This window comes from Parapedobacter tibetensis (genome assembly GCF_024704835.1).
Classification (GTDB): Bacteria; Bacteroidota; Bacteroidia; order Sphingobacteriales; family Sphingobacteriaceae; genus Parapedobacter; species Parapedobacter tibetensis.
The window spans coordinates 288,358-403,700 of the sequence record NZ_JAMXBE010000001.1; the positions used below are offsets into that span (position 1 = coordinate 288,358).

A 115,343-nucleotide genomic window follows, 5' to 3' on the forward strand; every position below is an offset into this window, starting at 1 on the left:
ATAAAGTAATCAAGGTAAAAGCGCCATGAATGCATGCTGGCAAAGATAAGGGAAACTACCCTCATGTGCTTCATGCAATGGGGTTTTCATTTCCACCTGCGATGCGACCACAACCAATAAGTGGGATTTTTGTTGACGGTTTGCTGCAGCAATTCCCCAAAACATTGGGTTATCTCGCCTTCTACCGTATCTTTAGCCTTATCGGTAATCAAGGAAAAATACACATCCCAACCATCGTCGGGTTTCCTTTCCAGTTCGATATAAAAAACCACTGCATTGATGGCTTTGGCCAACTTTTCAGCACCATCAAACATGGAAGTAGTTTGGTTCAGGAACTCCAACTGACATCCCTTATTCGAACCTGGGAATTGATCGGCGATAAAGAGGTTGAGGGAGACATCATTCTTCGCCTTCACCAATTGCCTTAAGGCTTTCCCTGCGGGAATGAGCTGCATCCCAAACCTCGACCTAATGCGCCTCACAATGCCGCATAGCATCGTATTAGACAGTGGTTTATACAACGCATTTACCGGAAATGGAAGTTTGCTGGGAAGGATGTTTAGGCTTTCCCAATTACCATAATGACCAAGTAAGGCTACCATGGGCCTTCCCTCGGCTTGATACTGGTTTATTAAATCCATGTTGGTTATTCGAATCTTGGCAGCCAACTGTCTCTTACTAATGGAAATCGATTTGATAACCTCTACCACTAGACAGGAAAAATGCCAATAAAATCCCTTTGCCAACGCATGTATTTCCGAATAAGGTTTATCGGGAAAAGAACGCGACAGGTTTTGAAGCACCACATGGTAACGGTACCGCATAATGGAGTAAGCCAAAAAATAACAGCAGCGGCCGATGGTGGCTCGTAATAAAGCGTATGGAAGTAGGCTGAGCAGTGTAATGGGAATCTGCATGGCGGTATAAAATGTCGCTTTTAAAAGAGCCATCACATGTGAGCGCCAATCGGCTGAATAACTTTGGCTTTTGTTCAAGCCCTTGATGTATAGTTGTGAAACATTCATTTTACCAGCGATAAAGCAACCCACTATATATACCCATGTACAGGGCTTTTCCCGTCTCCGTATTATGGTACCATTTCCATCCGGGGATAACGGAGGATACCGTAGCTCCTTTATCCGGATAGGTATAGTTAACCGTCGGCCCAGCTATGATACCCAAGTGCCGCCCCAAGTATACTTGCGAAAGCAGCCTGAATGATAATCTGGGCTCGCTATGTTTCTTGAAATCCGTGCTGGCCCGGTTGACCATTTCGGCATCAAGGTTGAATGGTCCCCGCCGCAGAATATGGACTCCTATTCCTGTTTCGATAGCGTATTTCATTGGGTTTCCATTCAAGTAATAGCCTGCACCAATCAGCCCATACAACACGCGGCCACCAGAGCGGAAAGCAACCTGTGCCATGCTCGATTCATCCATTGCAACAGAAAGCCCTTTGCTTCCTTGTTTAATAAGATTGATAAGTCCTATGGGGTAGTCACTGCTATCGGCCATATTTACCAAGCCCGCCAACTGGATGCCTTTAACTTTACCGGCAATATTCACGCCACCCGCAATCTGATTACCCGTTTCGCCAACGGATTTGTTTATTACACCAGTGACCTGTATACCGCGTATATTCTCCGCAACATTAAACATGCCGGATAGTTGTACTCCTTTTACATCGCTACCCCAATTGCCCAACCCGGCCAGCTGCATCCCGGAAACGCTGTGCATGACGATATTAGATGCTCCTGCCAGCTGCAGCCCTTGGGCATGGCGGCCCACCACATTGAATAAACCTGCTATTTGGAGGTCTCTAGCATCCTTTTGATTGATATTGAACCCGCCAGCAATCTCAACCCCATTTACCCCTGCGGTATACCCACCGATGAGATTCAGCGATACTTGGTTGACCACCTGGCTATTGAACATGCCATGCGAACTTAATCCAGGTGTGACGGACACTTGATAGGGACTATATGCAAAAAATCCTCCAAGGTTGACGCTTTGGATGCGTTGCTTCGAACTGATGAAAAATCGGCCGAATGCCGTACCTTCCAACCCACTGCCCTCGCTATCATCTGGATAATATCTATAACGGCTCCATTTATTTTTCGGTTTCACTTGCACGGGAGGTAGCAACATTACCGTGGTATCTCGGTAGTTTTCCTTGCTAATGGTAAGCCATATGGTTTCGCCCGGTCGTTTGATTGTCAATTTGAAATTCCCCCCAGGATCGGAAAGCGTAGATACTAATATGTTCCGTTCATAAATGCTAGCAAGATGCACACCCTTGTCATTGCTTGCATCTTTGATTTTTCCTTCCACTACCAGGGGGTTCCCCCGATCTTTCTCAACGTGAAAGGTCAATTCCATGGAGCCAGGTGCGTAGCGGATGATGACATATCCGGGGCTCTCCTTAAATTCATAATCACGGCCAAGGGTACTTTCCAGGAAATCCACAAGTCTACCCCGGAAATCCGATAACGTAATGACACTATCGGCCGCTATAGCGTTACTGTTATAGGCAAAATAGAACCCTTGGTTTTTGCTGATATCATCCAATAAATCTCCAACACGTTGATTGCCGATATCCTCAATGGTGATTTCACGCATAAGGTAGTTCTGTGCTGTGCATACCGCTGTTAATGCAAGCGGTGAACAGGTTAAAAACAACCTAACAAATAGCATGTTGAAGGAAGGGATTATGGTCATTCTGAGTGATCTGAACTATTTCAATATGATATTGTTTCCCTGTTTCTCCACGGTTATCCTCAATGTCTTGGCAATGAGATGGAGCATATCTTCCAAGGTATTCTGGTGTAAGGTTGTGGTCATCGGCAAGTTACGGATTTTATCGTTAACTATGATGATTTCTACGCCATAAGCTTCTCTCAAGACTTCTACAACACGCCAAAGTGGCGTATTATCCAACACAAACTGATTGCTTACATAATAATTATGAAGTAGGTCATCCACCATACCTTCGTCAAACTGTTGGGTTTGCGTATTGATCGTTACCTTTTGTCGTGGCCCCAATTCCACCATCCTACTCAATCCTTCCACTTTTACTTGTCCGCTTTCTACGATAACCTCCGTCTCATCTCCTTTCCGTTTTACGTGGAATGAAGTACCGAGAACGGTGACGGTTACTTTCCCCGACTCGATGACAAACGGTTTATTGTGGTTTGGCGCTACCCTAAAAAACACCTCCCCCTCACGCAGTTCAGCCAGCCTTTTCCCCTGGAAAGGACCTTGGGAAAACCGCAACGTAGCATATTTGTTTAGCGTGATTATTGAACCATCGGCAAGGGTGTCTGTATTTACCGCGTTGGCTGTTTCATAGGTCGATCCATATCGTTGGCTCCCATTTTGCACCAGGAAGTAATAGCCAATAAGGCTGGCTCCTGACACGAAGATGAGTGTGGCGGCAATGCGCAACCAACCTAGACGCCGGATCAGACCTTTAGATTGCCAGCTGAGGGAGGGATTTACACGTTCCCGCCTTTGCATAAAGCGCAGCCATGCTTCATGTTCATCCACATCACTTTTGCCCGCGAGCGTTTGACTAGCATCCCATACCAATCGGAGTTGTGAATAATGCTTCTCGTTATCTGGGTGCGCCGCAATCCACTTGCGAACCGCGGCGGTTTCCTCCTCGCTCGTTTCCTTCAGCAAATATTTTGTCAATAAAACTTCATCCATAGCTTCATATAATGGGTAGTACAATAATCAGAAAAGGCAGGAAATCCGACAGCTTCAGCCGCAATAACTTCAATGCCTTTCCCATGTGGCTTTCCACGGTTTTAAGGGAAATACCCAGTTTGTCTGCGATTTCCTGGTATTTCAGTTCCTCAAACCGACTAAGTTGGAAAACAGTGCGGCATTTTTCAGGAAGCTGCCGGAGTGCCTCTTTTAAGTGACGACGCAGTTCCTTATCTTCCATATCCATCTCCGTTTGTTTTTGCTTATATTCAACCACCGCTCCCTCCATATATTTTTGTTGAACCTTTTTATGTTTCAGGTAATTCAGGCTCTCATGGTATACTGATTTATACAGATATGCCCGTAACGAAGTATGTATTGACAACCGTTCCCTGTTTTCCCATAGCTTCAAAAAAACGGTTTGTACAATTTCTTCTGCCATGCTTTCATCCTGTAGGATGGTATACGAATAGGCATGTAATGCCTTGAAATTGCTTTTAAATGCTTCTTCAAAAGCAGTCTCATGACCGAGGTTTACTGGCATTTCATTTTTGGCCAAATTTACTTCCATTTAGCGTTATACATATAATCATTTCCTCCCTTTCCCCTGTTCTATCACGTTTTCATGAGCTATGACAACTTAGCTAGTCTTTACCCTCATTCAAAAGATTTTTTTATTTCTTGATAAAGAGGAATGCCTCTTACGGCATATGTGACTACCTTCGTGGGTAAAGGTAAACGTAATCGGCAAGTTTTTTGTAACTTTGTGTATCATGATGAATGAGGTAGAATTAGATTCGTTAATCAAATTGCTCGACGATCCGGATGCCGAAGTATTCCAGCATGTGGAGCAAAAACTGATTACCATGGGACCAGCCGTCATCACACGGTTGGAGTCTGTGTGGGAGCAGTCTTTTGACATGCTGTTGCAGGCACGTATCGAAAACCTCATTCATAAGATACAATTTGAAGATGTGCTTCAAGAACTGGAACTTTGGAAGTTGAGCGGTTCATTCGATTTATTGCAGGGCCTAATTATTGTGAACAAATACCAGTATCCCGATATGGATGAGCAGAAAGTCATCAACCAGATCGAAGCCATCAAACGGGATGCTTGGCTGGAGATGATTTACAGCATGAGCGCAGTAGAAAAGGTGCGTCTGCTCAACAACATCATTTACAATGCCCATGGATTTTCGGGCAATACCAGCAACTACCACGACCCGCAAAATTCTTACATTGGCCAGGTATTGGAAACCCGCAAAGGCAATCCCATTCTTTTGGCATGTATCTACAGCATCATTGCCCAGAAACTTGACATTCCTATCTATGGGGTAAACCTACCTAAGCATTTCATTCTGGCTTATACGGAAGACCATACCCCGGTGGAAAACAAACATGGAATCTTGTTTTATATCAATGCATTCAACCGCGGCCAAATATTTGGCCGGCATGATGTCATTGCATTCCTCAAACAGCTCAACCTCTCCCCTAGTGATAATTTTATCATGCCGTGCAGCAATCTCGATATTATCGCACGGGTATTGCGCAATTTAGTAGCCGCCTATTCACAGGCCAGCAATGCCAGCAAAACGGAGGAAATCAATAGGATGTTGGATCTCGTTTCATAATGGCGCCCTATTGCGCGGAGCCTCTTGCATCGAGGAAGATACCGAATGGTACGCGATCTTGGAATGTTATCGGCGCATGTTGCGGGGCCACATTCCCATTGTCTGATAGGTTAAACTTTGAAACCGTACCATTATTGCCATTTTTTCGATCTGCCACATAAATTGTCTTTTTATTCTCCCTTGGGTCTATGGCTACATCGACCGGTTTGAATATGCCCGTTGCCGATCCGCTAATTGTCCGCGTGGGTACCACCGTGGGCGACGGTTGGGCCAAGTAGCTTTTTATGCCTTCAATAATATACACACGCCCATCATCCGTACCTTCTTGTGTTCCATAATCAGCTGCGACCAAAATATCCAGTGAGTCGATGAACGCAATGCCGCGGATGCTCGTGGCTCCTTCTATACGTATCGTAGAAATGGCCGTAAAATTCGTTACTACAGAGTCAGCTTGAGATAAATTTTCATACAAAGACACCCCCCCATTTACCCCTGCATTGGATACCAACAAATTATCACCCCACATTACAAGCCCCCATGGACGCATGGAGGTTTCCAGCTGCAAATCCTTGTCGGGAATGGTGAACCCCCTGCGGTTCATGGGTTGGTAAAAGCCGAAAATCCGATTTGTTGTAGTATTGCTAGCCACATACAGCATCTGGGAAGGCTGATGGAAGACAAGACCACGCATCCTTTCAAGGACGCTGTTGCCAATGTTGCCTGAAGTGGCTAATACACCCAAATTACTTACTGTCATCAACCGGATGGTCGTATCCAATCGTCCGGCCTGAAACACCCTACCCGCTAATGGGTTAAAATGGATGCCGCTGCCACCCATTGCGCCAGAATCGAATCTGAGTGAATCGAACACCGTCGAATCAGCCGGATCAATGATGACAACATTTCTGACAGCACCTGCCAATGGATCGGTCACATCATTATAATTCTCGATAGATACGTATAAGCGGGCTATGGGCCGCGTAGGCAATATAGGTTCGTCGTCATTGCGTATGCAACCACCAACGGCCAGTAACATGCCAAGCGCCACCACCAGAAAACTAGGCGATTTCTTCATTCAACAGGGTTTTGGACAAAGTTATGAATTTTCAGGGTAGAAACCTATGAGGCTTTAGTCGTTTGCTCCGGCAACGGCACAAAGTCCGTCTCTCCCGGTACGTGGTCAAACCGTTGTTCCAGCCACCGTTGTTTCGCCGCCTCGATTTTCTCCCGGCTGCTTGACACAAAATTCCAATAGATGAAGCGTTCTTCAGGGAAGGATTCACCTCCAAAAATGTAGACACTGGTATCTTCATTGATGGTAAACTCGCATAACGTGGAATCTTTGGCCACCAAAACCTGTTTGGGTGTATAGGTATGTCCATCACTTTCGATACTCCCTTTGAGTATGTACAGGCCCGACTCCCCAAACAGTTCATGGCCAATGCTCAGCCGTTGCTTGGTAGTGCTATGGATTTCCAGAAAAAACTGCTTGCTATATACGGGTACGGGCGATCTACGGCCGAACGCCTCCCCAGCAATAAGCCTGAATGCCACATCACCCTCCTCCCAATAGGGAACGTCCTTGGCCTCCACATGGTGGAAGGAGGGGTCCGTGTCTTCTAGTTCCTTTGGCATGGCCACCCAGATCTGCAAGCCATGCAGGTTTTTATCCGAATGGCGCAGGTATTCGGGGGTTCGCTCGGAGTGGACGACGCCACGGCCCGCCGTCATCCAGTTGACCGCCCCGGGCTGTATTTCCACTTCCGTGCCTAAGCTATCGCGGTGTAGCATGCTGCCTTCAAAGAGATAAGTCAACGTGGATAGCCCAATATGTGGGTGCGGGGGCACATCTACATTTTCCCTATCGTTAAGCTTAGCAGGTCCCATGTGGTCAATGAAAATATATGGTCCCACCATCCGTTTACCCCGAAAAGGCAGGAGGCGGCCCACCATGAAATTGCCGATATTAGCCGGCCTTTCTTCGATGATCATTCCAACGTTTGACATAACGTTTCTATTTTAGCTCCATGAAATGTATTAGTTACGCAAAGTTAAGGATAAACGATGATAATTAGCCATCCTCATGAATTTGCAATAACCCCTCTTTTTTAGTAATATTGCACCATCAAAACAAGTTGATATCAAGATGGATAACGCGGAATTCAAACGGGAAAAACTGGAATTGCCCAATGGTGAAAACAAATTGCTATTGCACTCCTGCTGTGCGCCATGCTCCGGCGAGGTGATGGAGGCAATGATAGCTTCGGACATCAATTTTACCATCTACTTCTACAACCCCAACATACATCCCCGTAAGGAATATGACTTACGTAAAGATGAGAATATCCGCTTTGCCGAAAAATATAATATCCCTTTTGTGGATGCCGACTATGATGTAGACAACTGGTTTAGCCGTGCCAAAGGGATGGAACAGGAACCCGAGCGTGGCATCCGCTGTACCATGTGTTTCGACATGCGCTTTGAACGCACGGCCCTCTATGCTTACGAAAACGGATTCCCTACAATTACCAGCTCGTTGGGCATCTCCCGTTGGAAAAATTTCGACCAAATTAATGACTGCGGTATCCGGGCGGCGGGGCATTATCCCGGTATCACATACTGGACATTCAACTGGCGTAAAAAAGGCGGCTCATCACGTATGCTGGAAATCAGTAAGCGGGAGCAATTCTATATGCAGGAGTATTGCGGATGTGCCTATTCCCTGCGCGATACAAACCATTGGCGCTTAGCGAATGGCCGGGAACGCATCGAACTCGGAAAGCAATATTACGGCGATTAAACACGGATAAGGCTGATGTGCTCCATAATCAAATAAGCTTTACAAAAAATTTCATATCTTACATTTTATAGTTACCTTTGCAGGCTCAATTGTGGGATGGTGAATTATTTGAAGCGATATCGAATCCCTTTTTCGGGGTTGAGTTTGGGCACGCACGACTTTGAGTTTGACATTGACAAGGCGTTCTTTGATTGTTATGAATACTCCATTATAAAAAATGGCAATCTTAACGTTCTGGTCAATTTGCACAAGCAGGAAAACATGATGGTGCTGCGGTTCCATATTACGGGTACCACTACACTCACATGTGATGTATGCTTGTCAGCTTTCGAGGCTAAGACTGACATTGAGGAAAGACTCATTGTCAAATTTGTGGATGAAGACATGGCTGAAAGTACTGAGGAAATTATCGTGCTTGCCAAACATGAGCATGAGCTGGACATCGCCGGGTTGCTGTATGAATACATCAACGTACACATACCGCATTACATCAAGTGCAGTGAACAAGGCGACAACATCAAATGTGATGAAACGGTATTGGCCAAGTTGAATGGTCTTACATCGAAGCAAGAGGAAACAAAACAAACAGATCCCCGTTGGGAAGCACTGAAAAATATAAAATATAATCAAAATTAACAGTACGAGATGGCACATCCGAAACGTAAAACCTCCAAATCAAGGAGAGACAAAAGAAGGACACATTATAAAGCTGAGCGACCTAGCTTGACGACGTGCAAGGAAACCGGTGCGGTACACTTGCCACACCGCGCATATATGGTAGATGGCAACCTCTATTACAATGGCAAACTGATTATCGAAAACACTGCCTCCGTCTAATTTGACCTTTCAAAAAATTGAACATCCCATAACGTGTAACTGGTTTTTTATGCGTTACTTTGGGGTGTTTTTGCGTATTATTGGATTAAAAAACAATAACGGATGAAGATTGGTTTAGACATACTGGGAGGGGATTTTGCGCCTGAAGCCACCATACAAGGGGCCATCCTGGCGTCGAAGCAACTTTCGGAAAACCAGAAAATCGTACTCATTGGCGACCAACACATTGCTAAGCAACGCATTGAACAAGCAGGCGAAAATCCTGCTTTTTTTGAATACGTACATGCGCCGGATAACATTGGCATGGGCGAACATCCCACTAAGGCCATTGCTCAAAAGCCCAATTCGAGCATCAGCAAAGGGTTTCAATTGCTTAAGGAGGGAATGATCGATTCGTTCGCTTCTGCCGGCAATACAGGAGCAATGCTGGTTGGATCGGTATTCAGCGTGAAAACGATCCCCGGTGTCATTCGACCGGCCATTGCTACCAATGTACCCAAAATCAAGAGTGGTTTCGGCATCCTCCTTGATGTGGGAGCCAATGCAGACTGTAAACCTGAAATGCTTCCCCAGTTCGGATTGCTTGGCAGCCTTTTCGCCGAACATGTTTATGGCATCCAAAATCCTTCCGTGGGCCTACTCAATATTGGAGAAGAGGAAGAGAAGGGCAACATGCTCACATTGGCTGCTTATCCCCTCATGAAGGAAAGCAAACGCATTCGTTTTGTAGGCAATATCGAAGGACGAGAACTGTTTGATGATAAGGCCGAGGTGATGGTATGCGATGGGTTTGTGGGCAATGTGGTACTCAAGCTTGCCGAATCCTTTTATGTGTTGACACGGAAAAAAGGGTTCAACGACTCGTTTTTCGACCGATTCAACTATGAACAATATGGAGGAAGCCCCATTTTAGGAGTAAACGCACCCGTCATCATCGGCCACGGTATTTCTAGCCCCGAAGCCATCAAGAACATGGTTTTGCTTTCCAAAACCATGATTGAATCCAATATCATCGAAAAAATCAAATCCGCTTTCAATTAAACGCAATTATGTCAAAAATTCATGCTGCCATCACGGCTGTAAACGGATACGTACCGGATTATATCCTTACCAACGATGAACTTGCGACCATGGTGGACACCAATGATGAATGGATAACGACACGTACAGGCATCAAAGAACGGAGGATACTGAAAGAAGAAGGCAAGGCCACATCCGATATGGCGGTACCCGCTGTGATGGGTTTGCTGGAAAAGCGGGGTATCGGGGCCGAGGAGATCGACCTGATTATCTTCTGCACCTGCACCCCGGATATGCCCTTCCCAGCCACGGCCAATATCCTAGCCGATAAAATAGGCGCTGTGAATGCATGGGGGTATGATTTACAGGCAGCATGCTCGGGTTTTATCTTTGGACTGACTACGGGTGCCCAATTCATCGAATCAGGTAAGCATAAAAAAGTATTGGTGGTAGGCGGAGACAAGATGTCTTCCATCATCAACTATAAGGATCGCACCACCTGCATCATCTTTGGCGATGGCTGCGGTGCTGTATTACTTGAACCAAACGAAGAGGGATTGGGCGTCATCGATTCTATACTCAAGAGTGATGGATCAGGCTGTCCTTACCTCAACATCAAAGCCGGAGGCTCGCTATATCCCGCTTCCCATCAGACGGTAGACGCAGCTATGCATTTCGCATACCAAGAGGGACGTACAGTTTTTAAATTCGCGGTGACCAACATGGCTGAAGTTGCTGCTGACATCATGAAGCGCAACAACCTTACCGCAAACGAGGTCACTTGGCTAGTGCCTCACCAAGCCAACAAACGCATCATCGATGCTACAGCTGAACGCATGGGCATAGGTGAAGAAAAAGTGATGGTAAACATCCAACGCTATGGCAATACCACCGCCGGCACCATCCCGCTTTGCCTGTGGGAATGGGAAAACCAACTGAAAAAGGGGGACAACCTAGTGTTGGCAGCATTCGGTGGAGGATTCACTTGGGGTTCCGTATATCTCAAATGGGCATACGGAACCTGACTGCGGTAAGCAGGCAAGCTTCATCGCCTTAAAAAGGCAATTTTGTGGATGAAAAATAAATCCCAATTTAATTGTTAAATAATAGATTAGATTATATTTTTGATTATTATTACTATTATAACCTACTAGACAATGAGCATGGATATCAAACAAGTTCAAGACCTGATTAAGTTTGTGGCTAAATCAGGAGTGAATGAAGTATCTATCGAAGAGAAAGATTTCAAAATCACGATAAAAACAACCCATGAGCCAACCTATGTAACCGCGACGATTCCCGCACCGACAGCGCCTCCCGCACCACAAACCGTGTCTACCGCGGTGGAAGTACCTCCACCCGCGACCACCAAGGCAGAAGATACCTCACATTACGTGACGATAAAATCGCCCATGATCGGCACCTTCTATCGCTCGTCAAGTCCGGATAAACCCGTATTTGTCAATATCGGGGACGAAATCACCGCCGGTAAAGTGGTATGCATCGTGGAAGCGATGAAGCTTTTCAATGAAATCGAGTCGGAAGTATCCGGAAAAATAGTAAAGGTATTGGTAGATGATGCCCAGCCAGTAGAGTATGACCAACCCTTATTCTTGGTCGAACCGAAATAACCCTACTTCGCTAAATCCATTTTATTATTATACAAACGTTGTACGGCAATCATCCACTACCCATAGATTTATAGCTAATTCATGTTCAAAAAGATACTAATAGCCAACCGAGGGGAAATCGCATTGCGTATCATCCGTACTTGCCGTGAGATGGGCATCAAAAGCGTAGCGGTGTATTCTACGGCCGATCGCGACAGCCTGCATGTACGCTTTGCGGATGAAGCCGTTTGCATAGGCCCCCCAGCCAGTAAAGAATCATACCTCAATATACCCAACATCATATCCGCCGCCGAATTGACTAATGCAGATGCCATACACCCCGGATACGGCTTTCTTTCTGAAAACGCCCGGTTTTCATCCATCTGTAGGCAATACGGCATCAAGTTCATTGGAGCCACAGCCGAACAAATCGAGCAAATGGGCGACAAGTCCTCGGCCAAGGATACCATGAAAACTGCTGGTGTTCCCACCATTCCCGGTTCGGATGGGTTGGTCAAAGATATAAAGGAAGGCATAAAAATAGCCAATGAGATTGGGTATCCAGTTATCCTTAAGGCAACGGCCGGTGGTGGCGGACGAGGTATGCGCATTGTATGGAAAGACGAGGAATTTGAGCCTGCTTGGGATTCCGCGCGACAGGAAGCCGGTGCCGCTTTCGGAAACGACGGCATCTATCTGGAGAAATTCGTTGAAGACCCACGGCATATCGAAATTCAAGTGGTGGGCGACCAATATGGGACGGTGTGCCACCTTTCCGAACGTGATTGCTCCATTCAACGGCGCCACCAAAAGCTGATTGAAGAGGCTCCCTCCCCTTTCATCACCCCCGAATTGCGCAGGGCAATGGGTGAAGCCGCCATCAAGGGAGCCAAGGCGGTCAGCTATGAAGGAGCTGGTACCATTGAATTTTTGGTCGACAAGCATCGCAACTTTTACTTCATGGAGATGAATACCCGCATCCAAGTGGAACATCCCGTTACCGAAGAAGTCATCAACTTCGATCTGATCAAGGAACAAATTAAGGTAGCGGCGGGCATCCCCATTTCGGGCAATAACTACGAGCCCACGATGCATGCTATTGAATGTCGTATCAATGCCGAAGACCCGTTCAACAATTTCAGGCCATCCCCCGGCAGAATCACTAATTTCCACTCACCGGGCGGACATGGTGTACGGGTGGATACCCATGCTTATTCTGGATATATGATCCCGTCCAACTATGATTCCATGATCGCCAAACTGATTTGTACAGCCCAAACCCGGGAAGAAGCCATATCGACCATGGAGCGTGCCTTAAGCGAATTTATCATTGAAGGAGTCAAAACGACCATCCCTCTGCATATCCGTTTGATGCGCGATCCCAATTTTAGGGCTGGCAATTTCACGACCAAATTTATGGAAACATTTGATTTAAGCGAATAAATGTAATATACATGGTAAAAATACCATTCTTATCAATTGGAATGGTATTTTTGCTTTTTATCGTCATCATGAGCAAATTATCCGGAAAAAAACTAATCGATACCATCAAGAATAAAGGCAAGGGTCTCGAGGCCGAAATGTCATTTTTCGACCACCTTGAAGTACTACGATGGCACCTTATTCGGTCGGCTATTGCGGTGGTGATCTTTATGGTACTGGCTTTTGCCTTCTATGATTTTATCTTTGACGATATCATCATGGGGCCGAAAAGTCCGGATTTTTGGACTTATCGCATGATGTGCAAGATTGGCGCTTTGTTAAATATCGAAGGGTTTTGCGTCACTGAAGTCCCCGGTACCATTATCAATACCCAAATGGCGGGGCAATTTATTATGCAGATCAATTCTTCCCTATTAATCGCCGTAATGCTAGGTTTTCCTTACCTCCTGTATGAAGTATGGCTATTCGTGAAACCCGCGCTTAACGAGATCGAACGTAAATCTGCAAGTGGCTTTGTCTTCTATGCCACTATATTATTTATGTTGGGGGTATTGTTTGGATATTATATTGTTGTGCCGTTGGCAATCAACTTCTTGGCTAATTATTCCATAAGTGATGATATCTCCAATACCATTACGATCAGCAACTATTTATCTTTTGTTGCCACACTATCGTTGGGTTGTGGCATCATATTCGAGTTGCCAATTATAATTTATATCCTATCGAAAATGGGCATCATGACGCCACAGTTCATGCGGGCATCCCGTCGTTATGCCGTGGTTATCATTTTGCTCGTCGCTGCGATCATCACGCCAACACCAGATATCATTACCATGATTACGGTGAGCTTACCCATGTTCTTGCTGTATGAACTAAGCATTATCGTGGCAGCCCGTGTATACAAGAAGCGGATGAAAACAGATGTGGATTTCTATAAAGGAGAAAATAAGTAACAAACAAGACCATGACAGCACGAAAAACGATTGCTATCGGTGGCGACCATGCTGGATTTGAGTACAAGTCGACGCTGGTGCAATTCCTCGAAGATGCAGGGTATGCCATCAAGGATTTCGGCACATACGCAGCCGATTCGGTCGATTATCCCGACTTTGCCCATCCGGTAGCCATATCGGTGGAGCAAGGTGAATTTGACCGAGGGATACTGGTTTGCGGTAGCGCCAATGGGGTAGCCATCACGGCAAACAAACACCAGGGTATCCGCGCGGCCATCTGCTGGCGGGAGGAACTGGCTACTTTGGCCCGGCAGCACAACGATGCTAACATCGTATGTATCCCTGCCCGATTTATTGATATCGAACAGGCTAAGGCTATCATTGACAAATTTCTGACCACCGATTTTGAGGGTGGCCGCCATGCCAATAGGGTTGATAAGATTTCCTGTTAAGTCATAAGTCTCTAACCTCACGTCTCATATCTCACACCTAAAAACAAGCACTATGAAGCGTATACTATCATTACTATTCTTTATCCCAGCTTTTTGCGGATGTATCATGGGCCAGGATCCGATACAGCAAAAATATGCCTCAGAAATCAGCCCAGAGACGGCCAAGGCACACTTGTCTATCCTGGCATCCGCTGAGTTTGAAGGGCGCGGCACTGGGGAACCCGGCGGCGAAAAAGCGGCGGCCTATATCATGGAAGAATTTAAGAAGCTGGGGCTGGCCGCGCCAGTAAACGGTTCGCACTTCCAGCCTGTAAAACTGTTGCGGACACGTTTTGATGTCAAAAAGTTTGCGATAGCAGGCAAATCGTTTGCCAATGGCAGGGATTTCTATTTCGTGGGCGGCAGGGCCGAAACCAAGGTCAACACAAAAGATGTTGTATTCATTGGCTATGGAATCAGCGAAAGCAAGTATGACGATCTTAGCAGCGTCGATATCAAAGGCAAAGTGGTGTTGGTACTGAGCGAAGGTGAGCCCAAAGACCCCCAAGGCAATTCGTTGATCACCGGAACGGATACCCCGTCTGAATGGGTAACCTCCCGCACCAAACGCCTGCAAAACATCACAGCGAAAGGACCTAAACTAATCATAGCCGTATCAAGTGCCATCAAGGAATCGATCGAACGCTTCGGAAACCGCCTCACGCAACCCCGCATTGCATTGGAAGAAGAGACGGCTGCCACGTCGACTTCTAATACCACGCCCGTCGCCAATATCAGCACCGAAATGGCCGACCTGTTGCTGGCCAATGCTAAGACCACTGTCGGTGAATTGAAGGAAAAAATTGATCATACACAAAAAAGCCAAAGTAGAAACTACAAAGCCAAGCTCAATACGACGTTTGGTTCCATAACCGAACCGTTTATTTCCAACAACGTATTGGGATATCTCGAAGGTACCGACCTCAAAGATCAGCTACTGGTTATCACAGCGCACTATGACCATGAGGGAAACCAAAATGGCACGATATTCTTCGGAGCGGACGATAATGGTTCGGGCACTACGGGTGTATTGGAAATCGCCCGCGCCTTTGCCAAAGCAAAGGCAGACGGCCATGGGCCAAGGCGTAGTATACTTTTTATGACCGTTACGGCGGAGGAAAAAGGGCTATTGGGTTCGAACTATTATTCCCGCAATCCGGTGTTCCCATTAGAAAACACCGTGGTAAACCTGAATACGGATATGATTGGCAGGATCGATGATAAGCACTTACACGGCAACCATAATTATGTACATGCTATCGGCTCGGATAAACTGAGTTCCGAATTGAAGGTAATCAACGAGCATGCGAATGCGGAATATACCCATATGGAGCTGGATTATATGTATGACAATCCGAAAGATCCGATGCGGATTTACTACCGTTCAGATCAATATAATTTTGCGAAGCACGGAATTCCAGTCATTTTTTATTTTAGCGGATTACATCCGGATTACCATACACCGGCAGATACCGTTGATAAAATCAATTTTAACATGCTGGCCAAGCGTGCACGCCTAGTCTTCCATACCGCATGGGAAGTAGCCAACCGAGACAAGCGGTTGGTTGTAGATTCGAATAAGCCGTAAATTCCTTGGCAGTCTCCTCGCCCCAAAAAATCACGGTGCCACCATTTGCATCAATATTCCACAAAAGTATCCGGCATAGGTACCCAGGGCATAACTGAATACAGCGATGAATACCCCTACCGGAACCAATGCTGGATGGAATGCACCCGAGGTGACCGACGCGGAAGCCACTCCACCGATATTGGCCATACTGCCAATGGCGAAGAAAAAGAATGGGGCCTTGATGAGTTTCGCAACAACAAAAAGCAGCGCCGCATGGAACAACAACCAGGTTACCCCTACCAGAAACAATGCTGGGTTATCCATAACCGCAAAAACATCCATCTGCATGCCGATGGTGGCGATAAGGATGTATAGAAAAACGGTGGCCAAGCGTGAGGCGCCCATGCTTTCCAGCCTACGCACCTTCGTAAATGACAAGCCTATACCCATCGTGGTGGCCAATAGAATCAGCCAGAAAAACCCTGAAGTGAGGCTAAATTTGTCAAGCTGGGGGGCATGGGTAGCAATATAATTTGCAATATTGCCTGATAATAGATGGGCAATACCTGTAACGCCAAAGGCAACACCTAACATCACGATATAATCCTTGGTTTCGGCAACTTTGGTTGTTTGTCCGCCATGTTCCTCCATCCGCTTGGTAAGCTCTTGCACTTCATTACCACTGGCCTTGAAGTAACGGTCGAGTTGCGTTTGTTTGCCCGCGCCATAGAGCAAAATGGCCATCCAACCATAGGCTACAAACACATCTACGGCTACCGCCGCAGCAAAAATTTCCGGTGGCGGTTCGAAAATTCGAAACAAGGCCGCCTGATTAGCTCCGCCCCCTATCCAGGATCCAGCCAACGTGGCCAATCCTTTCCAAACCTCACCCGATACCACTTCCGGAGCAAACAGTGAAAACAGCCACACGGCAAACGGGCCACCCAACACGATGCCCACCATCCCCGTGAAGAATAACAGCCCCGCTTTCTTTCGTAGTTTCCATACTTCCCGGAAGTTGATATTGAGGGTGAACAACACCAAGCAGGCAGGTAATAAGTAGTTTGAACTCATCCCATACAATTCGGAATCTTCGCCTGATATCACGCCGAACGAATTAAACAAACCCGGCACGAAATAGCAAAGCAGTAGGGGCGGAAGAATGGCATAAAATTTTCTAAAACCTGGATGCTTGCTATTCGACGTATAAAAAACCACAGCCAGTATGACCATCAGCAAGCCGAATACGGCTGCATCGTTGGTAATCCATGCCGCTGTGTCTGAGGTGTTGTCCATGTTAGGTGATTGGGTCGTGAAAAATAATTTAGTATGTAGCCAAAGGTACTAAAAACGGACAAATAAAAAACCCGGCTCATTGTCCGGGTTCTCACATCGATCACCGACACACATCTTCGTCCTTGCTATGATTGGAGATTTAACCGGATCGGCAAGGTGTAGGCCACCCGCACCGATCTGCCGTTCTGAATGCCCGGGGACCACTTGCTGCTGCTTTGCAAGACGCGGATGGCCGCTTCACCTGTGCCATGACCCAAATCCCTCACCACCTTGATATCGGTGAGGCTACCGTCTCTTTCAACCACAAAGGAAACCTGCACCTGCCCGTTGACTTCCGCTTCTATTGCCTCCTGTGGATAATCGTAGTTTTTGCTAATATATTCCATGAATGCGCGCATTCCACCTGGAGGTTCGGGGTTGACTTCAACAACTTGGAATAATACATCCGGATTGATTTCAACAACTTCTGGTTGCTCCACGTTGGCGGCACGCTGTTGATCCACCTTAGGTGGAAGTACTTGATCCTTTTGGCTCTTTACGTCGTTACCGCCGTTCCTGCTTGGCGATGGTTCCACGGGCGGAGGAGGAGGCAATTCAGGGGCGTATCCAATAATGACAATATCTCCCAATGAGGTATATTCAGCAGCAACGGGTGGCGGAGGGGACATATCGCTCGGTTCGACACCCGATATCCTAAAAGTAATGATAAATAAGTTCTTGCCTTCGGGGGCTAATTGCGCTATTTCTTCCCGTTGAAGTGCCTTTAGCACTTCTTCTTCTTGGCCATGGCCAAATTCATTCAGGAATCGGATATCTTCCATCTTTCCCGCTGTCTTCTCAAATGTCACGGCTAATCTCCCCTGAACATTGTTTTGCATGGCCTCTCCACGATAATCAACGTGCCGACCCAATTCCTCTTTAAAGGCTTTGGCGTCGCCTGTTGCGGTTGTCACCGCTTCCGATGTGGTTTGGTTTGCCATACCCTTTCCCTGGTGGTTGCAGGCAATGGAAAAAACGATCATTCCGACCACGACCGGCAACAGCACCGTGTAGCGTAGCCAAATATATCTTGGAGACTTATCGCGCAATAACATGGATATACGACGTTTCAGTAATTTTTTGCTTGAAAATGAATTGGCCAAAACGGGGCCGCTCACTCCCATCGCCCGTGACACCAACAATTGTGCATAGGCCATTTGGTCGTCGGCTGCGGTCTTCCCATCGGCAATGTACTCATGTTGCAGTTTCAATGCGCGCTCGTATAGGTAAACCACGGGATTGAACCAATTGAGAATCTTGACCAATTGTAGGATGACAACATCCGCACTGTGCCACTGCTGGGCATGTATCTGTTCATGAAAAGCGATTTTATGGCTTCCATAAGCCGCATGGTCTATACGGATGATTCCAAAAAAAGAATAAGCTTCCCCCGGATTTCGCTTTCTCAGGCCCCTTATCGTATACACCATATTCAGTATCACAAGGAGTGCCGCTATCGTGCAGCCGACTAGATATACTATGGGCACATACTCTTTTATGGAAGGTCGAGGCTCAGCTGTCGCAACACCCGCCACAAGTTGCTCCGTATCGGGATCTCCTAATTGGATGACAGGCAAACGGTATTGGTATACCACCGTATTGTCGAATTCGCCGTGTTCGACAAGCGGCAGCGTAAACGCCAATAACAAACCGGCAAGCAAGTAAATCCGATTCCCTTGGAAGGAGGTTTCCCTACGTAAAAAAATATAGTAAAAACCGTAAAAAATACAAAGGTATAGGTTGGCGAGCAATAAGTACATCATAACTTAGCGTGTTAATCGTGCATAATTCTGTTATTACGTCACTTCCGTTTCTTCCTTGCAGCCTCAAGCATCTTCAAAAGCTCATCCGCATCGTTGAGGTCAAGCTTTTGCTCTTCCAAAAAGAAAGACAGCATGTTTCTAGGCGAATTGTTGAAATAGCCATGCAGAAGCTTGCCTGTAGCAAATGTGCGGTACTCCTCCTTGGACACAAGGGGATAATACCGGTGACTCTTACCGAAAGCTTCATGAGCCACGAATCCCTTGGTTTCCAATATACGTATGATGGTGGATACGGTATTGTATGCGGGTTTGGGAATGGGTAAGCGGTCAATGATATCTTTGACAAAAGCTTTATTCAATTCCCACAGTTCCTGCATAATCTGTTCCTCTGCACGGGTCAATTCTTTTAGTTCTTTCATCTGTTTATTTTTAATTTTCAATGGCCAGATGGAACCTTTGATGATTAAAAATAATCATTCCCCTGTGGGTTTAACTGCGAAGCATTCATGAACGCCGTTAAAAATAGACAGGAATGTGAATAATGATTATTTTAATCATGTCGGTTTCATTGGATAGTTATTATAGCGTTAATAATGGGCCGTATGTTATTAAAGCAAATATATAACTAATATATTAGTTTCACAATTATTTCTTTAGTTTTTTAACGTTTACTGGAATCGCTAGGCAAATGGCCGGCAGATTTATTGGTTTCATGATGTAATTTCCTTACTAATATCCCAATCTTTTTACGTTCAGATGAACTACCCATCAAGAAATTTATCCGTATTTTGTATCCAATTTAATTCACGGGAGCAAATGAAGATAGGCATTGTATGTTACCCCACCTTCGGTGGAAGTGGTGTGGTTGCCACGGAATTGGGCAAGGCTTTGGCGGCAAATGGCCATCAAATTCACTTTATCACCTACAGCCAGCCAGCCCGGCTGGATTTCTTTTCGGAAAATCTCTATTACCATGAGGTGGGCATATCCAAGTACCCATTGTTCGATTTCCCCCCTTACGAATTGGCCTTGGCCAGCAAATTGGTGGATGTGGTTAGGTTTGAAGAGCTGGATGTGCTCCATGTTCATTACGCCATACCGCATGCTTCAGCAGCTTTCATGGCCAAGCAAATATTGGCCACCTATGGCATTCGCATTCCTGTAGTGACCACGCTACATGGTACAGATATTACCTTAGTGGGCAAGGATGCAAGTTTCAGTCCGGTAGTTACGTTTTCCATCAACCAGTCTGATGGTGTAACTGCGGTATCACAGAACCTGAAGGAGGAGACATTGAGCCATTTTGATATCCAGCGCGAAATCCGCGTGATACCCAATTTCATTGACCTCAGCCGTTTCAGCCTCAAACCTCGTCAGCATTTCAAGCAGGCTATTGCTCCTGGCGATGAACGGGTACTGGTACACACCTCCAATTTCAGGAAAGTGAAACGCACGATGGACGTGATTCATATATTCAAAAAAGTACAGGAGAAAGTGGCCAGCAAATTGCTCATGGTGGGCGATGGCCCCGAGCGTACCAACGCCGAACAGTTGTCGCGTGAATTGGGTGTCTCCAACGACATCCGTTTTCTGGGTAAACAGGATGCCATCGAGGAAATCCTCTCGGTATCTGATTTGTTCCTGATGCCATCGGGTTCCGAGAGTTTTGGTTTGGCGGCACTGGAAGCCATGGCTTGCAAAGTACCTGTCATTTCTTCCAATACGGGCGGGCTGCCCGAATTGAACGTGAATGGCGTGACGGGGTTCCTGAGCGAAGTAGGCGATGTGGACTCCATGGCTGCCAACGCCATCCATATCCTCGAAGACAACACGCGTTTGGAGCAATTCAAGGAAGCCGCCTTGGAGCGGGCCAAGGATTTTCAATTGGCCAATATCATGCCGCTATATGAGCAATATTACCAAGAAGTCATCGCGGGGGGGTGAAGCGTATAAAAAAATCTCTTATCTTTGGCGCTCAGAATAGCTCTTCCAAGACTTAAGAATATATGAATTACAAACGCATCCTACTCAAACTCAGCGGAGAGGCCCTCATGGGCGACCAAAACTACGGTATCGATATCAATCGTGTATCGCAATACGCCAAAGACATCAAGGAATTACATGATAAGGGCATGGAGATTGCCCTTGTCATCGGTGGTGGCAATATTTACCGGGGCCTCAGCGCGGAAAAGGCAGGGATGGATCGTGTACAGGCCGACTACATGGGCATGCTGGCCACAGTAATTAACAGCATGGCCTTGCAAGATGCCCTCGAAAAGGTGGATATCAAAACCCGATTGCTTACTGCCATCAAGATGGAACAAATTTGCGAACCGTTTATCCGGCGCCGTGCCGTACGTCACTTGGAGAAGGGGAGGGTGGTCATCTTCGGGGCAGGTACTGGCAACCCTTATTTTACCACGGATACCGCTGCTTCGCTTAGGGCCATCGAAATCAACGCCGATGTAGTGCTCAAAGGCACTCGTGTGGATGGCATCTATACCGCTGACCCACTCAAGGATCCTACGGCCACCCGTTTCGATGAGATTTCTTTTCAGGACGTGTATAACCGTGGGCTAAATGTGATGGACATGACCGCCTTCACCTTGTGCCAGGAAAACAAATTGCCTATCATCGTGTTTGACATGAATAAACCCGGCAACCTCATCCGCTTGGCCAATGGAGAACGCGTTGGGACTTTAGTGCGAGAATGACTATTTTTGACCAAACCAAAAAAATGCATAACCATGGACGAACTGATATCCTTACAACTGGACGACAGTGCCGAACAAATGAACAAAGCGGTGGCACATGCCGAGACCGAACTTACTAAAATCCGCGCAGGAAAGGCTATGCCTTCCATGCTCGATGGCATTCATGTGGATTACTATGGCACAAACACTCCCCTTTCACAGGTCAGTAACATCAACACGCCCGATGCACGCACGCTTGTGATACAGCCTTGGGAAAAGACACTCTTAGGTGTCATTGAAAAGGCCATCCTCGATGCCAATATCGGATTGACGCCCCAAAATGACGGCACGATCATCCGCCTCAATATCCCTCCACTGACCGAAGAACGCAGGCGAGACCTAGTTAAAAGGGTGAAGGAAGAGGCCGAGAAAGGACGCGTGGCAGTCCGGAATATCCGCAAAGATGCAAATGATGTGATCAAAAAGCTAAAAAGCGATGGTGTTTCCGAAGATGAGATCAAGGACGGGGAAACCGAGGTGCAGAAACTGACCGACAAATACACAGCTGATATAGACAGAATCGCCGAGGCCAAGGAAAAGGATATCATGACCGTATAAGTTCCCTCACGTCAAAATCTAGCTAAAGAGGGTGTCCGCTGTGTTGAAGAACAAGTTTTCAGATGAGTTTTCCAACATAGCGGATACCTTACTTTTCCCACAGTAATTATCGGATGAACACTTTTTCTAAATGGGCTTTGCAGGCTGCCATATCCAATAGATAATAAAAGTAGTCCAATATGGAAATTCTGGATAAAATACAGCAAATCTTCCAATTCACCTTAGTCAAAACGGAAGACATTAACTTTACGGTGGGCGCTTTGCTCACATTGGTAGCTTCTTTTATCATCACGGCCTTTCTTCTTCGCATTATTCGAAAGGCGATAACCAAAAAGATTTCCCTGCAAGATAGAGGCAAGTTCATCAGCATCTTCCAATTTATCCAATACTTAGTCTACTTATTTGTAACCATGTTTACGTTGAATGCAATAGGCGTAAACATCAGTGTATTGCTTACCGCATCTGCCGCCATTTTCCTGGGCTTGGGCTTTGCTTTGCAGCAACTCTTTCAGGATCTCATATCCGGTGTGCTGATTATCTTGGACCAATCACTTCGTGTCGGAGATATTATTGAAATTGAAGGCTATGTCTGCAAAGTGGAGAAAGTAAGCCTTCGTTCCACCAAAGCGATCACTCCTGATGAACGGATGGTGATCATCCCCAACCACAAATTCATGAGCGATATCATCTTCAACTGGACACAGAACAACCAAATCGTACGTTCAACGGTGAGTGTAGGCGTAGCCTACGGTTCGGATGTGGAGCTGGTGAAAAAAATCCTGCTCGATAGCGTACATGAAAACCCCGCTATATTGAAGCAACCCGAGCCATTTGTACTTTTCGAGGACTTTGGCGACTCTTCCCTCGATTTCAAGGTGTATTTTTATATCGACAATGGCTTCAGGGAACCGCGCGTCAGGAGCGCCATTCGCTTTGACATCGACAAACAGTTCCGTCAACACAATGTTTCCATACCATTCCCACAACGTGATGTTCACCTGTTCCAGCAGAACAAGGAGCTGGGAGGTAATTAGCTCTACATCAGAATATTATTAATCGGCTGTACCGGCTCAGGCAAGTTCGTCTCATCAAGCATATCCCGTAGGTCGATCTCTATGGTTCGGCTCAGTGAGGCCATCGGGATATCATTGGGCCCACCTTCAAACGGATTTTCAGTTGACTCACCCACCTGTTCTAAGGAGGTGAACACCCAACCCACAATGACACTGAACGGTACGGTAAGCCATACCCAATGAGGGCCTATACTGGCAAACTCATTCAGCATACCGAAGGGTAATAAGTATACCAAGAGCCTGATAAAATATAGGTTGATACTGGCAAACTGGCGCGGGTAAGGGACGTTTTTAATCCGTTCACTCTGGCCTTGGAAAATGTAAAAATCATGGAGCACCTTCTCCAGCTCTACATAACGAAGCGTCTCTAGCTCCCCGCTCCTGTTCAGCGCTTTAAGTTGTTTTGACTGCAACGCGATAATCTGGGTGGCACGGTTTTTTTTATCCAATACATACTGTTTGTCAGTATTAGCTAAAAAAGCCTTCAATTCCTCCTCAAGGTCTCCTTCCCATTCCGGCACCTTATACAACTTTGCGTACTCACGGTTATAGGATTTGCGCTGGATGTTTTCCCAGCTTTTAGGTTGCCTGAGCTGGAATCGCAATGCAGTAAGCCAAGCCATATGGCGATAGATCAGGGACCGGTGCAGTTCATCTTCGGTTTCTTGATGATCATGCCGTACATAATCCTTCACCATGATTCCCCAGATGCGGCTGCTATTCACAATACCACCCCATATCTTCCGGGCCTCCCACATTCTGTCATAGGTGGCATTGTTTCTAAAGCCAACGATGAATGCAGCTGCCGTACCGATGAGTGCTACAGGAACCCAGGGAATACCCAGCCATCGCCACCCCATCATCTCATAGAGGAATGTAGATATAAATGCTATTGCCAACAGCAAATAAATGTTCTTCCTTGTCCACAGCAAAAATTCCTTAATCTTATAATGGCTTCCTATATGCATAAGCGCTATTTTTTTTCTTGATTTGCGGCAAATTTACTAATGAGAATACCAATCAGCACCACTGAATAAAATTGCCCAATAACTCCAAACAACGAAGCAGCCAATTTTGTGTGGTGTGTACTGGGGGTTATGTCGCCATATCCGATTGTGGTGAAGGTAATCGTACTATAATAAACGAAATCAATGTAAGTAGATGCAGTGCTTGCTGTGCTTACATTGGTGAATGAGGTGGAGTTATGGTAAAACAAAAATTGCATTAGAAAAGCGCACATCTCTATGAGCAAAAAATATCCACATGCTGATGCCGAAATGATATCGAGATTGACATATCCAGGTTTAATCAAAAACCGGATGATTTCCCAAAATATAAAGACAAAGAACACCACGTATATGATGCTGGCAATCTCCATAAACAATGTGGCGTTTGCCACGAAGGGCAGACCCAAAGGCAGGGCAAAAACCAAAATGAACAACAAATTTCTAGCGGTGTTTTTCCATTTCCCCTTTTTAAGGAAAACCCCAATGCTGGCTACCCCCAAGACCAACATGTTAATCGGCCAGATTACCTTGGTATAAAACGGCAAATCAGTAAGCACGATAGCAATGTATAAATGCTGAATTAAAGCAAAAAGCAATAATTCGTACTTGCGTTTATGTAAAAATGCACGTATTGCCATTAATAATTCACCTATCTGGCTTCCAGACCCGGCATGAATGCATTATTGATTCTCCAGAATTCGCTTCAGGCTGGCCAACCCCGAGCTCAGGTCATCTCCGATCATGTCGTCCATATCCATGAACACCAGCATGATGTTCATTGGGTAGTCCATGCGTCCGCTAAATCCCCATTTTACTTTGGTTTGGTTTTCGGATACACGTTCAGTAGCCATGTAGGACGGAGAAATGGACTCCCAGGGTTCAATAAAATGAAGCTCGTAATCAATTCGTTCCCCTTCCGCGATTTTCTTGATTTCCTGTTCCCCTTTACCGACATCCTTGTTGCCTTCCCAGGCCGACACAAACCCTACGGTTCCGTCGGTTCCACGGTACGACTTTTTCATGTTAGGATCCATCGAGGCCCATTTGCTGTAATTGTCTTGGTTCTTGAGGTACTTCACGTAGTCAAACACCTCCTGTTTGGGCTTGTTGATGGTCACTTCACGTTCTACGGCATAGTCCTTTTTTATAAACAAGGCTACGATTAATGGAATCGCAACAAGTATCACGATCACAGTCAGAATAATTTTTAAGGCTTTCATTAGATTAATTTGATTAGTGATTTTAGTTAATTCAAATATATTGCATTTTTTATGAACAATAGAAAAAAAATTACTTAAAAACTTAGAGCCTGTTTAAATTTATGTTGTAAAATTTTTTATAGGCTATTTTTGAGCGAATCGAGGCAAATTTCGAAGGGATAGCCGGAAGCCTATCGCGAGAAAATTTAACGAAGATGCAGCCAAAAAGAGGCATAAAAAAATTATTAGATGAATTTTAAACAGGCTCTTATAGCCATAAATATTTTTAAGCCTTTTTGTTGCACTGGCACCTATGGCACCTCTCTCGCGGTCAATCCCTTGTCAATGTTAAAAATGCAATATTACGCTTTTCACCAATTTGCTCGTATGCAAATTTGTCGCGACGCCGTTGCGTGCCATGCAACTTTGTCACGCATTCTTGAAAAAAGAAGTTTGATTTGTAAAGGATTTCGGCATTTCCTACCTTCGTAGGGCATTATGTATATACAGCATGCTGTCGTATCCAACCACGGTATGTTTTTTGTATTAGGTGTAAGAAGAGAATTAACGAATAACGACTAAAGCAAAATAAAAGACAATGATAGGATATTGGATAATTTTTGGTGGCATCATGCTGGTGAGCATGATTGTCCAGTGGCGTTTCAAGAGCAAATTCAAGAAATACTCGGAGATGCCTTTGAGCAGCGGAATGACCGGCAAGGACATTGCCCAAAAAATGCTGAATGATAACGGCATCTATGATGTGGACATCATTTCGGCGGAAGGTCGGCTTAGTGACCATTACAACCCAGCCAATCGCACAGTGAATCTCAGCCCGGAAGTTTATAACGGGAGGAGCATTGCCGCCGCTGCGGTTGCCGCACACGAATGCGGACACGCCGTACAGCATGCTAAGGCTTATTCTTGGCTGCAGCTCCGTTCGTCCATGGTGCCCGCGGTTAGCGTAGCTTCTAAATTAGTTACTTGGGTATTGCTAATTGGTGTAATCATCGCGGCGATGTCTACCAATATTTGGGTATTGGCTATCGGTGTGGCTGCATTGGCCATTACCACACTTTTCGCCTTTGTGACCTTGCCGGTGGAATTCGACGCCTCCAACCGTGCATTGGCCTGGCTCAATACCAACAGAGGCATCATGGCTAGCAGTGTAGAGCACAATGGTGCCAAAGATGCCTTGTGGTGGGCTGCAATGACTTATGTGGTGGCGGCACTGTCCTCATTGGTTGCCCTACTCTATTATGCCAGCATGTTGCTGGGTAGAAGGGATTAAGACTTTTTTCTTTTTCATAATTTAAGTTAGCCCGTCTTGCAAAAGGCGGGCTTTTTTGTTGCCCTACCATCTTATTAAACCACAACCCACTTTTCCAACAGATTTTGTACCTTTGCACTTCGTTCAATTTTACAACAAGTAACTGACTATGTTTCAGAATTTACAGGATAAGCTGGATAGGGCTTTCAAGGTATTAAAAGGCCAAGGGAACATCACCGAAATCAACGTGGCGGAGACCATGAAGGAAATTCGCAAGGCCCTGCTCGATGCCGACGTGAACTATAAAACCGCCAAGACATTTACCGATGAGGTGAAGCAAAAAGCATTGGGCGAGAACGTGCTCACCAGCATCTCCCCTGGCCAATTGCTCACCAAAATCATGAACGATGAGCTCACGGAGCTAATGGGAGGTACCACTACCGAACTCGATATATCCAAGAACCCTACTGTCATCCTCATCGCCGGACTCAACGGTGCCGGTAAAACCACCTTCTCCGGTAAACTCGCTAAGTACCTAAAAGAGACCAAAGGTAAAAACCCATTGTTGGTTGCAGGCGACGTATACCGTCCGGCAGCCATTGATCAATTGCAGGTGTTGGGGCAACAGATTAATGTACCTGTATATGCAGATACCGAATCCAAAGACCCCATCGGCATTGCTGAAGCCGGTGTAGCCGAAGCCAAGCGCAACGGATACAACGTGGTCATCGTGGATACCGCTGGCCGCTTGGCCATCGACGAGGCGCTGATGAATGAGATATCGGCGGTGAAAGATGCCACCCAGCCGCATGAAATCCTCTTTGTGGTGGATGCCATGACCGGACAGGATGCAGTGAACACAGCAAAAACGTTCAACGACAGGCTCGATTTCACTGGTGCGGTGCTCACCAAACTGGACGGTGATACCCGTGGTGGCGCTGCCTTGTCTATCAAGTCCGTCGTAAACAAGCCCATCAAATTCATCGGTACGGGCGAAAAAATGGAGGCCTTAGATGTATTCCATCCCGACCGGATGGCTTCGCGTATCCTGGGCATGGGTGATGTGGTGTCGTTGGTCGAACGCGCTCAGCAGCAATTCGATGAGAAGGACGCCGCCGAGTTGCAACGTAAAATCCGGAAGAACAAATTCGACTTCAACGATTTCAAAAGTCAAATCCAGCAAATCAAGAAGATGGGGAATATGAAGGACCTTATGGGCATGATACCCGGTGTAGGCAAAGCCATGAAAGATGTGGATATTGACGATGACGCCTTCAAACCCATCGAGGCCATCATCAACTCCATGACTCCTTATGAAAGGGAAAACCCAGATACCATCGACCAAAAACGCCGTACACGGATTGCCAAAGGCTCAGGCACTGATTTGGTGGAGGTGAATAAGCTAATGAAACAATTCGGCGACATGCGCAAGGTGATGAAACAGATGTCAAACCCTGCTTCAATGGCCAAAATGATGCGCGGTATGCCGAAAACGCCGATGGGGTGATGAATAATGGATAGATTTACGATTTTAGATTTACGATTTTAGATTTACAATTTTAGATTTAGGATTTTAGATTGCTGCACTTCCAGTAGCTGATGGCCTATAGTCGAACGCCGACACCTAACAAAAAAAACACTATCTTTGAAATATGGACGACCCGGTGCAACTAACCGAATTTGGCAAAATACTCCTCATTGGGGTGGTGGGTATGTTGTTGGTACTGTTTACCTTACTATTGGGCAAAGTCATTTCACCCAAAAAACCAACTCTTGAAAAACTGAGCACCTACGAATGTGGCGAGGAAGCCATGGGAAGTTCTTGGATACAATTCAATTCACGCTTTTACGTTATTGCACTGGTATTTTTGCTGTTTGATGTCGAATTGATTTTCATCTTTCCTTGGGCCACCATCTTTGGTCGCTCCGAGTTGATCGCAGCAGACCCACGTTGGGGATGGTTCACCTTAGTGGAAATGGCCGTATTCGTTGGAATATTGATTGTAGGATTAGTGTATGTGTGGAGAAAAGGCGACCTCGAATGGGTGAAACCGCAAGTGGTGATCCCGCATGTAGATGTAAATATTCCTAAATCGATGTACGACAGGCTGAATCAAGAGCGTTATGCTGTTAGAAGGTTTGAATTGGTATCCGAATCAACGAATCCCCCCAGTACAGCGGGTGAGACAAAAAAACCCACATTCAAACCGAAGTTCAGAAAACCAGGAACAACATCATGAGTATAGACAAGCAATTGGATAGTAATGGGGTGGTCGTCGCCAAACTTGACGATCTGCTCAATTGGGCTAGGCTATCGTCCATGTGGCCGATGAGCTTCGGCATTGCCTGTTGTGCGATAGAAATGATGGGTGCCATGGCAGCAACCTACGATTTGGACCGATTCGGGGTGTTTCCCCGTCCTTCACCACGGCAATCGGACGTCATCATTATTGCTGGCACCGTCACCTTTAAGATGGCCGACCGTATACGGCGGCTGTATGAGCAAATGCCCGAACCCAAATATGTGATTTCCATGGGCTCATGCGCCAATTGCGGAGGTCCGTATTGGCAACATGGTTACCATGTGGTCAAGGGGGTGGATCGGATTATTCCTGTGGATATCTATGTACAGGGCTGTCCTCCGAGACCTGAAGCACTTATTGGTTCATTCTTGGAATTACAGAAAAAAATAGAGACGGAGCATATCGTAGCCGACAAACTGCAATCAACACGCACTTAACCTCAAAAAACATTCATCTCCGCATATGGCAAAAGATTTTTATGGCGAATTACAGTTGGGTATCCTCGGTGGTGGGCAACTGGGCCGGATGCTTATCCAAGAAGCAATAAATTTCAATGTAAACATCCATGTTCTCGACCCCGACAAAAACGCCCCATGCCGTAACCTATGCAACCGTTTTGTATGTGGGCCATTGGATGATTTCGATACCGTATATGCGTTTGGCAAAGGATTGGATATGGTGACCATCGAAATCGAGAAAGTCAATGTGGATGCACTCGAAAAGCTGGAAGAGGACGGTGTATTGGTATACCCGCAGTCTCGAATCATTCGCTTGATACAGGACAAGGGGCTTCAAAAACAATTTTTCAAACAAAACAACATCCCAACGGCCCCATTCCAGTTAATTTCGTCAAAGGAAAACCTAACGAATGCATCCATACCATTACCGTACATCCAAAAGCTCCGCAAAGATGGCTATGATGGCAGGGGGGTAAAAAAAATCATCCATGAATCCGATATCCAAACGGCATTCGAAGCACCCAGCCTTATTGAGCAATGGATTGATTTTGAAAAGGAACTTGCCATCATCGTTTCGCGAAACGATGATGGGGAAGTCGCTACTTTCCCTTGCGTGGAAATGGAGTTCAATCCGGAGGCCAATTTAGTTGAATTCCTGATATCACCTTCTACCCTACCCTTTGAAATCCAACAACGTGCTGAGCTGCTCGCCAAGAAAATAGCTGAAGACCTGCAAATCGTAGGGCTGCTGGCCGTGGAGCTATTTCTAACCAAAGATGGTCAATTATTAGTCAACGAGCTTGCCCCACGCCCACACAATAGTGGGCACCAAAGCATAGAAGGTAATTTCACTTCACAGTTTGCGCAGCATCTTCGGGCTATTTTCAACCTACCTCCCGGCAATACCGCTACGCGCAGCAATGCCGTGATGGTCAACCTACTTGGTGAGGCGGGCCATGATGGGATGGCCCGTTATGAAGGGCTGGAAGAAATCTTAGCGATGGAAGGTGTATATTTGCACTTATACGGAAAAAAATATACGAAGCCCTTCCGTAAAATGGGTCATGTATGCATCATTAATGAAGACCGTGAAATGGCCATTAGTACGGCAAGGAAAGTACAACAGATAATCAAGGTAATCACGTAAAATAAACAATAGCGATGACAACGCATAACTTGCCCGAAGTGGGCATCATCATGGGTAGCAAATCTGATTTGCCCGTGATGCAGGACGCCGTGGAAATATTGAAACTGCTGGGCGCACGAGTGGAGGTGACCATCGTATCGGCCCACCGCACACCCGACCGGATGTTTGAGTATGCGAAGCGCGCCGCTTCTCGTGGTCTTAAGGTAATCATTGCTGGCGCAGGTGGTGCCGCTCACCTACCGGGCATGGTGGCCTCCATCACCCATCTTCCGGTTATCGGCGTGCCGGTAAAATCTTCCAATTCCATTGATGGGTGGGATTCTGTGCTTTCCATTTTGCAGATGCCCAACGGTATTCCTGTAGCTACCGTCGCCCTCAATGCAGCTAAGAATGCTGGTATCTTGGCAGCCCAAATCCTTGCCGTATCCAATGAGCAAATTACACAAAACCTGCTTAATTATAAGGCCGAGCTCGCCAAAAAAGTGGAGGAGAGCGCCAAAGAAGTGGAAGACGGCATGAGTTAATCATGGAACACAGCTGACGCTGATCCGTATCGTCCGCGTTCAATCAAGCAATCTTTCCAGTTCCGTCTTGCTAATCTTAAAGATAGAGCCATGGCGGATGCCGGGGGGCATCGCCAGTTTTTCAGAAACTTCATGCCAATTGGTCAAATCCTTCGACGCCACTGCACCGTATTGGTGCTCGGTGTACTTATCGAAATAGACCACCCATTCTTCATCGATTTTCATGGCGGTAGGCCCTTCCGCCCAATAGTTGCCAATAATCGGTTCGCTTGCCGCCGTATAGGGACCTTCGAGCTGACTGGCGAAAGCGACTTTTAAATTCTTTTGGGCAGGTTCCCGGGTTTCATCTTTGATAAACATCACCCACTGTTTGCCATGCTGCACAATGCTGGCATCGATAACATTGAATCCCGGTTCATAAAGCAATTTAGTTTCACTGAACGTCTGGAAATCCTTGGTGGTCACATAATACATACGGTGATTATAACCATCATCGGCGTCTACTTGTGTCTCAGGGAAACGGCCTCGGATCGTTGTTGCCCAGTAAATGAGATATGTCCCAGTTCCAGGATCATAAGTAACCTCCGGTGCCCAACAATTCCTGGCCCCCGGCTCATGTGCCATCACAGGGATATAGTGTTGTTCGGACCAATGCAACAAATCATCAGAAGCTGCATAGCCGATTCCCTGATCAGTCCAGCTCACCGTCCACACCATGTGGAAACGGCCGTCGCCTCCCCGAATGATGCACGGGTCGCGCATCAGTTTATCCTTGCTCAATTCCGGAGTGAGGAAAGACTGGTCGTTATTCAATGCGATCCAAATAAACCCATCTCCACTATAAGCCAAGTGAAGACCGTCTTCCCCATTGCCTTTGAAATAGGAGAAAGCGTATACACTATCTTGGGCCTTCAACACCGTTATGGATATAATGAATGTAAATAGGACAATTAATCGTTTCCTCATCGGTATGCTCAACATCATTATCATAGATCAATATTAGTCGACAATAGCTAAAACAATCGCAATATACTGAACTTCACCCTTCATTCTACCTCTTTTGCATCCAAATACTGCGTTAGCGCTGACGCCGCCAGCAGGAATGCCCCTACACCAAAATTGGAGGTAGAATTGGTGTCCACCACTTGTCCCGGAATGGCCCGTTCGCCTATGGGTTGCACATAACCCAACCTTCCATTCTCCTGAAGAGCAAAGGTGGATAAGTATTTCCAGCCCTTTAATGCTGCGGGCAAGTAAGTACGCTCTTTTAAGTATCCGTGGTTAATGCCCCAAAGTAATCCATAGGTAAAGAATGCCGTACCGCTGGTTTCCGGCCCGGGTGCATGCGCCGGGTCGAGCATGCTTCGTGTCCAATAGCCTTCGGCTTGTTGCGCCTTTACAATAGCCTTGGCCATGCGTTTATAGATGGCGACGTATGCTGCGTTATGTGGGTCGGTCTTCGGCAGGTCTTGCAATACTTTAGCCAAGCCCGCAAATACCCAGCCGTCTCCCCTAGCCCAGAAATCTTTCTTGCCATTAGCTGATTTATGCTTGGGATACACATATTTGGCATCCCTATAGTATAGCTTTTCATGCTTATCATACATAATGCCATGAGCATAAGAAAAATATTCGTGCAATTTTTCGAGGTATAACCGATTACCTGTCACATGGTAGAGCTTGGTCATCACGGGCATGACCATATATAAACCATCCGCCCACCACCAATAGTCGTTGTTGGGGGTACTCATCTGATATTCCATCACCTCCATAGCCCGAGCGATTTTATTGCTGTCTGGCTCGATATGGAAAAGATCGATATAGGTTTGAAAGCAAATCTGCCAATCTCCGAAAAGCACATGCTCATCCGTTTCACCATAATTGTATTTCCATTTGGCAGGATTATCGGATTTGGCTCCTTTCCATTGATTATGGTTGGCCCAAGCCTCCGAATAGCGGAGATATTGCGGTTCCTTGGTGATTCGATAGGCTTCCATGTTACCCGTATGGTAAGCGGCGACGTCCCAAAATGCCCATTGTTGGGGAGGGTGATTGGTCTGCCAATACCGGTTGGCCAGGTGAAGCGATTGCAGCACTTGTTCTTTGTCAGGGAGATCCTGTGATCTAGTCGCACCGGTAAAAACAATCAGCAATGCAACGATCAGTATATTTCGAATAAGCATATCAACTACCTCATTTAATATCCAACGCATGGTCGGCTCCGACATTTTCCCCACTCCATATTTTTACAGCTGTCCAGGGTTTGTAACCCCCTTGCCAGAATTCATCCGTTTCCGGCAGACCAAGCGGCAACAGTATTGCGGAGCAGAGGTATAAGCTTCCTGTAGTAATATAGAAATCACTCAAAGCGGGTTGGGTTCCATACAAGCCGATGGTGAGCCATCCCTCAGCATTAAACGTACTTGAGGACTCGCTGGTTTTACGGATGACCGCGGTAAGCGCACTTCTTACCTGTGCAGGATGCAACGAATCCGGCAGTTTCTTCCGTAAGGCCATATCAGCCAAATGCTGGAAAGCCCCTCCCCGGTACACAATAGAGCGCCCAACTACGGGAAATGAGCCGTCAATGTGGATGAAACGTTCCTGCAATTCAGCATACCGCCTGCTGATCTTGGCAAAATCATTTGACACCCATTCATATTTTTTGCCCTTACCCTGCAATACAGCTAGAATGGCCTGCATATAGGGTTGAATCACATAGCTATTGTAGTAATCCATACGGAAATCCATACCATCGGCATACATACCGTCACCGGTGTACCATTGTGCGTCAAATGTGCGGAGCGCATATTCTATCCTCACGGGATCATATGGAAGGTCATACCGACAAAAAAAAGCTTCGACCATTGCCGAAAATAAGATCCAGTTGCTATATACTGGCATTACATCCCGTGTAGTTAACAAAACTGACACCACCCGTTCACGTGTGGTGTCGTCCAAATTTTCCCAAATCCATGGGGCACGTACCAAGCCTAATGCAAAAAAAGAAGCATCCACCAATGGCTGTCCGCCTTTCCATAGCAGGTAATCCTTGGCTTCCGGGTTTACTGCATTGGCGATGGCCTTCAATGTCCACGCACGGAATTGGGCGCGCAAAGCCACTTCACTTGGCTGCCCGCCTTCGAGCTGGAGCCAAGGGGCAATGCCGCTCAATGTACGCCCAAATGCCTCCAGGTATGCTACCTGTGTACGATGTGCCTTATTATCAATACCGGGGGCCAATTCCACGGGCATATATTCCTTCAGCCGGTCTTCAGCCAAGTTTTTGAGTACGGGGCGCGCCAGCTGATCGAGGTATTGCAGCCAGCGTTCCCGGTCTGCCTGTCCGTCTTGTTGTGCCACTAGCCCATTGCCGCATAGCAATAGGGTCAACAATAGCAAGCTGCCTTTCAAGGATAGGGCCGATAGGGATTGTTCAATTTTCATCTTTCCGTCTATTACTCCTTTATCAATTGGATTGTATAAGAATAGGTATATTTTTTCTCCAAAAGCCGATACTGTTCATGCGGAAGTCTGCCCCAACTGTCGTCACCCCCTACACCCCGTTGTTTCAGGTCTACATGCAGAAACACGGCATTACCCGGCTTCAATTCATGCGGGTGTTGCTGCTTCTTCGTGAGCCCCGGATCAAGATCCTCCACGCTATGATTGATTGCACTGAAGGAAATTGGCTGCTGGCCCGTGATGCGTATTCCCTTGCCTTGGCCATTGGTCAGCTTTAACCAGCGTACATCGATCTTATTGCCACTTTCCTGTGGACGCATGTAAGCTCCAATATATTGGTTGGCTACATCGTCATTGTAAATCCCCATAAAACTTGCCGTATAGCGGTCGATATAATTCTCCCAAGGGCCCCTACCATAGTAGGAAAGCTGGCTATATTGTGCCGGCAATACCATGCGCATGCCATAACGGGGAAGCTCAGGCAAATCCCTCCCCTCCATATCCATGGTGGCAGTCACGCGCACTGATCCGTCATTTTGCACAAGATATGCTACGGTGTAGGGCACTTGGATACCGGTCAGCTCATACGTTACCACTATTGAAATCCCCTCAGCAGTTTGGTCGCCCACCGTTACTTGCTTCACCTTTCGACTTTCATGTACGCTTCGCCAAATTCCCAGATGAGCAGGCATGTGGTTGCCGAAGTCGTTGTCTGTTGGTGCACGCCAGAAATAAGGTGATGGATAGTGCTGCAACACCCGTTGGTTGTCGATACCCAACCAGGTAAGCTGTCCATTGTCGGTATCAAATTCCCCATTGATGTTGCCCGACTTGAACTTCAGCTTTCCTTCTTCCTGGGTCACTTCCAGTTTCCCTTGACTGAGCTGCTGATTGGTGAAAAAATCACCTGAGATTTTAAACTGCTCACGGGCAATTTCATGGCCTGCTGGCAACATGTCTTTACTTTCCTTGGTTAACGCATACACATTGAGGAAACATTCCTTATCCGATTGAACCGTAGGCATATCCAATTGAATGGTTTTCTGTTGATGCGGGGAGAGCGATAACGTGAAGTCTTTTTGCTCAATCTTTTCACCATCGACCACCCATTCCCAATGGAATGAATATGCACTTAAATCAGTAAAATCAAACAGATTTTGCACATTAATTTTCCCCGTAGCCAAATCAACTTCTTTGAAAAGCACATTTTGGTATACTTTCCTCACTTCAAACAGCCCTGGATGCGGAGTCCAATTTGGCGAAATTAATCCATTTGCGCAAAAATTCTCATCATTAGGAAGGGAGTAACTTCCCAAATCGCCTCCATATGCCCAATAGGGCGTATTGTCTTCACTATAGGTCAAAATACCTTGGTCCATCCAATCCCAGATAAAGCCGCCTTGTAAATGCGGATATTGAAGGATAATGTCCCATAAATCCTGAAAATTCCCGGTGCTATTGCCCATTGCATGGGCATATTCGCACATGATATAGGGGCGGGTTTTATCGGTAGCCTTGGCGTAGTTCCAAATGCTTTGCATACCGGGATACATAGGCGCTACAATATCCGTGTTTTCGGCTTCACCAGCCTGTTCGGATTGTACCAAACGGGTGTTGTCGCGTTGTTTGATCCACTTATACATCTCAAAAAATACCGACCCATTGCCACATTCGTTGCCCAAACTCCAAATGACAATACTGGGGTGGTTTTTACTACGTTCCACCAGCCTATGGGCACGGTCTATATGAGCAGCTTTCCATTCCGGGCGATAGGCTGGATGCTTGGCTTTGTCAAACCATCCCTGCCATTCGGCACCCATGCCATGCGTCTCGATGTTGGCTTCATCGACCAGGTAGATGCCGTATTGGTCGCATAGTTTATACCACATAGGGTGATTAGGATAATGGCTATTGCGCACGGCATTGATATTGAATTTCTTCATCATTTCAATGTCCTTACGCATACTTTCCGAGGAAATCACATGGCCCGTGCGTTCATTATGCTCATGCCGGTTTACGCCTTTTACCAAAATAGGCATCCCATTTATATGTAGCTGTGCATTCTTGATTTCTACTTTTCTGAAACCTACCTTGCTGCTTGCAACGGCAACTATTTGCTCGGCATCATCCAGCAGGGTAATGACGCAATCGTATAAGTTTGGGTGTTCGGCACTCCATTTGAGTGGTTTGCTCACCGTTCCTGACACCTTAATGGATGGTATGCTATCGGTACCCTTGGTAAAGGGAACGGTCTTTTCATATATCGACTGTCCGGATTTATCCAGCAACGATACGTTCACCTTTCCTTTGCCGAAAGCGCTCTTCATGAAATGCCTGAGTGTAATTTCGGCTTCGAAGAGGCCCTGCTCATACCGGTCATCCAAATCTGCCGTGATAAAAAAGTCCCAAATCGTTGTCTTCGGTTGAGCGAAGAGAAATACATCTCGCTCGATGCCGCTTAACCGCCACATATCCTGATCCTCCAGGTAGCTTCCGTCATGCCAACGGAATACCTGTACTGCCAACAGGTTTTCCCCAGCCACGAGATAGGGCGTAATGTTGAATTCTGCTTGGCTTTTAGCTACTTTAGACATGCCTACTTTTTTTCCATTGAGGTAAACTTCTGCCAATCCTGAAATGGAACCGAAATGGAGGATGATTTCCTTTTCTTGCCAATGATTAGGCAAGGTAAATGTCTTCCGGTAGGTGCCTACTGGAACATCTTCGCCCACATGAGGTGGGTTGGCGGGGAAAGGATAAGCAATATTGGTATAGATGGGGGTGCCGAAACCTTCCATTTCCCAATTGGAGGGCACATTGATGCGATCCCAGTGTTGGTCGTTAAGATCCTGGCGATGGAAATCCCGTTGCCGGTTTGACATTCGTTCGACGTATTTGAATTTCCACTCCCCATTGAGCGACTGATGGAAATGCGATTGCGCGTAATCATCCACTTTGGCCTGCTGTTCATCTTGGTACAACATGAAGGTCGTCCTGGGGGCTTCCTTGTTGATATCTACTAACGTCGGGTTTTCCCAATCGTTGGATTGGGCTTGGCTACTTAAGCTCAACAACAAACCATATGCCATGGCTAGCCATCGCTTGCTTCCTGTTTTTTGTTCTCGTGGAAATAATAGCTTCATGAGGACAAAACTATAGCTAATCAACAAAAAGTTACGGGGGCAAATCGGGACAGTGAAGAGGGGTGTTTAAGCTTTGTGAAATTAAACCGCTTAAAAAACGGGGGCTCAATGTCCGAAACCCTCCCGGATCTTAAAGGCATGTAAGATGGTTGGAAACATGGCATCCATTGTTTCCTCCACCCCTTTTGGCGATCCTGGCAGGGTGATGATCAGCATTTTACCCTTGAAACCTGCCAAGCCCCTTGAAAACATGGCCATGGGTGTGCGTTGTTGCCCATAATTTCTTGCAGCTTCCATGATACCCGGCGCCTCAACGTCGAGTAAGGGTCGCAAGGCGTCAGGTGTCACATCCCGTGGTGATAGCCCCGTACCTCCAGTGTACAGTAATAAGTCATAGCCTTCTTCATATAGGTGCAAAGCCTTATCACGGATAAGGGATTTCTCATCGGGAATAATTTCATAGGTGCTCGTATCGATTCCCAGTTTTTCCAGTTTTTCGATAATGCGTTTTCCTGAGCTGTCGGTTCTCGTGCCTGCCGCCACACGGTCAGAACATACGATGACCGCACATTTGAATCCGTCTTTTACTGTTTCAGAAAAAGATGATTTGCCCCCCTCTTTGCTGTTGAGCTTTACGGTGGTGATTACCAATTCCTTGTCAATGGGTTTGAGCATGTCATATATGGTCAGCGCTACATGCATCGCTCCGTGCATCGCCTCTACTTCTACCCCGGTTTTATAGATGGTGTGCACTTCCACTTCAATACAGATATCCAATCCATCGGTATCGTAACGTACTGCTGCGTATTCAATGGGTAATGGATGGCAATCAGGGATGAGGTCGCTGGTCTTTTTTATCGCCAGTAAGCCTGCCGCACGTGCAAATTCAAACACATTCCCCTTGGGTACGTTGTTTTCCAAGACGGCTTGTATCGTTTCCACTTTGGATGTTCGTACAATGGCCGAAGCCACAGCCTTGCGGAGTGTATAAGGTTTATGTGTGATGTTTACCATTTGTTGTGTTTATTTTCCATTGATGGCCTTCCTTGGTGAGGTGCTCTTTTCCCCAGATTGGTAGTTCGCTTTTGATGAGTTCTACGGTTTCACTGCAGGCATCCATGGCAGCCTTCCGGTGAGCAGCGGTGAGGACCACACAAAGGCATATTTCACCCGTAGCTACCTCCCCAAGGCTATGGATGACTTCCATTCCTGTGATAGCGTATTTTTCAAAAATCGCATCGCCTATCGCTTCCATTTTTTCCAGTGCCATGTCCTCATAAGCGGTGTACGAAATGGCCGAAACCTGGTCATTGCCCGCAAGATCGGCCCGCACTTGCCCCAAAAAAATACTATAAGCACCTATACTTATGTCACTGCCATGGTGTTGGATGATGTCCGCTATGCGCGTTGCAGGTATCGCCCCCTGGTTGAAAAAAATCAGTTTATTTAGCCGTTTCATTACTTTCTGCATATACCTGAATAGCGTGTTTTACCCTCCGGAAAATGGAGGTAAAAGGGCTACTTCAGCGTTTGACGTAAGGTCCATCTTTTCCCGGATGATTTTACGGTTTACAGCAATCACATACTTGCTCTGTCGGAGCATGGGATAGCGCGCCTTAAGCGTATTTTCCAGCGCATCCGTATCCGAAACATCCGATAGCCTTACTTGTCGACTTCCTATGATATCTGTTAACTGTCCGAAAAAAAACACGGAGATTTCCATATGTTATTATAAAAGATAAGGTAAAAATAACTTAAATGAGGCGACCAACAATACCATGGCCAGTAAAAGTTTGATGGTGCGCTGTTGGAACTTCTTGGCACCGAAATAAGATCCAGCGAGTCCACCTGCAAAGGCTATGGTGACGTAAGCAATCATATCCGGGTAAAATGTGGCACCTTGCATAAGCTGCCCGGATAATCCTGCCAATGAATTGACAAAAATAAACAGGGCGCTTATTGCTGCAGCCTGCTTTTGGTCTGTCCAAGCCAGCAGCAATAAAATGGGCGATAGGATCACTCCCCCACCAATCCCAAGCAAGCCGGATAATAAACCGATCGCTCCGCCAATAAGGATGAGCCAACTTGTTTTTGGTGATACACCAGCACGGGGTTTGATATCCTTGAAAAACAGGAAGCGCGCCACAGGAACCAACAGGAATACCCCCAGCAATAACTTATATACCGCAGCATCCACCGCTATATTTCCCCCCAAAAAGGCTAAAGGTACGGAAGCCAAGGCTAGCGGCAGGAATAGCTTTCCCACGAAATAATGGGCCCGATAATAATAGATAAAGGCGACCATGGATACAAAGAGATTCAACAGTAATGCGGTCGGCTTCATAACCGCTGGACTCATGCCATACAACGCCATCAAGGCCAGGTAACCGCTTGCGCCTCCGTGACCTACAGATGCATATAGGAAGGCGATGCTAAATAAAAGTAAGTAGAAGAGTATGATGCTATCCATGGGTAGGCAATAAATGAATTTCAACAAGTTCGCCGGGCTGATAGGTCTTTACCGTCTCATCGAGTTTTACCAAGCAGTTTGCTGTAGCAAAGGATCGGAGGCGAAATGATTCCTGAGCTGACAAAATATCCACTTTGCCATCCTGAAATTGAGCCTTCAGGAAATGGGTCAGCGCATGCGTTTTTGTGTGCTGATGTTCCAGGGGCACGGATAGCGCAACCAGTTGCTCTTCCTTGCCGCTCAATTTACGGAGCAGTGGCCATACATACTCATAAAAACAAGTCAATACCGAAGACGGGTTACCGGGCAGTCCAAACACCGGCTGATTGCCTTTCCTGCCAAAGAATAATGGCTTGCCCGGACGTTGTTGCACCCGATGGAATAGCTGTTCCACACCACAGCGTCTGGTTGCGGGCACCACAAAATCATAGTCACCCACACTTACGCCCCCTGTAAGCAGCACGACCTCATAACTATCCAATGCCATGGTCAATGCCCGCTCAATGGCTTCTGGTGAATCGGGCACCTCCACATGTTGGATATCCCGTATACCTATCTGATTCATGGCGGCATGTAGCATAGCAGATGATGCTTCATAGACTTGTCCATGCAAGAGTGTTTCTCCTGCATGACGGAGTTCATCGCCCGTGACGATGAGGGCTACCTTAGGAGGAAGAAACACGGACACAGTTGGCATGCCCATGCAAGCAAGGAAACCAATGGCTGCGGGGGATAGATGCGTGCCTCGCATGATAGCCAGCTCTCCTTGCTTTATTTCGGTTCCCTTTAGTCGCACATGGTTGCCCTTGGCAAGCGCTTGATCCTGCATGTGCAGGGAACCTGCATCCACTTCCGTCCGTTCCTGCATGACCACCGTATCTGCCCCATCAGGTAGTGCCGCACCTGTAAAAATACGCACCGCCTCGCCCGGAGCTATGGAAAGCTGCTCGTTTTTACCTGCTGGCACTTCATTCACCACGCGCAATACCTGGTGTTCATACCAATCCGCAAAGGAAAAGGCATAACCATCCATGGAAGATTGGTCAAAAGCAGGAATATCGAGCGGGGCATATATATCTTCGGCAAGCACCATCCCTGCCGCTTCGCGCAGCGGAAGGCCCCCTGTCTTCAAGGTGAATTTTTGCTGCTTGAGCAACGTTTTCGCTTCGGTTACTGAAATCATCGCTTGCTATATTACGCCTCTACTGTATAAAATTTTAGCTTCTTCATAGTCTTCAGGGGAATTGGCGTTGAACAGTTCCAGATCATTTTCCGGACTTACTAGCTTGGTATCTGCATTTATCAAAAAATTTCTCGGGCTCCTGTTCGTTGTTTCCAATATGGATTCCGCTAATAAGGCCAACCCATGCGGTTCCCATATACCGACCAATGGTTCCGGCAGGTTTGACCCATGTCCGGCGTATACCGTGGCAACTTTTTTGGGATCCCTATTTTCAACCAACGATTGGATGGATTGTGCGCTGAGGAAGGGCAAATCAACAGCCACCACTAACCAAGCCCTATTCGGATGGGCGCGGTGGGCTGTTAGCATCCCATTCAATGGCCCCCCATACACGTTTTTATCTACGATGTGGGGCAAGCCAGAATCCATGATATGCTGCTGGTCACTGCGACAACTGATATAGGTTTCAGCACAAAACTGATCTAGCATCCGATACAAGTACGTTCGCTGATTGGTTTGATGATATTGAAGAGCGCCTTTGTCTCTGCCCATCCGGATACTTTTTCCCCCGGCCAAAACCAAGCCATATAGTCTACTTGTTGCATGCATACTAACCCCCGTTTTGGCCTTGTATCTCATTTTCTCCATCCTGCCTACCCTCCGATGAGTGTCATTGATTGTATGTTTGTCAGTCGTTTTTCCGCTTCGAAGCCATCCTTATACCGGGATTGGATTGCAGCATAGATACTGGACTCCAATCCCTCAGGATCTAGTATCCCTCTCACCATGGGTTTCAGGTCGACGGTCTCTGCTGCATAGAGGCAAGTCTGTAGATGCCCCTTGGCTGATACCCGTATTCGATTGCATGTTCCGCAAAACGTCCTGGAAAATGAGGGGATAACCCCAAAGGAACCCATGCCTCCCGGCACTTTATAGTTTACGGAAGTGGAAGATTGGGACGTGGGCAGTTTCTCGATCCTTGGAAAATGTGATTTGATAAGCGCCAGAATCCGCACATGGTCCCATTCCAATACCTTCCCGCCGATAGATTGGCCATTGAAAGGCATTTCTTCCAAAAAACGTACATTGATAGGGTTTTGATTGGCAAAGTGGACAAAGGGAATAATGTCATCGATATTTATGCCAGCCATCACCACACAGTTCAACTTAACATCGAAACCATGGTCGACCAGTTGATGGACATTGGCGATTACAGTATCAAAACTATCCCTTCTCGTGATGGCGTGTACACGCTGCCTGTCCAGGCTGTCGAGGCTAACATTGATGCTGCTGATATGGAGTTTTTTCAATGCCTGGATATGAGGGCCTATTAAAGTCGCATTGGTTGTAATGGAGATATCGTCCAATCCGGGAAGGTAAGCCAATTTTTCCAGAAAAGACATCAGCCCTTTCCGGACGAACGGTTCTCCACCCGTTATCCGGATTTTATTGACCCCCATGCCCACAAAAACCTTGGCTAAGGTAAACAGCTCATCCCAGCTCAACAACTCGCTCCGCTTGGCAAAGGACACCCCTTCCTCCGGCATGCAATATTGGCAGCGCAGGTTACAGCTATCCGTTACCGATAGCCGCAGGTAGTTCGTCACTCTCCCATGGTTGTCTATAAGCATTGGAGCAAAAATTTAAATCGTGAGGTCTGCATGCTCTTCAATTTTCTTCAAAAGTTCCACCACGTTGTTCACCTTCAATTTTTTCATGATGTTGAAGCGGTGGGTTTCGATGGTTCGGACACTTTTTCCCAATTGCTCGGCAATTTCCTTGTTTCCGATTCCATTGGCAATCATTTTGAGGATTTGTTTCTCCCGTTTGGTGATGTCATGGCTACCGGATAGGGTTGTATTATTGCCGATTTTCCCCTGTTTTACATCCAAATAACGGTTGACCAATACGTTGCTGATGTCGCCACTGAAATACTTCCCGCCTTGTTGTACGGTCTTGATGGCCTTCATAAATTCTTCCCTGCTGGTATCTTTGAGCAGATATCCCTTAGCACCGCTTTCAATGGATTGGAGGATATAATCCTCATCATCATGCATCGAAAGGATAAGTACCTTCGTATTGGTGGATGATTCAGTCAATTTTTTGGTCGCCTCCAGCCCATTCATGACAGGCATCCGGATATCAATGATCAATAAGTCCGGCTGCAATTCTTGTACAGCATGAATCGCTTCTTCACCGTTAGAAGCCAACCCAATGACTTGGATCCCTTCTTCTTCCAAGAGGCTTTTGATACCGCTCCTGACTACCAAATGGTCATCCGCTAATACGACTTTTATACGTTCCATCCGTTTATTGAATTTATTGATCTATTCCAAAGGAATGTTGATGCTTATGGTAGTTCCTTGCCCCGCTACAGAAAAAATCCGACAATCGCCATTGATAAAATTAGCCCGCTCCCGTATATTGAAGATACCGTGGCCTGTAGCGGAAAAATGACCTTTTTCCTCCAATTTTTTGATATCAAATCCTTTCCCATCATCTTTAATTTCCAAGCTAAGATACTGAGAATTATGCGAAATAATAACCTTTACTTCCGTGGCCTCCGCATATTTTATGGCATTATTTACCGCTTCCTGCACAATACGGTAGATATTGTTTTCTACTTTTCCTTCCAACCTGGAGAGAAACCCTGTCTTATTTTCAAACGTTACCTTGAGGCCGGATATTTTTGTGATTTCCCGACAAAATTTACTCAATACGCGGACGATACCATAATCAGACAGTGCACTAGGTGTAAGGTTGAAGGAAATCCTGCGTACTTCCTTAATCACATTTTTCAACAATTCCCGGGATGCTTTCAACTTTTCACGTTCTTTCCCAGCGTTAATCGATTGGATACCCTCCAGGTTGAACTTCATGGCCGAAAGCAATTGCCCCACTCCATCGTGCATGTCCCTGGATATCCGCTTGCGTTCTTCCTCCTGCCCCTCTAGGATCAATGCCGACCTAAATTGCTGTTCCTTGACACTTTTTGCAATCCGCTCCCTGTTAATCTCCCGTGAAATGGCCATGGCTTCCTTTTTTTCCGTCTCATCGCTACCAATCACCATCAATGTTTCCACCTTGCCCTGTTCATCCATGGTGGGAACAATATTGAGTTTGAGCCATACGAAATCGCCGGCTGTATTGGTAACTTTTATTCCTCCATTCCATGATTCCCCCACCAACACCATGTCCTTGATACGCTGTAGGTGTTCTTCGCTATGCCCCTGCTCTTGGAGCCAATCGAACAAGTTTGCGGGTTTATCCATATCAAATTCCATGGAAGCTGTAAAGCGATCATAAAAATGACTGAAGTCCCCGTTTCCGTCACACTTGGCATACAACATGAAATCCTCCTCGCCCCGCACATCTGCTTCCAACAAATCTTGATAAGCCTGCTCCAAGGAGTTGTATAGCGCACTTACCTCCAATGCCATCTTCTTTGCTTTCTCCCGTGCTTCGGAAAGGTTGTCGATTGTCTTGCGGATAGACCGTGCTAAGGGGAAGAAAATAAAAAACAACTCCATCACGATTACCCCAAGTGAAAAAATCATGATGAATATTTCCACCTTCTTGAGATCCATGACTTTGGTCTTGGCTTCATCATCGTATTGAAACACCACCTCATCCATACCCCGAAGAAACGCTCCTTCATGTTTGATTATGGTATTGATATCGGCCCGTAAACTATCCGCGGGTATATTGATATCATGGGTAAGGTTGTTGATCAAGCGCTGGGCGGCACTTGCCATTTGTTGGTGGTCCGCATTGATTTGGGTAAAGAGCTCATCGATCGCCCTGCTGTTATGGCCTTTCACGCCCAATGCGTCATCGCCATGTTGCAGGCCATCATGGGCTTTGCGCCACTCGTCGAGCGCGGTTTCCAGCTCGTTTCGGCGTTCTGCTCGGTCAGCAGGGTTTGCTGATGTTCCAAGGAGAAGCGCACATTTACTAATCCGCTGGCTCAACATCCGTTGCCTGCCAGAAAGGTTGACCACCCGGGAGTCATTTTTCTGTTCACTAATGTATTGTTGTACCAATGCTTGGCTGATGATGATGCTGGCAGCAATGGCACACAACGCAATCAGGTAATACCTTCCTAGATTTTCGAATTTCGGCTTTTCCGTTAGCACCTGATTTCCTCGTTAAATAAAAAGTAAAATGTAAAAACCCCGAAGGGCTCATTCAAACCTTTAAAGGTAAGCAATGAATCAATAATTCAAAATCTAAATCATCAATCTCATATCTCATATCTCATGTCTCAAATCTCATGTCTCATGTCTCAAATCTCAAATCTCATGTCTCACATCTCACACCCCCTACTTACTCTTCAAAGCCCACAAAAACGTATCCGTCTTCAATCTTGATGGGGTATGTCGCGATGTCGCAGGTCTCACCATTAAGGTTTTTACCCGACTTGAGGGAGAATGTTTTCTTATGGAAAGGGCAAGCAACCTTGGGTTCATCCGCATCCGAACCGATCATGCCCCGTGACAGGGCCATTTGCATTTTGTGGGGACATAGGTTTTGGCAAGCATACCACTCCTTTCTTCTTGCAAAATTGAAGATTGCGATTTGGAGGTCTTTATATTTGATACAAGCCCCGCCATTTTCCGGGAAGGCATCTACCGGAGCCGCCCTATACCAAGTAGACACTTTGGTTACTTCCGTTGTTTTGTATTTTTCCAATTCAAAAATCATTGTTGCTTATTATTAAAGTTTGTTCATAAATCAGTGGCCGGGTTAGCATAAACTAAAAATAGAACGCAGATGACGCCGATATTACGGATTTACACAGGGATTTACCCTAATTAGGGTTAATTAACTCCATGATGCTGGAATCTTTTGCCCCCGCATTTCCTGAAACTCCAATGAGGGATCCGATTCATCCGAATTCACAAAAGACTTGAATTTGGCACGCAATTCGGGATTATTCACCACCTCTTTCCATTCACAGGAATACGTCTGGACCATGAACGCCATATCGTTTTCCAGCTCTTCCCCGATACCCAAGGAATCATTGACCACCACATCCCGCAGGTAGTCCAGCCCCCCCTCCAATTTATTGAGCCAAGTGGCTGTACGAGTGAGGGGTTCGGCCGTCCTGATGTAAAACATCAGGAACCTGTCGATGTACTTGAGACAGGTTTCACTATCCACATCCGTGACCAGCAATTTGGCATGTTGTGGCTTCGATCCGCCATTGCCACAAACGTAGAGATTCCAGCCTTTTTCCGTGGCTATGATACCAAAGTCTTTGCTTTGGGCTTCCGCGCATTCACGGATACATCCGGAAACCGCCCCTTTGAGTTTATGCGGCGATCGGAGTCCCCGGTATCGTTCCTCCACGCGTATGGCAAAAGACACAGCGTCCTGTACACCATAGCGGCACCATGTAGTTCCCACACAACTTTTAACGGTTCTCAACGATTTGCCGTAAGCATGGCCGCTCTCAAACCCGGCATTGATGAGCTCTTCCCAAATATCCGGCAACTGGTCTACCCTGGCACCGAACATATCTATCCGTTGACCACCTGTTATTTTTGTATAAAGCCCATACCTCTTGGCGATCTCGCCGATGACAATCAGCTTATCCGGCGTGATTTCACCCCCGGGGATTCTTGGCACCACAGAATAAGAACCTCCTTTCTGGATATTCGCCAGAAAACGGTCATTGGTATCCTGGATGGTATCTTGTTTGACAATCAATTCGTTCCACGTACTGGCAAGAATGGAGGCGACCGCAGGTTTGCATATCTCGCAGCCGTCTCCTTTGCCATATTGGTCTATTAATTGGTTAAATGTTCTGATTTTTTTGATTTTCACCAAATCCAGCAATTCTTGCCGGGAATAGTCAAAATGCTCGCAAAGTACATTTTTGACCTGCTTGCCCATCACCTTCAATTGATGTTTGAGCAGGTCATTGACCATAGGAAGGCAGCCACCACATCCTGTACCGGCTTTTGTGCAGGCTTTGATATCGGCGATTTGTGTCAGCCCATCTTTTTCAATGGCCATGCAGATTGCCCCTTTACTGACGTTTTCACAGGAACACAGCTGTGCTTCGTCCGGCAAACTCTCCACCCCGGCGCCGACCATTTCCCCACCGCCCCTGTTTCCTAGAATCAAAGCCTCCGGCTCCGGTGGCAGGGCCATGTTATTTTGTACCATCTGCAGGAGCATGCCATAGGCAGAAGCATCGCCAACCAGAATACCACCCAAAAGCTTTTTTCCATTGGCAGCGATGTTAATCCTTTTGTAAATTCCCTTTACCTTATCTTCAAAAACAATCGGCTTGGAAGGCTCCGCATCGCCAAAAGGGTCTCCAAAACTTCCTACATCCACACCGATTAGCTTGAGTTTGGTAGACATATCATAGCCAAAAAATGGTTTGACCTCCGCCTCCGTCAATTGGTTTACCACTTGGGCAGCCATTTCATACCCCGGGGCTACCAATCCATAAATCATGTTTTTGTAAGATGCAACCTCCCCTATCGCGTAGATGGATTCATCGGTGGTCTGCAAAAACTCATTGACAACCACCCCACCCCGCGCAGCGACTTCCAGTCCACATGCCTTGGCAAGCTCGTCACGGGGCTTGATTCCTGCCGAGACCACTAGCATATCGACGGCCAATGCTGAGCCATCTGCAAATTGTAAACCCGTTAGCTGCTCTTCTCCATTGATTTGTTGCGTACTTTTACTTAGATGAATTGAAATACCTAGGCTTTCTAGTTTTGATTGGAGGATGGATGACCCTGCGGCATCAAGCTGACGGGGCATTAGCCTGGGGGCGAATTCGATGACATGGGCTTCTAGTCCCATATCCATGACCGCCTTGGCTGCTTCCAGACCCAATAGTCCGCCACCCATCACGGCTGCGGATTTCGCTTTTCTGCCATACGTCATGATTGCATCCAAATCCTCCAAGGTACGGTAAACAAACACCCCAGTCTTCTCCACTCCTGGGATCGGTGGCACAAATGCCGCAGAGCCGGTGGCAAGAATAAGTTTATCATAAAAAACTTCCACACCACTGTGGCTTACCACTTTCTTATGCTCACGGTCTATATGCACCACCAGTTCGTTGGTAAGCAGTTCAATCTGATTTTCCTGATACCAGCCTTTCGAAGCCATGATCAGATCATCGGCTGTGGATCCCGAAAAATAAGCACTTAGGTGTACCCGATCATAAGCTGGCCAGGTTTCCTCCCCAAATACGGTAATTTGGAAATCTTTTCTATTGGAGGTAGCGCATAGTTTTTCGCAAAACTTATAGCCTACCATTCCATTTCCGATTACTGCTATCCTTGTCATACGATGGTTGTTATACTGAAATCAAGTGCTAAGGTAAAAGTTTTATTTTAATATTACGTAATATTACGTAAAAAATACTTATATTTGTTTTATAAATTACGTAATTAATAAGACGGAGATGACACACGAGCCAAAACTCACCCTACTTGGAGCTGGGCCGGGAGACCCGGATTTAATGACCCTGAAGGGCGTTAACGCGCTGAATACGGCTGATGTGGTGTTATATGATACCCTTGCCAATGAGGCGTTGTTGGCACATGCCCCGGCAAAAGCCTTGAAACTATTCGTTGGGAAAAGATCAGGCAAGCACTGCGTACCGCAGGAAGAGATCAATCAGCTTATTGTCCACTATGCTTATACCCATGGTCATGTCGTCCGTCTTAAAGGCGGGGATCCATACGTATTTGGGCGAGGTCATGAAGAATTAGCCTATGCCGATAGGCATGGGATTCCAGTAGCGTACATTCCTGGTATAAGCAGTGCGGTGTCGGTGCCGGGTCTTAACGGTATTCCATTGACCAAAAGAGGCGTGAATGAAAGCTTTTGGGTAGTGACGGGCACATTGACGGATGGGAGTATAGCGAAGGACCTGTATTTAGCGGCGCAATCGTCTGCTACCGTGGTGATTTTGATGGGGGTAAAGAAGTTGCCGGAAATTGTCGCAATCTTCAAGAAATACAGGGGAACGGACGAATGCATTGCAGTGATCCAAAATGGAAGCAAAGACACTGAAAGACGCATTTTTGGGGAAATGGGAAATATCTTGAATATTCAAGAGGAAGCTCAGATAGGTGCCCCGGCCATTATCGTTATTGGGAAGGTGGCTGGGGAGCCTTTGGGTTCGGATAATTATCGCTTTCGTCCTCATCAGGTCTTTTGTGCAGACATTGAAAATCCTTTTCCACCAGAATAAGTATTTCATGATCCGTGTTTTCTCCTTGAACATGCCGAAGCGACACCAAGTCCGTATCGGTCCAAGTCTTAGCGAGGGTCGAAGGGACGAAGACGACCAAGTCGTTGGGTGTGTAACGCGCACTTATTGATAAAGAATCCGCCGCCGTGGCCAAGCTATATCCAAAATTAACATCCTCATTCATCGTCAAGGTTTGCCGTACAGGCTCCCCCCTTCCTATTTGCTCCACTTCGGCTTGAGTAAGCCGAAGCCGAATTGTATTTCCACTGATTCTTAGTTTCATTCGTTTCTAGCTCATGATTAACTTAAAGGCAGATTTCGGACTATCGCAGACCGGACAACAATAGGCATCGGACAACTTCATGAAGGAGGTTCCTGATGGGATATCGGCTTCCGCGTCTCCGAATTTTTCATCATAGACCGTAAGGCAATTAGCACATTGGTATTTACGGTGCTGTTTCACGACCGTTTCTACACCACTTTCTGTGGCTTCGGATGGCTTTCGGGCTTCCAATTGGTCATAGTACTTATAGCTCAGTTCAATTAATAGCGGAGGCAAGGTTTCCTTGGGCACCTTCTTCGCGTAGTAGAAATACTCCGAAAGATTGGGATTGAAGTCTTTGGAATAAAGTATATTGAAGGTGTCCGCATCGCTTTCTTTTTCCTTCTTAGCCTTTTCGATGGCCACGGAAGTAAACAGCGACATATGCTGGGTCTTGATGGAGAAACTCAGGCCATAGGTGCTGATGTCCTGCTTATCCAGTGCCCTTACCAGGTAATTTTTTATCTCCAGCGCTTCCTCATCCAAAACCGGCAAATGCCAATTGAGTTCCAACGAGCTATGGCGGATATTGATACCAAACTTCCCGAGAAGCTTTTCCCAACTGAGCCGGTCTTTTTCAGCAATGCCCTTCACGATAATGGATTTCCAAGGTGTAAGGCTGATTTTACCAATATTGGTTTCGATGCACAGTTGGCATAGCGCCTTTAGGAAATTAATATTGAACTCATTGTTTCTCCAATACAATCCCAACCAATATTTCCCGCCCACAATGCGGTTCATCCCCTCATAATAAGGGGATGTAGCTTCAGGATATACCAATTCCTGTTCCACGGCATGGGTATCGGGAGCAACCGCCGATTTGACCTTTTGATAGATTTCGGGATAGCTCAAATGACCTGTCAATGGATCAAGGTCTTCAATGGCTTTGGATATTTTGGCCAAGTCATACCCATAAATCAGATCTGGCGCACACCATGGCTTGGAATCCAAATCGGCGAACCTCAGGTAGAGATACCAGTAGTTGTCTTCGGAAGAGGCAACAAAATTGATATTACCGGTAAAAAGCGGGACCAGCGTTTGGACGGGATCCGTAATGTTGATTTTGAGTTTGGGTTTATAGTCAAACGTGTCGAGGATATAATGGTAGGTATGAGATGCCAACCAGTGGGTGGTAGGCATCACGTCCAGCGCCACATAGGAAGTCATGATATTCTGAAATTCCTCGCCACCGGTGTCATAGTCTGTATTGATGGCACTGAAGGTTGTATCCAAGGTTTCCGAATTCTTATTCTTCGAAGGGAAAAGTATATCCTGCCGGGAACCTAAATGCACGTAACTGGCGCCCAGTTCGTTGGCCGTCTGGATGGTTCTTTGAAAATCCCCTGGAGAAATAATCCCGCCTTTGACAAACACCCTGACTAAATCTACTTTCTTCATGTTTTATGCTAAGATAGGCATGATTTTTCAAAAATAAACTCATCGAGCATGTGTTTCACTTCGGGTTTGCAACTTCCGCACCCTATCCCGGCGCCGGTTTGTTGACACAATTGCCTGAATTCTTGGCAACCGGACTGCATGGCCTTGACAATGTTTCCCCTACCTACATTGCCACAAGAGCAGACCAGCTCTCCGATTATTTCCACTTTGGCAACGTTGCCCCTGAGCAGCTCCTGCCGCTTTTTGGAAAGTTCGGTCCTTTCTTCAATCAGACTTTTGAACTCCGCAAATTCGGATTTATCCCCCATGAGGATAGCACCCACCAACCGATCTTGGTGTACAATGCATTTTTTATAGTAAGTCTGGCTGGTGTCTATCAATAGGATTTCCTCATAACCTTCCCCATTGGCGGGGATTTCCGGGATACCCACAGAACATAGGTCGAGTTCTGCAAACTTGAGGATGTTCAGGGATACTGACCCACGGTAAATGCTCAACAGGTCGCCAGATAGATACCTTGCGGCATGGTCTGCCTGGGCTTCCGCAGCGGCGGTGATGCCATTGAGCTTACCGTTGTGCTCAGCGATTTCCCCCATTGCAAAAATAGCTGGATCCTCGGTCTGTAGGTAATCGTTGACTTTGATTCCTCTACCACAGGCAAGGCCTGCAGACTTCGCCAATTCGATATTGGGTCTTGTGCCTATGGCATAAACCACTGCATTACATTGGATGGTTTTCCCGCTTTTAAGGTAAACTGAATTTTTCTTTTCCTCCGGATGGGGAACAATACGGTCCACTTGGTTGTTCATGAAGAGCTGCACCCCCATTTCTTCAATTTTTTCCCTGAGCAGGGAACTGGCCATGGGATCCAATTGCCGTTCCATCAGCCTCGACCCAAGTTGTACAATGGTCACTTCCACATCGATTTCTCGGAGCGCGGCGGCCAATTCCAATCCCAATAGACCACCACCCACGATTAACACGTGGCCTTGATAGCCCAAGTATGCTTTCAGTTCATCTGCATTTTGGCGGTTGCGCATGGTGAAAACCCCGGGTAGGTGCATCGGTACATCGCCGGGCACGAAAGCCCGACTGCCTGTGGCTAGAATCAATGTATCATAATGGTGTACTCTCCCCTTTTCATCTGTAACCGTTTTATTGGACCGGTCGATGGACTCAACACCATTCTCAATGAATAAGCTGAAATTCAGCATATCCATTTCATTGTTTGATTTAAACTTCTGCAAATCCGCCCATGTCCGGTGCTGGTTGACATAGTCTGGCAGCAACACCCGGTTATAGAAAGGGTGTTTTTCCTTAGAAAACACCAATATTTCATCTTCCTGGTTAAATTCCCGATACGTATTGATGAAACGGTAAGCAGCTGCCCCCGCTCCCACAATGACGATTTTCTGCTTGGGATTCTTGTAGCGGGCCACCTGCACTGCGGTATACTTGAAATCGGGTTGTTTTGACACCGGATCTATGGCATTACCTGTCAGGTTATTCGCCCGGGCAAAGTCATTATGCAATATTTTACCCCAATGCATGGGTAAGAAAACCACACCCCTTTTAATCTTATCGGTAACCCGGGCATGCACGCGCACTTCCCCCCGGTTTCCTTCAACCAGTACGGTGTCTCCCTCACTAATACCTCTTCCTGACGCATCATCCGGATGGATTTCCAAGAAAGGATCGGGTATATGTTTGGTGAGTCTGCTGACTTTTCCGGTACGGGTCATGGTATGCCATTGATCCCGAATCCGTCCCGTGGTTAGAATGAGTGGGAAGTCTTCGCTCGTTTTTTCGCATTCGTTCTTCGGACCAGGGGTCAATATTTGGGCTCTACCATTTGGTGTATAGAATTTCTTATCGGTAAAAAGCCGTTTAACGGTTTCTTTTTCATGGCCTACAAAAGGCCATTGCACAGCCCCCTTGGTCTGGAGGTAATCGTAGTCAAGGCCGGAGATATCCATGTTGGTCCCTTTTGTCAATTGCACGTACTCGGCACATACTTCCGACATGTTTTGGAACTCAAAGCCATGGAAGCCCATCTTCCGGGCAAATCGAATCAAGATTTCCGCATCGGGAAGCGCTTCCCCTGGAGGCTGATTGAATTTGCTGAGGTAGCTGATTCGCCGTTCGGAGTTGGTCATTGTCCCCTCCTTTTCGCCCCATCCTGCTGCCGGGAGTACCAAGTCAGCATAGGGAATGGTTTCCACTTTGTTGGAAATATCTTGTACGACCACAAATTTGGCCTTTTTCAATGCTGCTTCTACTTTCCGGGCATCGGGGAGGCTTACCAAGGGATTGGTACAGATGACCCAAACGGCCTTGATGCTCCCTTCCTCCAACGCTTCAATGAGTTGCGTGGCCGTCTTTCCGGGTTTATCGGGCAGGCTTTCCACGCCCCAAAACTTAGCTACTTCATCCCTATGGGCAGGATCAGCCAAGTTTCTGTGGGCAGCCAACAACGTGGCCATGCCCCCCACCTCACGACCACCCATGGCGTTCGGCTGCCCGGTAAGGGAAAAAGGACCTGAACCTGGTTTACCGATGTGTCCTGTGATTAGGTTAAGGTCGATCAACGCCAAGTTTTTATTGACCCCTTCGGCACTTTGGTTCAGCCCCATTGACCAAAGGGTCATGAAACCTTTGGCATCACCGATGAAGGAGGCGGCTTTTTTGATGTCTGCTACGGTGAGCCCACAAACGGCCGCGGCTTTTTCCAGGGAAGTTTGCATAACCACCTCCTTATAAGCCTCAAAGCCATCCGTATGGCCCTCGATAAAGCCGATGTCTATATCCCCTTGTTCGATTAAGCACCTGCCGATGGCATGGAACAGAGTTTCATCCATACCAGGATTGAGCTGCAGGTGCAGGTTTGCCAAGGCGCAGCTCTGTGTTACCCTCGGATCGGCCACGATGATTTTGACTCCCGGATTTTGCTCCTTGTGTTGCTCAATCCTCCTCCATAAAATAGGATGGCACCAGGCCGGATTGGCTCCAGCCACAAAGAAGCAATCCGCCAGTTCAATATCTTCATAAGCAATGGGCACGCTATCTTCTCCCAAGGTTTTGATATAGCCCATAACGGCCGAACTCATACACAGCCTGGAATTGGTATCCAGGTTATTGGTTTTCAAGAAGCCCTTGGCCAACTTGTTGACCAAATAATATTCTTCTGTAAGGCATTGGCCCGAGACATAAAAGGCGACTGCATCTGGCCCGTATTTCTCGATGATGGACTTGAACACGGCGCTGGCCCTATCCAGGGCAGTATCCCAGCTCACCTTTTCCAGCGGATGCGACTTGCCCCAGCGCATCTGGGGATATAGCAGCCTGTCGGACTTGTCAGCAATCACATAGTGGAGGTTCATCCCTTTAGAACATAACATCCCTTTATTGACGGGATGGTGGGGATCTCCTTCTACGGTGACCTTGCCTTTTTTGTCCTTACGCACAATGATGCCACAACCAACACCGCAGTAGGAACAAGTACTTTTAAAGCTTTCTGCCTCTTTTGTTGACATGCCTGGGTTATACGAAATTAACTGTTTGCAAATTCGGGCTGCAATTCTTTTTCAGCCAAGAGCTCGTCCATCTCCACTTTCGTAACTTGTTCGTCCGCTTTGGAGAATTGGATCAGCAAGGCGGCTGAACTGATGATCGCCACGGCAATACCTAAAATGGCTAAGGCCCCGCTATATGAAAGGGACTCGATTTTAAGAAGGAATCCGGCCAGTACTGCACCCACATTGCCTCCTGCCCCTACAATACCGGAAACTACACCGAGGGCTTTTTTATTGATGAATGGTACCACTGAGTAGGTAGCACCTTCTGCCATTTGGACAAAGAGGCTGAACAAGATCATGGTACCGATGGCCAAGGGTAAAAAGGTCATCTGAGAAAACAGTATCAATGACAACCCCTCTACAAAAACCACACCTCCCAAAAACAATACCCTGCCTTTCAGCCCCCATTTGATCCCGATCTTGTCGCCATAAATTCCACCCAGCGATCGCGCAAAAAGATTCATCAAGCCGAAAAGACCAGCAATCAGCCCCGCTGTTTTCAGGTCAAGCTTGAAAAAGTCATGGTAATAGATGGCGGCAATGTTATTGATGGTCAGTTCGATGCCGAAGCAGGCCCCATAGATGAGGAATAACGCCCAAACCCGCTTATCCTTGATGGCAGTCAGGAATGCACCTTTTCCTTCCTCCTTTTTCTTTCGCTTGTAATCCAAGTCGGTCTTACTCAGGTTTGCGATATTCCCTTCCGGAAAATCTGTCGTCCATTTATAATAGGCAATTCCACAAAGTATCATGGCCACACCAGGCACGACCATGGCATATCGCCAGGCGTCCGTAGCGATAAAGCCAAGGGAAACAAACAGGGCAAAGATTATGGGCATGACCATTTGGGTGATGCCTCCCCCCAGGTTACCCCAGCCAGCAGACGTCGCATTGGCCGTTCCCACCACATTTGGGGCAAACATCACGGAGGTATGGTACTGGGTGATGACAAAGGAAGCACCGATTACCCCGATGGCTAGGCGGAAAATCAAAAAGGATTCGTAACTGGTGCTCATCCCAATGAAAATAACCGGCAGTGCACCCAACACCAACAAATACGTATAGGTAATCCGAGGGCCTATCCGGTCGACCAGCCAACCGATAAACAACCTGGCAATTACTGTAATGGCTACGGAAGCAATGATGATGTTGCCAATTTGTGATTTGCTCAGGTCAAGTTCTTCACGGACGATGGCCATCAGCGGAGCGATCCCGAACCATCCGAAAAAACAAAGGAAGAAAGCGATCCACGACAAGTGAAACGCACGCATTTGTGGAGACTTGAAATCTAATAAGTTAATCGTTGTTGCTTTTTTTGGGGATTTCATAGCGTTATTGATTATTGATGGATTATTTGTATCGATATCATTACGAGTTATATCATATGATAAAGGGTTATGCGTTATTTGCTGGCAAAAAGCGTGGGATTGAAACGAATCATGGTCCAAGCCCAACCTTGGTAAGCTGGCGTATCCTGTTTACCTTTCAATACCTCGGCTGATTCCGTCCTGAACAGCTGGGAATAACCGATGTTTAGGGTGACGGTTTTAGCTAATTTCGCGGTCAACACCAGGTCTACTTCTTCCCCCAGTGACCGGCTCATACGTTCGGCGGGTTGTGACGGGTCATGAATCGGTACTGCCGATTCAAAATGGTGGACATGCGCCAATAAGCTTGTGGTGCCGGATAGCTTGAAGTTGGTTTTCAGAAAGAAGTCTTTCAGTCCGGCAGTGGCGCCTGACTGACCGTGGTTATTTCCCACATAGAAATGATCCATAAAGCCATAGAACTTATGGTTGGTGCCATATAGTGGATTGAATGCCCTGTTGGTGTTTGAGCCGGGTTCGGAACCGGTCAGGTAATCAGCTCCCAAAACTATTGGGGTGAGCGACGTCTTGTAAGTCATGCTGGCCGACGCCAACCAAGCAGCGGTTTTCAAACCCAACGGATCCCTGCCGCCTTGGTAGTAAAGCTCCCCATCCAGGTTTATCTTATTTAGCTGCTTTTGACCCGTGAATCCAACGGTCTGCCTGAAATTCACCTTTTTGCTGGCTGCTTCAGGGTCTGGGTTTTGCCGCCCGTCATTGAACACCAATAGGGATAGAAATGATCGTTCAAATGTCCTATGCAACCAGATAAATTGCATGGTCTTATAATTGTCCATCCCCTCGTAAAGTGTGCCCGAGAGTTTACTTGGTTCAAAGGGAACGTTTTGGTTATATCCGGCACCGACATGTATTTTTGTCCCCAAAGAATCATCGTACGTCAATAATGCTGCGTCGTGGCTCCTCCCTTGTTGGGCCCAATCCAAGTCGCCCAGAAAACGGGCATTATCGTAATCCAGGGTTTGCCTGCCCACTTTAATGGCCAAGGTTGGGGATATCGCGTATGCACCCCAAGCTTCAAACATGTTAAACAGGGAAGAATCCGTTTTATAGATTTGATTGGTGCTTCCCCATACTCGCACATCCTGTGCTGAAAGACGGAAAGTAAGTTTTTCTTCTTGGAAGTGGACATTCAACCGAGATCGTTGCTCCGTAAAAAAAGCAGGTTTCTGTTCTGTTGTGTGTAGTGTCTTAAAACCATTGCGAAACTCCACCCTTGGGCGAATCTCACCGCTGATCGTCAATTGACCGAAGGATTGGGTAGCAAAAGCCGACTGAAAGAAGGCTAGGATTAGAAAATTACGTAAAAATACGTTCATACCGTAGTGAATTAATGATAAAATTCATATTCAACACGGCTAAGGTAAGAAATAAATATTTATATTTAGGTATTTTTACTTAGTTATTTCTAAGTAATACGTTTTTATACGTAAAAAAGTGCGATAAAACAAGAAAAGGCTGACATAAAGCCAACCTTTTCATAAAGAAATACGTTTATTTTTTTCTACTTGGGGATTTTATACCCATTATGGTACTGGGCAGCGAGCAGTTTATTAGCTTTTTTGTCTGTAAACTGGGCTTTGCTGTCATCCCAATAAACCTTCTTCCCTGTACGGTAGGCAATATTGCCCATTTGCGAGAAGATGGCGATATGGGCTCCGGCGGTGATAGGCGCATTTAGCAAGGTGGGATCCTTTGCCCGCACAGCCCCAATGAAATTGGTGGTATGCATATCCAAGCCATTGTCTTGGCTCTTTTGAAAGGGCACAGCCTCCATACGTTCCCCTTCAGGGATAACTTCCCATCCGCTGCGGTTGAGCACCAGCGTACCGTAGTTGCCGATAAACGCCACACCATGGTTACGGCCATACGGGCCTCCGTCAATGCCATTGGCATGTTCCCATTGTACTGTAAAATCGTCAAATTCATACACCGTGGTTAAGGTATCCGGTGTTTCGGCGGCATCGTCTGGATAAGCGAATTTCCCGCCTGTGGCCATGATGGACTTAGGGGTGGTAGCCTTCATTCCGATGAGTGCGAAATCGAGCATATGCACACCCCAATCGGTCATCAGCCCGCCAGCATAATCCCAAAACCAGCGGAATTCGAAATGGAAGCGATTGGGATTAAATGGACGTTGCTTGGCCGGGCCTAGCCAACGGGTATAATCCACACCTTCCGGCACCGCTTCATCGGGCTTCACCGGGATACTTTTCATCCAACCCTGATAAGCCCAAGCCTTTACCAATCGGATTTTGCCCAGCTTGCCGGAGTGTACAAAGTCCATGGCATCCCGAAAATGCTTTTGGCTACGTTGCCATTGCCCTACTTGTACTACCCGGCCGTATTGCGTTGCCGCTGCCACCATGGCATTACACTCCACGATGGAATTGCCTAGGGGTTTCTCTACGTATACATCTTTTCCCGCAGCACAAGCGTCTACAAGCTGCAAGCAGTGCCAATGATCGGGTGTACCTACAATAACTACATCCACATTGGGGTCGGCCAATAAGTCTTCGTGCTTGGCATATAACGTTGGTGTAATATCGCGTTGTTTCAATTCAGCGGCACGTTTATTCAATTCGCGGCTGTCCACATCGCAGAGGGCTGTGCATTGCACGCCAGATACCTTAAGCATCGAATTGAGGTTGGCCCACCCCATGCCTTTCACACCAATAAGACCTACCTTGATAGCCCCTTGGATATTCCCATCAAATCGGAATGCACGAGGGAATGCTGATGCCGCGCCAACTGACGCTGCCAACGTTGTCATTGTACCCAAAAACTTCCTTCTGGTTGTGTTCATAATTGTATTTCATTAATGGTAATTGCCCGCCAAGATAAGAAAATTCCGTATCTTTTACCAAACGTCATAAGTAATAATCGTCGCCAACACGGATGACATCTGGATCGGAATAATCTGCATGCAGGATGGGATTTCTGTAGGTACCATCCCCTTGATCGGCTACCCATACATGAGATATATGTTCTTGCGCGAGAAGCGAATTCCATATCATAACTAAAAACAGAAAAATGAGCTTCTTCATATCCCGTTGCGTTAAAAATCGACTTTGTGATACCCTTCCTGTTGAAATTCTAGGCGCTTGCCTTTTTGTGTCTCGACGGTTATTGGGCCATCACTCGCGACATAATAGGTGCCATTCTTAAATTCCAGCACAGCATTGGTTAAGTTTTTTGCTTCTATCGTGAAACCATGAGCAATTAGCCTTTTCCCATTCCCCATGAACAACGTAAAATCCTGTCCTCGCCGACTTACTACCGCATAAGTCGCCCGCAGCTCAATACCACTGTACGTTACGTCCGTTGGAGCGACGGATGAAAAAATTAGGTCCTCCCGGCCGGACTTGCTGGTGACGACCAACCCAACAAAATCCTCAGCCGCACCGGTGGGGGCAAAGGATTCGATACGGGCAATGGAACTGCCTTCGGCTTCCGTGGTCGGTTCGAAAATCGACACAAACGGATGATTCCACGCTTCGCCATGTTGACGGGCCGCCATGGTCAGGAACGGTGCTTTATCCACTTCATAGGGAATACCATGGTTCCCTCGGAACGATTTGGCCGGAGGCGCTTTTATCGAAAATACTTCCCGCCCTTCGCATCCCTTCATCCACAGGTTCATGTATATGTGGTTGCTATCCGGCATCGCCATTTTCCAGATCGCCCGGTAGTCACCATTGGCCTTTGCCGATTTCTTGTCCCATAGGTAATCCAGCGCAAAAAGGTGCCCTCCTGCAAATGCCATCTTTTCACTGGGCTGTAAATCCAAAGCCCTGCCTTGCATGTCCCGGATAAACAGTTCCTGTCCGAGGTTGTGGTAGAAATAGTCGTGGAACTTGTCTCCCCCACGCTGCTTTTTTGAACGGAAGATATCCACATAATAACCCGATGAATCGGAAGTACCGACAATGCTCAACAAGCGATTTTGGTCGCTGCGGCTTTCGGGCTCTAAGAAATACACTTCCGAATAGGTGATATTGGGATAATAGCCGTCCTTCTGTCCGGATTGCGGGTAGTGGGCTAACAAATCGAATGGATGATTGCTCAGCATTTCCGGGTATTTGGATATACCATCCACCATCACGGTATTGTGCGCTGGGAACTGCGAATAATATTCCAGATAGGGTTTTTCGAAATAGCTAGATCCTATGCCCGACTCCGGCCCTAACACAAAACCTTTTCCGTATAGTTCCATGGCGACACCATTGGCATGGGCGTGATTACCCAGCGAGGCGTACTGCGAAATCATCAAGCCATGTTGACGGTTGCTGTAATGGCTGCGCTGCACAAACCAACTGACATTCGGGGCATAAAATGTAGGTGTAATAAAGTCGGTAAGTTCTCCTTTGGGTACCGACGAATCTAGCAATAACGGCTTACTGGTAAAGAATGATGCAATTTGCGGGGCGGGAGTCGAAACCGCTGTCCCTTGTCGATCGGCTTGGGGCTCAAATGTCTTGTATAACTTCGTGAAATAGGTCTCGTCTTCCCGATCGCCATATTTTTGAGCCATCCGGATCATGTCACTCATGGCTTCGGTATTGATTGAACCGTAGTAGGTGTCGCCGAATGCCGTAATTTGATCATTGGGAAAGAGGTACTGGGGCAGCATTGCCACTGCTGTCTTCATGACCGGTGCGTACGGTAAAAGGTCTTGCTTGAAGGTATTATCGTAGTCCCGGATAAAGTTGGTCAGGTCGCGGGTGACACCCTGCGCATAACCCGGGCATTCATTCCAAACGCCCGTATGCTCATCGTAACCATAATCCATGAATCTGCGAAGCGACCATTGCCGGGGTGAGTCCACGTTCAGTATCTGGTTGATATAATGCTCCCTTCCCTTGCCATCACCGTAATGGGCATTGTCTTCCAGCACCATCGCCACCTTGAGGATAAACTTGGCCTGATGGAGATTCCAATTGTTCTGGGGCACGCCGTTTTTGATGGTAATGTCGACCCATTTTTTGAACGTCTCGGCATAGATCGGCAGTTTGTCCGCGTACTTAGCTTCAATAAAGGGAAATAGGAAATCGTAGAGGTACGCTAGTTCGGCAAGTACCCGTTCTTGGATTACTTCAAAGGTAGACAATCCCACGAGCGTCTGTGCATGGCCATTGCTGAGGTCAATGGGTTCATCGCGGTAATGCATTCCCAGCATATACGTATCAAACGGTGCGAAAGCCAATTGGGCGTAACGTTCATCACCGGTAATCCAGTATACAAACGCGGCATCCTTGCAAATACGAATAATCCCTTCGTTGACACTTTCGATGTTCGATCCCGACACGTTGGCCTGTTCTACCCACTCCAGGGGTGAACCCGGTTTTGATGCGTTGTGAAAAAAGACGCCTTTGGTATCGTCCATATAAGGGATGATGTCTTCCAACTGGGGTCGTTTATAGGGGCTGGCCACGCCGCGTGTACTGCCGAAGCGGACTGTCGGCACAGGGGCTTCCCCCTCGGCATGGTCGTACACGCCTCCGCGGATATACACGGCCGATGCCTTGCTCTTCCAGTACATCATCAGTCGCGATAGTAGCCAATCGGGTTCTTGGGTCGTCCGTTCCAGATAAGGATCAATGCGTTGCCGTATCCCTTGTAGTACTTGCCCTGCCCATGTCTCTTTTTTGATCAGTGCTTGCAAAACAGGCTTATCCGCCGCCGTCGCCATCAGCCTCGGATGCCCTTGGGGCAGGCTATCGGGCAAGGGAATTTGTTGGCCGCGTGCACTAACCAATGCAAAAACGAGTAGGATCGTTGAGGCAAAATTCTTCATTCGGTTCATTGTCGCCAATTTAACGATTATTTAGTGTCCGTTCACCTTATTGTACTTGGTCAAATCATTCTCGCTTGCCGGTGTCAAGTACACCGCACAGCCTCCACTTGCTTTCAATTGAAATTCGAGTGTAGACTGCCGGTCAACCAGCATTCGCGTCACCTTCACTTGGGTTTTTGTAGGCACCTGCTCATCGTCAGTATAACTATGTGCTACATAAACTTGGCCCTCATCGAGAAACGACAACGGAGCTACAATATGTTGCACCTCGTTGTTACCGATAGCGCCCACAAACCACTCTTTTCCGCTCCGACGGGCCATTGTCACATATTCACCGATTTCGCCATTCAATACCCTCGTATCGTCCCAAACGGTCTTCACCCGATCAAAAAATTCAATTTCAGGTTCACCTCCATAATTTGCCGGGCTATCGTACCAGTACAAAAACTGCAATGGACTATAATAGATAACCGAAAGCGCTAACTGATGCGCGTGCGTGGTCTTGATGCGGTTGTTGTAATAGCATATGGTGTAGTCCCCTGCCCCGGCAAGGAACCTAGTAAACGGCAGGATGGTGTTGTGTGTCGCGTCGGGCATCTCTTCATTACCATGAATACCTTCTTGCGTCATCAGGTTCGGGTAAGTCCGGCTGAAACCCGTGGGCCGGTATTCGTCATGGATATCGACCATTAACTGGTATTCAGCGGCCTTTTTGACGGCATCGTGCAACCAAGCTGACCACCGATTAGAGCCAATCTGCACAAAACCGAATTTGACGGCCTTGATGCCCCACTTTTGGTAGATCGGAAACAATTCGTCCAGGTGGCCGGCCAGTGCACGCTGGTTGACATAAACCATAATGCCAATTCCTTGGGCTGTTGCGTAATTAATGAGCTTCTGCATCGCCAAATCACGGTTTTCGGCCACCTGAGAGGCATCGGATTCGACTTTCATCTCCGGGCCGTACCATCCGGCATCCAAGTGCACATACTGCAATCCGTGCGCAGCCGCAAAATCCACACAGGCCCTAGCCTCTGCCATGGTAAGCCCTGATCGGATGACCTTACCGGGCTTGATCCATGAGGTGTTTTCAATCTCATTCGGGTCATTGAGGTTCAATACAATATCGTTGTTTTCAATCAACTCACCGGGCTGCTCGGCCGCCATGATGACGCGCCAGGACGTGGAAAACGGGCTGATGGCATCCACATTATCATAGATGGAAGCCACCAGTGTATGGGGATGCTTATCGCTCAAGCGGAACTTGGTACGGGCATAATCCACCATTTGGGCTTCCAGCAATGCCACGTTCAGCCCATTGGGCAGTTTCAAGGTTAATGGGCGTTCACTTTCGTCGGCCCACCCTTCGAGCGGTTGCAATGCATACGGCCCCTGCGCCCACCGTTCGTAATACGCCTTGGTACCTGGCGCAAACGCAAACGCCGTCTGCTCCCCAACGATGTGCAGAAACAGACCGTTGCTACTTTCCGGAAAGAAATATTTAAATGCAACGCCTTCGTCATACGCCCTGAACACCATGTGCAATTCATAGCTCCTGCGTTTATCGTAACTGGTACCATGCTGGCCCTCCGTCAGGCTATTGCCTTCGCCAAATTTGGTAAACGTCAATACCAATTCGCGGTAATGGTTTTTAACCCGACTGCGTTCGCCATAAAGCGGCCCCCAGTCTTGCCGCACCTCATCGCGTACTTCAACTTGGAAGTCCAGGTTTTCGCACCATCGTGTGCTCGGGTCGTTCTCGATACCTAGTGCCGACTCAAAAAGTTGGTTTTCCACCAAAATGCCGAGCTCAGATTCACGAACCACCTCCTTCCCCAGGTAATCCAACCGATAGTAGAGCTGCCGTTTGCCGTCACCGACTTCGCGTTGCACGATGTTCAGGTCGTAAGCATTATCTGGCGATCGCAACTGCCAAGTTCCCAAATCTTTCGCCAGCACCGCATAGCTGACAACCGATAAGCAAGCAAAAATCAATATTTTCTTTATCATCATGTTCAGAGCCCGTTTAAAATTTATCTAATAATTTTTTTATGCCTCTTTTTGGCTGCACCTTCGTTAAATTTCTCGCGATAGCTTCCGGCTATCCCTGCGAAATTTGCCTCGGTTCGCTCAAAAATAACCTGTAAAAAATTGCACAATACAAATTTAAACAGGCTCTCAATTCTTCTGTTAACTTTCCGATTTGATCGAAGACTTCCTGATTTGTAAGTTACTTTTAAGCACCACGGTTTGGAAGTCAACGACTTCATGAACGGCCACTGTCGTCAAGCGTTCAAGCATGAGGTTAATCACATGCTCAGCAATTTCACTGATCGGCTGTGCGATCGCTGTAATCGATGGGGTGAATAACCTGAACATATTATTGTCATCAAAGACCACTACACCCATGTCGTTCGGTATCTGCAAGCCAAGGTTACCAATCGCTTCTAGCCCGTTTTCAGCGATATAATTCGTTGCAAAGAAAATCGCGTCGATATATGCATGTGAAGCAATAAATTCTTCGATTTCCCCTATGGCATGCGACTTATCATCGTGGTACTTTACCCGCTTGATGATATACGCTGCATTATTTTCCGAGATTGCCTGCAAATATCCCCGTTCGCGTTCGAGCATCTGCACCTGATCGGACGAAAGCGTCATAAACGCAATATGCTTATAGCCACTATTAATCAAATGCTTCATGGCTTCATAAGCGCTGTTATAATTATCGACCATCACACTATCCGTATGGATCCCCGGCAGCGTCCGATCGAAAAATACAACCGGGTAGCCTTCGGCCATCAATTCTTTCACCTCATCTTCGATACCTGCTGGTGGTGCGATGATGTAGCCGTCCAACTTATTGTTCTTGTAGACTTCCAATAGCTCTTTGGCTTTCCGGGTTTCGTTTTCAGTACTGCTATACACGATTTTATATCCCATTTGGTATGCCCGTTCCTCAATCTGCCGAGCAATCGCCGAAAAAAACGAATCGGAAATATCCTCTACCAACATCCCGATCGTCCGTGTCTTCCCGCTACGCAACCCTTGCGCATATTGGTTGGGGACATAGCCGATTTCTCTGATGTAATCGTGAACCCGCTTCTCCATTTCCTTACTCAGCTGGGTCTGGCGCGCCTTACCGTTCAGCACCAAGGACACCGTCGTTTTGGAGACGCCGAGTGTCTTTGCAATATCGGCAATCGTTGTTTTTTTCTTTGCCATGGGCCAGTCTGAAACCTATCTATTTAATGCCGAGTTCCTGTTGGATCTGCTCCAGGGTTTTCCCCTTTGTTTCAGGCATCACGCGCCAAATAAATAAGAAGGAGATCAACATCATCACTGCATAAAACACAAATGCATAGAAACCTCCTAGCGGACTTCCTTCTACGATGATGGGAAACAACCATGAAATAACGGCCGCCATGATCCAGTGCGTGGAGCTACCCAGTGAGCTTCCCTGCGCGCGCACCGAATTGGGAAAAATTTCGGCGATAAACACCCAGATTACGGCACCTTGTGAAAATGCAAAGAACGCAATGAAACCAACCAGGTACACGATGATATAAGGATTAGCCACATCAGGCTTGCTAAACGCAATAGCCGTGAGCACCAGAAAGACCACCATTCCCAAGGCTCCTGTCAGCAATAAGCGTTTCCGGCCAAATTTGTCAATCACTGCCATCGCCAGGATGGTAAACAGAAAATTCGCCAAGCCAATGTATACCGATTGTTGGAACGCATCCCCCCTGTCGAAGCCTGCCATCTCAAAAATACGGGGTGCATAATACAAAATCGCGTTGATGCCTGACAACTGGTTAAACATAGCCAGCAGCACGGCATAAACAATCGGTTTATTATACTTCCCATTGAACAAGCTTTCTTTCCCAGCGCCTGCACCGCTGGTGGCAACGACGTCATTGGCCTTTTCCAATGCGTTTGTTTCACCCAACCGTATAAATACTCGGCCAGCATCGACAGCCCTTCCTTTGCTCGCCAACCAACGCGGACTTTCGGGAATCCACCAAAGCAATCCATAAAATACCATCGCTGGTATTGCCATAATGCCCAGCATATAACGCCAAGCGTCTTCACCTCCGAATCCAGCCAACAAGAAGTTTGTTAGATAAGCAATTAAGATTCCGGCTACGATATTCAGCTGGAACATACCAGCCAAGCGCCCCCGAATAGCCGCAGGGGAAATTTCAGAAATATACATCGGCCCTACCACGGAGGAAGCGCCTACGGCTATCCCACCGATAAACCGGAAGAAGATAAATCCTTCCCAAATCGTGGTCACCGCACACCCGATAGCGGATAGGAAATAGAAAATGGCTATGACAAACAACATCTTTCGACGGCCATATCGTTGTGCAGGCCCACCGATGATCAGCGACCCCAATACAGTCCCAATGAGGCTTGAGGCCACGGTAAATCCGAGCCAAAACGAATCAAGTGACCACAATTGCTGAATCGTCCGCTCCGCACCCGAAATCACCGAGACTTCGAAACCAAAAAGAAATCCGCCCAACGCTGCAATGAGGGCTATACGCATAGGATAGTTGTTCATGGAATTAGTTGTTTAGGAATATCTTGCTTTATAAAAAATAGGCAAGCTGCACCGACCAGTGCAGCATGTTCGCCCAATTGCGCTAAACGAAAACGGGGCCTTATGCCGTGCGCCCGCATCACGGAGCGCATATTGGGCAAAAACAAGGCGTGAGCCTTGGCAATGTTGCCACCCAAGATCACATCAGTAGCCTCCAAATCGACGGCTTTTCTACTGATAACCGCTGTAAGGTTAAGAGAAAATTCCTCGAAAATTTGCAAGGCGTGTTCATCGCCTTCGATGGCCAGTCGACCGAGTTCAGACACGGTGAGATCACCCATGCCTCGTGCATGGCACTCCTTATGGAACCAACGTGTGGTGAGGTAATCATCCACGATGCTGTCTTTATACGACTCCAGTCCTACATGCTTATCAGACGTTTTTCCACCGTGACTGAACGCCGAACCAAATCCAGTGCCCAATGTAAAACCGAGCACGCGGTCCGCATGTGCATGCCCCGCTGCGATAACCTCACCATGCAGAAACGCCTCTGCGTCATTCCGGAAGCGGATATTGCCTGCAACAATCCCGAAGTGCGCTGCGAATGCTTCCCGGATATCTACGCTATACAGATTCTCGTATTTGTCCAGCCCCTTGATCAACGATACGCCTTGCGCGTAGTCGAATGGCCCGGGCATGGCAAAGGCAATCCGATATGGTCGCGTGCCAGACTTTTCGTAAACCCGCTCAAAGGCATTAAACCAGTTTGTAAAGATGACCTCTTTCAATCCCTTACTGTCAACCTTGATCCGTTCCGTATAATCATCCACCACAGTGGGATTCCCAGCTTTGACCAATCCAACAGTAATGTGGGATCCTCCAATATCGGCTGCGGCAATCATTTCCTCCTCCGCTGCAACCAGCGTGTTTTCTGAGCCTTCCATCGTTATCCTTCTAATTTTTTCAAACGAAACAAGGCCTCCAAATAATAGTAATCTCCATAATTGATGGAGGTATTTATCTCCGTTCCGTTCGGTTTATGTCCTGTCACGTGTTGCAACAGCGCAGTTTTGCCGACAGAACCCGCATGATAATGGGTCGATAATGACTTAAGCATGGCGATTGCAGTTTCGCGATAAACAGCTTTCTCTGGTTGGTCTACGAATGTGCAGAGCTCCAGTAGCGCCGAAGCAACAATCGCTGCTGCGGAGGCATCACGCGGCGCATCAGGGATGTCTGGGTCGTCAAAATCCCAAAAGGGCACACGGTCTTCCGGTAACCGATCTATGTAAGTATCTGTTACACGCTGGACAAAATCGAGAAATTTCGGGTCCTTAGTTTCGCGGTAGACCATCGTGTAACCATAGATTGCCCACGCCTGCCCCCGTGCCCACATACTTTCATCGGCATTTCCCTGGTGTGTTACCCGCTTCATACGTCGGCCATTGTCTTTATCGTAAATCACCACGTGATAACTGGTAAAATCATCTCGAAAATGGTTCGCCATGGTCGTTTCCGCATGCTTCACTGCGATGTCGTATAAGGAGTCTGCTCCTCCATTTTTGGACGCCCAAAAGAGCAATTCCAAATTAATCATATTGTCGATAATCGTGTTGTGTTGGGGCCATTCCATTCCCGGCACCGACCGAGGCCAAGAGAGGATGGTTCCCACAGCTGGATTATAGAGCGTCGCCAACGAATCCGCTGACGCCAAGATAATCGGCTTGTATGATTCATCTTGCATTAACCGGTAGCCATTGCCGAAACTATTGAACACCTGAAAGCCGAGGTCATGATCAATCACCGGCTCATGGGATAATGGTCTTAGCTGTAGGGTAAATCGGTCGGCCGCTTCGCGTAGCATCTCATCGCCAGTGGCTTCATACGCATACCAGAGCAGTCCCGGCCAAAAGCCGCTCGTCCAGTCTTGATACGTTACATAGCGCCACGTTTCGTTGTCCTCCGTAATATTCCGGGGGATATTCGGCGGGTCTTCGGGTAGCACACTCAACGTTTGGCGGACTTGTGCAACCCCATAGTCTATGTCTTTTTGGTAGTCATGTTTAACATTGTCTTTACAGGATAAAATGATCAACAGTAACGATATCAGTCTAATGGTGTGCTTCATTTGTGCGTTTATAGTGTGTATGGATCGTTAATCTCGGTCATCGGTAGTTACAAAAGTGATACCCGCTACATGCTCCCCCACAAAGAAACCGGCCATATCGGCGGTTTTATACCAGGCGGGTTTCCCTTCCATCCTGTCATGGATGGTCGTGCCATTTATCACCAGGTTCTCGAAAACGATGTTCTTTATCTTTCGCTCTTCGTTGTAGCCGGCAATGATGGATAGCTCCGCATTTTTCCCGGTATAGGAAATATTCTTGAACAATACATTTTCAATCCCCATACCGGGCGCCGTACAGTATTTGGGATTGTAGAAAATCCGAAGGTTAACCAGCTGCCCTTGCCTGAAATCTTCTATGCGGATGTCTTCAAATTTCACGTTCCGGATGAGGTTGTTATCCCCGGCATTGATGCTCAGGCAACCTTGGTAATCGATCTGTGCCTCCTGATGATCGAGGATGTCTATATCTACGTAATGAAGGTTCTCGATCACTTCGGGATTCTCGGTATTTCCATGGATACCGATGAAAATCGGATGAGCCACATCTGCCCATAATGTCGAATGTTGCATGGTAATGTTGCGGGCTCCTCCCACAAACCCTTTCCGTGTTGCGTATACCGTGGTGCAATCATCCGAGTTCCGGCAAAATACACGGTCGAAAAGCACATTATTGCTGGCAAATACGTTCATTCCATCTCCCCATCCATAATAACTGATACTTTTTACATTTCGGATGGTTACCGAATCAGATCCTCCAGTAGCACACTGGGTGGTAAATAGTCCGTCTACCAGCACATTGCTTGAATTCGCAATTTCTATCCCCATCTTTACCGTATGTTCCACCATTCCGCGACCGATTACTTTCACATCACGAACGTTATGAATCAGTAACCGCCCCCGCAACACCGCACTACCATCTACATAAACCGTTTTACCGGAAGGAACCTGAAATTTGCCCTGTTCAAACGTATGGATACCGGGGCCAAAATAAATCACATCCGGATTATTCCGATCCGGGATATCCGACAGAAGGGGGTTCGCAAACAGGTGGAGGTTACCAAAGATATCCCCATTCACTTCGACCGAGAGGTTGCGGGGCCCCTCCAGTACGAACGTCACCGTCTGTCCGTCGGTAGCCGGCGTAATGCCATACGACAGCGGCCTTATCCGTGCCGAATCAACCTTACCACGATTATAGGTCACCGTTACTTCCACCTTTCCTTCAACATCAAAAAAAGCCATGGACGCATCGGTCACGTTGTGTCCCGCCCCGGCAACCCGGTCAACCTTGATCAAATATACGGGCAACGTTTGCCAGCTTTCACCCGGAACCCTTACCTTAACGGTGTAGTCATCATTCAGCAACGCGCCTTCCGGAGCCGGATAGACAACGAGTCTTCCATCAGCGAAAACCACGTTCGCTGACAGAAGCAGTCCGAGTGCAAAACTAAAAAAACGAAAATTCCGCATACTAATCCAAGGTAAACATGAGCGTACCAAAGCCCAATTGGTCAAATCCGCCACTATTCGGCCCATAATCGCCCCCACCGCCTTCTGGCAAGGTCGTCTGTACACCCATACCGGTATAAGTGGCCGTCTTCCCTTTGACTTTTGTGTAATGGAAATAAGGTGCAGACCACATCGGCCGGGCAGACCCTCTTCCTTGTTCGCTGATTTGGGTATGTATTTCTACTTGTGAACAATTAGCTGCCCACAGGCGGGTATATTCATGGAATGGGACGCTCAGCCGAGCGACGTTGTATTTTGCGGTATACTCGCAGGCCTTCAGGAAACGGTTATCGTCGAAACCATAGAAATCATCCCCTTGGTTCCATGTCAATTGGCATATCGTAGCCAACAACGCGATGACCAATGTGGAGTGTCCTTGGTCGCGTCCGCTTTCCTGCAATTGCGCCAAGCCCGTGTCGGCACCGGTAAACACATGGTTAATGGCTTTCGTTAGATTGCCATTTCCTCGCCCCTGCTGCAGGTAATGTACGGCATAGTTGTACATCGACCGGTTATCGGTCAATATCCCGATGGCCATCACGGATGCCAGGTTACAAAGATCCCAATTGGCCCAGTAGTGGGAATCGCATGTGCCCCAATGGGTGTTCAAAAACGCCATATTCAACGTATAGAACACGTCGACCATCCATTGCTTATAGGCTGCAAAATCTTCAGCAGTCCAGCCCTCGTAATCCCGCAATAGCTCTCCAGCCAGCGCAAACTGGTAGCCATAAATCCCGCCCGCCAGCGCAGTGTTCGAATCCCCACTGATTCGTTCACAGGTAGCAGCCCACGCATTGAGTATCTGTACCGCTTTATCGGCATAAGCATCATCGCCGGAAATCTTCCAGCGCAAGGCAAGCTGATAAGCTGCGGCCACATCATTGAATGCCCTGGAATAGTTATCGGGATCCGGCTCTTCTCGCGAATTGCCTCCCCTGACCAGCTTCACAACAGGATTGGGCATGTAAGACAGTTGGGCGCGGGAATTGGCAGTCAACTTATTCCACCCCGACACCCAAGGCTCCGCACCGGCATTGATTTTCGTCTTGATACGTGCAAAGTCCTCCGCTGTATGGAGTCCTCCGACATGTTTAATCGGAGTGGTAGGCGACAAGGTGTCGATGTATTGCATTACGCCCTGATTGGATGTGGTGTCTATCCCCGGGTCTATGTTGTTGACCGTGCCTTTTGAACAAGCGGCGGCATACAATAGGCAGCCCATCATGAGCGATACTGTGGTGTGGATTGTTAAACGTTTCATACCATCGAGATTTATCAGTTGTTAATAAAGGCATCAAGAGCCTGTTTGTTTTCGAACCTATCCTACAGGCGCTTATTGCTCCACAATATTGCCGTAAAACTCAATCTCAGCTATATTGCCATTTCCAACTGGAGCAAAATAATAGATATACCGGTAGGCTTCTTCTGTATCAATAGCGACCTCTGTGTACACACCTACCGGTGGCGTTTCAGTAATTTTATGCAGCACGACATAGTCACTTAACGAGGGATCATTTGAAGCCCTTATTTCCGCATCAACCATCCGAACCGGATGTGAAGCACGGGGCACATAACGAACCGACTTCAAAACGGCGGCTTTGCCATCGCCCAAATCGTAACCAACATAAGAAGGGTTACCGGGACCGTCGATAAAAGTCGTAATATCGCCGTCTACAGCTGCCGTTATTTCAGTAGCCGGATTGCCTCCCCAAGACCCAGCGTGCCCAATGAGCGTACCGGATAGTTTTTCAATGCCCACCAGTAGAAACGGCCCGGTTAGACGCTGACCATCCACCATTAAAATAATAGAGCCTGAGGGTACGTCTGATACCGTAAACCGTACTTCCGTAGGGCTAACAGAAACTATCTGGACTTCTTCAGCACCGATAAACACCTGCACAAGCGAGGGGTCGTTTCCAAAATTCTCACCTGTGATAGTCACCTCATCACCCACTGCGGCCATTTCGGCGTCAACTGCAACAATCCTTGCCGAAGGCAAATAGACAAACGCTTGAGAAGTAGTGTCTCTTTTCCCGAAAATCTCTATGGTCAATATGCCAGACATTCCATTTTCCGGAGCTTGCACAACGATACGACTATCTTCTACCGTACGAACGGTATCGGCAAGGACACCTCCAAAGTAAACTTTGACTGCGTTGACCGCATCGCCAAAATCGGCCCCTTCTATCGTGATATCGCTGCCAATATAGCCCTGTTTTGGATAGAAATCCTCCACGACAGGAGCAGGATACACAAACTCCCTGAAATTCGGGCCCTTTTCACACCCTGCCAAGAACAGGCACATAACCGCTACCATACCGGCTGCGATCATGTTGTTTAATATCAGTTTTTTCATTTTTTTCAAATTTCTAATCGGTCTATGAATCGTGCCGCCTAATACCCGGGATTTTGGAGCAAGTTACCGTTCAGCTGGATCTGCTGGATGGAAATCGGATACAGATAATGCCGTTGCATCACCGAATGGTTTAAGTTGCTGGATATTATAACGCAATTCAATATGCCGTCTGCAGTCTGTACAGTCTCTTCACCCCACACATACGTATTAGGCTGGTAGGCTTCCGTCGGGCTTCCGTCTGGATTTTTGAACGGTGTGGCATACGAACCATCGCCAACAACCCTGCCCAATCGGGAGGCATTAAGGGATTCTTCCAGTATCCCCCATCGCTTCAGGTCGTCAAAGCGTTTTCCTTCGCGATAGAGCTCCATGGCTCTTTCCCTTCGGATTTCCTCCCTCATGTCCAATCCATGTGCCGTTGCCAATGCATTGGTCAAGGGGGCCACCGCACCGCGAGCCCTCAACAAATTAACGGATTCGTCCAACTGCTCATCCGTAATCGTTTCATTCAGTTCGTAGAGTGCCTCTGCATAAATCAGGTACACTTCGGCCAGGCGTATGATGGGCCAGTTGGCCGATTCGGTCAGGTCAGGCCGGCGCGAGCCATGGCCAAAAACTGCGAACTTACTGTTGCCATATCCGCCGAAGCCCAAGCCTCCGAATGACAGAGTAATCGTGGCCGGGGCTTGCGTAGCCGCATACAGATAGTTGAGCAAACGACGGTCCCGGTTCTGAAACTCAGACGTGAAAGTATGGTAGCCCTGAAACAAGGGTGACTTATCTGCTGGCAATCCGTCTGTACAGACAGCCATGTCCACAAACTTACGGCTAGGATACAACTGCCAGGATGTCCAGGAAATATTCAGCCTCGACTGCCGGTGTGTAAAATCGTACACACTATAGAGGATAAACTCATTGTTGGTCGATTTGTCATAACCACCGGGATTTGATTCGCCGTCTTCCAGGTTGAACAGGTACCACGAACTCAGGTTTGCCATGCTCGGGTCTGCGTTTTTATTCCAAAGCTCATAGCCCCCGTTGTCCATCACATCTTTCACCTGCACGATTGCGTCTGCCAGATAGCGGTTGATGTTTGACGGATCGTATCCGGCCGTGCCCGCTCCTACGGATACACCATCGCCATCGGTTGCTTGGCCGACATATTTTTGCCATGTGGCGGCATATAACGACACCTGTGCTTTAAAGGCTTTGGCGGCCCAGTTACTGACCCGACCCTTTTCGGAGGCGGGTATGTTCTGTTCCGTGGGCAACCGATTAATCGCCTGATCCAGATCGGATAGTATAAGCTCGATCACCTCGTATCGGCTATTGCGCTTGCCGAACAGTTCCGGAGCGTCTATATCCAGCACATCGGTAATAATGGGCACGCCACCAAACGTCTTCAGGAGGTTGAAATAGGAATACGCCCTGAAGAAATAAGCCTCGCCTACATATTGGTCGATACTTTCCGCCCCATCATATTCACCTACTTTCGAAAGCAGGATGTTGCAGCTCCTTATACCTGAATAGTTCCAATTGTTATTGCTTGGTATGATCGTACCGTGCCCCAGATCGGATCCATTACCATTGGAATTGGCGGATATGTCCGAACTGTTGTCCATATTGCCAAAGCTCCAGCCCTGCAATTGGCCATAAAAACCCGTGGCATATGCCTTAAAGTCACCAGCCTTTTTGAAATAGACCGCATCGGTATATTGTGCCGGTGGGTCTAGATCGACAAAATTTTTCTGGCAGGAGACCGTTGTTGCCAAAGCTCCAAAGGCAAACAAATAATTCAATATCTTTTTCATCGTCATGTACTTTGTATCGTTGTTAAAAGCCTACATTTAATCCGAAAGACCATGTTCTGGCAAAGGGATAACCACTGTTGATGGACGCCTCGCCCATTTCCGGATCGAACCCATCTTTAATGGATGTCTTTTCCCAAAGGTCATTGCCTGAGAAATAAAGCCTTACACGGCCCAATTTCGCCCTATCGGTCAGGTATTTAGGCAACGTATACCCAACAATCAGCGTTTTCAGCCGGATATAGCGGCTGTTTTGCAACATGAAGTCATTGTTGGCATAATTCCAGTTCGCGCGTGTATTGTTGATCGTCAGACGTGGGTAGGGGGCGCCCGGGTTATCCGCTGTCCAGGTTTGCCCCAGGAAGTTGGGATTCTGGTTGGTCCAAATCGCTCCGAACGGGTAGGCCATGTATCCGCTGCGCATGATGTTCTGCTGCAGGTGCCCCTGGAAAAACGCATTCAGATCAAACCCTTTCCATGATCCGCCAAGGTTAATGCCATAAACGAAATGTGGCACGCCGTCACCTGCGTAGACGAGGGAGCTTTCCTCGTTTCCTATTGCTGTGATATTGCCCGTACCTACTACATCGACCTTTTTGGTATCACCGGGCCTCAACGCGACGGCTTGGTTGTTTTGGGGGAAGCCTTGCAGTGCATCACTACCTCCATAAGTTGCATAATAGGCATCCACCTCGGCTTGATCCCTAAAGTATCCATTGGTCTTCCAAACGAACCAAGGCTGCCATGGATAACCATTAACGATACCATTACCACCCGCCCCATAATTGTCTGCACCTTCCACGCCGGTCACCAATGTCCTCGTATCGCCAATATTGACATTCAGGTTATAGCTAAAGTCGCCTTTGGTATCCTTCCACCCCATGATAACCTCCCATCCTTTTGTATTGAAATTACCACTATTGGTTTGGGGTGCATTTCCACCCAATACAGCGGGATAGGTCACATTGATGAGCATTCCTATATTGTCTTTGACAAAATAATCAAAGGAAGTGGTCAGGCGACTATTGAAAAAGCCAAGGTCGATACCGATATTCTGCTGCTTGACCCGTTCCCATGAACGCGTCAGACTGATCAACCCGTTATTGTTCAACCCGCTTGATGACACGGGGGCAGACGGGTATCCCAAAACTGCGGAACCTATACTGACGGTCGATAGGTAGTCGAAAGCACCTAGGCCCGAAGCTTCGTTGCCCGTCATGCCGTATGTCGCACGGATTTTACCGAAATCCAATACGGATGTCATTCCATCCAGAAACGATTCTTTGGAAAAAAGCCAGGCTACCTGTGCTGATCCAAAGTTTTTGAACTTAAATCCGGGAGCGAACCGGGAGTTACCGTCTCTCCTTCCCACGAGCTCAACGATATATTTCTCGTCATAGTCATAATTCAACCTACTGATGTAGGAATACCGGCCAATCAGGGTCTTTCCCCCGGTGTTTGTTTGTGTTTCCAAATCTGCCAAGCTGATATCATAGACTCCGAGGTCTTCAAACCCCACGCGGTTTCCACTAAGCCACTGGGTACTGTTTTTTTCGGCATTGATACCCGCTATGGCCGAAAAATTGTGCAATCCGCTGAATGTTTTGTTATAACGCACCATACCCTCATAAAACTGGTAGTACCCCTGCCACGCATTGGTAAAATATACATTATTGGAGCCACTTGTATTAAGACCGATACCCGTCTGGACACCGTACCAGTTATACAAGGGAACTTCCAAGACGTATCGCTCTTCATTAAAGCGTTCGTTTTGGATAGATGCCAGCCCTTCAATGGATAGCCCGTCTATTATTTCATAGCTAGCTTTTATATCCGCGCGACCAGTGAGCGAGTTCCTGCTACGGCGGCCACCGTCCGCTGTCATGGCAGCCGCATTTCTGATTGCTCCGCCATCAATCCCGTTGAACGTGGCAAACCATTGCCCATGCGGATTTTTCGCCGGATAGAACGGCATGTCATAAGCATATAAGGTGTTATCCAGCCCTACCGAGGGCTCAGCAATCGTAGAGTTGATTAAACTGATTGTTGTTTCCAGCTTCAGTTTTTCGGTTAGCTGATAATCATGGTTCAGGCGGGCGTTTAGCTGCTTCTGACCGTCATAGGCCGTCGCGAGGTTTCCTTTGTTGTCAGCATACCCAACCGAAAGGCGATATGAAGATTTATCCCCACCCTGCGACAAGCTTAGGTTATGCTGATAGGAGTAACGTGTTGCAAACATTTCGTCCAGCCTGTTTGAATTGAAGATGTAAAAATCTGTCCCGAAAAGGTCATACCTGCCCTCGTGCCCCTGTTGCATGAGACGTACATTATCTTCGCCCCAAACCCACCAGTTGGGTGTGGTCTCTTCTTTATTGGCTTCAATCCACAACGTCGCATATTCGGACATGTTCGGGGAATAGCTGGTAATCCCATTGGTATTGAAGCGGAAATTGCCGTTGTAGTCTATCTTCAATTGTCCCTTTCCTCGCTTAGTAGTTACCAAGATGACCCCGTTGGATGCCCTTGACCCATAGATCGCCGCTGCACCATCTTTAAGTACCGATATACTTTCGATGTCATCGGGGTTCAAGTTCTGGAACGAATAATTGTTCAAAACCGGTACCCCATCGACGATGATCAACGGGTTGCTTCCGTTCACCGAGGATGCCCCACGGATCCTGAAATTAAGCCCTTCGTTCCCCGGCCGAGGCGAATTACGTGTCACCACCAAGCCCGGTGTCTGCCCTTGAAGCGCCAAACCGATATTGGTTACCGCTCGGTTTTCGAACACTTCTGAACTAATCGTTTCGACAGCACCGGTAACCGTTGCCTTCTTCTGCGTCCCATAACCTACCACGATTACTTCGTCGAGTTCATCCGTACGCGGCATCAGGTTTATGGTGATGTTTGTTTGCGAACCGATGTAGAATTCTCGCGCATCGTAGCCGATATAACTGACCACGATCACCGCATTTGCCTGTGGAAGCGTAAGTTGGAATGCTCCGTTTTCCCCTGAGGACGTCCCGATTTGGGTATCTTTAATTTTAATGGCTGCACCCCTTATCGGCTCTCGGGTTTCAGCGTCTATGACGCTGCCCGAAATCACCTTGGTTTGAGCAAAGGATTGTATAAAAGCCAAAAGAAATAAAGGCAATAACCAGACACCTCTACTTCGAAAAGCACATTTTAGATTCATAATTCATTTTTTAAGGTTTAATAATCTATTTCACAGACTTGGATTCCCTCCTCCAATTGTCTGGTAATTCAAAAAAAGCTATCTGCACTAGTTTAAATCGGTTTAATCACTTGGGTTTATTTTTACGCATAGAAATCATAATTAAATAGGTGAACAAAAGAGTTAATTGGTATTCTTAGTTATTAGTGTCCTTCAGACATAGAAGGATGAGACAAAGGTATAGCCGGTACCCTATTTAGGATAGGTCAATTCGTCTCAAATGATAGGTTATTTTGTTAGAATCGATGAAAAACCCTCGATTTATAGCGACTAAACCGGTTCAATTAGATTTTTTCCTCGTCGCGATATTGGGTAGGCGTCATTCCGAAGGTTTCCTTAAAATGCTTGTTGAAATACTTGAGGGTATTGAAGCCGACCATATCGGCGATTTCGGTCACGTGGAGTTGGCTATCCCGCAGCAGTTGGGCAGCCCGCTTCAAGCGGATAGACCGAATAAAATCGGCTGGGTTTTGCCCAGTGATGGATTGGAGTTTCCGGTAAAGGTGGCCCCGGCTCAGCCCGATGTCTTTCCCCAGATCCTCGACACCGTATTGCGGATTATCCATGTTATTTTCAACACTCAGCAAGGCTTTCTGCACCAGCGCCTCGTCGAGCGAGTTGATGGTAATGCTGCTCGGTGTTACCTCGATGGTGGTGTGGAAAAGCGCTTTCCGTATTTCCTGCTGCTCGATCAGTTTTTCGATACGGGTCAGCAGCATCTCGTAAACGACAGGTTTGGATAAATACGAATCGGCACCCGCTGAATACACGGACATCCGCGCATCATCCGACATCCGCGCCGTTAAGAGAATAATGGGAATATGGCTCGTCTGGATGTTACTTTTCAGCCGATGGCAAAGCGTGATGCCATCTATCTTGGGCATCATCATATCCGATAGGATTAAATCAGGCTCATCGGCCAGCGCCCGCTTTTCGCCTTCTTCTCCATCTGGAGCTTCGATAACCACATATCGCTTAGCAAGCTGTGATTTCAGAAAATGCCGGAACTCGGCGTTGTCTTCGACAATCAAGATCTTTTTGCCCATTGAAGTCGGCGATGGTTCCGTTGTGCTTTGTACATCATCCGCCAACAATGCATGATCAATCGGCTCTGCTTCCAAGTCTGTAGGCAATCGTACCGTAAATGTAGCGCCTTCACCTACACTACTTTCCACCTCTACTTTCCCTTCGTGCAGGGCAACATATTCGTTGACCAAGTATAACCCGATGCCGCTGCCGGTTTGATTGGCCAATTGGTTGTTCGCTTGCCGGAACCGATCAAATATATAGGGCAAATCTGTTTCAGCAATACCATACCCTGTGTCGGCCACTGTGATTCGTACGTATTTCCTTGCGTATACCGTTTCGGTGGTGACGCGCAAAGCTACCGTTCCGCCATCATCGGTAAATTTGAACGCATTAGACAATAGGTTATTCATCACCTTGAGCACTTTGTCTTTGTCAAAAAACATATAAATGGGCGTGTCCGGGCCATCGAACGTAAAATCCAGTTGCTTACTGTTGGCAACAGGTTTAAAGGACGCATGCATGCCCGCTAGAAACTCGACGATATCACCATGGCCCAAGCGCAATTCTTCACCTTTGACCTCCAGTTTGCGGAAATCCAACAATTGATTGACCATAGTGAGCAAATCATTGGAATGACCGTAAATGGATGTCAGCTTTTCTTTCAATTGGGAGTCATCCACCTCATTGCGCAACAACTCCAACGGGGTCATGATCAGTGATAAGGGCGTACGGAACTCGTGGCTGATGTTCGTGAAGAAACTCATCTTCATTTGGTCTAGTTCTTCCCGTTGTCGCTGTGCCTCCGCCGCTTGTTGGCGCACCAGCTTGCGGTGATTCAGTCTATTGAAGTACTGGATAATGCTTACCAAAGCTATCACAAACAAGACCGAATACAATAGCTTCGCCCAAGTTGTCGCCCAAAAAGGCGGAGAGATCACTATGGCCAATTCAACATATTCATCACCCCAAAACTTGTCATTATTGGCGGAATATACCTTAAATGTGTATTTACCGGGTGGTAAACCGGTATAGTTGACCCGTCCAACTCCATCGGCCTGTATCTCCGTCCAGCCCTGGTCATAGTTTTCCAGTTGGTACCGGTAGTAGGTCTTGGATGGATTGACGTAATTCAAGCCCGCAAACTCGAGTGTGATGAAATTCTCATGATACCTCAAATGGATTTCGTTTGCTTGGCTGATAGGCTGCTCAAGCAATATCCGTCCGTTGTGCAATGCACGCTCTTTAATGGGCGTATTGAAGAGCCGGAATCCGGTAAAAATGGGTTTGTGCTTGCTGGTATTATACATCATCCGCTCGGGGTGGAAAACATTCATGCCATGCACCCCGCCAAAATACATGCTGCTATCGCTTGCCCGCATAGCAGCACCGGTATTGAAGCGGCCAGCTTGTACACCCGCTCCATCCATCCTACCGAAATTGGTGACGGTAAAATCGTATCCTTCCTCACCCCTTTTCACCTCGACCTTACTAATGCCATTCATGGTAGATACCCAGAGGTTGCCCATGCTGTCTTCCAGAATAGCCGAAACCGTCTGATTAGGGCGATCTTCGTTGATGGGAACCTCATATAGATGCCCGCCTCCATTGTCCCAGACCTTCAGTCCATCGACACTTAACCAATGGAGAGACCTGCTGTCTGGAAAAATGAAATTGAACTCCGCGCCATAGGTCTGAATTTGATCCCTATAAGCGGGAAACCATAAACTGTCGGTCTTGGTGTTGTAGAAAAATAGTTCCTCGGCGGCCACCGCGAGTGTATGACCATCCATGCGGGTAAACGTCAGCCCTAGTTTGAGGTGTTTGATCTCAGGATGCGTCTTGTACAGGAAGTCTATATTCCCTGTAGCGGGATCGAATCGGCCAACGCCACCGTATACACTCACCCAAAGCTGGCCAGAAGCATCCTCAATCATCGTTCGGCCATTGTTGGGATTAGGGTCTGCATAAATGGAAACGCCAGGACGCTCATACTGGCGGATCTTTCCGTTTTCGATACAGAATATGCCATTGAGAAACGTCGGCACCCAAATGCGGCCTTGGCTGTCGCGATAGAGTCCCATGCAGAGCTTCCCGTTTAATTCGGGGTAGACGCCTTCCACCCGACGGGCCTGCGGGAAGTAACGAGACAGCCCATTGACAGTACCGACCAGTATGGTGCCATCCGCCTCTTCGAGGAAACAACGAACATTCTCATTGGTCATGTGGCTTTCGTGTGGAACGGTATGCACGAGATTGATCTTAAGCATACTTGCATGGTAGTAACAGATCCCTTGGAACAACGTGCCGATCCACACGCCATTATCATCGTCGACATAAATCGAACTAATGTCGTTTACCAAGATACCGCCGGTTGTCAGCGGCATGCCCACGAAAGACTGTACATCGAAGTCCGCTCCGTCGATAACCCGGATTTCCGATTGTGATGTACCGACCCAAGCATTACCATCATGGTCGACATCCATGCAGGTAAAAAAATTAGATAATCCGGAAATGTGGCTTGCCCTCGTCCACACATCGGATGATGGGTGGTAAAACATCACATCGGTTTGGTGCATCAACCAAAGCCCTTCGGTTGGGGACGCCCGTAATACCAAGTTGTGCGAGGCTTCATCAATTACACCCAATAACCGCGTGTCTTGACGGATAATTTCTTTCGTACTATACCTCCATAATTGAATAAGGCCTTTGGAATAAACAATCCAACAGGTGTCGCCCACTTGTTGGATTTCACGGGGAATGCCAAATTTGTTTATTTCGGCCACGCTGTTTCCGGGCAGTGTTATCAAATCCTGACGCGCGACATCATAATAGGATAGCCCGTGGTCTTCTGTAAGAAACCACAAGTTCTTTGCATCATCAATAAAAAAGTCTTCAAGCTTTTTTTGCACCCCAAACGACGCCAGTAACCCTCCCACATCGGCAATGAATTGATTTGTTTTTAGGTCAAAAACCTGCAAGCGAGATTCTTGCTTGAGCCAAATCCTGTTTTGAAGATCGATATACTCTTGTTCATCACCAGTACATTCCCACGCATAGCGGGTGCCACTACCCTGCCTGAAGTTATCAAACGTGCCCCCGTTATATAGATTGAGCAAAGACTGTGTCCGGATGCTGATACGGCCATCCGGTGTGCTTCCAATGCCCTTAATGAGGTTGTCGGACAGTCCCGTATTGGCATCGATATGCCGAAAGACATAGGGATGCTGGGCAAGCAGCCTACAGCTAAAACAGCTAAATAAGCAAAATAAAACTACGGCACCTAGTTTACCATACCACATCTCTGTTGTTAGGCTTATTCATTGGTCTTGTTAGGTGCAAAGGTAATAAAATCGCTGGTCATTCACCGAAAGCAGCACTCAACAATCGGACTTCCACCACTTTCGCCGTGATGGATTGCGGACGCGCCTTGAATTGTATGGTCATTAGTTCATCGTTGGAGATCGCTGCCGGCAGCGGGTATGATGCTGTCACAAAACCGGTTCCCGAAGCCTTGCCCTCTAAGCGGACGCTGGCCACCAGCTGCCCATTGACCAATATATCAAAGTCGCTAGGCCGATCTATGTCACAATACCGCACGAAAAGGTGTTTCGCGGTCTTCTTGGGGTTTCGGAGTTGGTAGCTGAACCATCCTTTGGCTTCGCGCCACTGCTCGCCCTCGTATTGGCCTGTACTCGATTGCTCGAATTGGATGGCGTGGTCGGACTCCGGCTGTTGCTGGCCACCATTCACCCTATCTACGGTAATCTCTTCGAGCCTAGCACTTTCCTGCTCTTCCACTTCCATTTGTTTCTGTAGCACGACAACCTCATTTGGCGTAGCCTGTGGCCAATAGAGGATGTACCGCGATCCATGCAACTGATAAAAAGGCTGTAGTTCCATGGTTGTCCTTGCGTTAGTGGAGTAAAGGTTATCCAATGCGAAACGCAGCTTCTCGCCCGCCACCTGGCGGGGCAAGGCAGCTAAGGTCTCCTGTTGGCCGACTACAATGGGAATATCGCGTAGCGGCACTTGTGGACCATGAGCAATATGTCCACCACGGCTGTCGTCGGCAAACATGCCCTCCATGGCCGTGGTATCCGTCTTGGCTGCCAACACGATAGGGCCATACAGAAAGGAATAATAGTTCGAAGAATCGGGCAGTTGTTCCACGGCAGTATGCATCACAAAGTCCATGTGTACACGGTCACCTGCTTTCCATTCCCGGGTGATGGACACAAAGGAACCCGGCTGTTCCGTAATGGGATAGGTCTCTCCGTTTACCGAAACCACCAGTTCATTTTCCCTTACCCAAGCCGGATAGCGGAGCTTCAGTGTAAATGTGCCGGGTTTCGCGGGGTTGATGAGCAGCGTGGTGCCTGCCTCTTCCGGGAAGCGGGTATGTTGCACGATTTCAACTCCCCTGTTTGCCCAATTTAACTGTGAAGCAATGAATAAATTGACATATAATTCGTCGTCGCGATGTGCATAAATGAATTCACCGTACTTGGAATGATTTTCCAACCCCGATCCCACACAGCACCAAAAACTGGTGTGCGGTTGTGAATATACCCGGTAGTGTCCGGGACGCATGGGGGTAAAGTAAACGAAGCCTCCTTGTTTTGGATGTTGGGTAGACAAGATGTGGTTAAACAATGCCCGCTCATAGAAATCGGCATACCGAACATCCGGCTCCGTTTGGAAGAGTTGTTCGGTAAGTTTCAGCATGTTATAGGTATTGCACGTTTCCGGCCCTTCCACACTTCGGATCATACGGGAGAAATCATTCGTCGGATGAAAATGTTCGTGTGCGCTGTTACCGCCGATGGATACGGACCGATGGAAGACCACCGCTTCCCAGAAAGAGCGTGCAGCATCACTCCATTCAGTGATACCCCCCACATCCGCAACGCGCTTATAGCCGATGACCTTCGGTATCTGCGTATTGGCGTGCAGCCCCGTAAGCCTATCCTCATTAACCAACAACGGTTCCAATATCGTCTGGTGTGAAAATCGCTTCGCCAACTGGAGATACCGATCATCGCCTGTGATGGCCGCTACGTCGGCAAACACCTCATTGAGGCCGCCATGTTCGCTGCGCAGCATATCCTGTATTTGCGCATCCGATAGCTTACTGACCAAGTGTAATGCCCAGTCGCTCATCTTGATCAGCATGTCCTTGGCGTCCGGGATACCTGCGATGAGGTAGGCATCACGCAGTCCCGCATAGGTCTTATGAATGTTATAGAGGGGTACCCATTTTTTGTTCAGATCAAACCCGCCTGCTTGGATGTGGCCATTATGGATATCGGCCCATAGGGCAGCACCACCCGGCACGCCACCGATATATCCATTCCCCAACTTATCCTGACAACGCTTGAGTTCGGAAATCATGTAGTCCAGCCGGGCCTTTACCTGTGTATCTCCGGTAGCGGCATACATTAGGGAGAGTGCGGTGAGGTAATGCCCACCGATGTGGCCGTCGAGGCCGGAATTCTCCCAATTGCCGTAACTTTCGACCTTGGGTTGCAGGCCAGCCTCTCGAAGGAAAGGTGCTAGCAGCCGGTCTGCATCCAGTTCAAGCAAGTATCTTTTATTGAGCTCCTCGGCATGTTTGAATGGTCCTTCGAGTATGCGTACGTCATGGAGTGCAAAGGACTGTACCGCTGTCTGGGCATGGGCCGCTATCCTTACCGTAGTCAACAGTGCCGCTACTACAACCACAATTTTTATCTTCATATCTATTTTTACTCACAGGTAGGCGTTCAATAATTAATTACTCACGCCCTCAATATCCTGTGTTTTGTGTTAAATTGGAATTTTTGTTAAGCTCAATTTGGGGAATGGGAAATAAAGTTCGGTAAGCACTGCTAGGATTGTGGGAAAACCATGACTTCGTGGTAAATACCCCAAAACGTATCAAATCCTGGCGTCGGCGCGCTTCTTCAAAAAATTCATATCCTAATTCATCGAGAAGTCGTCCGTAGGCAATATCAGCACCGCCCTCATTGGAGATTTGATGCACATCCCTACGGCCGTAGTCATATAAACTGCCTTGCATTAAATCGGCTCCGCTTACGGCAGCTTTTTCCGGGTTTTCCCTAAAACTACGCTCCCTCACCATCGTAACAAGTGTAGCAGCTTCATCTGCACGGCCTGTGCGAAGCAGGCACTCGGCTTTCATCATCAGTATATCCGCATAGCGGAAAAAGGGGAAATCATTATTCAGTATGGAAGCCGCTCCCATCTCGTATTCAAACTTTCCGAGACGCAATCCGTGGTTGGCTTCTGTGGTGTCTACCGCAGGCAATTCATTGACCAAGTTTAGCACCTGTCCTTTCTGAGTACCATTCTGCACAATTAATGTATCCCCATTGGAAGCCAGCTGCACCCCCTTAATCCAATTTTCTGTAAAGCGTTCATCATCGATGTCGAACGTATTGATGAACTGCGGAATGGCACAGATTCCACCCCAAGGTGAGTTTTGCAGGTTATAGGTAGCCTGCATTTCCTGAGGCAGGGTCTGCATGTGGTGGTCAAAAGCATTCCAATCGTCCCAGTATTGAACAAGGTATTTATCATCATAGCCAAAAGCCCAGATAATTTCACTTGAATTCTCATTATTGGCAGCAAATATACTCTTTTGGTTAGCTTCCAATGTATATAGGTTAGCATTGATCACTGCGTCACATTGCGTAATGCCTTCGTTCCACATAGCAGTACCCGTATATACCTCAGCATTGAGATATAATTTAGCCAGTAGGGTATGAGCTACCCATTGGTTCATCCTGGTGTAAGTAGACTGATCATTCTTATCACTCAACTCATCTATATTATCGGTAACTTCTTTAACAATAAAGTCAAACACTTCTTTCCGGGTATTTTGTTCGGGCAGATAGCCTTCGGGGACATCAAAATCGGTAACGATGGGTACATTTCCGTACATATCGCATAACACCCAATAATACGTGGCCCGAAGTACTTTTAGTTCTGCAAGGGCACTTTCTTTGAACTCCTCAACTGGAACAAGATCGTTTTCTATTTGGTAAATTACCCTATTGCAAGTGGTAATACCATTATACGCCCTTTGCCAACAAGCAGATATAATGGCATCTTCGGTAGTCCAACGATGGGTATGAAAACGCCGGTAACCCCCATCATCTACCCAACCCCATGGACGTTTGGGTATAACCAATTGGTCTGCGGATATCTCCTGAGCCCAAAAATAGCTTTGCCATTTATTAAACAGGTCTCTCCAAGGAATATAAGCCGAGGCAATCAACGCTCCCACATCCTCTTCTGACGGGGCAAATTTATCAGATATTATTGTATTAAAATTTTGATCCTTAAGTTTTGTACATCCAGCCATTCCAAAAAATGACAGCAACAGTATGATGATCTTCGTTTTCATGAGTCTTGTTTTTAGCGGGTTAAAAACTAACATTAATGCCGACGGTAAATGTCCGAGTCGTAGGATATTTGTCTCTGCCATCGATTCCCGGATCCAACCCTGTCCAGTTCACTTCCGGATCTATTCCCTTATAACCTGTAATGGTAATGGTGTTTAAACTTGAAACATATATCCTTGCGGAATGGACAAAATTCAAATTGATCTTTCTAAAATTATACCCCAAGGTAATGTTGTCTATTTTCCAGAAATCGCCATCTTCCACATAATGGCTATTAAACTCAAGCGGTACATTTTTATTTAATACAGCTTTCCCATAAATTTTGTCGTAAGCCGATGCTAAGCGGTTATACCTTTCATCCCCTGTATTTTCGTTATACATCCGCTGGAAATTGATAATTTGATAATCAAAAGATCCCCTCATCGTGACACCTAGGTCCCAGTTTTTGTACTTGAAGGTATTGTTCCAGCCTGCATAATACTTGGGAATCCCGTTACCAAGCACTTGTTTGTCTTCAAATCCCCTGTTAAATTCATTATAACTAATCATATCCCCATTTTCATCTTCATAGATCCAATAACCATCATCAGAGATATCTACCACTTTATACCCGTGAAAATCGCCAATTTTCTCTCCTATTTCTACGATATGGGTGTGGGTTTGAATCGGTACTCCTGTACCCCCAGCAGTAAAATAATTAGTCTCCAATTGATACAGGTCATTGGACAAGCTTACCAATTTATTAGAATTAGTTGAAAATAGGAGTTGGGTAGTCCAGGTAAAGTCAGATTTCCTTACCGGTATCATGGAGAGTTCCACCTCTAATCCCGTGTTTTCCATAATCCCTACATTGGCTCTGGTAGACGTATAAATATTGGGCGGGCTGGGCACCTGATAGTCGTACAGCAAGCCGTCTATCCGCCGATTGTAATAATCGATAGCGCCATATATCCTGCCACTTAAAAAACTATAATCCAGACCAAAGTTCAACTCTTTTTTTTCTTCCCAACGCAAATGGGGGTTCGGATTTTGGGCTGCTCTTAGGGAACGTACCCAACTGCCATTGATCAGAAAGTAATCGGCATATTCCAGCGTAGCAACCCCGAGGAAAAGGTTATTAGGCGGGTTGCCTGTTATCCCATAACCCATCCGCAACTTGAGGTCGTCTACAAAGCCCAGATTTTTCATAAAGGGCTCTTCGTTTATCCGCCATCCCAAGGAAACTGCAGGAAAGGTACCCCAAGGTTTATCTGCTCCGTAAAGCTGGCTGGCGGCCTCGTGACGGACACTTGCCATAAGCAGGTACTTATCTTTATAGCTATAGGTACTCCGACCAAAAAAGCTAATAAGATTGCTCTCTTCTCGGTTACTCGCTTGTGCAGCATTGCCCTCCGCCAATGCTTTTCCGTCACCTATCCGGGCATACCCGAATACATCGGTTGGGAAATCCCAGTTCTGCATCGAGGAATTGAACCTCTCGCTTTCCTGATATCCATAGCCCCCGAGAATGGAAAGTTTATGATCCCCCATATCTTTTTTATACTCTCCGATAAGCTCTATAAACCGGTATATGTTTTCATCATTACCTATTGAGGCATATCCGTTTCTCCCATCCCTCGTGGTGCTGATATGTTTTTTTGTTTCCGCATATCCACGGGATTGATTGTATTTGTCGTAGGCTACATTTGCCTCCAGACGCAACGCGTCGATGGGGGTAAAAGTTAGTTTTGCGTTATACCGAGTATATTGGCTTTTGTTCCGTCCGTCGGTTTCATAAAGCCTCGCCAACGGGTTATCATAGTCAAAGATTCCTTCCTGAAACCAATCTCCGTTCTCATTTTTAATGGGCGAGGTTGGGTTTTGAATGGTTATCTGCCTGTATATCCACCCATCAAAACTACTGCCGTCACCAGTAGTGGTATACGAGTTTTGCCGGCCTATGATGCCGAGATTAAATTTAAGCTTGCGGTCAAACATATTGTGCTCCACATCTACCCTCCCGTTAAAGGTTTCGTTGTCTGATTTGCGCATGATCCCATTAAAATCTCTATAATTTACGTTAAATAGGTAGTTGGTCTCGGCATTCCCTCCCCGATACGTCAGATTATGGAGCTGGGAAAACGGAGTCTGCGTAGCTTCTTCAAACCAATCTGTCGTATTTCCGTTATCCCAGGATGCGTCGCGAGTGCCTTCAGTTATCTGCCTCCGGTAATCCTCGGCAGTAAGCATATCAGCCTGTCTGGCAATTGTTTGTGCGCTTAATTGTGTGCTGTATTCTAATGCGTTGATCTGCCCTTCTTTAAATCGCTTGGTGGTGATGATGATAACACCGTTACTACCGCGCACGCCGTAAATAGCTGCCGCGGAACCGTCTTTTAGGACATCTATGGATTCAATATCTTCCGGCGCCACAGTATTCAGGTCTCCGGGAATCCCGTCAATCAGCACCAAGGGATTCGCATTGGCTCCAAGAATAGTTGTATTTCCCCTCAACAGTACGGCTACCCCACTTGTAGGATCTCCACTAGAAGAGGCAATCGTCAAACCGGCAACTTTACCTTGCAATAACTGTCCGGCGTTTTTAACGGGAGCCTGGATAAAATCTTCTGATTTTACCGAGGCAATCGAACTGGTTACATCAGCTTTTCGCTGCGTTCCGTACCCCACGACCACCACCTCATCCAAATATTTATTTTCGCGTGTCAATACAATTTCCAGATTACCTTGCCCACTGTAGCCTATATTCTTTGCCAAAAAGCCTGTATAGGAAATATATAAGGTATCACCTATGGACACGCCTGCCAGCGCGAAACGGCCTTCTGAATCTGATAGCGTACCCTTGCCCGTACCTTTGAGCACAATACTAGCGCCCGAAATCGGATTGCTACTTTCATCCAGTACGGTACCATTAGCCTGTTGTTGCCGAACAGCGGGGGCTACAGCAGATGATGATGGTTCTTGCAAAGGTTTGAAAATAGCTATTTGCTTGCCGGATATCCGGTAGGAGATTTCCATATGCTTGAATAATGCATCAAGTATTTCTTGTATAGGGCGGTCTTTCATGGAAATGGACACCGCTTCATTCAAAGCAACATCGCTGCTGCGTATGAGGATGGAATAACCAGATTTGCGTTCAATCTCTTCCAATGCTTTGGCTAATGGGACAGTGTTCAATTGAATGCTTATTTTATTATTTTGATGCGCTGAAAGCACTAATGGAACAAAAAAAGAAATCGAGCATACGGCCACTAACATGAGAACGTAAAGGAAAGGGATTCCTTTCCTCAAATTGAAAATCGGACTTGGTTTGACATGTATCATATGAAAACGTCGTTAATAAATGGTGAATAATTGGTATATATATAGAAGATGTAGGGTTATTCGTCTATAATTATTTCTTGGATCTATCAGCTATAGTGACTATATCTCCGTTTAATTGCCATTGGTATTTACGGTCAACATCTAAATAGTGCAAAACCTCTTGTATGGTGAGGTCCTGGTCAATGCTGCCTGAAAAATGTTCGTCATCCATCCGGTTACTTTGGATGATAATTTCCACCGCAAACCTCCGTTCAAGTGTTTTCATGATCTCCCGTAACGATGCTTTATTGAAATATAACTTGCCGGTGGTCCACCATACAGACCTGGAGGCCTCAACTTCTTCCTTGATCCACTGCCTATCAGCTTTTTGGTAAACAAGCTGCTGATTGGGCAACAAGGACACGGATTCCTTATCAGGTATGGCAATGTCTACACTTCCCGATAAAAGATTGACCGCTACCTCATGATCCCCTGCATAGGCATTGACATTAAATTCCGTCCCCAGTACGTTGATGGTCAACTGTTTGGTATGTACGACAAAGGGGCGACTTTCATCTCTTTCCACGTCAAAAAAGCCTTCCCCGTCCAAGTAGACCTCCCGTACATCTTCATTGAAATCGGAACGATATTTTAGTGTAGAGGTAGCATTGAGCCATACCACGGTTTGGTCGGGGAGCACTAGTTTTTTCTTGCCCCCCGCGGGTACACTAACCTTTGAAAATGTGTTTGCTTGATTGTATGGGGGTGCTCTTTTCAGATACAAAAAGGTTGTTGCGATGGAAACGCCAATGAAGATTGCTGCTGCTATTCGCCACCATTTTTGTCTGAATTTAAGGAAGATACTTTTCTTCTTGCTCAACCCGATTTTATTGGCCAATGCTTTAAAATTCGTCTGTTTGACCGACTCAAACTTGGGTATAGATGAACTTGCGTGAAATTTTACCAGACTGGAATACATTTCCTGAAAAGCGTTATCCGACTCCAAAAGGTCTTTCAACTTTTCAGCATCTGTTGTTGATAACTTACCGGCCAAGTAGGCCTTCATCAATTCTTTAAAAATGTTATCCTTATGCTGATCCATGGTTAGCCAATGCGGTGCCGCTTTGTATGTAATACACCCCTCGGTCAGAAATCATTTAAAACGACTTGAAAAAAATCGGCTTTTTATTTAAGTTTTTGGTTCAAAATAAAAATAAGGAGCCCTGCATAGGGGCCGAGGTTTGTCTTTATGCGGTCTAAGGCTATCTTTACCTGCACGCGTACGGTATTAACACTTAGCCCCATCTCTTCTGCTATTTCTTTTGGGGATCTTCCAGCATAAAGATATCGTTCAAAAATCGCCCTGCATTTTGAGGGTAAGGACTGCACTGACAGTTCGATTTGCTTTTCCAATTCCCTGAATTCGCAAATATCAAAGGGGGTTTCCTGCCTCAATAGCTGAATTTCCTGCAATCGCAGTGCTTCTTTGCCATATTCATCCGCCATTGAAAGCCTGGCTTTTTTTGACCGAATATGGTTGAAGCAACCGTTGCGTACACAGGTTTGTAAGTATGGGTGAATCGGGTAAGTTAACCCTTCTCTTCCTGTCCAGATTTTTATGAAAACATCATTTACGATTTCCCGAGATAAGTCTGCATCGAATATATAATAGGTAGCGGAGGTACATAAAAAAATGAAGTAACATTCATATAGGGTCTTAAACGCTTGTTCATCCCCCATCGAAATCCGTACGATGATTTCTTCATCAATATCATAGATGATTGATTTGGATATAGTACCGCCTGTTTTGTTCATAGCAGCTTATCGTTTGCAAGGACTCCCTCCCCATTTTCAACACATCTTTACTCAAGATACCGCATGAATGCGACCTATAAGCTATGGGTAGTTTGTCGTTTATAACTGTCCCGTCAATTGCAACGGAACTACAATAATAAGCAAATATTTTATAAACGTCAATTAAACAAATATTTTTTCATTTTGCGATTTTGCAGCTAGACTCAGTCATTTTATGAGGTTTTGGTCTTCATTGCTTACTTATAAAGGTTTGCCTACGATAATCCGGTCACCGGTATCATCCACCTCAAAAAGCTGGGGAATACGTATGTAACGTCCGTTTTCACCCACGCTGTGGGTATGTCCGGCCATCAGTAGTTTGCCTTCAAATGTCCGGAATAACATGCCGTGTCCATAATTGGATGGCGTAATCGGCTCACTTTCGTGTATCCAATGGCCGTCCAGCATACCGCTTTCGGAATACGCCACACCTTGAGTATATACATCAAACACCCAACTGGTCCACAGCATACCTAGCTTACCGGTTTGCGTGCGGAACAGAAAAGGTCCGTCGGTTACCTTGTTGGGCACAATCCTGCCGTCTTCATCGTGCTCCTTGCTCCAAGGCGAGTCACTCGCTCGGAACAGTACCTTGCCCTCACCAACGGAGCCGCTTAAGTCTGGTTTCAACTCAATCTTTTCCATCGTTCCGTTCCAATTCTGCAGCCATTCGTGGCAGTAAATCATATAAGGCTTACCGTCTTCCTCCACCCAAAACGTGCCGTCCAACGTCGGCATATGGCCCGGGAGGTAGGTGGAATCAGCCATTGGAACATACGGGCCGTCGGGTTTACCACTGACCAGCACATGGGAGGCACGGCGTTCAATCACATTGCCTCTTACCGTATCAATTTTTACATCGCGGTTCGTAAAGGTGGCAAAATTGTAATATTTGCCCTTGTACATATGCAATTCGGCTGCCCAAATCATTGGTCGTGGCCCCATCCATGATTCAGGGTCATGTTGAATGACGTTAAACGGTCCGGTCCACGCCTTCAGATCCTTACTCTTCCACAGCATTCCACCGGTACCTGTCATGTAGTAAGTAGATGTTTTTTCATCTGCCAAAATGAACGGATCGCTTAGGCGAATGGAATCCAATGGTATGTCTGTTCTTATTGCTGGTTCCCTGTTTTGTGGAAAAACCGACACCAGGTTTACTGCAACCAATGTAAATAACAATAGCATCGTTTTCATAAGCTAACTGCAACAATCATAAATTCGTTAAATTCCATTCATACTCCCATTGGATATACGGTGTATCACCATCCAAACGAATAAGGCAACCAAATATACCTGCTGTCTTTCAAGTCACCAGGGCTCCAGCGATCTGTCATATCGCACAACATGCAATGCTCTTCGTCTAGAAGCGCGTGATTCCTCCATGCGTAGGTTTCACGGGAAGGATGCGTCCATCCGTATCGAATTCCATCCGATCGATACACACTTCCCGGTTATATCCTGCGGCGTCGCCCAAGAGGATGCCATCCGGATAGCGAAACCGATGGTAAACAATATACCATTCATCCTTGCCCGGAATCTGTAGTACCGAATTGTGTCCCGTCCCGTAGATACCCAAGCCTGGGTCTTTGGAGAGGATCAGGTTATCATCGGGCACGTTTATCGGGCCAAGTGGCGAATCGGAAGTGCCGTACCGAATGCGGTAATTCGGGCTGCGGGTATCATCTTCCGACCATAGGAAATAATACGTCCCATTGCGATAAATGATGTAGGCGCCTTCACGGAAGGTTCGGTCGGGCGTGATCACCCGGATGGTTTCCCGCTTGATGGAAACCATGTCGTCGTTCAGCTCCGCGACAGCCATATAACCATTGCCCCAATACAGGTAGCTTTTGCCGCTCATCGGATCGGTAAACACATCCGGATCGATTTCCTGTCCACCACTCACCCCTTCCGGTTTGAAGTCAATCAATGGTTTACCCAAATCCCTGAACGGCCCCGTTGGGTGGTCGGCCACCGCCACACCGATTTTCTGGGCGCCCGTAAAGTAAAAAAAGTAACGGTACTGCCCATCGATTTCCTTCTCTTCGATACAAGGTGCCCACGCGTTGCGCCCTGCCCAGGGCACATCGGCCTTCAAGTCGAGGATAACCCCCTCATCTTCCCAGTGCACAAGATCAGTCGACGAAAACACCTTGAACGCATAGCCACCCCACCCATCGAACCCGTCGCTGGTGGGGTAGATATAGTATTTGCCGGTCTTGCTGGAATAAAGGATATCAGGGTCGGCATACGAGCCCTTCAGCACCGGGTTGCGCCGTGTGCTGTCGGTCAGATTTGCTTCTGCGAAGTCCGAAGGCATGCCCCAACGATCCGTCAACCGCTCCAATTCGTCGGCAGTGATGGGTATCACCGTGCCATGGCGCGGCTTGAAATCCATGGATATCCCTTCTTCGATGGCATCGAAGTGCCGCAAATCCGTACTTTTCGTAAATTGATAGCGCCCTTTCATATACACGTCGTACATGAGGATGTGGGTCTCGCTATCAATCAATTTGACCACACAAGATCCTTCCACCGCGTCGACAGTCTGCTGCTTATAATCTGGTTGTTCCTGCCAGCTGCCCGCGGTCAGGGAGCTCGCAGTTGCCACTTTGATGCCATTGCCATCGCCCTCGGTTTTATAAAACAGGTGGTAAACACCATCTTTTAAAACAATGTCGCCATCAATGCAAGATTTACCATTTTCAGGCAAGAACAAGGGTTTAGGTTCCCCCTCGAAACCAGTAAACGCAGCATTAGCATATGCATAATAGATGATATCCGGCCCGTCGCCATGCTTCATCGACCAATACACCATATACTTTCCGGCTCCCGGATCATAAATGGTCTGCGGAGCCCATACACGCAATAGGTCGTCTTGCTTGGGATAAGTCTCCTGGATGTTGACCACAGTAGACGTCCAGTTGACGAGGTCTGTGGATTTCAGCAATACCATCGCCCGGTTGGAGTTCCAGCCATTGGCGGATACCATATCCGTAAGCACCATGTAGAAGGTCTCCCCATCGGCACCCCGCAGGATATGCGGATCGCGCACCCCTCCCGTGCTGCCGATGGTTTCGGAATCCAGCACCGGTCGGTTGCCATTCAATGCCCGGTAGTTGAGCCCGTCATAGCTGATGGCATACCTCACGGCTTCGCCGGATTTGTCATTCCCGGTGAAGTAGGCGAAGAGGTAGCCTGCATATTCAGTTGATTGTATTGCAGCCGAAGCCGGTAATGCCGTACTTCCGGAGAGTATGACAAACAGCAAATATATAAAACGTTTCACATTCATATAGCCCTACCTCATGGTCTTGAGTTTTGTTTATAATGGCTTTGCTTGTTAAGCACCGCATAAACAAAAATAGGGAAATATTTATAAATGTCAACCAAACAATATAAAAAGGTCAGGGCAATCGGGCATTATCGGGTATTTCGGGGTATAATGTCCCGTTTAACGGTATTGTTTAGTCGCTTAACAGTACTGTTCAATCGCTCAACAGTATTGTTCAGATGCTCCGTTGTACTGTTGGAACGCTCCGTGGTATCATGGAGCGGCTCAAGGATACTGCTGAACAGCTTAACAGTATCACGGAAACGCTCAACAGTATTGTTCAGATGCTCCGTTGTACTGTTGGAACGCTCCGTGGTATCATGGAGCGGCTCAAGGATACTGCTGAACAGCTTAACAGTATCACGGAAACGCTCAACAGTATTGTTCAGATGCTCCGTTGTACTGTTGGAACGCTCCGTGGTATCATGGAGCGGCTCAAGGATACTGCTGAACAGCTTAACAGTATCACGGAAACGCTCAACAGTATTGTTCAGATGCTCCGTTGTACTGTTGGAACGCTCCGTGGTATCATGGAGCGGCTCAAGGATACTGCTGAACAGCTTAACAGTATCACGGAAACGCTCAACAGTATTGTTCAGATGCTCCGTTGTACTGTTGGAACGCTCCGTGGTATCATGGAGCGGCTCAAGGATACTGCTGAACAGCTTAACAGTATCACGGAAACGCTCAACAGTACTGTTCAGATGCTCCGCAGTACTGTTGGAACGTTCCTTGGTATCATGGAGCGGCTCAAGGATACTGCTGAATAGCTTAGCAGTATCACGGAAACGCTCCACAGTATTGTTCAGATGCACCACAGTACTGTTGGAACGCTCCGTAGTATTGCGGAAACGCTCCACAGTACTGTTCAGATGCTCCACAGTACTGTTGGAACGCTCCTTGGTATCATGGAGCGGCTCAAGGATACTGCTAAATAGCCCGGCAATATCACAGAGATGCCAACAGCATTGTCCAAACAGTTTCCTTTACGACTCATGCTCTGCCTGATTTGTGAACTACGCTTTATTAGTTCATTTTTAAAAGATGGCAAGCATATTGGACACCACAATCAGAGCGTGTAACTTATCACTAGGGGTCCTATTGTTCACTGCCATCTTCAATGTCTGTATAAGTAGTCTGTTCTGCACACATCGTCTCACTTAATGCCCAACCTATTATCTTTCGGTCAGCAAGGTCCATCACCGCCGTTAGGTATTTCCAAGCATTGGAGGTGGATCGCTCCCCTGAATGCCTCCTGCTCTAATAGGATTCAACGGATGATAAAAAAACAGCCCCCGTCCATCGGATGAACAAGGGGCTGCTTACAAACACATGATAAAGACTTTTTCGCTACTGCGCCTCGGGCATCAGCACAAATTTGAACAGGCGGTCTTCCTGAAGGTATTTATTGGCCACGGCTTTCACGCTCTCAACGGTCACTTGGTTCAGTTCGTCGAGGTAGCGCAGGATGTATGCCGGGTCTTCGTTGTTCTGGTAAGATCCGGACAGATGGCTCATCCAGAAACCGTTTTCCCGCAGCTGCACTTCCAGCACGCGCCTCTGCTCGATCACAAACTTATCGATATCCACCTGTTCGGGGCCATTCCGCTTGATTTTATTGACCTCGTCAAACACGGAAGCCAGCAGCGGCTCCGCTCGCTCGGGACTGGTGCCATAAGCGATGCTGAATGAATACCGCTGGCGGGGATATTTGGCATTGGAGGCCCTGGCCGAAACACCGTACACCCCGCTTTCCGCCTCGCGGATCCGTTCAATCAACTTGATATTGAGGATGCTTTCCAAGGCATCAAGCTGCATATTCTCGTCTTCGGAATAATCGTAGTCGCCGAAGTAATACAATCCTACGCTGGACTTCTGTTCCTTCCCTTTATAGACCGTGCGCTCCAGACCTTTCGCAGGTGGGTATAGCCCCAGATCGCGGGCCTGCTCCTTCCGGTGAAGCGCAGGCAACCCACCGATATACTGCAACACCAGCGGCATGATTTCCGCTTCGGTAAAGCTGCCCACGATGGTTACGGTGAAGTCAGACGCATCGGCAAAGCGTTCCCTGAAAATATCGTATGCACGTTGCGGATCCACCCAATCCACCTGCTCCACGGTCATGCTGGTGCGGCGGATATTGTTGTTGTAAAGCACTGCATTGACAGAATCCCCGAACACTTCATTCGGGTCGTCCAGTCGGTTTGTCAATGAAGCTTTCACCCGCTGCATATACCCCCGGAACACCTCTATATCCAACCGGGGCACGGTAAAATAGCCATGGATGAGCTCGAAGGCGGTCTTGAGATCTTTCTTGCCGCTCGACGCATTGAAACCTTCTGTGCGCTCCGCGATAAATGGACTCACGGAAACCTTCTTCCCGCTCAGGTATTTGGTAAGCTGCGTGGCGTTATACGGACCCAAACCGCTGCTTCCCACCACGGTCGCGGCATAAGCTGCAGACCGGTAATCTTCGTCGCCATATAGTGAGGTGCCCCCCGGGCTGAATGCCGAGATGCTGATTTCATCGTTCTTGAAGTCGGTGGGTTTAAGTATCACCCGCACACCGTTGCCCAACGTCAGCTCCGTTACGCCCAATTCCGGAATCTCCTTCCGGCCGGCTACCGTGCCTGCCTCCGGTTCCTTTTCCAGCAATGGTACATCCTGTACATCATCCTCATAAGGTGCGATATCGGCGGATTTGATGGCTGCCAGCCAATTGTTCACGGTATCCTCACCGGGCAGGTCCGCTTTTTCGCGATCAGGTGCCATGATGAGCACATCACGGTTGTTATCCACAAAGTACTGCCTGCCCATTTGATTCACTTCTTCCAATGCGATGGTGCCGATCAGCTGTTTGCCCAAGCGGTACCGGTCTTCATTGCTCAGTACATTCTCCCCTTCCAGAAAATGGTTGAGGTAGCTGCCCACGTAACTTTCCGATTTACGTTTGTCGCGCTCAGCATACGCCGATTCGAAACTTGTAAAGAAGTTATTCCTGGCCCGCTCCAGCTCGGTATCGGTAAATCCGTATCGCTTGATGCGCTCAAATTCGGTCAACAGCGCTTTGAACCCCCGCTCCATCTCGCCCGGTTTGGCGGTAAAGCTCATGGTGAACGCATCCAGCCCGCGCAGGAATCCGCCGATACTCCCCCCGCCGTTGATGAACGGCGGATCGGACTGGCGCATCAGCTCCGCGAAACGTGCGCCTGCCAGTTGGTTGAAGAGCGATTTGGTAAGCTGCGCGCGGTAGTCGCCAATCGTCTTCACTTCTGCTTCGGTATGTTTGGTGATGATCTGCACGACTGTTTGCGGCATCTCGGGATCGGTTACCGCCATGAACTGGTTCTTGCCCGAGAGCGGTATGCGGTATGCATCGCGTGCCGGCGCATCCTCCGGATTTTTCAGGTCCGAAAAAGGCGCTTTCACCCGTCGCTCCATATCCGCCACATCGATATCGCCTACGATGATCAGCGCCTGCAGGTTCGGCCGGTACCATTTGCGGTGGAAGTTGCGCACTGTTTCATAGCTGAAACCCTCGATGATCTCCTTGGTACCGATGGGCAGCCGCTGTGCATAGCGAGATTGGTTTAGGATCATCGGGAAATACTGGTCGCGCATGCGCTGCTGTGCGCCACGGCCACCCAGCATCTCGTGGAGTACCACGCCGCGCTCCTTGTCGATTTCCTCGCCGTCGAGCAACGCATCCTGCGCCCAGTCGCGCATCACCTGAAGGCCATTGCCCAGCAATTCGGGATTGTCCGATGGGATGGGCAACTGGTATACGGTCTCGTCAAACGAGGTATAGGCATTCAGGTCGCCGCCAAAGCGCACACCAGCCTTCTGCAGGTAATCGACCAGCTCATTCTTCGGGAAATGCTTCGTGCCGTTGAACTGCATATGCTCCAAGAAATGGGCCAGACCGAGTTCATCCTCGGTTTCCAATATGGATCCTACCTTGGTGGCCAGGTACATCACCACCCGGTCTTTCGGCTCCGTGTTGCGGAGGATATAATACTGGAATCCGTTGGGCAGCGTACCGCGGAGCACGCCCTTGTCCATGGGTAGTTCATCGGAGAGACGCAGGGAATCCCGGGTAATTCTGATATGTACCTCAGATCTTACGCCGAGGGCGGAAAGCATAAAAATTGAAAAAAGCAAGGTTGCCGCTAAGCTTCTTAAACTATAAAATAACATTTGAGTATTAATCATCATCATAATTTTTTAGTCCGGCTAGCGGGATTACCATCGCCGGAGTTCGCTGGAAATAAACACAACAAAACTGTCAATTATTGGAAGAAGATGCAATAGAACCATCAAAATACCATAAATTATTTGGTAATATCAAAAAAAAGCAGAAAATTAAACGGAATCAAACTTAAACAGCAACCATTTACCGAATGTAATCATCCAGCAACATGGCGATTCGCAGGTTAAAACGCAGGTAGGCAAGAGCCATCATGTACAGGCTCGCCACCCTGGCGAGGATAGACGCTATAAAGCAGTGCTCTTTTTTTACTGTACTAATAAACCGTAAAATTTATTCTATCAAGCCCTACGTTTCCTTCCTTTGGGTCATAAGCATATACCTGTACTTCATAATCTCCCTTGCCAGCGATGGGTAGCATTACTTCAAAGATATTATTCGTGTCCGTAATTTTCAACGGCACCTCCGTTATGCGGTCCCCATTTCGTTTTATAATGGCCGCCACATTATAATCCTCTGAGTTCCATGTGCCGTCCTTTGAAATGACACAACCGCAAGCCATGGTCACACTGGCTTTCAAGGATAACCTACCATTCGTTATGCTTGCCAGTGTGATATACTGCTGGGTGGTCGGTGAGAGGACATCCACAATGAATCCCGGTATTTCCACGATTATCCCGTCTCCTAAAATATGCTTACCAGGGATCAGCCATGTCTGCGTGGTCACCTTCTTTGTCCCGTTTCGGCGGTTAGCGGGCGCTACGACCTCGATGTCTACGAACGTCGGTTCGGAAATATCCACAACGGCCTCAAATTTTGAGGTTGTACTATCGGCCAGCGCTTTACCCCTGACGGCCGGCTCATACATAATTTGTTTGGTATTGCCGGATCCTCCCGTCGCCAAGCCCTTAGCGAGCACCTCTCCCGTTAATGCGTTTTTGACAACGACATGTACACCCAATGTAGCGCCTACGAATTTGGCATCGCGGGCTTTAGCCCGTATTACAACTTTTGTAGGCTGCGCCACCGCGGAAACAATACCGCACAGGAGTATTAAACTTGCGAGTATTATAATCTTTTTAATCATCATAATTTCTAATTCAGTTTTTTAACAACCTTTATTAATTCAACGTCAAAAATTAAAACTGATCCAGCTGGAATCCTAGGCCGATCCATTATACCGTAGGCAAGTGTATAAGGTACATAAAATTTGTATTTCGACCCTTCAGTCATTAACTGCAGACCTTCCGTCCATCCTCTTATAACTTTTAATAGATCAAAGGTAATAGGTTCATCCCGCTTGTACGAACTATCAAATTCAGTTCCATCGGTTAAACGCCCCGTATAATGTGCCGTTACAGTGTCCGTCAGGGTCGGCTTTATGCCACCACCTTTTGTGACAACTTTATATTGAAGACCAGACGTAGTAGTCTGTACGCCTGGCTTCAATTTATTATCCGCTAAAAACTTTCGTCCGGCCTGGATAGTTTTAGCTATTTGCGGATTAGTTATTTTCACTATAGCCAAATCTGCTTGCTCTTCGGTAAACTTTGACTTGGTATGAATCAAAACGTCGTCAATTGCCCGTGACACAATCAAACCGTTGATGGACTTCATACCCTGTTTAACGTAGGCGTTAGCAATCTTGACACCTATGGCGTAACTGGCAGAATCAGCTGCTTTCTTTAGATCCATCTGGGCATGAACACCCGCCGAGAAAAGGACGAACAATAACAATAATATGCTTCTCATAACCCCGTTATTTACCGAAAAGCTCTGCTAGCTTTTCATTCAGTAATTGTCCTCTCAGGTTTCTTGCAATGATCTTTCCTTGAGGGTCAACCAGCAACGTGCTTGGTATGGCGCTAATTCCATAGTATGTTGAAACTTCGTTTTCCCATCCTTTTAAATCGGATAATTGTGCCCAGGGCATTCCGTCTTCCCGAATCGCCTTTTTCCAGTTTTCACCATTATCATCGAGTGATACGCCCACAACCGTAAAGTTTTGATCTTTGTATTTATTATAAGCTTTCAATACGTTAGGGTTTTCAGAACGGCAAGGCCCACACCAACTAGCCCAAAAGTCTACAAATACATATTTACCTGCAAAGGCAGAAAAACTTACCGGCTTTCCATTCATATCATTCTGTGTGAAATTTAGGATGGGAGCGCCTATTGCACTTCGCTTTAATACGGCCATCCGCTCAGTCAACGCCCTGCCGTTGGCACTAGACTTAAGCCTGTCGCTTAAACTATCATAAATACGTTTAACATCTTCATAGGCACCCATAGCCGAATGGTCAGTAGCTAGAATCAAAGTGTAAGGGCCGTCTGGATGTTCTTTCGCATACTTAACAGCAGCCTCAAATTTTTGGCGCCTCACGTCTTGAAATTCCTTTTCAACCTTCAACCGGGCCTCTTTATCTGTTGTCCGAAACCTGGGTACCATGGCCGACTCAAGTTTTTCCAGCGGTTGCAGTATTTCAGCATACGCATCGGCGTCATCTTGCACTTTGGAGCCTGTAATCTTCACCCTTTGTAAAGAATCCGCATTGCCTTCCATAGTAATCTCACCACTTTCAGCATGCAACGGCACCACCCTTTTTTCAAATTGAAAATACACTTTTTGAGGTCCAGGCAGATTGGCAACCCATGTAAATTTTCCGTTCTGAGCCTTAACCGTATCAGATATCATGGTTTGACCATTCATATAATTAATGGCAAACTCTTCGTTACCCAAACCTTTAATATTACCTTTTAGCCTAACTTGTTGCCCAAAGCAGGCTGATCCTACCCATAGCAGCATTGCTGCGATTCCTACCATTTTTTTCATCATAACCGTAATTTCTATTTATTTAAAATCCTCAGCTAAGCAGCCTATAATTTAATTTTAATTTCTTGTTCCACTGGCGGATAACAAATATTATCATTACAGCACTGATAACTGATGCGACAAATCAGTTCACCCTCCCCTCTCCCTGCAAATTCCTGAGTAAAAATCGCCGATTCTTTAAATATCGTTGTCCCGCTAGCGCCATACAACTTGGCAATAGGAACACCCAGAGGGGTCATACTCGCATATCCTGATGGCGGCACAATGCTGACTTCTGTCTTAATGAACGGGTCAGCTCCTGCCACCGAATTATAAATGTGATACCCCGGATGTATTTTAAATTTGATGACAACTTCTTTATTTCCATTATCAAGGTCAACAATCCCTGCGGCAACGCTTACCGGCTCCTGGTCAGAAGTTTCGCCTGTAGTTATCTTACCGTATGCCAAAACCTTCTTTTTTAAATAGTTATTCTCTTTACTAAAGTCTAATGAATTAACAAGGAAATAATAACCCCCGCTTTCCGTAAAGAACAACTTGCTCTTGTTTGCTTCATACCATTTTCTCCATGCTTCTGGCGTATCAAAATCTACTAAAGCATACCTGCTGAGCAGGCGCTTTCCTTTCTCTATATCTTTACCGGTTTCCCAAAGTTTAATAGCTGTATTCAGCACCTCAGGATCTGACTTTTTTAACTTAAGACTTTTCAAATCTTCATCTATTTTGCCATCTCCATAGAAATAATCCATGTTCTCGTCATAGTATTTTTGATAGGCCTTGAGGTCAGTACCAAATTTGGAATATAACGGGTTTCCGGACTTCAAATATTCTTCAAGCGTTTCTGGCGTTGGCGTTTCTACTTGTCTATTTACAATACCAAGTTCCTCCTCACTAATTGGTATGCCTTTAGACTGCTTGGTTTTGATCTGCTCAATTTGCCGTTTGTGTCTTTCCGCCAACCCTGTATAGTAGACATTCATTAGTTGGTGAGCTTTATTGGAGGCTGCATATTTTTCGGTCTGAAACTCGTAGGTAGTTTTTATACGGGCATTGAATTTCCTTGCTATCACTTTCTCATCTTTCATTTTAGACATATGGACAAGCGTATTTATGAATACCACTTTTGCCTCCTCTGTCATATGATCGGGTGAGGCGGCAAAACCCCAATGGAAATAGTTCCCATGACGCCCCAAAGCCACGGCATTACCTTCTTTGAGCGAAACTCCTCCTGAAATATATTCCGAGTCTGGTGAATCCTCAAATCCGGCTCCATGGCAGATCAGACCCGGTTTTATATCGTAAGTCATATCTTCATAAGATAGCGTTTGCACCTTCCACATAGGTACTTTAGCGGGAAAGATCTTGTCTTCTCTATAATTTAATACCGATGCTTCCAAGGGCAGTGGTTTAGATGTCATGGTGATCTTAACGGGGTAAGGACCCGAGAAAATACCATGCTCAGTTTTGATGTTATAGGCATCGGCTGCCAGGCACAAGCAATACCAATCGAATTTGAGACCTATGTTATAACCTAGTTTGTAACCAGTTTCTCCGACGAACACCATTGGAGCCGAGAATTTTTCATCCAGCACCTTCACTCGCTCTGCAATAGAAATCCGGTCCTTATAAAAATCATAACCAGGTTCGTAACGCTTTGAGCCAGGGACAGCATCCATAACCGTCACGTCATAATTTGTAGACATACCTGGTTGGTAATTTTTAGCATGTACAACCGTGACTTTATTAAAATACTGGTTTAACAGTGTTTCGAAGGATCTTATCCTTTTTTCAACATCTTTATCCCAGGCTTCTTTAGTCGGTTTGTGACCCGTCTCTGAATAATTTGCTGATCCTCCTACATAGAGCACATTTAAATCAGTTTTTTTGATCTGCGCACGCATTTCGCTTATATTTGTGAAACCCAATATGGCGAACATCAAGATGATCTTCAAATGCGCTCTTATTTCCTTTCCAATTTTCATTTTATTCTGGATTAATCGATTGTTTATTAAAAATTTGTGCCAGCATTTGATCCATTTCCTGATCTCCCCTAATGCCAACAAAGCGACCTACGATCATTCCATTCGGATCGATTAAGATTTTTGTAGGCAGCGTGTATACGGCATAATTTGCGGACACGTCTTCGCTTATGTCGACTTTGTCTCCATCAACCTTCAGTCCTCGAAGGATATGTTTCCATATACCGATTTTATCGACCTCTATTGCCTGCTTCCATTTATCTACATTAGTATCATCATCAGAAACGCCAATAATTTCGAATCCCTTACGCTGGTACTGCGCATATAATTTTCTTAAATGCGGATTACTTTTTCTGCATGGCACGCACCAGGTTGCCCAAAAGTCGAGCAATACATATTTACCTTTGAAATCGGTTAGACTCAATCTTTCACCACGCAACTCTGTTGAAGTAAAGTTGGTTGCAATACTACCAGGTGATCCCTTCTTAATGTCTTCCAAAGTCGAAGAAAGAATTCTTCCCAGACTACTGTTTTTAAAACTTGCTGGGATTTTCTCGTAAATAGATGCGCTCTGCATATAAGGAATTCTGGGCGCATTATTCATTAATAATATACCGGCAGTAACCGTATTGGGATTTTGTAGTATATAGTTTATGTCGATATTGGTAATATCCAACTGTAACATTGCCTGGGCCATATTCAAAGAATCGGCCCGTTTCTTTATGGTGTTTAGCGTAGCTTCATCTTTGTTGGCGGCTATCGCAGCCTTATAATCTCCATCAGCTTTGCGCAATTCATTCAATAAAGGCGACCTTTTTGAGCGTATCGTAGCTTTCTGCTTTTCTAGTTGGTTGATATTGTCTTGAACGACAGAACCCTTTAAGGTTCCTTCAGCTAACTTTCCATCTACAAGATTCAACTGCATCACTCCCGGCTCCATAAACGCTGTAAATACATCATCTCCCCTGGTCCCGTCCGCGGAGAAGGTAGTGCTGATTGTTGCATAGACGACACCGTCGACCTCGCCTTTCAAGACAAACTTCCCGTCATTTATCAAACCACTGTCTACATGCTTTGTACCCTTATGGTCTGTAGCATAACTTAGATAGATTTTTCCATTTTTTTTGCCATCTATCGTACCTTTGATGGTATAAGGTCTCGTCTGAGCACTTGCTAAAACAAGCTGGCCGGCGGTCACTAAAAATAACAAACTTTTTAACATGATATTGATATTTGGTTTTTAATAACCAGCACTCTAGCAGTGCTGGTTAGATATTTCGAGCGGTCAGTTTAATAATTTGGTGTCAACGTAGGGTTAAAATCTGAAGAGTTTGTAGGGAACGCAAATATCCAAAGCGGTGAATTCGGGTTCAGCGTAAACGTCTCATCTACAGCTGGAGTATTTCCAGATGCAACTCTTACAATTCTTCTGGTGATTGTTATGGGGTACTTACCCTCACGATTCCATCTCTTAATCTCAACAAAATTTTGCCAGCTGAACAGATATTCAATACGAGCTGTCCTCTGCAGGTGCAAGATGGCCTGTCCTTCAGTAGCTGCAGAAAGATCTGTAGCGGCAGGATCAGATTGGTCGTTACGATGTTTTCTGATCAGGTTAATTATATCCATACCCCCAGAGATGTCACCGGCTCTGATCAAACACTCGGCCTTCATCAGGTATAAATCTGAAGTAGTCATCCCTCCGCTATTGGTATCATAGGTGGTACCCAACGGATAAAACCATGCAGTCCCGCTCACTCTACTGGTCAAGCCTACAGAGGAATAGTCATAAATGCTGTTCTTATATCTTAGAATGTTGGCTGATTCATAAAGCCCTGCTTGCGGAACGCCGCTGGTAACTCCTAATATTTCGCGGGATACATTCATTCCAGCAGGGAATGCCCTCGATTGTGAGGCATAGAATAAATTTTCCCTGGAACTCTGAAATTGTTTGTTCAAGGAATTATTTGGCAAGAATTTATTGTGGTCATCAATAAAGCTGTTGATCGCCAAAGCTTCGTTACAGGCCTTAAGCGCTTCACTATAATTTCCCATTGACATCATTACCCTGGCCCTAACAGCCAACGCAAAACATCTACCTACGCGCATGTTATTCTTACCTTCAGCAGATAAAGAATTTAAGGCAAAAGCTGCATCCAAATCTTTAATGATGTTCTCATACACCCTAGCGACGCTCAGTTTCTCATTTACCGTTTCGAGATTCAAATCTGTTGGGTAAGGGATTCCCCCGTCGGTTGCAGCCATGCTTTTGTCATAGGCCTTTGCAAATACGTTCACCAATAAATAGTGCATATAGGCTCGCAATACGTACGATTCCGCCTTAATCTTACTCAGCAATGCCTTGTCGCCCGATGCTTCATCTGCCTGGTTCAGCACGATATTGCAAACCTTCACAATATTTCCATATATGCCTTCATAAGTAGGATCCGTCACTGTAAGCGCCGAGCGATTTAAGGTTTCATCATATGTTAGCAAGGCGTAATCCAGGTTCTTAACGTTGCCCGTAACCACCTGTGGTACATTGGTATTGGATGGATAAGAATCATTTATCAGTAATGTTTGCCTGGCAAAATCGAAGGTTTCCGCCGAACTGAAATTCATATGTCGATCAAGATCTGTTGCGGTATTCAGCAAATTAAATCCTTTTGGTTTGACGTCAGTGTATTTTTCACAACCCAATAAGGTTAGTCCTAATACAATTCCCGTTAAATATTTTATTTTCATTGTCGTCGAGTTTTAGAAATTTAAGTTAATACCAAACACATATGAGGTAGGCGTAGGTAAACCAAGTGTTTCAATATCAATGTGAACATCTTTCTGCTTTGCCCACAGGATTCTCGGATTGTTTACCTGAAACCTCAGTTGTGCACTTCTTGCTTTAAATTTAGACACCAGGCTTTCAGGAAGATTATATCCTGCTACTACGTTTCTGATGCGTATAAAATCAGCAGGTCTTACCCTAATATCTGCATGTACCAATTGATTCTGGTTAGCATTGTATCTAAAATATTGGCCACTTGCCGGAACATTAGTATCTGTATTAGTCGGTGTCCAGGAATCCAAAAGGTAATTTTCCATAGAACCATACAGAGGCCACTCTTCGGCTCTAGTATTCGTTAACGCTCTCGCTACGTGACCGCCGTAATACACCATAAAAGCCGACAAGCTAAAACCCTTATATCGTACTTCATTGTTAAGGGAGGCTGATGTGATCGGTTCTGAGCTTCCGGAGTAAACCGGAACGTTCAAGTCGGAAGGCTGACTAAACCGCCTCAATGTCGGCTCACCATTGGCATCATAAAACAGCGGTTGTCCTGTTTCATTTAGCCCGGCATACCTAAAAGAGAAAATTGACCTTACCGGATAACCCAATCTGAAACCACCATCTGTAATTTCGAACGGAGAAGTATAAGCCATATCGATATAAGTCACTTTATTGGTATTTCGTGCCAGGGTAAGCGCGGAAGTCCAGCTAAAACCATTCGCAGTTGGATTTTTGAACCAATCATAGTTCAGGTTGAGTTCTACCCCTTTATTTAGCATACTTGCTGCGTTTATGGTTAACGTTGTAAATCCTTCTGACGCATCCATTCGTTGATCAGCAAAAAGGTCTGTCCCCTTCCTTCTAAACAAATCAATATTACCCGCAATCCCATAGATGTTGAAATCGACACCAACGTTTATGCTTTCGGTTTTTTCCCAGCGCAGTGTCGGGTTCGGCGCATTTTCAATGGTTGAGTTTTGCAGCAGGGTGTGTAAATTATTTCCAGAAGTGGCAGCTAACCTGGCAGTAGACCCTTCCCTGATATTACCCGTAAATCCATAGGACGCTCTCAACCTTAAATAACTGATTGCCGGTAAGGTTTCCATAAAACGCTCTCTGTTAACTATCCACGACATACCTGCAGACCACAATGGCTTACCGCGATACTTAGGATCACCTCCAAAAATATCCGCATAATCCTTACGAATTGATCCAAATAAATTGTACCTGTTTTTATAGGTGTAGGTCATATTAGCATACGAAGAAGCAAAGCGGTTCCAATTCTCGCGGATGTATTCGGATTCCAGACTTTCGGTTGAAGGGGAAGCCAATGCACTGAAAAGCGTTGTAGGAAGTCTATTCATCAGCTCCAGATTAATGGAGTTGGTAGAATGGGTTTGTAGTGCATCATCGTATCCGACATATACAAAACTGTTCCCATTAGATCTCGTTTGCCGAATCTCCATTCCAGCAAGCGTCAGGAATTCGTGGTCGCCGAATTGTTTGTTATAGTTAAATTGACCCCTCACTGTCAGAGACGGTGTCCTTAAGTATGATTTTCTTAGCTTTCCACCCACCGGCAAGTAATTGGTATCTATTAAAACGCCATTTCGATCCACCTCTTGTACAAATGTGTTACTCAGGTAACGCATCGTATAACTTTCAGCTTCAGAATAATTTGATGTATCAGCTCGGTTATCTTCAAACTGAAACATGGGAGTGAATGATAAACCTGGCAAAAGCTTTGCATTTAACCGAATGTAATATCGGGTATTCATGCTGTTGGTTTTATCAAAGTCGCGCTCTAACTCGTCTAAATGATTAAACCGGAGTGAAACCAGAGATGGTCTTTCGCCGGTTTCGGTTATGCTGCTGTATTCATTGATTTCTGGAAAGTAGTAGTTTCTGCTACCGTCTGAATTAACTAACTTATAATAAGACGGAACATTGAAAGGGGTAGTAGCAATTTCACTGGCATGACTTCTTCCGGAGCCAATAACTGTATTTACCCCATACTCCGCTATAAACCATTTGGCAACTTCGACACTCCCCTTATAATTTATATTTAATTTCCTGTTATAGGCATTGATGATCCCGCCGTTATCTGTTGTATAATTAATTACCAGGTTGGACTGTGACTTCCCATTGTTCGTCCTCAACGCGAAATTGGTCTGTTGAATAACCATGTTTTTAAGCGCATGTTTACGATACTGACTGTAGAAATCATTTTGCCGCAAGCCTGCAACAAGCTGATCAATCTGCGATTGAGGATACGCGCCGGGATTTTGGAAATTCATTTCATAAGCATAATGAATCGGCGACATTGGAACGCCGAAAGCCAGAAAAGCCTCGCCTAAACTAGGATCCGCATCAGGATCATTGTAAACCCATTTGAAATAATCGGTTTCCCAATCAATCTGTTGATTTGGAGTCATGTAGTTGTAGTAGCTATAATCTAGCTTGTCGCTGATCGTGGTATTACTGGAAACCTGGATGGTGGTTCTGTCAACTTCCTTAGCTTTTTTTGTTGTTACTACGATAACCCCGTTCGATGCCCTCGCCCCGTAAATGGATGCTGCTGCTGCATCCTTTAGGACGTTAATGCTTTCTATATCATAGGGATTAATATCCTCTATTGTGCCTTCGATTGGCAAACCATCTACAACCACAAGAATATCCCTGGATGCGTTGATAGTTCCCAGACCTCTGATGGTGGTATTACCGCGAAACCGTACCAGACCTGGCACAACTCCCTCCAGATTATCAAGAATGTTTACCGTATTACGTTTTTCCAGTTCCGCAGCTGTAACAGTGACAACAGCCCCTGTACTTTTCTCCCTGGCTATCGTCTGATATCCGGTGCTGACTACGGTTACTTCTTCCAATTCTCTCAACGAAGAACAAAGAATAACGCGCTGTAGTGAATCGTTTGTCGCTGATATGCGTAAAGGCGTATATCCTATGGAACTGAACACGACAGTGGATTCGTCATCCGGTATCAGGATAGTCCATTCGCCTGCCGCATCGGTCTTGGTGATCGCTCTACTACGGATCCCCTGAGGAAGAGCTTGCCAATTCTCAATGCCAACAGTCACCTGGGGGATAGGGGTACCATCTATCTCGACTACCCTACCTGTTACAAAACGACTACCCTTTTGTTGGGGATCAGTTGACAAGAAAGGGTGCGCCGAATTATTTGGCCTTGTTGCGGCAGCGCGTCGTGTGATGGTGTACGATTTTTCAGCGACATACAGGAAGATGAGCTCATTGGGGTACAGTACGTTTCGAAGCGCATCTTCCAACTTGTCGGTTTTTAATGCTTCAGCGGATATGAATTTGTTGTTTAACAAATTGTGCTCGTAGCTAAGGTTGGCATCAAATCTGTCTTGGATGCGGCGGATCGCTTCTGCCAGCGGTATTCGGCTTTCCTGGGCAACGGCATTGTAACCGAGACAAAAGGTCATAAGAACTAGCAGCCAACTGAAGCTCATCGTTCTCCCATTTTTCTTTCTTACTTTCAAGATATTCAGGTTAATTATTCAATAATTATTTTGGTTATTTATCGTTGCAGTTCTGTAGTCATTTGCTATTCAATATTATCGTATCTCCTTTGGTCTCTATTCGCGCTTCAAGAATATTGGCTAAGGAATATAAAATACTCTCTCGGGAGCTGAGTGACACACGGCCATCTATGCGCTTGTTCAGCAAGGCTGTGTCTCGCACTACGATTTCCTGTCCGTACAGGTGTCGGAATTCTTGGATCATCTCAGCAACCGAAAGATTTACCGCCACCATATTGCGCGAGGTCCAGGACGTAGATTGACGAACCGGTTCGCCTACCGGTAACACCTGGGAGAGCCGACCCAATTGATACTGTACCTCGTCGCCGGCAACTAAAGTTCGTATGTCTGTAGGCGCATTTCTATCCCGTAGCTTGATTTTTCCTACTAGTAGCGAAACTGTAATGCTATTATCGCGGTTTTTGATATTAAATGTAGTACCAAGCACGTCGATGGCTAGGTCTCCCGAGTAGGCGGTAAATAGACCTGATGCGGCCTTCTTACTTGGATCTACATTCAAATGCTTGACGTTGAGCATCACCTCGCCCGTGGTATACACTTCTCTCCTGTCAAACCACTGCCAAGCACGACGGTACGTGACGGAAGAATTTGCATTGAGGTGTATGATGCTACTATCTGGCAGCGTTGCTGATCTGATCTCTCCGTTTCCCGTACTGATCGTGACGGTAGCCTGTACATACCATAGGATACCCAAAAAAAATCCAACGAACGCCGCTGCCGCACTTCCAATCCGGGCATAACGACGGATTCTTTTGCGGGTCTCCGCACGACTAGCGATGGCCGTGTCTATATCGGCATATAGTGCATCCGTAAATTGATCCGAAGGAATTATACGCGCTACCGACAATAGACGCTCAGCAACTAATCGTGCGTTATCGTAAGCCTCTGCATTAGGTGGATTCGATGCACGCCAGTCTCGCAAGGTCAATGCGGAGTCCAGGTCAGGATTTTTCAGGTGCGACATAAAGTCGGGATCGTCCAAAAAATCGAAGATTGTATAATCACAATATTTACCCATCATTAAGGCCATGTTAAAAGGAAGACAATTCAAGAGTTCATTTTACCCCATGAAATTTTTATTTTTTTTGCAAAAAAATTAATACACTTAGCAGGAAGAAAAATAAGGGGTTAGTAGTTCGAATATAACATTTTGACAAATGTTAAGAGCAGAACAATATCAGCTTTTGGCATCGACAAAAATTCCTTAAGCGATTCAATAGCGCGATGGTTCAATTTGTAGAGGCTTTTCACCGAGATGTTAGTAAGCGTTGCAATTTCCTCGTAACTAAGCTCTTCGAAATAGCGAAGATAGATGACCTCGCGCTGTTTGGGCGTCAGCTGATCTAGGGCGCGGATAATTTGTTGAGCCCGTCTATTATCTTCTTCATTTTTGATGATCTGGTTTTCCAGATTGAACTGCAGGGCAAATTCTTCTTTATACGTTATAGGACTCAACTTACCTTCCTTCAGCTGTGCATTGAGCAAGCGATTCTTTAGGGCTACCATCAGATAGTGCTTTGGGCGGGATATTTGGCTTAATTTTCCACGTCCCTCCCATAGCTGTTCGAAAATATCCTGAATAGCGTCTCTAACGAGCGCTTCATCTCCTACCTTACGCATGCCATATTCATACAAGGGAGGTAGCAACATCCGATAGATGTACTCGAAGGCGGTTTTATCGCCAGAAAGGAAAAGGCTCCATTGTATATCTATCATATTGGTCATCAGTCAGCGTGCCGAATAGGCTGTCTCTTCATTTGATCACTATTCACTGGTTACAAATGTAAACATACATTTCCAAATGGATTTACAGCGCCCGTGCAGCGGGTGCACGACAAAATGCAGATTAAGCGGCAGATTTAGCAAAATCCTTCCTCGAATTGGATATACCGCTTCGGTTGACGCCATGCTGTGCGACCTGGTGATCATGCGTATCCACATCGATGTATTATTCGAACATGCCGCAGACGAGCAGTTGATAAAAAACTACCCATGGCCAAAATATGTCGCCTACCATCCCAGCGAAAAAGAAGTCGGCCTGGTCATGCTTTACGCCATCGAATTCATCCGGCAACCAAATGAATCGTCAGTGAGGGATGTGTATATCCATGACAGGAATAATGCGGAATGCGGACACGTTTGTAAGGAAATCTTCGACCGGAAGGGGAATAATCCTTCGGCGATGCTGTGTAGATATATACAAGGGTTTAAGAGGAAATCGTAATATTTTAACATCGATTCATAATTCATGATTTGTGAATTGTGAATTATTTGCGATATTTGGTTTATGAAGCAACACAAAGGGATGCGCCCTCATGATATTGCTGTTTTGCTCAAGATAGCAATTACCGAAGGTACATGGATGAGCAAGGATTTGTCTGATGCGCTGAAAATAAGTCAAGCAGAAATCAGCTACTCACTCAATCGCTCTGCCACAGCTGGTCTAATAGACCACACGAAACGCAAGGTGATGCGCAACGCATTACTTGAATTTATACGGTATGGTCTGCCCTATATATTTCCTCCAGAAAAGGGGCCAATGGCAAAGGGCGTACCCACTGCGTTTTCTGCGCCTGTAATGTCGTCGCAGATAGTGGGGAGTGGAATCGTGGTATGGCCACATATGCAGGGAAATGCAAGAGGAGAATCAATATCGCCACTTTACCCGAATGCAGTAGACGTGGCGCTGCAGGATGAACAGATGTACGACCTACTGGCATTGATAGATGTGATGCGCATAGGAAAGGTGCGGGAAAAGGAAATCGCCATAAAACAACTTAAAAACCTGATAGGAAATAAAATACATGCATGAAAACCTAGTAAGAATAAGTGCCGTATCCCGGATACTTGAAGGATTGCAACAGCCGTATGTATTCGTAGGCGGTGCTACGGTATCACTGTATGCTTCTGAACCCATCGTTGCCGAACACATCAGACCAACAGATGACGTGGACGTAGTGATTGAACTTGCTTCTTATGCGGGATATGCGCAAATAGACGAACGTCTCAGGGATATCGGCTTCGTAAATGATGTGGAATCAGGCGTACTGTGTAGATATCGTGTACACGGGATAATAGTGGATATCATGCCTACTGACTCATCTGTAATCGGCTTTAGCAATCGTTGGTATCCCGATGCTTTCCGGCAAGCAGTGCCAAGGATGCTCTACGATGGTACAGAAGTTTTGATTTTTTCGCTACCCTATTTTGTCGCTTCGAAATGGGAGGCTTTCCTGTCGCGGGGAAAGGGCGACTACAGGATGAGCAAGGATTTTGAAGATCTTGTGTACATTTTTCAACACTGCAGGGATTTTCAAGGGCAAATGGCCATCGCTCCAGGGGATGTAATGGATTATCTAAGAAACGAACTAGGTAACCGGATAAACTCAGTTGATTTTGAAGAAGGGATATTGTGCCATATGGAAGGAGGCTACTACGGAGTTGATGTGGTTGAAATTATATCCAAAGTAAAACTCAGCTTGAACATGGAATTATAAATCTAAGCATTTCGGCGTCAACTGGAAAAATTATGCGAACTATACCTGCACTGAAGCTCACTTACCTTTTTCCAACTACATTAGACTCTCGAGAGGCGGCCACCCGTTTTTATTCCGGTTTCTTTTTGGAACGAATTTAACTTATACTGGCTACGGAAAAATTCAGCAAACTGAGGATCACCTTCGTTAAACTCAATGTGCGGTTTGTAGCAGCCCAGCGGGTCTTCCTTGCGGCTTATGAATCTTTTGCGCTCCCAAAAGTAAAAGGATACAGTGGCTGAAATAAAAATCGCGATAATTGGCAAAAACGATGTGATTTCCATGGTAAAAGACTATAAAATTAAGAAACAAAAATACCATTTTCATTTGACCTGAGGCTACCGGGTGCACAGATTTCCGTTACTAACTTTTATCGTCCCCGTTTGCAACGGGGACGGGCGAGAAAGGCGATTGCATCCATCCGCCCGATGGGCTGCCTGTTGGTAAACGTGTCTGACACACTGATTCGGTCTTTTGGCACCGTCTCCAGAATGGCTTCCGTATTTAGTAATTTCAATAAAAAAGTAGGGGTTCCCGTGTCGTACCAGAATGGCTTGTATCGTTTGTTCAACCATTACACCCCATCTATTCCATCTATTAGGACATTGCCTTTGCCAGCGCCTGGTCAATTTCGTCCTTCGAGGCTTTATACAGGATGATCTTTCCCCCCTTATCCAGCAGAATGTATGTAGGTAAGTAGGGAGTCATGTACAGTTCACCCACCCGGGCCGGCATGTTTTTTCTTGGGAACTCATCAGCCACCTGGATCCAGGGCATCTGCTCGGCTTCCAGGGCCTTGAACCAGTCCGACCACTTGGAATCGTTGGTGATGCCGACGATTTCTAATCCTTTGTCGTGGTACTTGGCGTATACTTCCTTCCAATGCGGGATGGCTTGCCGGCACGGCACGCACCAGCTAGCCCAGAAGTCGAGCAGCACGTAGTTGCCCCGCAGGGACGACAGCGTGAATTCAGTACTGTCCGGCGTAAGCAATGTAAAGTCAGGCGCTACATTCCCCGGCAGGAGGGTCTTTCTTTTTTCCACAGCGGAGGTCAAGCGCTTGACATAAACCGAGGTATCGGCCGGCGCCCGGAAGGTGGCCAATAGGCGTTCCAGCTCCTCCAACGACATCGATTCGTTGAACGTGTGGTAGTTTCCCAACAGGTAGGCCCCGGCGGCCTGTTTCGGATTGGCGGCCACCACGCTGTCTATCCAACGGATTTCCCATTGATTTTTTTTCTGGGAAAGGGGTTGTATCTGGGCACGGACGGCCTCTCTGGTTTCCTGATCAGCGGCGGCTTCATATTGTTTGTTAAATAACTCAAATTGCTGTTTGAACCTTACATGCTGGGGGTCATTCTCGAAGGCGGTAAGGATATCCTGGTTGGCTGAGCCGCTCACCGCATATTGCGTGATAGTCGCACCGACGACCCCACCATAGGCAGAATAATCATAATGTTTGGCGTCAGTCGTATCGGCTTCCA

The 115,343-nt window shown here is 46.8% G+C and carries 93 protein-coding genes (2 of these 93 only partly in view); 26 read left to right on the forward strand and 67 right to left on the reverse strand.

From position 1 onward, the window contains the following. The 5 genes from NF543_RS01140 to NF543_RS01160 form a co-directional block, all read right to left on the reverse strand. On the reverse strand, positions 1 to 74 hold the 5' end (the start) of the coding sequence (locus NF543_RS01140) for a hypothetical protein (RefSeq protein ID WP_257666242.1). 442 nt of this gene lie to the left of the window's left edge; 74 of the gene's 516 nt are visible here — the first part of the coding sequence; it begins with the start codon at positions 72 to 74; its stop codon lies off the left edge, out of view. A gap of 12 nt (positions 75 to 86) precedes the next feature. After that, positions 87 to 1,025, reverse strand: a complete 939-nt coding sequence (locus tag NF543_RS01145; protein WP_257666243.1) for a lysophospholipid acyltransferase family protein — start codon at positions 1,023 to 1,025, stop codon at positions 87 to 89. Between the two features lies 1 nt (position 1,026). After that, the gene (locus NF543_RS01150; protein WP_257666244.1) at positions 1,027 to 2,619 is read right to left on the reverse strand and encodes a hypothetical protein; all 1,593 of its coding nucleotides are present in this window, start codon (positions 2,617 to 2,619) and stop codon (positions 1,027 to 1,029) included. Positions 2,620 to 2,733: 114 nt separating this feature from the next. Then, on the reverse strand, positions 2,734 to 3,708 hold the full coding sequence (locus tag NF543_RS01155; protein ID WP_257666245.1) for a FecR domain-containing protein: 975 nt from the start codon (positions 3,706 to 3,708) through the stop codon (positions 2,734 to 2,736). 4 nt (positions 3,709 to 3,712) lie between these two features. Continuing rightward, positions 3,713 to 4,279 (reverse strand): RNA polymerase sigma-70 factor, encoded by a 567-nt coding sequence (locus NF543_RS01160; RefSeq protein ID WP_257666246.1) that lies wholly within the window; start codon positions 4,277 to 4,279, stop codon positions 3,713 to 3,715. Positions 4,280 to 4,481: 202 nt separating this feature from the next. Between NF543_RS01160 and NF543_RS01165 the strand changes: the two genes are divergently transcribed. Beyond that, on the forward strand, positions 4,482 to 5,339 hold the full coding sequence (locus NF543_RS01165; RefSeq protein ID WP_257666247.1) for a transglutaminase-like domain-containing protein: 858 nt from the start codon (positions 4,482 to 4,484) through the stop codon (positions 5,337 to 5,339). Positions 5,340 to 5,346: 7 nt separating this feature from the next. Here NF543_RS01165 and NF543_RS01170 read toward each other — a convergent pair whose 3' ends face one another. Further along, entirely contained in the window at positions 5,347 to 6,414 is a 1,068-nt protein-coding gene (locus tag NF543_RS01170; RefSeq protein ID WP_257666248.1) for an NHL repeat-containing protein, read from the reverse strand. A gap of 44 nt (positions 6,415 to 6,458) precedes the next feature. Next, a complete protein-coding gene (locus NF543_RS01175; protein WP_257666249.1) occupies positions 6,459 to 7,346 on the reverse strand; it encodes a pirin family protein in 888 nt (295 codons plus the stop codon). A gap of 139 nt (positions 7,347 to 7,485) precedes the next feature. Here NF543_RS01175 and NF543_RS01180 point away from each other — a divergent pair, with 139 nt between their 5' ends. The 10 genes from NF543_RS01180 to NF543_RS01225 all read left to right on the forward strand — a co-directional run bounded on the left by NF543_RS01180 (position 7,486) and on the right by NF543_RS01225 (position 16,081). Further along, positions 7,486 to 8,139, forward strand: a complete 654-nt coding sequence (locus tag NF543_RS01180) for an epoxyqueuosine reductase QueH (RefSeq protein WP_257666250.1) — start codon at positions 7,486 to 7,488, stop codon at positions 8,137 to 8,139. A gap of 96 nt (positions 8,140 to 8,235) precedes the next feature. After that, positions 8,236 to 8,775 (forward strand): YceD family protein, encoded by a 540-nt coding sequence (locus NF543_RS01185; RefSeq protein WP_257666251.1) that lies wholly within the window; start codon positions 8,236 to 8,238, stop codon positions 8,773 to 8,775. A 9-nt stretch (positions 8,776 to 8,784) separates the two neighbouring features. Further along, positions 8,785 to 8,976 carry a 50S ribosomal protein L32 gene (rpmF, locus tag NF543_RS01190; RefSeq protein WP_257666252.1) on the forward strand — a complete coding sequence of 64 codons (192 nt, stop codon included), beginning with the start codon at positions 8,785 to 8,787 and terminating at the stop codon, positions 8,974 to 8,976. A gap of 102 nt (positions 8,977 to 9,078) precedes the next feature. Continuing rightward, on the forward strand, positions 9,079 to 10,017 hold the full coding sequence (plsX, locus tag NF543_RS01195) for a phosphate acyltransferase PlsX (RefSeq protein ID WP_257666253.1): 939 nt from the start codon (positions 9,079 to 9,081) through the stop codon (positions 10,015 to 10,017). Positions 10,018 to 10,025: 8 nt separating this feature from the next. Next, positions 10,026 to 11,021 (forward strand): beta-ketoacyl-ACP synthase III, encoded by a 996-nt coding sequence (locus NF543_RS01200; RefSeq protein WP_257666254.1) that lies wholly within the window; start codon positions 10,026 to 10,028, stop codon positions 11,019 to 11,021. A gap of 132 nt (positions 11,022 to 11,153) precedes the next feature. Beyond that, entirely contained in the window at positions 11,154 to 11,627 is a 474-nt protein-coding gene (gene accB / locus NF543_RS01205; protein ID WP_257666255.1) for an acetyl-CoA carboxylase biotin carboxyl carrier protein, read from the forward strand. Between the two features lie 81 nt (positions 11,628 to 11,708). Next, a complete protein-coding gene (gene accC, locus NF543_RS01210) occupies positions 11,709 to 13,049 on the forward strand; it encodes an acetyl-CoA carboxylase biotin carboxylase subunit (RefSeq protein ID WP_257666256.1) in 1,341 nt (446 codons plus the stop codon). 68 nt (positions 13,050 to 13,117) lie between these two features. After that, on the forward strand, positions 13,118 to 14,002 hold the full coding sequence (tatC, locus tag NF543_RS01215) for a twin-arginine translocase subunit TatC (protein WP_257666257.1): 885 nt from the start codon (positions 13,118 to 13,120) through the stop codon (positions 14,000 to 14,002). Between the two features lie 11 nt (positions 14,003 to 14,013). Next, positions 14,014 to 14,454: a ribose 5-phosphate isomerase B gene (gene rpiB / locus NF543_RS01220; RefSeq protein WP_257666258.1), complete on the forward strand. Its 441-nt coding sequence runs from the start codon at positions 14,014 to 14,016 to the stop codon at positions 14,452 to 14,454. A 52-nt stretch (positions 14,455 to 14,506) separates the two neighbouring features. After that, positions 14,507 to 16,081, forward strand: coding sequence for a M28 family peptidase (locus NF543_RS01225; RefSeq protein WP_257666259.1), 1,575 nt, complete (start codon positions 14,507 to 14,509; stop codon positions 16,079 to 16,081). A gap of 30 nt (positions 16,082 to 16,111) precedes the next feature. Here NF543_RS01225 and NF543_RS01230 read toward each other — a convergent pair whose 3' ends face one another. The 3 genes from NF543_RS01230 to NF543_RS01240 form a co-directional block, all read right to left on the reverse strand. Further along, complete coding sequence (locus tag NF543_RS01230; RefSeq protein ID WP_257666260.1) at positions 16,112 to 17,359, reverse strand: DUF819 family protein; 1,248 nt, start codon at positions 17,357 to 17,359, stop codon at positions 16,112 to 16,114. 125 nt (positions 17,360 to 17,484) lie between these two features. Next, positions 17,485 to 19,161 carry a M56 family metallopeptidase gene (locus tag NF543_RS01235; protein WP_257666261.1) on the reverse strand — a complete coding sequence of 559 codons (1,677 nt, stop codon included), beginning with the start codon at positions 19,159 to 19,161 and terminating at the stop codon, positions 17,485 to 17,487. Positions 19,162 to 19,199: 38 nt separating this feature from the next. Then, complete coding sequence (locus tag NF543_RS01240) at positions 19,200 to 19,580, reverse strand: BlaI/MecI/CopY family transcriptional regulator (RefSeq protein WP_257666262.1); 381 nt, start codon at positions 19,578 to 19,580, stop codon at positions 19,200 to 19,202. 397 nt (positions 19,581 to 19,977) lie between these two features. On the opposite strand from NF543_RS01240, the gene bshA reads away from it, so the two are divergent. The 4 genes from bshA (at position 19,978) to NF543_RS01260 (ending at position 23,506) form a co-directional block, all read left to right on the forward strand. Beyond that, on the forward strand, positions 19,978 to 21,105 hold the full coding sequence (gene bshA / locus NF543_RS01245) for an N-acetyl-alpha-D-glucosaminyl L-malate synthase BshA (protein WP_257666263.1): 1,128 nt from the start codon (positions 19,978 to 19,980) through the stop codon (positions 21,103 to 21,105). A 62-nt stretch (positions 21,106 to 21,167) separates the two neighbouring features. Beyond that, complete coding sequence (pyrH, locus tag NF543_RS01250) at positions 21,168 to 21,875, forward strand: UMP kinase (protein WP_257666264.1); 708 nt, start codon at positions 21,168 to 21,170, stop codon at positions 21,873 to 21,875. 33 nt (positions 21,876 to 21,908) lie between these two features. Next, complete coding sequence (gene frr / locus NF543_RS01255; protein ID WP_257666265.1) at positions 21,909 to 22,472, forward strand: ribosome recycling factor; 564 nt, start codon at positions 21,909 to 21,911, stop codon at positions 22,470 to 22,472. A gap of 179 nt (positions 22,473 to 22,651) precedes the next feature. Beyond that, a complete protein-coding gene (locus tag NF543_RS01260) occupies positions 22,652 to 23,506 on the forward strand; it encodes a mechanosensitive ion channel family protein (RefSeq protein ID WP_257666266.1) in 855 nt (284 codons plus the stop codon). A 2-nt stretch (positions 23,507 to 23,508) separates the two neighbouring features. On the opposite strand, the gene NF543_RS01265 is transcribed toward NF543_RS01260, so the two are convergent. The 3 genes from NF543_RS01265 to NF543_RS01275 form a co-directional block, all read right to left on the reverse strand. Continuing rightward, complete coding sequence (locus tag NF543_RS01265; protein ID WP_257666267.1) at positions 23,509 to 24,513, reverse strand: bestrophin family protein; 1,005 nt, start codon at positions 24,511 to 24,513, stop codon at positions 23,509 to 23,511. Positions 24,514 to 24,518: 5 nt separating this feature from the next. After that, the gene (locus NF543_RS01270) at positions 24,519 to 25,109 is read right to left on the reverse strand and encodes a potassium channel family protein (RefSeq protein ID WP_257666268.1); all 591 of its coding nucleotides are present in this window, start codon (positions 25,107 to 25,109) and stop codon (positions 24,519 to 24,521) included. Positions 25,110 to 25,232: 123 nt separating this feature from the next. Beyond that, positions 25,233 to 25,772, reverse strand: a complete 540-nt coding sequence (locus NF543_RS01275; protein WP_257666269.1) for an SRPBCC family protein — start codon at positions 25,770 to 25,772, stop codon at positions 25,233 to 25,235. A gap of 577 nt (positions 25,773 to 26,349) precedes the next feature. Between NF543_RS01275 and NF543_RS01280 the strand changes: the two genes are divergently transcribed. From NF543_RS01280 to purE, 6 genes are all read left to right on the forward strand, one after another. Next, positions 26,350 to 27,042: a zinc metallopeptidase gene (locus tag NF543_RS01280; protein WP_257666270.1), complete on the forward strand. Its 693-nt coding sequence runs from the start codon at positions 26,350 to 26,352 to the stop codon at positions 27,040 to 27,042. Positions 27,043 to 27,190: 148 nt separating this feature from the next. Then, a complete protein-coding gene (gene ffh / locus NF543_RS01285) occupies positions 27,191 to 28,528 on the forward strand; it encodes a signal recognition particle protein (protein ID WP_257666271.1) in 1,338 nt (445 codons plus the stop codon). Between the two features lie 145 nt (positions 28,529 to 28,673). Continuing rightward, on the forward strand, positions 28,674 to 29,261 hold the full coding sequence (locus NF543_RS01290; RefSeq protein ID WP_257666272.1) for an NADH-quinone oxidoreductase subunit A: 588 nt from the start codon (positions 28,674 to 28,676) through the stop codon (positions 29,259 to 29,261). Beyond that, a complete protein-coding gene (locus tag NF543_RS01295) occupies positions 29,258 to 29,761 on the forward strand; it encodes an NADH-quinone oxidoreductase subunit B (RefSeq protein ID WP_257666273.1) in 504 nt (167 codons plus the stop codon). The genes NF543_RS01290 and NF543_RS01295 overlap by 4 nt, the downstream gene beginning before the upstream one ends. A 25-nt stretch (positions 29,762 to 29,786) precedes the next feature. After that, positions 29,787 to 30,929, forward strand: a complete 1,143-nt coding sequence (locus NF543_RS01300) for a 5-(carboxyamino)imidazole ribonucleotide synthase (RefSeq protein WP_257666274.1) — start codon at positions 29,787 to 29,789, stop codon at positions 30,927 to 30,929. A 14-nt stretch (positions 30,930 to 30,943) separates the two neighbouring features. After that, entirely contained in the window at positions 30,944 to 31,453 is a 510-nt protein-coding gene (gene purE / locus NF543_RS01305) for a 5-(carboxyamino)imidazole ribonucleotide mutase (protein ID WP_257666275.1), read from the forward strand. A 39-nt stretch (positions 31,454 to 31,492) separates the two neighbouring features. On the opposite strand, the gene NF543_RS01310 is transcribed toward purE, so the two are convergent. From NF543_RS01310 to nirB, 15 genes are all read right to left on the reverse strand, one after another. Beyond that, on the reverse strand, positions 31,493 to 32,419 hold the full coding sequence (locus NF543_RS01310; protein WP_257666276.1) for a glycoside hydrolase family 43 protein: 927 nt from the start codon (positions 32,417 to 32,419) through the stop codon (positions 31,493 to 31,495). Positions 32,420 to 32,499: 80 nt separating this feature from the next. Further along, positions 32,500 to 33,666 (reverse strand): glycoside hydrolase family 88/105 protein, encoded by a 1,167-nt coding sequence (locus tag NF543_RS01315; protein ID WP_257666277.1) that lies wholly within the window; start codon positions 33,664 to 33,666, stop codon positions 32,500 to 32,502. Continuing rightward, on the reverse strand, positions 33,647 to 34,900 hold the full coding sequence (locus NF543_RS01320; RefSeq protein WP_257666278.1) for a DUF2264 domain-containing protein: 1,254 nt from the start codon (positions 34,898 to 34,900) through the stop codon (positions 33,647 to 33,649). Before NF543_RS01320 ends, NF543_RS01315 begins: the two co-directional genes overlap by 20 nt. 11 nt (positions 34,901 to 34,911) lie before the next feature. Next, a complete protein-coding gene (gene lacZ, locus NF543_RS01325; protein WP_257666279.1) occupies positions 34,912 to 38,061 on the reverse strand; it encodes a beta-galactosidase, LacZ type in 3,150 nt (1,049 codons plus the stop codon). A gap of 105 nt (positions 38,062 to 38,166) precedes the next feature. Beyond that, complete coding sequence (gene moaCB, locus NF543_RS01330; protein ID WP_257666280.1) at positions 38,167 to 39,075, reverse strand: bifunctional molybdenum cofactor biosynthesis protein MoaC/MoaB; 909 nt, start codon at positions 39,073 to 39,075, stop codon at positions 38,167 to 38,169. Further along, the gene (locus NF543_RS01335) at positions 39,056 to 39,520 is read right to left on the reverse strand and encodes a molybdenum cofactor biosynthesis protein MoaE (protein WP_257666281.1); all 465 of its coding nucleotides are present in this window, start codon (positions 39,518 to 39,520) and stop codon (positions 39,056 to 39,058) included. Before NF543_RS01335 ends, moaCB begins: the two co-directional genes overlap by 20 nt. Positions 39,521 to 39,550: 30 nt before the next feature. Beyond that, entirely contained in the window at positions 39,551 to 39,784 is a 234-nt protein-coding gene (locus NF543_RS01340) for a MoaD/ThiS family protein (protein WP_257666282.1), read from the reverse strand. Between the two features lie 6 nt (positions 39,785 to 39,790). Beyond that, complete coding sequence (locus NF543_RS01345) at positions 39,791 to 40,531, reverse strand: sulfite exporter TauE/SafE family protein (RefSeq protein WP_257666283.1); 741 nt, start codon at positions 40,529 to 40,531, stop codon at positions 39,791 to 39,793. Continuing rightward, positions 40,524 to 41,714: a molybdopterin molybdotransferase MoeA gene (locus NF543_RS01350; RefSeq protein ID WP_257666284.1), complete on the reverse strand. Its 1,191-nt coding sequence runs from the start codon at positions 41,712 to 41,714 to the stop codon at positions 40,524 to 40,526. The genes NF543_RS01345 and NF543_RS01350 overlap by 8 nt, the downstream gene beginning before the upstream one ends. A gap of 6 nt (positions 41,715 to 41,720) precedes the next feature. Next, complete coding sequence (locus NF543_RS01355) at positions 41,721 to 42,362, reverse strand: NTP transferase domain-containing protein (RefSeq protein WP_257957421.1); 642 nt, start codon at positions 42,360 to 42,362, stop codon at positions 41,721 to 41,723. 5 nt (positions 42,363 to 42,367) lie between these two features. Further along, positions 42,368 to 43,345: a GTP 3',8-cyclase MoaA gene (gene moaA, locus NF543_RS01360; protein ID WP_257666286.1), complete on the reverse strand. Its 978-nt coding sequence runs from the start codon at positions 43,343 to 43,345 to the stop codon at positions 42,368 to 42,370. A gap of 12 nt (positions 43,346 to 43,357) precedes the next feature. Then, positions 43,358 to 44,020: a response regulator transcription factor gene (locus NF543_RS01365; protein ID WP_257666287.1), complete on the reverse strand. Its 663-nt coding sequence runs from the start codon at positions 44,018 to 44,020 to the stop codon at positions 43,358 to 43,360. A 21-nt stretch (positions 44,021 to 44,041) separates the two neighbouring features. Further along, the gene (locus tag NF543_RS01370; RefSeq protein WP_257666288.1) at positions 44,042 to 45,850 is read right to left on the reverse strand and encodes a sensor histidine kinase; all 1,809 of its coding nucleotides are present in this window, start codon (positions 45,848 to 45,850) and stop codon (positions 44,042 to 44,044) included. Between the two features lie 190 nt (positions 45,851 to 46,040). Beyond that, positions 46,041 to 46,418, reverse strand: coding sequence for a nitrite reductase small subunit NirD (gene nirD / locus NF543_RS01375; RefSeq protein ID WP_257666289.1), 378 nt, complete (start codon positions 46,416 to 46,418; stop codon positions 46,041 to 46,043). Between the two features lie 120 nt (positions 46,419 to 46,538). Continuing rightward, on the reverse strand, positions 46,539 to 49,034 hold the full coding sequence (nirB, locus tag NF543_RS01380) for a nitrite reductase large subunit NirB (RefSeq protein ID WP_257666290.1): 2,496 nt from the start codon (positions 49,032 to 49,034) through the stop codon (positions 46,539 to 46,541). Between the two features lie 118 nt (positions 49,035 to 49,152). Here nirB and cobA point away from each other — a divergent pair, with 118 nt between their 5' ends. Further along, complete coding sequence (cobA, locus tag NF543_RS01385; RefSeq protein ID WP_257666291.1) at positions 49,153 to 49,947, forward strand: uroporphyrinogen-III C-methyltransferase; 795 nt, start codon at positions 49,153 to 49,155, stop codon at positions 49,945 to 49,947. On the opposite strand, the gene NF543_RS25440 is transcribed toward cobA, so the two are convergent. From NF543_RS25440 to NF543_RS01510, 26 genes are all read right to left on the reverse strand, one after another. Continuing rightward, positions 49,844 to 50,230, reverse strand: a complete 387-nt coding sequence (locus NF543_RS25440) for a DUF7009 family protein (RefSeq protein WP_373274984.1) — start codon at positions 50,228 to 50,230, stop codon at positions 49,844 to 49,846. The genes cobA and NF543_RS25440 overlap by 104 nt on opposite strands. 6 nt (positions 50,231 to 50,236) lie before the next feature. Further along, positions 50,237 to 51,667 carry a rubredoxin gene (locus tag NF543_RS01390; protein ID WP_257666292.1) on the reverse strand — a complete coding sequence of 477 codons (1,431 nt, stop codon included), beginning with the start codon at positions 51,665 to 51,667 and terminating at the stop codon, positions 50,237 to 50,239. A gap of 8 nt (positions 51,668 to 51,675) precedes the next feature. Continuing rightward, positions 51,676 to 55,200 (reverse strand): nitrate reductase, encoded by a 3,525-nt coding sequence (locus NF543_RS01395; protein ID WP_257666293.1) that lies wholly within the window; start codon positions 55,198 to 55,200, stop codon positions 51,676 to 51,678. 17 nt (positions 55,201 to 55,217) lie between these two features. After that, a complete protein-coding gene (locus NF543_RS01400; RefSeq protein WP_257666294.1) occupies positions 55,218 to 56,570 on the reverse strand; it encodes an MFS transporter in 1,353 nt (450 codons plus the stop codon). 74 nt (positions 56,571 to 56,644) lie between these two features. After that, positions 56,645 to 57,946 carry an alginate export family protein gene (locus tag NF543_RS01405; RefSeq protein WP_257666295.1) on the reverse strand — a complete coding sequence of 434 codons (1,302 nt, stop codon included), beginning with the start codon at positions 57,944 to 57,946 and terminating at the stop codon, positions 56,645 to 56,647. A 185-nt stretch (positions 57,947 to 58,131) separates the two neighbouring features. After that, positions 58,132 to 59,433, reverse strand: a complete 1,302-nt coding sequence (locus NF543_RS01410; protein WP_257666296.1) for a Gfo/Idh/MocA family protein — start codon at positions 59,431 to 59,433, stop codon at positions 58,132 to 58,134. A 64-nt stretch (positions 59,434 to 59,497) separates the two neighbouring features. Then, the gene (locus NF543_RS01415; RefSeq protein ID WP_257666554.1) at positions 59,498 to 59,674 is read right to left on the reverse strand and encodes a hypothetical protein; all 177 of its coding nucleotides are present in this window, start codon (positions 59,672 to 59,674) and stop codon (positions 59,498 to 59,500) included. 11 nt (positions 59,675 to 59,685) lie between these two features. After that, a complete protein-coding gene (locus tag NF543_RS01420) occupies positions 59,686 to 62,433 on the reverse strand; it encodes an endo-acting ulvan lysase-like protein (protein ID WP_257666297.1) in 2,748 nt (915 codons plus the stop codon). A 21-nt stretch (positions 62,434 to 62,454) separates the two neighbouring features. Then, positions 62,455 to 64,437, reverse strand: a complete 1,983-nt coding sequence (locus NF543_RS01425; protein ID WP_257666298.1) for a glycoside hydrolase family 97 protein — start codon at positions 64,435 to 64,437, stop codon at positions 62,455 to 62,457. Positions 64,438 to 64,614: 177 nt separating this feature from the next. Next, a complete protein-coding gene (locus tag NF543_RS01430) occupies positions 64,615 to 65,649 on the reverse strand; it encodes a LacI family DNA-binding transcriptional regulator (RefSeq protein ID WP_257666299.1) in 1,035 nt (344 codons plus the stop codon). Between the two features lie 19 nt (positions 65,650 to 65,668). After that, positions 65,669 to 66,994 (reverse strand): sugar porter family MFS transporter, encoded by a 1,326-nt coding sequence (locus NF543_RS01435; RefSeq protein WP_257666300.1) that lies wholly within the window; start codon positions 66,992 to 66,994, stop codon positions 65,669 to 65,671. Next, positions 66,991 to 67,917 (reverse strand): ROK family protein, encoded by a 927-nt coding sequence (locus NF543_RS01440; protein WP_257666301.1) that lies wholly within the window; start codon positions 67,915 to 67,917, stop codon positions 66,991 to 66,993. The genes NF543_RS01435 and NF543_RS01440 overlap by 4 nt, the downstream gene beginning before the upstream one ends. A 2-nt stretch (positions 67,918 to 67,919) precedes the next feature. Further along, positions 67,920 to 69,101 carry a glycoside hydrolase family 88 protein gene (locus tag NF543_RS01445; RefSeq protein ID WP_257666302.1) on the reverse strand — a complete coding sequence of 394 codons (1,182 nt, stop codon included), beginning with the start codon at positions 69,099 to 69,101 and terminating at the stop codon, positions 67,920 to 67,922. A 27-nt stretch (positions 69,102 to 69,128) separates the two neighbouring features. Further along, positions 69,129 to 70,571: a glycosyl hydrolase family 28 protein gene (locus NF543_RS01450; protein ID WP_257666303.1), complete on the reverse strand. Its 1,443-nt coding sequence runs from the start codon at positions 70,569 to 70,571 to the stop codon at positions 69,129 to 69,131. Between the two features lies 1 nt (position 70,572). After that, positions 70,573 to 71,874, reverse strand: coding sequence for an alginate lyase family protein (locus tag NF543_RS01455; protein ID WP_257666304.1), 1,302 nt, complete (start codon positions 71,872 to 71,874; stop codon positions 70,573 to 70,575). Between the two features lie 72 nt (positions 71,875 to 71,946). Continuing rightward, entirely contained in the window at positions 71,947 to 72,969 is a 1,023-nt protein-coding gene (locus NF543_RS01460; RefSeq protein ID WP_257666305.1) for an IPT/TIG domain-containing protein, read from the reverse strand. A 38-nt stretch (positions 72,970 to 73,007) separates the two neighbouring features. After that, positions 73,008 to 74,780, reverse strand: coding sequence for a RagB/SusD family nutrient uptake outer membrane protein (locus tag NF543_RS01465; protein ID WP_257666306.1), 1,773 nt, complete (start codon positions 74,778 to 74,780; stop codon positions 73,008 to 73,010). Between the two features lie 22 nt (positions 74,781 to 74,802). Beyond that, a complete protein-coding gene (locus tag NF543_RS01470; RefSeq protein ID WP_257666307.1) occupies positions 74,803 to 77,916 on the reverse strand; it encodes a SusC/RagA family TonB-linked outer membrane protein in 3,114 nt (1,037 codons plus the stop codon). A 380-nt stretch (positions 77,917 to 78,296) separates the two neighbouring features. Then, complete coding sequence (locus NF543_RS01475) at positions 78,297 to 82,340, reverse strand: hybrid sensor histidine kinase/response regulator transcription factor (protein WP_257666308.1); 4,044 nt, start codon at positions 82,338 to 82,340, stop codon at positions 78,297 to 78,299. Between the two features lie 58 nt (positions 82,341 to 82,398). Then, positions 82,399 to 84,777, reverse strand: coding sequence for a glycoside hydrolase family 127 protein (locus NF543_RS01480; protein ID WP_257666309.1), 2,379 nt, complete (start codon positions 84,775 to 84,777; stop codon positions 82,399 to 82,401). A 49-nt stretch (positions 84,778 to 84,826) separates the two neighbouring features. Further along, positions 84,827 to 86,449, reverse strand: coding sequence for a RagB/SusD family nutrient uptake outer membrane protein (locus tag NF543_RS01485; protein ID WP_257666310.1), 1,623 nt, complete (start codon positions 86,447 to 86,449; stop codon positions 84,827 to 84,829). A gap of 19 nt (positions 86,450 to 86,468) precedes the next feature. Continuing rightward, a complete protein-coding gene (locus NF543_RS01490; RefSeq protein ID WP_257666311.1) occupies positions 86,469 to 89,621 on the reverse strand; it encodes a SusC/RagA family TonB-linked outer membrane protein in 3,153 nt (1,050 codons plus the stop codon). Positions 89,622 to 89,838: 217 nt separating this feature from the next. Next, on the reverse strand, positions 89,839 to 90,849 hold the full coding sequence (locus NF543_RS01495) for a FecR family protein (protein WP_257666312.1): 1,011 nt from the start codon (positions 90,847 to 90,849) through the stop codon (positions 89,839 to 89,841). A gap of 83 nt (positions 90,850 to 90,932) precedes the next feature. After that, entirely contained in the window at positions 90,933 to 91,562 is a 630-nt protein-coding gene (locus tag NF543_RS01500; RefSeq protein WP_257666313.1) for an RNA polymerase sigma-70 factor, read from the reverse strand. A gap of 240 nt (positions 91,563 to 91,802) precedes the next feature. Next, a complete protein-coding gene (locus tag NF543_RS01505; RefSeq protein WP_257666314.1) occupies positions 91,803 to 92,789 on the reverse strand; it encodes a glycoside hydrolase family 43 protein in 987 nt (328 codons plus the stop codon). A 175-nt stretch (positions 92,790 to 92,964) separates the two neighbouring features. Then, positions 92,965 to 94,893, reverse strand: a complete 1,929-nt coding sequence (locus NF543_RS01510; protein WP_257666315.1) for a glycoside hydrolase family 43 protein — start codon at positions 94,891 to 94,893, stop codon at positions 92,965 to 92,967. A 329-nt stretch (positions 94,894 to 95,222) separates the two neighbouring features. On the opposite strand from NF543_RS01510, the gene NF543_RS25635 reads away from it, so the two are divergent. Then, the gene (locus NF543_RS25635; RefSeq protein ID WP_505560193.1) at positions 95,223 to 95,708 is read left to right on the forward strand and encodes a methyl-accepting chemotaxis protein; all 486 of its coding nucleotides are present in this window, start codon (positions 95,223 to 95,225) and stop codon (positions 95,706 to 95,708) included. Between the two features lie 580 nt (positions 95,709 to 96,288). Here the strand turns inward: NF543_RS25635 and NF543_RS01520 are convergent. From NF543_RS01520 to NF543_RS01565, 10 genes are all read right to left on the reverse strand, one after another. Next, positions 96,289 to 99,150, reverse strand: coding sequence for a M16 family metallopeptidase (locus NF543_RS01520; protein ID WP_257666317.1), 2,862 nt, complete (start codon positions 99,148 to 99,150; stop codon positions 96,289 to 96,291). 311 nt (positions 99,151 to 99,461) lie between these two features. Next, positions 99,462 to 100,235: a hypothetical protein gene (locus NF543_RS01525; protein ID WP_257666318.1), complete on the reverse strand. Its 774-nt coding sequence runs from the start codon at positions 100,233 to 100,235 to the stop codon at positions 99,462 to 99,464. A gap of 5 nt (positions 100,236 to 100,240) precedes the next feature. After that, on the reverse strand, positions 100,241 to 100,897 hold the full coding sequence (gene bamJ / locus NF543_RS01530) for a BamJ family beta-barrel-assembly machinery protein (RefSeq protein ID WP_257666319.1): 657 nt from the start codon (positions 100,895 to 100,897) through the stop codon (positions 100,241 to 100,243). Between the two features lie 7 nt (positions 100,898 to 100,904). Continuing rightward, positions 100,905 to 101,981: a TlpA disulfide reductase family protein gene (locus NF543_RS01535; protein WP_257666320.1), complete on the reverse strand. Its 1,077-nt coding sequence runs from the start codon at positions 101,979 to 101,981 to the stop codon at positions 100,905 to 100,907. A gap of 41 nt (positions 101,982 to 102,022) precedes the next feature. Then, positions 102,023 to 103,960, reverse strand: a complete 1,938-nt coding sequence (locus NF543_RS01540) for a protein-disulfide reductase DsbD domain-containing protein (RefSeq protein WP_257666321.1) — start codon at positions 103,958 to 103,960, stop codon at positions 102,023 to 102,025. 1 nt (position 103,961) lies between these two features. Further along, complete coding sequence (locus NF543_RS01545) at positions 103,962 to 105,179, reverse strand: TlpA disulfide reductase family protein (protein ID WP_257666322.1); 1,218 nt, start codon at positions 105,177 to 105,179, stop codon at positions 103,962 to 103,964. A 68-nt stretch (positions 105,180 to 105,247) separates the two neighbouring features. Next, positions 105,248 to 106,702: a RagB/SusD family nutrient uptake outer membrane protein gene (locus tag NF543_RS01550; RefSeq protein WP_257666323.1), complete on the reverse strand. Its 1,455-nt coding sequence runs from the start codon at positions 106,700 to 106,702 to the stop codon at positions 105,248 to 105,250. Between the two features lie 12 nt (positions 106,703 to 106,714). After that, entirely contained in the window at positions 106,715 to 110,263 is a 3,549-nt protein-coding gene (locus NF543_RS01555; protein WP_257666324.1) for a SusC/RagA family TonB-linked outer membrane protein, read from the reverse strand. A 58-nt stretch (positions 110,264 to 110,321) separates the two neighbouring features. Next, positions 110,322 to 111,344, reverse strand: coding sequence for a FecR family protein (locus NF543_RS01560; protein WP_257666325.1), 1,023 nt, complete (start codon positions 111,342 to 111,344; stop codon positions 110,322 to 110,324). Between the two features lie 107 nt (positions 111,345 to 111,451). After that, positions 111,452 to 112,039: an RNA polymerase sigma factor gene (locus tag NF543_RS01565; protein WP_257666326.1), complete on the reverse strand. Its 588-nt coding sequence runs from the start codon at positions 112,037 to 112,039 to the stop codon at positions 111,452 to 111,454. Positions 112,040 to 112,229: 190 nt separating this feature from the next. On the opposite strand from NF543_RS01565, the gene NF543_RS01570 reads away from it, so the two are divergent. From NF543_RS01570 to NF543_RS01580, 3 genes are all read left to right on the forward strand, one after another. Further along, entirely contained in the window at positions 112,230 to 112,547 is a 318-nt protein-coding gene (locus tag NF543_RS01570) for a DUF4943 family protein (RefSeq protein ID WP_257666327.1), read from the forward strand. A gap of 63 nt (positions 112,548 to 112,610) precedes the next feature. Further along, positions 112,611 to 113,135 carry a hypothetical protein gene (locus tag NF543_RS01575; RefSeq protein WP_257666328.1) on the forward strand — a complete coding sequence of 175 codons (525 nt, stop codon included), beginning with the start codon at positions 112,611 to 112,613 and terminating at the stop codon, positions 113,133 to 113,135. Beyond that, positions 113,128 to 113,820: a nucleotidyl transferase AbiEii/AbiGii toxin family protein gene (locus tag NF543_RS01580; RefSeq protein WP_257666329.1), complete on the forward strand. Its 693-nt coding sequence runs from the start codon at positions 113,128 to 113,130 to the stop codon at positions 113,818 to 113,820. Before NF543_RS01575 ends, NF543_RS01580 begins: the two co-directional genes overlap by 8 nt. Positions 113,821 to 113,900: 80 nt before the next feature. Here NF543_RS01580 and NF543_RS01585 read toward each other — a convergent pair whose 3' ends face one another. From NF543_RS01585 to NF543_RS01595, 3 genes are all read right to left on the reverse strand, one after another. Further along, positions 113,901 to 114,143 (reverse strand): hypothetical protein, encoded by a 243-nt coding sequence (locus tag NF543_RS01585; RefSeq protein ID WP_257666330.1) that lies wholly within the window; start codon positions 114,141 to 114,143, stop codon positions 113,901 to 113,903. 86 nt (positions 114,144 to 114,229) lie between these two features. Beyond that, entirely contained in the window at positions 114,230 to 114,430 is a 201-nt protein-coding gene (locus NF543_RS01590; RefSeq protein WP_257666331.1) for a hypothetical protein, read from the reverse strand. A gap of 26 nt (positions 114,431 to 114,456) precedes the next feature. Continuing rightward, positions 114,457 to 115,343 carry the 3' portion of a TlpA disulfide reductase family protein gene (locus tag NF543_RS01595; protein WP_257666332.1) on the reverse strand. 298 nt of this gene lie beyond the right edge of the window, so only the last 887 of its 1,185 coding nucleotides appear in the window; its start codon lies beyond the right edge, outside the window; it ends in the stop codon at positions 114,457 to 114,459.

Bases quoted from the DNA above. Each gene is read 5' to 3' on its own strand.
- NF543_RS01310 (WP_257666276.1), bottom strand. From the start codon at position 32,419: ATGAGGAAACGATTAATTGTCCTATTTACATTCATTATATCCATAACG.
- plsX (WP_257666253.1), top strand. From the start codon at position 9,079: ATGAAGATTGGTTTAGACATACTGGGAGGGGATTTTGCGCCTGAAGCC.
- NF543_RS01425 (WP_257666298.1), bottom strand. From the start codon at position 64,437: ATGATGATAAAGAAAATATTGATTTTTGCTTGCTTATCGGTTGTCAGC.
- ffh (WP_257666271.1), top strand. From the start codon at position 27,191: ATGTTTCAGAATTTACAGGATAAGCTGGATAGGGCTTTCAAGGTATTA.
- NF543_RS01500 (WP_257666313.1), bottom strand. From the start codon at position 91,562: ATGAACAAAACAGGCGGTACTATATCCAAATCAATCATCTATGATATT.
- NF543_RS01260 (WP_257666266.1), top strand. From the start codon at position 22,652: ATGGAAATTCTGGATAAAATACAGCAAATCTTCCAATTCACCTTAGTC.
- NF543_RS01405 (WP_257666295.1), bottom strand. From the start codon at position 57,946: ATGAACGTATTTTTACGTAATTTTCTAATCCTAGCCTTCTTTCAGTCG.
- NF543_RS01485 (WP_257666310.1), bottom strand. From the start codon at position 86,449: ATGAAAACGAAGATCATCATACTGTTGCTGTCATTTTTTGGAATGGCT.
- moaA (WP_257666286.1), bottom strand. From the start codon at position 43,345: ATGCTTATAGACAACCATGGGAGAGTGACGAACTACCTGCGGCTATCG.
- NF543_RS01575 (WP_257666328.1), top strand. From the start codon at position 112,611: ATGAAGCAACACAAAGGGATGCGCCCTCATGATATTGCTGTTTTGCTC.
- NF543_RS01225 (WP_257666259.1), top strand. From the start codon at position 14,507: ATGAAGCGTATACTATCATTACTATTCTTTATCCCAGCTTTTTGCGGA.
- NF543_RS01165 (WP_257666247.1), top strand. From the start codon at position 4,482: ATGATGAATGAGGTAGAATTAGATTCGTTAATCAAATTGCTCGACGAT.
- NF543_RS01480 (WP_257666309.1), bottom strand. From the start codon at position 84,777: ATGAAGATAAAAATTGTGGTTGTAGTAGCGGCACTGTTGACTACGGTA.
- bamJ (WP_257666319.1), bottom strand. From the start codon at position 100,897: ATGAGAAGCATATTATTGTTATTGTTCGTCCTTTTCTCGGCGGGTGTT.
- NF543_RS01550 (WP_257666323.1), bottom strand. From the start codon at position 106,702: ATGAAAATAAAATATTTAACGGGAATTGTATTAGGACTAACCTTATTG.
- nirB (WP_257666290.1), bottom strand. From the start codon at position 49,034: ATGACAAGGATAGCAGTAATCGGAAATGGAATGGTAGGCTATAAGTTT.
- pyrH (WP_257666264.1), top strand. From the start codon at position 21,168: ATGAATTACAAACGCATCCTACTCAAACTCAGCGGAGAGGCCCTCATG.
- NF543_RS01155 (WP_257666245.1), bottom strand. From the start codon at position 3,708: ATGGATGAAGTTTTATTGACAAAATATTTGCTGAAGGAAACGAGCGAG.
- NF543_RS01365 (WP_257666287.1), bottom strand. From the start codon at position 44,020: ATGGAACGTATAAAAGTCGTATTAGCGGATGACCATTTGGTAGTCAGG.
- NF543_RS01520 (WP_257666317.1), bottom strand. From the start codon at position 99,150: ATGATTAATACTCAAATGTTATTTTATAGTTTAAGAAGCTTAGCGGCA.
- NF543_RS01445 (WP_257666302.1), bottom strand. From the start codon at position 69,101: ATGAAGCACACCATTAGACTGATATCGTTACTGTTGATCATTTTATCC.
- NF543_RS01580 (WP_257666329.1), top strand. From the start codon at position 113,128: ATGCATGAAAACCTAGTAAGAATAAGTGCCGTATCCCGGATACTTGAA.
- NF543_RS01410 (WP_257666296.1), bottom strand. From the start codon at position 59,433: ATGAACACAACCAGAAGGAAGTTTTTGGGTACAATGACAACGTTGGCA.
- NF543_RS01315 (WP_257666277.1), bottom strand. From the start codon at position 33,666: ATGCGTTGGATATTAAATGAGGTAGTTGATATGCTTATTCGAAATATA.
- NF543_RS01415 (WP_257666554.1), bottom strand. From the start codon at position 59,674: ATGAAGAAGCTCATTTTTCTGTTTTTAGTTATGATATGGAATTCGCTT.
- NF543_RS01180 (WP_257666250.1), top strand. From the start codon at position 7,486: ATGGATAACGCGGAATTCAAACGGGAAAAACTGGAATTGCCCAATGGT.
- NF543_RS01275 (WP_257666269.1), bottom strand. From the start codon at position 25,772: ATGAAAGCCTTAAAAATTATTCTGACTGTGATCGTGATACTTGTTGCG.
- NF543_RS01145 (WP_257666243.1), bottom strand. From the start codon at position 1,025: ATGAATGTTTCACAACTATACATCAAGGGCTTGAACAAAAGCCAAAGT.
- NF543_RS01280 (WP_257666270.1), top strand. From the start codon at position 26,350: ATGATAGGATATTGGATAATTTTTGGTGGCATCATGCTGGTGAGCATG.
- NF543_RS01465 (WP_257666306.1), bottom strand. From the start codon at position 74,780: ATGAAAAAGATATTGAATTATTTGTTTGCCTTTGGAGCTTTGGCAACA.
- NF543_RS01340 (WP_257666282.1), bottom strand. From the start codon at position 39,784: ATGGAAATCTCCGTGTTTTTTTTCGGACAGTTAACAGATATCATAGGA.
- NF543_RS01170 (WP_257666248.1), bottom strand. From the start codon at position 6,414: ATGAAGAAATCGCCTAGTTTTCTGGTGGTGGCGCTTGGCATGTTACTG.
- NF543_RS01295 (WP_257666273.1), top strand. From the start codon at position 29,258: ATGAGTATAGACAAGCAATTGGATAGTAATGGGGTGGTCGTCGCCAAA.
- NF543_RS01455 (WP_257666304.1), bottom strand. From the start codon at position 71,874: ATGAAACGTTTAACAATCCACACCACAGTATCGCTCATGATGGGCTGC.
- frr (WP_257666265.1), top strand. From the start codon at position 21,909: ATGGACGAACTGATATCCTTACAACTGGACGACAGTGCCGAACAAATG.
- NF543_RS01175 (WP_257666249.1), bottom strand. From the start codon at position 7,346: ATGTCAAACGTTGGAATGATCATCGAAGAAAGGCCGGCTAATATCGGC.
- accB (WP_257666255.1), top strand. From the start codon at position 11,154: ATGAGCATGGATATCAAACAAGTTCAAGACCTGATTAAGTTTGTGGCT.
- NF543_RS01200 (WP_257666254.1), top strand. From the start codon at position 10,026: ATGTCAAAAATTCATGCTGCCATCACGGCTGTAAACGGATACGTACCG.
- NF543_RS01265 (WP_257666267.1), bottom strand. From the start codon at position 24,513: ATGCATATAGGAAGCCATTATAAGATTAAGGAATTTTTGCTGTGGACA.
- rpmF (WP_257666252.1), top strand. From the start codon at position 8,785: ATGGCACATCCGAAACGTAAAACCTCCAAATCAAGGAGAGACAAAAGA.
- NF543_RS01235 (WP_257666261.1), bottom strand. From the start codon at position 19,161: ATGATGTACTTATTGCTCGCCAACCTATACCTTTGTATTTTTTACGGT.
- bshA (WP_257666263.1), top strand. From the start codon at position 19,978: ATGAAGATAGGCATTGTATGTTACCCCACCTTCGGTGGAAGTGGTGTG.
- NF543_RS01150 (WP_257666244.1), bottom strand. From the start codon at position 2,619: ATGCGTGAAATCACCATTGAGGATATCGGCAATCAACGTGTTGGAGAT.
- NF543_RS01160 (WP_257666246.1), bottom strand. From the start codon at position 4,279: ATGGAAGTAAATTTGGCCAAAAATGAAATGCCAGTAAACCTCGGTCAT.
- NF543_RS01420 (WP_257666297.1), bottom strand. From the start codon at position 62,433: ATGAACCGAATGAAGAATTTTGCCTCAACGATCCTACTCGTTTTTGCA.
- NF543_RS01460 (WP_257666305.1), bottom strand. From the start codon at position 72,969: ATGAAAAAACTGATATTAAACAACATGATCGCAGCCGGTATGGTAGCG.
- NF543_RS01335 (WP_257666281.1), bottom strand. From the start codon at position 39,520: ATGAAACGGCTAAATAAACTGATTTTTTTCAACCAGGGGGCGATACCT.
- NF543_RS01525 (WP_257666318.1), bottom strand. From the start codon at position 100,235: ATGATGATTAAAAAGATTATAATACTCGCAAGTTTAATACTCCTGTGC.
- NF543_RS25635 (WP_505560193.1), top strand. From the start codon at position 95,223: ATGCTCCGTTGTACTGTTGGAACGCTCCGTGGTATCATGGAGCGGCTC.
- NF543_RS01355 (WP_257957421.1), bottom strand. From the start codon at position 42,362: ATGGAGAAAATGAGATACAAGGCCAAAACGGGGGTTAGTATGCATGCA.
- NF543_RS01450 (WP_257666303.1), bottom strand. From the start codon at position 70,571: ATGCGGAATTTTCGTTTTTTTAGTTTTGCACTCGGACTGCTTCTGTCA.
- NF543_RS25440 (WP_373274984.1), bottom strand. From the start codon at position 50,230: ATGAAACTAAGAATCAGTGGAAATACAATTCGGCTTCGGCTTACTCAA.
- purE (WP_257666275.1), top strand. From the start codon at position 30,944: ATGACAACGCATAACTTGCCCGAAGTGGGCATCATCATGGGTAGCAAA.
- tatC (WP_257666257.1), top strand. From the start codon at position 13,118: ATGAGCAAATTATCCGGAAAAAAACTAATCGATACCATCAAGAATAAA.
- NF543_RS01300 (WP_257666274.1), top strand. From the start codon at position 29,787: ATGGCAAAAGATTTTTATGGCGAATTACAGTTGGGTATCCTCGGTGGT.
- cobA (WP_257666291.1), top strand. From the start codon at position 49,153: ATGACACACGAGCCAAAACTCACCCTACTTGGAGCTGGGCCGGGAGAC.
- NF543_RS01435 (WP_257666300.1), bottom strand. From the start codon at position 66,994: ATGAACAACTATCCTATGCGTATAGCCCTCATTGCAGCGTTGGGCGGA.
- NF543_RS01430 (WP_257666299.1), bottom strand. From the start codon at position 65,649: ATGGCAAAGAAAAAAACAACGATTGCCGATATTGCAAAGACACTCGGC.
- NF543_RS01570 (WP_257666327.1), top strand. From the start codon at position 112,230: ATGCTGTGCGACCTGGTGATCATGCGTATCCACATCGATGTATTATTC.
- NF543_RS01495 (WP_257666312.1), bottom strand. From the start codon at position 90,849: ATGGATCAGCATAAGGATAACATTTTTAAAGAATTGATGAAGGCCTAC.
- rpiB (WP_257666258.1), top strand. From the start codon at position 14,014: ATGACAGCACGAAAAACGATTGCTATCGGTGGCGACCATGCTGGATTT.
- lacZ (WP_257666279.1), bottom strand. From the start codon at position 38,061: ATGAAGCTATTATTTCCACGAGAACAAAAAACAGGAAGCAAGCGATGG.
- NF543_RS01540 (WP_257666321.1), bottom strand. From the start codon at position 103,960: ATGAAAATTGGAAAGGAAATAAGAGCGCATTTGAAGATCATCTTGATG.
- NF543_RS01390 (WP_257666292.1), bottom strand. From the start codon at position 51,667: ATGAAGAAAGTAGATTTAGTCAGGGTGTTTGTCAAAGGCGGGATTATT.
- moaCB (WP_257666280.1), bottom strand. From the start codon at position 39,075: ATGGTAAACATCACACATAAACCTTATACACTCCGCAAGGCTGTGGCT.
- NF543_RS01185 (WP_257666251.1), top strand. From the start codon at position 8,236: ATGGTGAATTATTTGAAGCGATATCGAATCCCTTTTTCGGGGTTGAGT.
- NF543_RS01240 (WP_257666262.1), bottom strand. From the start codon at position 19,580: ATGAAAGAACTAAAAGAATTGACCCGTGCAGAGGAACAGATTATGCAG.
- nirD (WP_257666289.1), bottom strand. From the start codon at position 46,418: ATGATTTTTGAATTGGAAAAATACAAAACAACGGAAGTAACCAAAGTG.
- NF543_RS01440 (WP_257666301.1), bottom strand. From the start codon at position 67,917: ATGGAAGGCTCAGAAAACACGCTGGTTGCAGCGGAGGAGGAAATGATT.
- NF543_RS01230 (WP_257666260.1), bottom strand. From the start codon at position 17,359: ATGGACAACACCTCAGACACAGCGGCATGGATTACCAACGATGCAGCC.
- NF543_RS01585 (WP_257666330.1), bottom strand. From the start codon at position 114,143: ATGGAAATCACATCGTTTTTGCCAATTATCGCGATTTTTATTTCAGCC.
- NF543_RS01400 (WP_257666294.1), bottom strand. From the start codon at position 56,570: ATGAAATCCCCAAAAAAAGCAACAACGATTAACTTATTAGATTTCAAG.
- NF543_RS01320 (WP_257666278.1), bottom strand. From the start codon at position 34,900: ATGAAAATTGAACAATCCCTATCGGCCCTATCCTTGAAAGGCAGCTTG.
- NF543_RS01290 (WP_257666272.1), top strand. From the start codon at position 28,674: ATGGACGACCCGGTGCAACTAACCGAATTTGGCAAAATACTCCTCATT.
- NF543_RS01535 (WP_257666320.1), bottom strand. From the start codon at position 101,981: ATGATGAAAAAAATGGTAGGAATCGCAGCAATGCTGCTATGGGTAGGA.
- NF543_RS01545 (WP_257666322.1), bottom strand. From the start codon at position 105,179: ATGTTAAAAAGTTTGTTATTTTTAGTGACCGCCGGCCAGCTTGTTTTA.
- NF543_RS01395 (WP_257666293.1), bottom strand. From the start codon at position 55,200: ATGTCAACAAAAGAGGCAGAAAGCTTTAAAAGTACTTGTTCCTACTGC.
- NF543_RS01560 (WP_257666325.1), bottom strand. From the start codon at position 111,344: ATGATGGGTAAATATTGTGATTATACAATCTTCGATTTTTTGGACGAT.
- NF543_RS01565 (WP_257666326.1), bottom strand. From the start codon at position 112,039: ATGATAGATATACAATGGAGCCTTTTCCTTTCTGGCGATAAAACCGCC.
- accC (WP_257666256.1), top strand. From the start codon at position 11,709: ATGTTCAAAAAGATACTAATAGCCAACCGAGGGGAAATCGCATTGCGT.
- NF543_RS01345 (WP_257666283.1), bottom strand. From the start codon at position 40,531: ATGGATAGCATCATACTCTTCTACTTACTTTTATTTAGCATCGCCTTC.
- NF543_RS01505 (WP_257666314.1), bottom strand. From the start codon at position 92,789: ATGCTATTGTTATTTACATTGGTTGCAGTAAACCTGGTGTCGGTTTTT.
- NF543_RS01475 (WP_257666308.1), bottom strand. From the start codon at position 82,340: ATGTGGTATGGTAAACTAGGTGCCGTAGTTTTATTTTGCTTATTTAGC.
- NF543_RS01350 (WP_257666284.1), bottom strand. From the start codon at position 41,714: ATGATTTCAGTAACCGAAGCGAAAACGTTGCTCAAGCAGCAAAAATTC.